This is a genomic window from Pacificispira spongiicola (assembly GCF_012926505.1).
Classification (GTDB): domain Bacteria; phylum Pseudomonadota; class Alphaproteobacteria; order UBA8366; family Aestuariispiraceae; genus Pacificispira; species Pacificispira spongiicola.
This window is the reverse complement of record NZ_JABBNT010000001.1, coordinates 458,209-573,551: the sequence shown is the minus strand read 5'-3', so window position 1 is coordinate 573,551 and position 115,343 is coordinate 458,209. Positions and strand designations below refer to the sequence as shown.

Annotated in this window: 102 protein-coding genes and 1 pseudogene (2 of these 103 only partly in view); 49 read left to right on the top strand and 54 right to left on the bottom strand. The window is 62.2% G+C overall.

Going from position 1 to position 115,343, the window contains the following annotated elements:
• The 8 genes from HH303_RS02690 to HH303_RS02655 all read left to right on the top strand — a co-directional run.
• Nucleotides 1-844 carry the 3' portion of an ABC transporter substrate-binding protein gene (locus HH303_RS02690; protein WP_169623653.1) on the top strand. The gene continues 299 nt to the left of window position 1, outside the view, so only the last 844 of its 1,143 coding nucleotides appear in the window; its start codon lies beyond the left edge, outside the window; it ends in the stop codon at nt 842-844.
• An 83-nt stretch (nt 845-927) separates the two neighbouring features.
• The gene (locus HH303_RS02685; RefSeq protein ID WP_169623652.1) at nt 928-2,022 is read left to right on the top strand and encodes an ABC transporter ATP-binding protein; all 1,095 of its coding nucleotides are present in this window, start codon (nt 928-930) and stop codon (nt 2,020-2,022) included.
• 2 nt (nt 2,023-2,024) lie between these two features.
• Nucleotides 2,025-2,900, top strand: a complete 876-nt coding sequence (locus HH303_RS02680; RefSeq protein ID WP_169623651.1) for an ABC transporter permease — start codon at nt 2,025-2,027, stop codon at nt 2,898-2,900.
• Nucleotides 2,897-3,733, top strand: coding sequence for an ABC transporter permease (locus tag HH303_RS02675; protein WP_169623650.1), 837 nt, complete (start codon nt 2,897-2,899; stop codon nt 3,731-3,733). Before HH303_RS02680 ends, HH303_RS02675 begins: the two co-directional genes overlap by 4 nt.
• A 19-nt stretch (nt 3,734-3,752) precedes the next feature.
• Nucleotides 3,753-4,949 (top strand): iron-containing alcohol dehydrogenase, encoded by a 1,197-nt coding sequence (locus tag HH303_RS02670; RefSeq protein ID WP_169623649.1) that lies wholly within the window; start codon nt 3,753-3,755, stop codon nt 4,947-4,949.
• A gap of 98 nt (nt 4,950-5,047) precedes the next feature.
• Nucleotides 5,048-5,782, top strand: a complete 735-nt coding sequence (locus tag HH303_RS02665) for a DUF6134 family protein (RefSeq protein WP_169623648.1) — start codon at nt 5,048-5,050, stop codon at nt 5,780-5,782.
• Complete coding sequence (locus HH303_RS02660) at nt 5,775-6,533, top strand: SDR family NAD(P)-dependent oxidoreductase (protein WP_169623647.1); 759 nt, start codon at nt 5,775-5,777, stop codon at nt 6,531-6,533. Before HH303_RS02665 ends, HH303_RS02660 begins: the two co-directional genes overlap by 8 nt.
• Nucleotides 6,530-6,955, top strand: a complete 426-nt coding sequence (locus tag HH303_RS02655) for a nuclear transport factor 2 family protein (protein ID WP_169623646.1) — start codon at nt 6,530-6,532, stop codon at nt 6,953-6,955. The genes HH303_RS02660 and HH303_RS02655 overlap by 4 nt, the downstream gene beginning before the upstream one ends.
• Here the strand turns inward: HH303_RS02655 and HH303_RS02650 are convergent.
• Genes HH303_RS02650 through HH303_RS02630 form a run of 5 tightly spaced genes read right to left on the bottom strand, consistent with a single transcriptional unit; the run spans nt 6,900 to nt 12,239 of the window.
• A complete protein-coding gene (locus HH303_RS02650) occupies nt 6,900-7,502 on the bottom strand; it encodes a DUF3833 domain-containing protein (RefSeq protein ID WP_169623645.1) in 603 nt (200 codons plus the stop codon). The genes HH303_RS02655 and HH303_RS02650 overlap by 56 nt on opposite strands.
• A complete protein-coding gene (locus HH303_RS02645; protein ID WP_169623644.1) occupies nt 7,472-8,866 on the bottom strand; it encodes an MFS transporter in 1,395 nt (464 codons plus the stop codon). The genes HH303_RS02650 and HH303_RS02645 overlap by 31 nt, the downstream gene beginning before the upstream one ends.
• On the bottom strand, nt 8,863-10,095 hold the full coding sequence (locus HH303_RS02640) for an SAM-dependent methyltransferase (protein ID WP_169623643.1): 1,233 nt from the start codon (nt 10,093-10,095) through the stop codon (nt 8,863-8,865). Before HH303_RS02640 ends, HH303_RS02645 begins: the two co-directional genes overlap by 4 nt.
• A gap of 6 nt (nt 10,096-10,101) precedes the next feature.
• Nucleotides 10,102-10,893, bottom strand: coding sequence for a DUF1365 domain-containing protein (locus tag HH303_RS02635; protein ID WP_169623642.1), 792 nt, complete (start codon nt 10,891-10,893; stop codon nt 10,102-10,104).
• Nucleotides 10,890-12,239: an NAD(P)/FAD-dependent oxidoreductase gene (locus HH303_RS02630; protein ID WP_319637288.1), complete on the bottom strand. Its 1,350-nt coding sequence runs from the start codon at nt 12,237-12,239 to the stop codon at nt 10,890-10,892. Before HH303_RS02630 ends, HH303_RS02635 begins: the two co-directional genes overlap by 4 nt.
• Before the next feature lie 129 nt (nt 12,240-12,368).
• Here HH303_RS02630 and HH303_RS02625 point away from each other — a divergent pair, with 129 nt between their 5' ends.
• Nucleotides 12,369-13,067 (top strand): sigma-70 family RNA polymerase sigma factor, encoded by a 699-nt coding sequence (locus HH303_RS02625; protein WP_227421476.1) that lies wholly within the window; start codon nt 12,369-12,371, stop codon nt 13,065-13,067.
• The gene (locus HH303_RS02620) at nt 13,064-13,720 is read left to right on the top strand and encodes a ChrR family anti-sigma-E factor (RefSeq protein WP_169623639.1); all 657 of its coding nucleotides are present in this window, start codon (nt 13,064-13,066) and stop codon (nt 13,718-13,720) included. The genes HH303_RS02625 and HH303_RS02620 overlap by 4 nt, the downstream gene beginning before the upstream one ends.
• Here the strand turns inward: HH303_RS02620 and HH303_RS02615 are convergent.
• Genes HH303_RS02615 through HH303_RS02605 form a run of 3 tightly spaced genes read right to left on the bottom strand, consistent with a single transcriptional unit; the run spans nt 13,717 to nt 16,722 of the window.
• Nucleotides 13,717-14,730, bottom strand: coding sequence for a phosphotransferase family protein (locus HH303_RS02615; protein WP_169623638.1), 1,014 nt, complete (start codon nt 14,728-14,730; stop codon nt 13,717-13,719). The genes HH303_RS02620 and HH303_RS02615 overlap by 4 nt on opposite strands.
• Nucleotides 14,727-15,935: an acyl-CoA dehydrogenase family protein gene (locus HH303_RS02610; RefSeq protein WP_169623637.1), complete on the bottom strand. Its 1,209-nt coding sequence runs from the start codon at nt 15,933-15,935 to the stop codon at nt 14,727-14,729. The genes HH303_RS02615 and HH303_RS02610 overlap by 4 nt, the downstream gene beginning before the upstream one ends.
• Before the next feature lie 10 nt (nt 15,936-15,945).
• Nucleotides 15,946-16,722, bottom strand: coding sequence for an SDR family NAD(P)-dependent oxidoreductase (locus tag HH303_RS02605; protein ID WP_169623636.1), 777 nt, complete (start codon nt 16,720-16,722; stop codon nt 15,946-15,948).
• A 121-nt stretch (nt 16,723-16,843) separates the two neighbouring features.
• On the opposite strand from HH303_RS02605, the gene HH303_RS02600 reads away from it, so the two are divergent.
• Nucleotides 16,844-17,524 carry a TetR/AcrR family transcriptional regulator gene (locus tag HH303_RS02600; RefSeq protein ID WP_227421475.1) on the top strand — a complete coding sequence of 227 codons (681 nt, stop codon included), beginning with the start codon at nt 16,844-16,846 and terminating at the stop codon, nt 17,522-17,524.
• Between the two features lie 25 nt (nt 17,525-17,549).
• On the opposite strand, the gene HH303_RS02595 is transcribed toward HH303_RS02600, so the two are convergent.
• From HH303_RS02595 to HH303_RS02505, 19 genes are all read right to left on the bottom strand, one after another.
• On the bottom strand, nt 17,550-18,155 hold the full coding sequence (locus HH303_RS02595; RefSeq protein WP_169623635.1) for a TetR/AcrR family transcriptional regulator: 606 nt from the start codon (nt 18,153-18,155) through the stop codon (nt 17,550-17,552).
• A 54-nt stretch (nt 18,156-18,209) separates the two neighbouring features.
• A complete protein-coding gene (locus tag HH303_RS02590; protein WP_169623634.1) occupies nt 18,210-19,760 on the bottom strand; it encodes an ABC transporter substrate-binding protein in 1,551 nt (516 codons plus the stop codon).
• Nucleotide 19,761: 1 nt separating this feature from the next.
• Nucleotides 19,762-20,730 carry an ABC transporter ATP-binding protein gene (locus tag HH303_RS02585; RefSeq protein ID WP_169623633.1) on the bottom strand — a complete coding sequence of 323 codons (969 nt, stop codon included), beginning with the start codon at nt 20,728-20,730 and terminating at the stop codon, nt 19,762-19,764.
• Nucleotides 20,727-21,695, bottom strand: coding sequence for an ABC transporter ATP-binding protein (locus HH303_RS02580; protein WP_169623632.1), 969 nt, complete (start codon nt 21,693-21,695; stop codon nt 20,727-20,729). Before HH303_RS02580 ends, HH303_RS02585 begins: the two co-directional genes overlap by 4 nt.
• On the bottom strand, nt 21,692-22,549 hold the full coding sequence (locus tag HH303_RS02575; protein WP_169623631.1) for an ABC transporter permease: 858 nt from the start codon (nt 22,547-22,549) through the stop codon (nt 21,692-21,694). The genes HH303_RS02580 and HH303_RS02575 overlap by 4 nt, the downstream gene beginning before the upstream one ends.
• A complete protein-coding gene (locus HH303_RS02570) occupies nt 22,533-23,483 on the bottom strand; it encodes an ABC transporter permease (protein WP_169623630.1) in 951 nt (316 codons plus the stop codon). The genes HH303_RS02575 and HH303_RS02570 overlap by 17 nt, the downstream gene beginning before the upstream one ends.
• Nucleotides 23,484-23,504: 21 nt before the next feature.
• Complete coding sequence (locus HH303_RS02565; RefSeq protein ID WP_169623629.1) at nt 23,505-25,529, bottom strand: CocE/NonD family hydrolase; 2,025 nt, start codon at nt 25,527-25,529, stop codon at nt 23,505-23,507.
• A 15-nt stretch (nt 25,530-25,544) separates the two neighbouring features.
• A complete protein-coding gene (locus tag HH303_RS02560; protein WP_169623628.1) occupies nt 25,545-27,065 on the bottom strand; it encodes a trimethylamine methyltransferase family protein in 1,521 nt (506 codons plus the stop codon).
• Nucleotides 27,062-29,134, bottom strand: coding sequence for an oxidoreductase (locus tag HH303_RS02555; protein WP_169623627.1), 2,073 nt, complete (start codon nt 29,132-29,134; stop codon nt 27,062-27,064). Before HH303_RS02555 ends, HH303_RS02560 begins: the two co-directional genes overlap by 4 nt.
• Nucleotides 29,135-29,339: 205 nt before the next feature.
• Nucleotides 29,340-29,819 (bottom strand): MarR family winged helix-turn-helix transcriptional regulator, encoded by a 480-nt coding sequence (locus HH303_RS02550; RefSeq protein WP_319637286.1) that lies wholly within the window; start codon nt 29,817-29,819, stop codon nt 29,340-29,342.
• 36 nt (nt 29,820-29,855) lie between these two features.
• Complete coding sequence (locus HH303_RS02545; RefSeq protein ID WP_169623626.1) at nt 29,856-30,557, bottom strand: ABC transporter ATP-binding protein; 702 nt, start codon at nt 30,555-30,557, stop codon at nt 29,856-29,858.
• On the bottom strand, nt 30,550-31,323 hold the full coding sequence (locus tag HH303_RS02540; protein WP_169623625.1) for an ABC transporter ATP-binding protein: 774 nt from the start codon (nt 31,321-31,323) through the stop codon (nt 30,550-30,552). The genes HH303_RS02545 and HH303_RS02540 overlap by 8 nt, the downstream gene beginning before the upstream one ends.
• Nucleotides 31,320-33,179 carry an ABC transporter permease gene (locus HH303_RS02535; protein ID WP_169623624.1) on the bottom strand — a complete coding sequence of 620 codons (1,860 nt, stop codon included), beginning with the start codon at nt 33,177-33,179 and terminating at the stop codon, nt 31,320-31,322. Before HH303_RS02535 ends, HH303_RS02540 begins: the two co-directional genes overlap by 4 nt.
• Before the next feature lie 98 nt (nt 33,180-33,277).
• Nucleotides 33,278-34,483, bottom strand: a complete 1,206-nt coding sequence (locus tag HH303_RS02530; protein WP_169623623.1) for an ABC transporter substrate-binding protein — start codon at nt 34,481-34,483, stop codon at nt 33,278-33,280.
• A gap of 207 nt (nt 34,484-34,690) precedes the next feature.
• Nucleotides 34,691-35,275, bottom strand: coding sequence for an amino acid synthesis family protein (locus HH303_RS02525; protein WP_169623622.1), 585 nt, complete (start codon nt 35,273-35,275; stop codon nt 34,691-34,693).
• Nucleotides 35,272-35,856 (bottom strand): amino acid synthesis family protein, encoded by a 585-nt coding sequence (locus HH303_RS02520; protein WP_169623621.1) that lies wholly within the window; start codon nt 35,854-35,856, stop codon nt 35,272-35,274. Before HH303_RS02520 ends, HH303_RS02525 begins: the two co-directional genes overlap by 4 nt.
• The gene (locus tag HH303_RS02515; protein WP_227421474.1) at nt 35,849-36,745 is read right to left on the bottom strand and encodes a UPF0280 family protein; all 897 of its coding nucleotides are present in this window, start codon (nt 36,743-36,745) and stop codon (nt 35,849-35,851) included. The genes HH303_RS02520 and HH303_RS02515 overlap by 8 nt, the downstream gene beginning before the upstream one ends.
• Complete coding sequence (locus tag HH303_RS02510) at nt 36,742-38,253, bottom strand: 6-hydroxynicotinate reductase (protein ID WP_169623620.1); 1,512 nt, start codon at nt 38,251-38,253, stop codon at nt 36,742-36,744. Before HH303_RS02510 ends, HH303_RS02515 begins: the two co-directional genes overlap by 4 nt.
• Nucleotides 38,254-38,359: 106 nt before the next feature.
• Entirely contained in the window at nt 38,360-39,193 is an 834-nt protein-coding gene (locus HH303_RS02505; protein ID WP_169623619.1) for a ferredoxin--NADP reductase, read from the bottom strand.
• A gap of 188 nt (nt 39,194-39,381) precedes the next feature.
• Between HH303_RS02505 and HH303_RS02500 the strand changes: the two genes are divergently transcribed.
• The 12 genes from HH303_RS02500 (at nt 39,382) to HH303_RS02445 (ending at nt 55,570) form a co-directional block, all read left to right on the top strand.
• On the top strand, nt 39,382-40,224 hold the full coding sequence (locus tag HH303_RS02500) for an FAD binding domain-containing protein (protein WP_169623618.1): 843 nt from the start codon (nt 39,382-39,384) through the stop codon (nt 40,222-40,224).
• A gap of 3 nt (nt 40,225-40,227) precedes the next feature.
• A complete protein-coding gene (locus tag HH303_RS02495) occupies nt 40,228-42,981 on the top strand; it encodes a molybdopterin-dependent oxidoreductase (RefSeq protein WP_319637285.1) in 2,754 nt (917 codons plus the stop codon).
• A gap of 8 nt (nt 42,982-42,989) precedes the next feature.
• On the top strand, nt 42,990-45,071 hold the full coding sequence (locus tag HH303_RS02490) for a hydantoinase/oxoprolinase family protein (RefSeq protein ID WP_169623617.1): 2,082 nt from the start codon (nt 42,990-42,992) through the stop codon (nt 45,069-45,071).
• Nucleotides 45,068-46,756, top strand: a complete 1,689-nt coding sequence (locus HH303_RS02485; RefSeq protein ID WP_169623616.1) for a hydantoinase B/oxoprolinase family protein — start codon at nt 45,068-45,070, stop codon at nt 46,754-46,756. Before HH303_RS02490 ends, HH303_RS02485 begins: the two co-directional genes overlap by 4 nt.
• 284 nt (nt 46,757-47,040) lie before the next feature.
• Entirely contained in the window at nt 47,041-48,030 is a 990-nt protein-coding gene (locus HH303_RS02480; protein ID WP_169623615.1) for a TRAP transporter substrate-binding protein, read from the top strand.
• A gap of 3 nt (nt 48,031-48,033) precedes the next feature.
• Entirely contained in the window at nt 48,034-48,405 is a 372-nt protein-coding gene (locus HH303_RS02475; RefSeq protein ID WP_169623614.1) for a cupin domain-containing protein, read from the top strand.
• A gap of 123 nt (nt 48,406-48,528) precedes the next feature.
• The gene (locus HH303_RS02470) at nt 48,529-49,098 is read left to right on the top strand and encodes a TRAP transporter small permease (protein WP_169623613.1); all 570 of its coding nucleotides are present in this window, start codon (nt 48,529-48,531) and stop codon (nt 49,096-49,098) included.
• Complete coding sequence (locus HH303_RS02465) at nt 49,095-50,375, top strand: TRAP transporter large permease (RefSeq protein WP_169623612.1); 1,281 nt, start codon at nt 49,095-49,097, stop codon at nt 50,373-50,375. The genes HH303_RS02470 and HH303_RS02465 overlap by 4 nt, the downstream gene beginning before the upstream one ends.
• Before the next feature lie 3 nt (nt 50,376-50,378).
• A complete protein-coding gene (locus tag HH303_RS02460; RefSeq protein ID WP_169623611.1) occupies nt 50,379-51,164 on the top strand; it encodes an IclR family transcriptional regulator in 786 nt (261 codons plus the stop codon).
• Nucleotides 51,161-53,236, top strand: coding sequence for a hydantoinase/oxoprolinase family protein (locus tag HH303_RS02455; RefSeq protein WP_169623610.1), 2,076 nt, complete (start codon nt 51,161-51,163; stop codon nt 53,234-53,236). Before HH303_RS02460 ends, HH303_RS02455 begins: the two co-directional genes overlap by 4 nt.
• On the top strand, nt 53,236-54,783 hold the full coding sequence (locus tag HH303_RS02450; protein ID WP_169623609.1) for a hydantoinase B/oxoprolinase family protein: 1,548 nt from the start codon (nt 53,236-53,238) through the stop codon (nt 54,781-54,783). The genes HH303_RS02455 and HH303_RS02450 overlap by 1 nt, the downstream gene beginning before the upstream one ends.
• A gap of 22 nt (nt 54,784-54,805) precedes the next feature.
• On the top strand, nt 54,806-55,570 hold the full coding sequence (locus HH303_RS02445; protein WP_169623608.1) for an HpcH/HpaI aldolase family protein: 765 nt from the start codon (nt 54,806-54,808) through the stop codon (nt 55,568-55,570).
• Nucleotides 55,571-55,633: 63 nt separating this feature from the next.
• Here HH303_RS02445 and HH303_RS02440 read toward each other — a convergent pair whose 3' ends face one another.
• Entirely contained in the window at nt 55,634-56,197 is a 564-nt protein-coding gene (locus HH303_RS02440) for a PAS and helix-turn-helix domain-containing protein (protein ID WP_169623607.1), read from the bottom strand.
• 116 nt (nt 56,198-56,313) lie between these two features.
• Here HH303_RS02440 and HH303_RS02435 point away from each other — a divergent pair, with 116 nt between their 5' ends.
• Nucleotides 56,314-57,492, top strand: a complete 1,179-nt coding sequence (locus tag HH303_RS02435) for an acetyl-CoA acetyltransferase (protein ID WP_169623606.1) — start codon at nt 56,314-56,316, stop codon at nt 57,490-57,492.
• 16 nt (nt 57,493-57,508) lie between these two features.
• A complete protein-coding gene (locus tag HH303_RS02430) occupies nt 57,509-59,053 on the top strand; it encodes a class I adenylate-forming enzyme family protein (protein WP_169623605.1) in 1,545 nt (514 codons plus the stop codon).
• Here HH303_RS02430 and HH303_RS02425 read toward each other — a convergent pair.
• The 4 genes and pseudogenes from HH303_RS02425 to HH303_RS02410 form a co-directional block, all read right to left on the bottom strand.
• Entirely contained in the window at nt 59,050-59,526 is a 477-nt protein-coding gene (locus tag HH303_RS02425) for a flavin reductase family protein (RefSeq protein ID WP_169623604.1), read from the bottom strand. The two genes, HH303_RS02430 and HH303_RS02425, sit on opposite strands and share 4 nt — an antisense overlap.
• A gap of 35 nt (nt 59,527-59,561) precedes the next feature.
• A complete protein-coding gene (locus tag HH303_RS02420; protein ID WP_169623603.1) occupies nt 59,562-60,338 on the bottom strand; it encodes an alpha/beta fold hydrolase in 777 nt (258 codons plus the stop codon).
• Between the two features lie 7 nt (nt 60,339-60,345).
• Nucleotides 60,346-60,543: pseudogene (locus tag HH303_RS02415) on the bottom strand (tautomerase family protein); the annotation flags it as partial.
• A 24-nt stretch (nt 60,544-60,567) separates the two neighbouring features.
• Nucleotides 60,568-61,614: an LLM class flavin-dependent oxidoreductase gene (locus HH303_RS02410; RefSeq protein WP_169623601.1), complete on the bottom strand. Its 1,047-nt coding sequence runs from the start codon at nt 61,612-61,614 to the stop codon at nt 60,568-60,570.
• A gap of 110 nt (nt 61,615-61,724) precedes the next feature.
• Here HH303_RS02410 and HH303_RS02405 point away from each other — a divergent pair, with 110 nt between their 5' ends.
• Entirely contained in the window at nt 61,725-62,579 is an 855-nt protein-coding gene (locus HH303_RS02405; protein ID WP_169623600.1) for a LysR family transcriptional regulator, read from the top strand.
• Here the strand turns inward: HH303_RS02405 and HH303_RS02400 are convergent.
• Nucleotides 62,558-63,229 (bottom strand): GntR family transcriptional regulator, encoded by a 672-nt coding sequence (locus HH303_RS02400; protein WP_169623599.1) that lies wholly within the window; start codon nt 63,227-63,229, stop codon nt 62,558-62,560. The genes HH303_RS02405 and HH303_RS02400 overlap by 22 nt on opposite strands.
• 135 nt (nt 63,230-63,364) lie before the next feature.
• On the opposite strand from HH303_RS02400, the gene HH303_RS02395 reads away from it, so the two are divergent.
• From HH303_RS02395 to HH303_RS02385, 3 genes are read left to right on the top strand one after another with little or no spacing between them, the layout of a single operon-like run.
• Nucleotides 63,365-64,162, top strand: coding sequence for a phytanoyl-CoA dioxygenase family protein (locus tag HH303_RS02395; RefSeq protein ID WP_169623598.1), 798 nt, complete (start codon nt 63,365-63,367; stop codon nt 64,160-64,162).
• Nucleotides 64,163-64,169: 7 nt separating this feature from the next.
• Nucleotides 64,170-65,942: a cobalamin-dependent protein gene (locus tag HH303_RS02390; protein ID WP_169623597.1), complete on the top strand. Its 1,773-nt coding sequence runs from the start codon at nt 64,170-64,172 to the stop codon at nt 65,940-65,942.
• On the top strand, nt 65,939-66,709 hold the full coding sequence (locus tag HH303_RS02385) for a pyrroline-5-carboxylate reductase family protein (protein WP_169623596.1): 771 nt from the start codon (nt 65,939-65,941) through the stop codon (nt 66,707-66,709). Before HH303_RS02390 ends, HH303_RS02385 begins: the two co-directional genes overlap by 4 nt.
• Here HH303_RS02385 and HH303_RS02380 read toward each other — a convergent pair whose 3' ends face one another.
• Entirely contained in the window at nt 66,710-67,675 is a 966-nt protein-coding gene (locus HH303_RS02380; RefSeq protein ID WP_169623595.1) for a LysR family transcriptional regulator, read from the bottom strand.
• A gap of 146 nt (nt 67,676-67,821) precedes the next feature.
• On the opposite strand from HH303_RS02380, the gene HH303_RS02375 reads away from it, so the two are divergent.
• From HH303_RS02375 to HH303_RS02345, 7 genes are all read left to right on the top strand, one after another.
• Nucleotides 67,822-68,697, top strand: a complete 876-nt coding sequence (locus HH303_RS02375) for an ABC transporter permease (protein WP_169623594.1) — start codon at nt 67,822-67,824, stop codon at nt 68,695-68,697.
• A gap of 10 nt (nt 68,698-68,707) precedes the next feature.
• Nucleotides 68,708-69,493, top strand: coding sequence for an ABC transporter permease (locus HH303_RS02370; protein ID WP_169623593.1), 786 nt, complete (start codon nt 68,708-68,710; stop codon nt 69,491-69,493).
• Nucleotides 69,494-69,608: 115 nt separating this feature from the next.
• Nucleotides 69,609-70,763 carry an extracellular solute-binding protein gene (locus tag HH303_RS02365; protein ID WP_169623592.1) on the top strand — a complete coding sequence of 385 codons (1,155 nt, stop codon included), beginning with the start codon at nt 69,609-69,611 and terminating at the stop codon, nt 70,761-70,763.
• A 72-nt stretch (nt 70,764-70,835) separates the two neighbouring features.
• Entirely contained in the window at nt 70,836-71,918 is a 1,083-nt protein-coding gene (locus tag HH303_RS02360; RefSeq protein ID WP_169623591.1) for an ABC transporter ATP-binding protein, read from the top strand.
• A 42-nt stretch (nt 71,919-71,960) separates the two neighbouring features.
• Entirely contained in the window at nt 71,961-73,322 is a 1,362-nt protein-coding gene (locus tag HH303_RS02355; protein ID WP_169623590.1) for an aminotransferase family protein, read from the top strand.
• The gene (locus tag HH303_RS02350) at nt 73,322-74,248 is read left to right on the top strand and encodes a BKACE family enzyme (RefSeq protein WP_169623589.1); all 927 of its coding nucleotides are present in this window, start codon (nt 73,322-73,324) and stop codon (nt 74,246-74,248) included. Before HH303_RS02355 ends, HH303_RS02350 begins: the two co-directional genes overlap by 1 nt.
• Before the next feature lie 22 nt (nt 74,249-74,270).
• Nucleotides 74,271-75,308, top strand: coding sequence for a histone deacetylase family protein (locus tag HH303_RS02345; RefSeq protein ID WP_169623588.1), 1,038 nt, complete (start codon nt 74,271-74,273; stop codon nt 75,306-75,308).
• Here HH303_RS02345 and HH303_RS02340 read toward each other — a convergent pair.
• From HH303_RS02340 to HH303_RS02325, 4 genes are all read right to left on the bottom strand, one after another.
• On the bottom strand, nt 75,305-77,983 hold the full coding sequence (locus HH303_RS02340; RefSeq protein ID WP_169623587.1) for a sensor histidine kinase: 2,679 nt from the start codon (nt 77,981-77,983) through the stop codon (nt 75,305-75,307). The two genes, HH303_RS02345 and HH303_RS02340, sit on opposite strands and share 4 nt — an antisense overlap.
• On the bottom strand, nt 77,980-78,279 hold the full coding sequence (locus HH303_RS02335) for a hypothetical protein (protein ID WP_169623586.1): 300 nt from the start codon (nt 78,277-78,279) through the stop codon (nt 77,980-77,982). The genes HH303_RS02340 and HH303_RS02335 overlap by 4 nt, the downstream gene beginning before the upstream one ends.
• A complete protein-coding gene (locus tag HH303_RS02330; RefSeq protein ID WP_169623585.1) occupies nt 78,276-78,641 on the bottom strand; it encodes a response regulator transcription factor in 366 nt (121 codons plus the stop codon). The genes HH303_RS02335 and HH303_RS02330 overlap by 4 nt, the downstream gene beginning before the upstream one ends.
• Before the next feature lie 100 nt (nt 78,642-78,741).
• Complete coding sequence (locus HH303_RS02325; RefSeq protein ID WP_169623584.1) at nt 78,742-80,211, bottom strand: helix-turn-helix domain-containing protein; 1,470 nt, start codon at nt 80,209-80,211, stop codon at nt 78,742-78,744.
• Nucleotides 80,212-80,437: 226 nt separating this feature from the next.
• Between HH303_RS02325 and HH303_RS02320 the strand changes: the two genes are divergently transcribed.
• The 8 genes from HH303_RS02320 (at nt 80,438) to HH303_RS02285 (ending at nt 92,495) form a co-directional block, all read left to right on the top strand.
• Complete coding sequence (locus HH303_RS02320; RefSeq protein ID WP_169623583.1) at nt 80,438-81,781, top strand: substrate-binding protein; 1,344 nt, start codon at nt 80,438-80,440, stop codon at nt 81,779-81,781.
• A 154-nt stretch (nt 81,782-81,935) separates the two neighbouring features.
• Nucleotides 81,936-82,964 carry a branched-chain amino acid ABC transporter permease gene (locus HH303_RS02315; protein WP_169623582.1) on the top strand — a complete coding sequence of 343 codons (1,029 nt, stop codon included), beginning with the start codon at nt 81,936-81,938 and terminating at the stop codon, nt 82,962-82,964.
• 3 nt (nt 82,965-82,967) lie between these two features.
• Nucleotides 82,968-84,149 (top strand): branched-chain amino acid ABC transporter permease, encoded by a 1,182-nt coding sequence (locus HH303_RS02310; RefSeq protein WP_227421473.1) that lies wholly within the window; start codon nt 82,968-82,970, stop codon nt 84,147-84,149.
• Nucleotides 84,150-84,161: 12 nt separating this feature from the next.
• Nucleotides 84,162-84,920 carry an ABC transporter ATP-binding protein gene (locus HH303_RS02305; protein WP_169623581.1) on the top strand — a complete coding sequence of 253 codons (759 nt, stop codon included), beginning with the start codon at nt 84,162-84,164 and terminating at the stop codon, nt 84,918-84,920.
• Nucleotides 84,917-85,696, top strand: a complete 780-nt coding sequence (locus HH303_RS02300; protein WP_169623580.1) for an ABC transporter ATP-binding protein — start codon at nt 84,917-84,919, stop codon at nt 85,694-85,696. The genes HH303_RS02305 and HH303_RS02300 overlap by 4 nt, the downstream gene beginning before the upstream one ends.
• A gap of 71 nt (nt 85,697-85,767) precedes the next feature.
• Nucleotides 85,768-89,181 carry a transglutaminase family protein gene (locus HH303_RS02295; RefSeq protein WP_319637283.1) on the top strand — a complete coding sequence of 1,138 codons (3,414 nt, stop codon included), beginning with the start codon at nt 85,768-85,770 and terminating at the stop codon, nt 89,179-89,181.
• 2 nt (nt 89,182-89,183) lie between these two features.
• Nucleotides 89,184-91,598 carry a circularly permuted type 2 ATP-grasp protein gene (locus HH303_RS02290; RefSeq protein ID WP_227421472.1) on the top strand — a complete coding sequence of 805 codons (2,415 nt, stop codon included), beginning with the start codon at nt 89,184-89,186 and terminating at the stop codon, nt 91,596-91,598.
• 6 nt (nt 91,599-91,604) lie between these two features.
• A complete protein-coding gene (locus HH303_RS02285) occupies nt 91,605-92,495 on the top strand; it encodes a transglutaminase family protein (RefSeq protein ID WP_169623579.1) in 891 nt (296 codons plus the stop codon).
• A 7-nt stretch (nt 92,496-92,502) separates the two neighbouring features.
• Here HH303_RS02285 and HH303_RS02280 read toward each other — a convergent pair whose 3' ends face one another.
• From HH303_RS02280 to HH303_RS02230, 11 genes are all read right to left on the bottom strand, one after another.
• The gene (locus tag HH303_RS02280) at nt 92,503-93,912 is read right to left on the bottom strand and encodes a TRAP transporter large permease (protein WP_169623578.1); all 1,410 of its coding nucleotides are present in this window, start codon (nt 93,910-93,912) and stop codon (nt 92,503-92,505) included.
• Nucleotides 93,905-94,573 (bottom strand): TRAP transporter small permease subunit, encoded by a 669-nt coding sequence (locus HH303_RS02275; RefSeq protein ID WP_169623577.1) that lies wholly within the window; start codon nt 94,571-94,573, stop codon nt 93,905-93,907. The genes HH303_RS02280 and HH303_RS02275 overlap by 8 nt, the downstream gene beginning before the upstream one ends.
• A 70-nt stretch (nt 94,574-94,643) precedes the next feature.
• Nucleotides 94,644-95,654, bottom strand: a complete 1,011-nt coding sequence (locus HH303_RS02270; RefSeq protein WP_169623576.1) for a C4-dicarboxylate TRAP transporter substrate-binding protein — start codon at nt 95,652-95,654, stop codon at nt 94,644-94,646.
• 131 nt (nt 95,655-95,785) lie between these two features.
• Entirely contained in the window at nt 95,786-97,147 is a 1,362-nt protein-coding gene (locus HH303_RS02265; RefSeq protein ID WP_169623575.1) for a sigma-54-dependent transcriptional regulator, read from the bottom strand.
• Entirely contained in the window at nt 97,144-98,925 is a 1,782-nt protein-coding gene (locus HH303_RS02260) for a sensor histidine kinase (protein WP_169623574.1), read from the bottom strand. Before HH303_RS02260 ends, HH303_RS02265 begins: the two co-directional genes overlap by 4 nt.
• A 142-nt stretch (nt 98,926-99,067) precedes the next feature.
• Nucleotides 99,068-99,757, bottom strand: a complete 690-nt coding sequence (locus HH303_RS02255; protein ID WP_169623573.1) for a fumarylacetoacetate hydrolase family protein — start codon at nt 99,755-99,757, stop codon at nt 99,068-99,070.
• 38 nt (nt 99,758-99,795) lie between these two features.
• A complete protein-coding gene (locus tag HH303_RS02250) occupies nt 99,796-100,845 on the bottom strand; it encodes a cupin domain-containing protein (RefSeq protein WP_169623572.1) in 1,050 nt (349 codons plus the stop codon).
• Between the two features lie 312 nt (nt 100,846-101,157).
• Nucleotides 101,158-101,649, bottom strand: coding sequence for a MarR family winged helix-turn-helix transcriptional regulator (locus tag HH303_RS02245; protein WP_227421471.1), 492 nt, complete (start codon nt 101,647-101,649; stop codon nt 101,158-101,160).
• Between the two features lie 135 nt (nt 101,650-101,784).
• Nucleotides 101,785-102,417: a maleylacetoacetate isomerase gene (maiA, locus tag HH303_RS02240; RefSeq protein ID WP_169623571.1), complete on the bottom strand. Its 633-nt coding sequence runs from the start codon at nt 102,415-102,417 to the stop codon at nt 101,785-101,787.
• 161 nt (nt 102,418-102,578) lie between these two features.
• A complete protein-coding gene (locus tag HH303_RS02235; RefSeq protein WP_169623570.1) occupies nt 102,579-105,695 on the bottom strand; it encodes an efflux RND transporter permease subunit in 3,117 nt (1,038 codons plus the stop codon).
• A 90-nt stretch (nt 105,696-105,785) separates the two neighbouring features.
• Nucleotides 105,786-106,955, bottom strand: coding sequence for an efflux RND transporter periplasmic adaptor subunit (locus HH303_RS02230; RefSeq protein WP_169623569.1), 1,170 nt, complete (start codon nt 106,953-106,955; stop codon nt 105,786-105,788).
• A gap of 153 nt (nt 106,956-107,108) precedes the next feature.
• Between HH303_RS02230 and HH303_RS02225 the strand changes: the two genes are divergently transcribed.
• Nucleotides 107,109-107,774, top strand: a complete 666-nt coding sequence (locus HH303_RS02225; RefSeq protein ID WP_169623568.1) for a TetR/AcrR family transcriptional regulator — start codon at nt 107,109-107,111, stop codon at nt 107,772-107,774.
• On the opposite strand, the gene HH303_RS02220 is transcribed toward HH303_RS02225, so the two are convergent.
• The gene (locus HH303_RS02220) at nt 107,771-108,268 is read right to left on the bottom strand and encodes a MarR family winged helix-turn-helix transcriptional regulator (RefSeq protein ID WP_169623567.1); all 498 of its coding nucleotides are present in this window, start codon (nt 108,266-108,268) and stop codon (nt 107,771-107,773) included. The two genes, HH303_RS02225 and HH303_RS02220, sit on opposite strands and share 4 nt — an antisense overlap.
• A 238-nt stretch (nt 108,269-108,506) precedes the next feature.
• On the opposite strand from HH303_RS02220, the gene ectA reads away from it, so the two are divergent.
• Genes ectA through HH303_RS02200 form a run of 4 tightly spaced genes read left to right on the top strand, consistent with a single transcriptional unit; the run spans nt 108,507 to nt 112,248 of the window.
• Nucleotides 108,507-109,058 carry a diaminobutyrate acetyltransferase gene (ectA, locus tag HH303_RS02215; RefSeq protein ID WP_169623566.1) on the top strand — a complete coding sequence of 184 codons (552 nt, stop codon included), beginning with the start codon at nt 108,507-108,509 and terminating at the stop codon, nt 109,056-109,058.
• A 47-nt stretch (nt 109,059-109,105) separates the two neighbouring features.
• Nucleotides 109,106-110,380 (top strand): diaminobutyrate--2-oxoglutarate transaminase, encoded by a 1,275-nt coding sequence (gene ectB / locus HH303_RS02210; RefSeq protein ID WP_169623565.1) that lies wholly within the window; start codon nt 109,106-109,108, stop codon nt 110,378-110,380.
• Between the two features lie 22 nt (nt 110,381-110,402).
• Nucleotides 110,403-110,795: an ectoine synthase gene (locus tag HH303_RS02205; protein WP_169623564.1), complete on the top strand. Its 393-nt coding sequence runs from the start codon at nt 110,403-110,405 to the stop codon at nt 110,793-110,795.
• A gap of 10 nt (nt 110,796-110,805) precedes the next feature.
• Entirely contained in the window at nt 110,806-112,248 is a 1,443-nt protein-coding gene (locus HH303_RS02200; RefSeq protein ID WP_169623563.1) for an aspartate kinase, read from the top strand.
• On the opposite strand, the gene cdd is transcribed toward HH303_RS02200, so the two are convergent.
• The 4 genes in view from cdd to HH303_RS02180 are tightly spaced (at most 13 nt apart) and all read right to left on the bottom strand, a layout consistent with a single transcriptional unit that may run on beyond the window.
• A complete protein-coding gene (gene cdd, locus HH303_RS02195) occupies nt 112,245-112,652 on the bottom strand; it encodes a cytidine deaminase (protein WP_169623562.1) in 408 nt (135 codons plus the stop codon). The two genes, HH303_RS02200 and cdd, sit on opposite strands and share 4 nt — an antisense overlap.
• 1 nt (nt 112,653) lies before the next feature.
• Nucleotides 112,654-113,628 carry an ABC transporter permease gene (locus HH303_RS02190; protein ID WP_169623561.1) on the bottom strand — a complete coding sequence of 325 codons (975 nt, stop codon included), beginning with the start codon at nt 113,626-113,628 and terminating at the stop codon, nt 112,654-112,656.
• Nucleotides 113,625-114,746, bottom strand: coding sequence for an ABC transporter permease (locus HH303_RS02185; protein WP_169623560.1), 1,122 nt, complete (start codon nt 114,744-114,746; stop codon nt 113,625-113,627). Before HH303_RS02185 ends, HH303_RS02190 begins: the two co-directional genes overlap by 4 nt.
• Nucleotides 114,747-114,759: 13 nt before the next feature.
• Nucleotides 114,760-115,343, bottom strand: partial view of an ABC transporter ATP-binding protein gene (locus HH303_RS02180; RefSeq protein ID WP_319637282.1) — the end only. Its footprint extends 1,024 nt past the window's final position; only the last 584 of its 1,608 coding nucleotides appear in the window; its start codon lies off the right edge, out of view; it ends in the stop codon at nt 114,760-114,762.

Genomic DNA, 115,343 nt, shown 5'->3' with positions numbered 1-115,343 from the left:
CAGCCCGTGGATTCAGCGCATGGGCCCGGCGGGCTTCTGCCGCTTCATCGACGATAACGACTTCGCCAAGCAATATTCGGATTTCTATCCGCAGTTCCGCGCACCGTTCGAACCGCTGCAGTTCGACGGCAAGGCGACGGGCCTGCCGACGCGTTGGGGCTGGGTCGGTCCGACGGTGAACACGAAATTCGACAAGCTGGAAACCTGGTCCAGCTACGCGCCGGTTTTCGACGCGGCCTATAAGGACAAAATCTGCCTGCTGGATTGGGGCGATTGGCCGATCATGCCGCTGGTCCTCTATGCCGGGATCAACCCGTATGAAGAACTCGACCAGGCGGCCCTGGACGAAGTCCGCACGGTCCTGCGCGCGGCGTTCAAGAATACCCGCGCCATCGTCGGCGACCTTGCCGTCGCGCAGAAAGGCCTGCTGGACGGATCGTTCCGGGCGCTGATCGGCGGCGGTACCTACTGCACGTCCTCGCTGCGCCTGAAGGGCCACGACTATATCCAGTCGATCGTGCCGGATCCGAAGGACGGGTTGAAGCAGGGCATCATCTGGATGGAAGCCACCGGCCTGATCGACAACGGCAAGGACTCCAAGGTCGCCGCGGACTTCCTGAAATACATTGTGTCCCCGGCCGTCGCCAAGGAATTGGCGATCACGGACGCCACCTGCAACCTGGTTCCGAACCAGAAGGCCGAAGCCCTGTTCTCCGACGCGGAGAAATCGGCCCTGCAGATGGATTACATGTGGACCGCCTGGGACAACAGTCAGTTCCATACCGTCGCGCCGAATATCGATGATATGCTGGCGATCTGGCAGGAGGAATTGGCCGCGCGCTAAGCGGTCCGGCCGAAACAGGGGTGGGTCCGTCTTTCCGGCGGACCCACCCGTTGTCGTTCATTGGAATTTGAGGATTTTTCAGCTTGCCCACACCGATCATTGATGCCGTCGATATTGTGAAGGATTACGGGGCCAACCGCGCGTTGCACGGGGTTTCCCTGCAGGTCGGTGCGGGGGAATTCGTGGCGCTTGTCGGACCGTCAGGCTGCGGCAAGACCACATTGTTGAAAATTCTCGCAGGATTCGAAGATCCGACCGACGGGGGGTTGAAAATCCAGGGCAAGGACATGCGCGGCGTTCCGGCGGCGGCCCGCCCGACCCGCATGGTCTTTCAGAAACTGGCGCTGTTTCCGCATAAAAGCGTCGCCGACAATATCGGGTTTCCCCTGAAGCTTCAGAAAGTGGATGCGCCGACCGTCAAGGAACGTGTGCGCGCCATGTTGGATCTGATGCATCTGAAGCCGGAATATCTGGACCGGTTCCCGGCGCAATTGTCGGGCGGGGAGCAACAGCGCGTCGCGCTGGCCCGCGCCCTGGTCTCCCAGCCCAGCGTGCTGCTGCTGGACGAACCGATGAGCGCGCTGGACGCGAAGCTGAAGAAATCGCTACAGGCGGAATTGAAGAAGCTGCACCGTGAAATCGGCACCAGCTTCGTTCTCGTCACCCATGACCTGGAAGAGGCGATGATGCTGGCGGATCGCATCTGTGTGATGCGCGGCGGCAATGTCGTCCAGATCGGCACGCCCACCGATATCTACTATCGCCCCGCCAATATGTTCGTCGCGGGCTTCATCGGCGAAACCAATTTCCTGCCGGTCGATGTGGCGCGGAAGGGCGATGCGGCCACCGTGTCGTCCCCGCTGGTCGAAGGCCAACCGACCGACATGCCGGCCGATCATATTTCCCCCGATTTGACGGACAAGGGGCCGGCCCTGCTGGTCCGTCCGGAAACCATCCGTTTCGTGACGGGCGACCCCGAACCGGGGCTGTGGGTTCTGAACGGTATGGTCGATGAATTCTTCATCAAGGGATCGTCGACCCAATACCGTATCCGCGTCTCCGGTCTTGATGCGCCGCTGGTCATGGATCTGCCGGGATCCATCGTGCTGCCCGCGGAAGTGGGGCAGGCAGTGCGTGTCGCTTTCGATCCGTCCCGCGCCTTCCTGCTGTCGGAGTGACCATGAAGATCGAACGGAAATCCTGGACGGACCCGGTTCTGATCGGATCGGTTACGCCCCTGGCGGCGGTCATGCTGTTCTTCTTCGTCATCCCGCTGGTCATGACGACGGTGCTGACCTTCCAGACCACGCAGTACTACCGGCTGGCCTGGACCTGGGATCTGACCATTTGGACGGAGATTTTTTCCAAACCGCACTATTGGACGATCATGCTGCGCACGGTCAGTATGGCGCTGATCTGCGTCGTGCTGTCGGTGCTGATCGCCTATCCCTGTGCCTATGCACTGGCGACGCGGCTTAAGACCTACAGCACGCAAATCCAGATATTGATCATCTTTGCCTTCCTGACGGATGCGGTGTTGAAGACCTTCGGCTGGATTTTGGTCTTGGATAACAACGGCGTCCTGAACTGGCTGCTGGCGAAGGTCGGTTTCCCGCCGGAAACGTTGAACCTGCTCTATACGCCGACGGCAACGATGATCGGGATGCTGTATAACCTCGCGGTCTATCCGATGTTCACGATTTATTTGTCGCTGATGCGGATCGACCGGGATCTGATCCTGGCATCCTACGATGCCGGGGCGTCGCGCTTGCGGACCTTCTTCGAGGTGACGCTGCCCTTGTCCAAACCGGGCCTGTATTCCGGCGCGGTGCTGGTTTTCGTCTTGAGCCTCGGCGCGTTTCTGGAACCGCGTGTTCTCGGCGGCGGCACATCCCCGATGGCGTCGGAACTGATCCGACAGAGCTTCGAAACGCGGGTGAACTGGCCGCTAGGGGCGGCGCTGACCATCGTGCTGATCGTCATCGGTGCGCTGACGCTGGCGGCGTTCGGTTTCTTCACGTTGCGCCGGAAAGCGACCAAAGGGGGCGCCGCATGATGTCCGATCGTTTCAAAGGCGCCCTGGTCGATACGATGCTGATCGGCAGCATCGTGCTGCTGCTGTTGTTCTTCTATGCGCCGATCGCGACGCTGGTGGCGTTTTCCTTCTCGTCCAGCCGTGTCCTGTCCCTGCCGATGGAAGGGTTTTCCTTCGAATGGTACGGCGAATTGCTGGCCAAGCCGGACTTCCTGCCCGCCGTGACCAACTCCGCCGCCGTCGCCGCGGTATCGACCGTCTTCGCCACGGCGCTGGGTACGGCTGGGGCGGTCGCCTGGATTCGCTATCGCTTCCGACTGCAACGGGCCTTCCAGGTCGTGACCTTTGCGCCGTTGCTGTTTCCGCAATTGCTGCTTGGCGTCGTCATGTTGCTGTGGTTCTCCGTGCTGGGGAATTGGCTGAACTTCTCCACCGGGCTGGTTACCGTCATCATCGGGCATATCGTCTATATCACGCCCTTCGCGCTGGTGATCGTGGCGGTGCAGGTCTTCGGTTTCGACGACACGCTGGAGGATGCGGCCCGCGACGCCGGGGCCAATGGATGGCAGGTGTTTCGGGAAATCACGCTGCCGCTGCTGTGGCCGGGTATCTTTTCCGCCGCGATTTTCGCCTTCCTGCTGTCCTGGGGGAACTTCTACGTTTCTTATTCCCTAGCCGGGACGGCGCGGACATTGCCGATCTTCGTCTATAGCGGGATCGCCGTCGGCTCGTCGCCGATCTACCCGGCGCTGGCCACCCTGAACCTCGTTCCGGCATTGCTGCTGGTCGCGTTTGCCGAATTCATGCGGCGGCGCGCGTTGAAGCGCCAATCCGCCGCCGTTCCAACCGCGTAAGACAATCAAGGACCCCAACATGACGAGCGTACCCCAGAGCACCGCGAGCAATTGGAGCTTCCCGACCCCCGTCCGTTTCGGCAAGGGCCGGATCGGCGAATTGGCCGATATGGTCCGCGACCTGAAGCGCAAGCGGCCCCTGGTCGTCACAGATGCGGGTATGAAGGACCTGTTTCCGGTCCAACGGGCGCTGGAGGTGCTGAAGGCGGGGGGACTTGCTGCCGATTTGTACTGGAATGTGAAGCCGAACCCGACCGGGACCAATGTCGACGACGGCGTCCGCGTGTTTTTCGACGGTCGGCATGACTGCATCGTCGCCATCGGCGGCGGCAGTGCGTTGGACGCGGCGAAGGCCATCGCGCTGATGGCCCGGCAGACCATCCCGATGTGGGACCTGGAAGATATCGGCGACAACTGGAAACGCGCGTCGATGACCGACCCCGTGCCGCTGATCGCGCTTTCGACAACGGCGGGAACGGGGTCCGAATTCGGCCGGTCTTCCGTCATCACCCATGAAGGCGAACAGCGGAAGGTTATCGTTTTTCACCCGCGTATGATGCCGGACCTCGTCGTCATGGACCCGGAACTGACGGTTGGCCTGCCGCCGCATGTGACGGCGGCGACCGGTATGGACGCCCTGTCCCATGCGCTGGAAGGGTACAGCGCGCCCGGTTTCCATCCGATGGCGGAAGGCGTTGCCCTGAACGCGATGCGGATCGTCAAGGACTGGCTGCCGGTCGCGGTGGCGAATAGTGCCGACTTGGAAGCCCGTGGCCAGATGTTGGTCGCGTCCGGTATGGGTGGGGTTGCCTTGCAGAAGGGGTTGGGTGCGATCCATGCCCTGGCCCATCCGTTGGGCGCGCTTTACGACGTGCATCACGGCCTGCTGAATGCGGTTCTGATGCCCTATGTCCTGCGCTTCAATATGCCGGTGATCGAAGGGAAACTGTCGGTTCTGGCCCGGTTCCTGGACCTGCCGTCACACACGGCGGATGGCGTCGTCGACTGGATCGAAGACTTGCGGCGCGAATTGTCCATTCCGAACACCTTGGCCGATATGGGGTTGACCGATATCGCCGTGGACCGGGTGTGCGAGATGGGCGCGAAAGATCCCTGTGCGGGCGGGAATCCGGTGCCGTTGGACCCGGCCGGGCTGCGATCGATCCTTGTGGAGGCGATGGGCGCGTCGGTTCCGCGGAACGTCGCGGCATCTTAAATCGCCGTATTGGATGCGATCGGCAAAATATTGTCTGATCCGCCGCCCCCCATCATCCGTAGAAAGGAATGGATGTCCTTTCACGATGATGAGGGATCATGGTTTCCGTCCGAAGAACAGGTATAGCGGTTTTTGCCTTCTGGGCTGGCCTGTGTGCCCTGGCCGCGCCGGTTGCCGCATATGGCGGGAAGCCGGCGGGCGGGCGCGCGGACCAGGTCGCGGCGCTTTATGGCGACCGAATCGCCTTCGACGTTTTCCGAAACGGTAGCCCGGTCGGATCGCATACCGTCCTGTTCCGAGATACGCCCGAGGGCTTGCATGTCGATGTCGATTTCAGGGTCGATATCACGATGCTGGGACTGACAGTTTACGAATATCGGTACCGGTCGAAAGCGCTGTGGCGCGACGGGTGGCTCGACGCGATAACGGCCACAGTGGATGACGATGGCGATTTCTCGGAAATACGAGCGGTAAAGGATGGCGGCAGGTTCCGTATTGAGGCCGGGTCGGAAGCAGGGATTGCGGACGCCCCGCTTTTCCCCACCAACCATTGGAACGCGGATGTTCTGACGCAAAGCCGGGTGCTGAATACCCTGACCGGAACGGTCGCGGATGTGACCATTGACACAGTCGGGCGCGAAGACGTCGCGACGGAACGCGGCTTGGTTTCGGCCACCCATTATACCTATAGCGGCGATGTGGAGGCGGAAGTCTGGTACGACGATGCCGGGCGCTGGGTCCGCCTGCGCTTCAAGGGGCCGGACGGGTCGGACTTCGATTATCGCTGCCGTCTGTGCCAAGGCATGACGGTGGGAAGTGCGGCGAATGACTGATCGTCAGCAGGTAGCCTGGGTAACGGGGGCCGGGAAGGGGATTGGCCGCGCGGTCGCCCGCAAACTGGCGCAGGACAATTGGCGTGTCGCGGTCAGCGCGCGCACGCGGGCCGATCTGGACAGTCTGGCGGCGGAATGCCCGGCCGGGTCGATTGAGGTCTTTCCCGTCGATATTACCGACAGGGATGCGATTTTCGAGACGGTCGCCGCCATCGAAGCGACGATGGGCCCGCTGGCCCTCACCGTATTGAACGCGGGAACCCACGCGCCGATGCAGGCAGTGGATTTCGATATCGATGCCTTCCGGAAACTGTGTGACGTGAACCTGATGGGCAATGTCCATTGCCTGGGGGCATTGATGCCGCGCTTCATCGAACGCGGCCGCGGGACGTTGGCTGTCGTCGCATCCGTCGCAGGCTACCGGGGCCTGCCGACATCCGCCGCCTATGGCGCGACCAAGGCCGGGCTGATCAATATGTGCGAGGCGCTGCAGCCGGACCTTGCCCGCCATGGCGTCGATCTGAAACTGATCAATCCGGGCTTCGTCGAAACGCCACTGACGGACCGTAACGAATTTCCAATGCCTTTCCTGATCACGGCGGAGCGTGCAGCCGATGCGATTGTCAAAGGTTTGAAGGGGCGGGCCTTCGAAATCGCCTTTCCCTGGCGGTTCGCGGTGATCATGAAACTGATGCGGTTGCTGCCGAACCGATTGCTGTTTTCCCTGACCCGGCGGATGATCCCCGAATGACCACGCCTGCGGAACGGTACAAGCACTTCCTGGAAACGCTGAGCCCCGAGCGGTTGTCCGATCTGGACGGTATCGCGACGGCGGATGTTTGCTTCAAGGACCCGTTCAACGACGTGCGTGGCGTCGATGCGATGCGGGCGGTGTTTGAGCATATGTACCGCGAATTGGGGGAGGTTCGTTTTCAGGTCCGTCGCATGCTCAGCGACGGCGATACCTGCCTCCTGGAATGGCGTTTCGACTCCACTCTGCGCGGACAGCCATGGACCTTCGACGGGATGAGCATTGTGGAATTCGCCCCGGACGGGCTCGTTCGGTCCCATATCGATCATTGGGACGCCGCCGGGGCGTTTTACGAGCGCCTGCCGGTTATCGGCTGGCTGTTATCGCGGATACGCCGGAAGGTTGGCGTTCGTCATCGTTGACGGCGCTGTCCAGTGCATTCGACCGCTTGACGAAGGCCAGGGTCACCGTTCCGATCTCGATACCGAATTTCGATACGGTCGCCCGGTTCATCATGACGTCCTGGGTCAACAGGAACATCCAATCGTCGAACCGGACGCGCAGGCTGCCGTCGCCCACTTTCAGGTCCATGGTATAGCGCCAGTTCAGGGCGTTGCCATAGGATTCCCCGATCGCCGTGCCGATAATATCGTCGGCCGATCCTTCATAGAGATGCGGGCCTTTCTTGCGGATCGTCCAGACCCGCCGATCCTTTTCCCCGTCGGAATAGGTAAATCGTTCGTCCAGGACCAGAACATCGCCGTCCCAGGTCCCGTCTATCGTCACCGTGAATTGACGGCGCAATGTTCCGAACCGGTCTTCGAATAGGCCATAGGCTTCTACGCGGCCGTTGAAATAGTCTTCAATGGCCAGCTTCGGGGTGGTGTTTTCAAAATCTGTCGGTTTCATTGTCGAACATCCATTCACTGCCAGGACCGTTACGAACAGGGCGAATAGGCGCTGCCACATGGCGGCATCCTCCGGGTTGAGTGTCGGGAGAGGGCGGCGAGCCGCCGTTGCACGGTGCCGTGCCGGACCGCGCCCAGCGGGAAGCCCCACATGAAGGCGGTGGTCAGGAGTTTGATCGCGACCGGCAGGACCGCGTAGACCGCAACCAGCGCCGTTAGCCCCGATGCCGTCGGTGCCTCAGGGTCGAAACCCAACCAGACCACGCCGGGAAGCGCGATCCCCGCCGACCCCGCGAGCGCGAGTTTCGTCCCCATGCCCCAGAAGGCGAAGATCAGACCTTCCCGCCGGTATCCGGTGCGCAACCGGTCGTAGTCCGCGACATCGGCTTGAATGGCGGGCGGCAGGGCGAGATCCGCACCGAACGCCGCGCCGGTCAAAAGGCAGATCGCGGCGAATCCCAGGATCGCCCCGTCGGGTAATAGGGGCACGCACAGGAAGGCGAGGCTGGCCATCGCCATCGCGCCGCACCAGATTCGATGTTTGTCGAAACGACGGGTCAGCCAAAGCCACAGAGGAATTCCGGCAACGGCGGCGGCGAAATAGATCAGGATCAGCACTGTGCTTTCCGAGGCCGTCGCACCCAGACCGAATTCCAGATAGACCATGAACAGCGCGGCGGGAATGCCATTTGCCAATCCGTTCATGAACCACGCGGTCAACAGGCGCAGAAATAGCCTATTCTTGAACAGTCGGTGCAGGCCACGCCGCATTTCGGAAAGCGGCTGTTCCATTCCCGACGGCGCGGCGTCATCCGGCACGAAGGCCAACGCAGCGGTCAAGAAAATCGCGCCGACGGTCACGGTGGCTAAAACCACGGCTTGCAGCGCCATGCCGTTGGTTCCGCCGGCATTAACGATCGCCGCCGACAGGGCGCTGGCGCCGATGATACCCAGAAGTCCCGCCCCCTCCCGCCAGGAGGTGACACGTGCCCGGTCGCGGTAGTTTTCGGTCAGTTCCGCGCCCCAGGCCAGATAGGGGACCGCAACCATGGTCCAACCGGTATAGAGGACGATGGACCAAAACAGCAAATATGCCAGCCCGTCCCCGGGATCGGGTGCCAGGACGTTCCAAAGACCGATCCCTGCGATAACCGATCCGACCGCGATCCAAGGTTTCCGGCGCATCCGACCGATACTGCTACGGTCGCTGAGCGCCCCGATAATCGGGTCCGTGACCGTGTCGAAGGCGCGAGCGATCAGCAGAACGGCCCCGACCGCCGCAAGCCCCAATCCCTGATCGATGCCGTAAAGGGAGGGCAGCGCGATATAGACTGGAATGGTCGGCAATGCGATCGCGAAACCCGGCAACGCATAGGGCACCAGGATGCGCCGAAGCAGGGTGGAGTGTGCCGCCGTCTGTGTCATCGTTCCAGGACGAATTGACCGACGTCGATCCGACCGGCGTCGAACCCGACCTCGCAGTATTTCAGATAATAATGCCACATGCGGCGGAACCGTTCGTCGAACCCCAACTTTCGGATGGCCGACCATTGGGCGGTGAAGTCGCGGTCCCAGCGGCGCAGGGTTTCGGCATAGGACGGGCCGAAGAAGAAGGAGTCCGACAGGGTCAGCCCGGATTGCGCCACGGCCTCCCCGAAAACCTTCGGCGACGGCAGCATGCCGCCGGGGAAGATATAGCGCTGGATGAAGTCCGGCGATGCGCGATAGGCATCGAAACCGTCATCGGCGATGGTGATGCTCTGCAACGCCGCCTTGCCCCCCGGTTTCAGACGGGCCTTCAGCGTGCCGAAATAGACGGGCCAATAGGCCTGACCGACCGCTTCGAACATTTCGATGGAGGCGATCTTGTCGAAACGCCCATCGACGTCGCGATAATCCTGCAACCGGATTTCGACCTGGTCGGACAAGCCGTTCAGGATCATGCGGTCGCGGCTGTAACGCGCCTGTTCATGGGACAGCGTCAAGCCGGTTACGCGGCATCCATGGTTTCGAGCCGCATATTCCGCGAACCCGCCCCAACCACAGCCGATTTCCAGGATATGGTCGCCGTCTTGCAGGTCCAGCATTTCGGCCATGCGCGCATATTTACGCTGCTGGGCGATTTCCATCGGTTCGTCCATATCCTCGAATATCGCCGATGAATAGGACATCGTCTGATCCAGCCATGGGGTATAGAAATCGTTCCCCAGGTCGTAATGGGCCGCAATGTTACGGCGGCTGCCGCGACGGCTGTTGGCGCGCAGCCGATGGCGCAGGCGGTTCACGAGCTCAAGAGCACCGATCCGGCGTACCGATCCGGCGAAAGCCGCCTCGTTCCGGAGCCCTAAGTCCAGCAAGACCTTCAAATCCGGCGTGTCCCATTCGCCGGCCATGTATCCCTCGGCAAAGCCCAAATCGCCCGCCGTCAACAATCGGGTTACGGCGCGATTGTCGGCGATCGACAGCATGGCATCCGGCCCTTGCTGTTTCCCGGCAACGTGAAGGCGCGCACCGGACGGGAAATCGACGGTCAGGCGGCCGGTTTCGATGTTCTTCAAGCCACGGGCCAACAGCATTTCCCGAAGGCCGGACGGTTTCGCTACCGATGTCCGCCGCGCATTCGGTGTCGCCAAGTTCGTAAAGGTGTCTTCCATGGTCGATCAAACCCCGTTGGTCGGTTTTTGTTGGAAACTGGCCTGGACCGGCGATGCCGCCGGGACATGGGCGAAAACGGGCATGCCCTTCAGCCACAGTTTCAGGGCCTCCCAATGAATGGCCGCCATTATCTTCACTGTCATGAAGGGGAACCGCGCCAATAGCCCGACCGCGGACCATTTCGTCAGCGCCCGCCGCTTGCCCGCAAATCCCGCATACAGGAACGGCCCGGCCGCGTCCTCCTGCCGGATATGGATGCCGATCGCCTCACCGGGTGGGGTGATGCGGAAGCGGTAGGTCGCCTCCATCCCGATGAAAGGCGACACGTACAGCGCCTTGTCGCAGGTCTGGCGGACCGATCCCTGCCTATCGCTGGATACGGGGATCACATAGGTATGGCGTTCCTTGAACGTGTTGCAGACCTCATACAGGATCGCCGCCAATTCCCCGGATCGGCGATAGCAGAAATAGACGCTCAACGGATTGAAGACATAGCCCGCGATGCGGGGGTAGCAGAGCAACAGGATCGGTCCGCCGTCGAAATCGATTCCCGCGTCTTTCAGGCGATCCATGGCCCAGGCCTTCAGCGACCCGCCATCCGCCGGTCCGTGATCGCGATCGAAGAAACTGATCGGCGCGGACCGGTTGTAGCCGAAGAACGGCATGCCGCGGTCGAGGACCGGAAGCTCGTCCAAATCGATCAACATCGAAAAGACGGAATAGGAAAGGCGATGCGCGCGCGGGCGATGGCGCGTATGGACGACCCGACCTTCATAGAGTGCCGATGCGAATGTCATTCCGCCGCCGCCCGTTCGATTGTCGTGACATGGATACGGCCGTTCTCGTCCGCCACCTGCCAGGGACGGCGCAGTCCGCCCAATTGTTCGGCGGCAGCCAGTCCCGATTGAAGCGCGTCTTCATGGAAGCCATAACCGAAATAGCTGCCGCAATACCAGGTCCGCCGGTGTCCCTGCAGGGACCAAAGGCGCGATTGTGTTTTCAAGGCTGCGGTGTCGAAGAAAGGATGCTCGTATTCCGTTTCGTACAGGATCGAATCCGATTGCGGTTCGTGATTGGGGTTCAATGTGACGAAGAACTGTTTCGACGACGGCAGGGATTGCAGGCGGTTCATCCAATAGGTGACGCAGATCGGCGCGTCGGCCTGGTCGCGCGAGTCTTCCAGGAAATTCCAACTGGACCAGATATTCCGGCGTTTCGGCATCAGGGATGTATCGCTGTGCAGGACGGCCCGGTTCTTCGTATATCGCCAGGGGCCGAGGAGCGCCCGTTCCCGGTCGTCCGCGTCCCCCAGCAGACGCAGGCTTTCATCCGCATGACTGGCCAGGACGACGGCGTCGAACCGGTCTACCTGTCCCCGGCTGTCATGGATTTCCACATGATCCGGATGCCGAAGGACTTTTACGGCGGCGTCAAAGCGGATGCGGTCGCGGTAGGATTCCGTCAGTTTTTCGACATAGCGGCGCGATCCGCCGGTGACGGTCCGCCATTGCGGACGGTCGACCAGTTCGAACAATCCGTGACTGACGAAGAAGCGGATGAAGGCCTTCGCCGGATAGGCCCGCATTTCAAGCGCGGAGGTCGACCATATCGCCGCCCCGATAGGCAGCAGGTGATCGGATATGAACGCGTCCGAATAACCGTGTCGGTCCAGGTAGTCGCCGAGGCTCATCCCGTCGTCCGGTTCGTTCAGGAAGGCGGGGGCGTTTTTATAGAAATGCAGCAGGTCGCGCACCATGCGCCAGAAACGGGGACGAAGGACGTTCGTTCGTTGCCCGATAAGCCCATTGATGTCAGACCCGGAATATTCCAGTCCCCCGCCATCGACGGAGGCCGCGAAGGACATGTCGCTTGCATCCGTATCGACGCCGAGATGCGCGAACAATGCCGTCAGGTTGGGATAATTACGCTCGTTATAGACGATGAAGCCGGTATCCACCGGCAGCTTTTCCGACGATAGGGATGCTTCCACCGTATTCGAGTGACCGCCGATCCGGGGCTCCTTTTCGTAGACGGTGACGTCATGGCCCTGGTTCAGCAGCCAGGTCGCGGACATACCGGCAATGCCGGTTCCGACCACGGCGATCTTGTAATGGGACTTCGGGGGGGGATGGCCAGCGGACACTGTTTCACAAACTCCTGATCGGGCAAGTTTCGTTCTTGGTACGGGTCGATTTTCGCGTTGGATCACTTGAAGGTGCCGCGAAATACGGAAAGAGTGATCCGGAAACCACACCGGTTCGTATCGGATGATATGGACGGATGTTTCGTAATCGAACGGGAGGCCGCGCCGGTCTCCGAACGACCTACATCCCCGCATCGAAAAGGATCGGGGGTTGAGGGGGCGGTCGCCGCTGTCGCCCCGATGCGGCTGGCGCGGCGGGTCGTCGATAAAGATCGGGAGTCCGTGTTGGACGAGTTTGAAGACTTGATCGTTGCCATCGCGCGCAAGCGCGACCGCGCCGCCTTTCGCGCGCTGTTCGATCATTTCGCACCACGGCTGAAGACATTCTTCATGCGCGGTGGCTTGGACCCGGCGGCGGCGGAAGAAATCGTTCAGGAAACCATGGTGAAGGTTTGGCGAAAGGCGGATCAGTTCGACCCGGCAAAAGCGAAGGCGTCCACCTGGATTTTTTCGATCGGCCGAAATCTGCGCGTCGATTTCCTGCGTAAAGAGAAACGACCGCAGCCGGATTTCAATGATCCGATGTTTGTGCCGGACCCGGAACCCGACGGCTTCGAGGTCCTGTCGGTGGCTCAGGAAGCGGATTTGGTCCGCGAGGCCTTCGATGCCCTGCCGCCGGATCAGAAAGCCGTTATGACCTTGGCCTTTTATGAAGAGAAGCCGCATTCCGAGATCGCCTCTGAACTCGGGCTGCCGCTTGGGACCGTGAAATCCCGGATCCGATTGGCGTTTCAGCGCATCCGATCCGGACTTGGAGAAAGCGTGTGAGTATCGACCATCATCCCAGCGAAGAACGGTTGTTGGATTACGTTTCCGGCGGCCTCGGCGAATCTTGGAGCCTTGCCGTCGCGACGCATCTGGCGCTGTGCCCGAAATGCCGGAATACGGTTGCGCGACTGGAAGCCATGGGCGGCGGCATGATGGACGCGGCGGAACCCGCGACCCTGGCCGACAACTCATTCGATGCCCTGTGGGCGCGTCTGGAATCCGAAGAAGATGAAGCAGACAGCATGCCTGCAATCGCGGGACATGCAGGCAAGATCGACTTGCCGGAACCGTTGCGCAGCTATGTCGGTGGATCGGTCGATGCGCTGCCCTGGCAGAATATGGGATTGGGGGTTCGCCAGCTACTGATCCCGACGGCGGATCAATCGACGGCGCGGCTGCTCTGCGTCGCGGCGGGACGACCGGTGCCGGAACATACCCACAGGGGCGAAGAAGTGACGCTCGTGCTTCAGGGGGCCTTCCGCGATTCGACCGGGATTTATGCGGCGGGCGATTTTCAGGAAGCGGACGAAACGGTCCTGCACCAACCGCATGCGGAAAAGGACCGCGACTGCATCTGCCTTGCGGTGACGGACGCCCCCTTGAAGTTCCGGAATCTTGCCTTCAGGCTGGTTCAGCCGTTTATCGGAATTTAGCTGACGTCAATGTCTGCTGCTTGCGCGGCCCGGATCGCGAACCGTTCCGCGAGTGGGGCCAGAGATGCGGCCTCCGCCGATGCCGCATTACCAGCACGGGCGCGGTCGGCGATCCCGACGAAGATCACGGAAAACCGGAACAATGCGAAGGCGACATGGAACGGCAACAGCGGTTCCGTCGGTATAGCGTGGGCGTAGTATTCCGTCAGAAAGTCGTCGCGCGTCGGAATACCGTTCTCCTGCCAGTCGGTGCCAAGGATACCGCCGTACTCGTCTGGGCTAGAATGCCAGGGCATGACGCAAAACCCGACATCCGCCAGCGGGTGGCCCAGGGTCGATAGCTCCCAATCCAGGACCGCGATGACGCGCGGTTCGGTCGGATGGAACATCAGGTTCCCCAGCCGGAAATCGCCGTGGGCAATCGAAACCGCCCCATCGTCCGCCGGGATATGGGCGGGCAGCCACTCGACCAGCCGGTCGAGCGCCGGGATGCGCGGTCCGGTGGAGTCCGCATATTGACGGCTCCACCGGCTGATCTGGCGTTCGAAATAGTTGCCGGGCCTGCCGTAATCGCCCAGTCCGACGGTATCGGGCCGGACGGCATGCAGTTTCGCCAGGGTTCGGGCCATTTCCAGATAGATCGCCTTGCGGTCTTCCGGAGGCATGCCGGGCAGGCGGCAATCGGAAAAAACCCGGCCGTCCAATCGTTCCATGACATAGAACGGCGTGCCCAGGATGCTGTCGTCTTCCTCCAGCCAAAGGACTTTCGGGACGGGAACATTGGTGGCTTCTAGGGCTTTCTGGACCCGGAATTCGCGTTCGATCGCATGCGCGCCCTTCAGGATCGGCCCGGCCGGCTTCTTCCTGAGAACCAATTTCGCCGACCCGAATGTTACGAACCATGTCGGGTTGGATTGACCGCCGCCGATCCGTTCAACGGACAGGCCGCTTTCACCGGGCAGCTTCGCGGTCAGCCATGTGTCGAGCGCGGGAAGGTCCAAATCGCTCATGCCTCTGCGGGCTCCCACTTCCAGAAATCTCGTTTCTGATCCGTCAGGTGTCGGTTCAACACCATCTGATGAACCTCATCCGCGCCGTCGACCAGCCGCGCCTGACGGGCGTATCGGTAAATCCATTCCAGCACCGTGTCCTGGGAATAGCCACGCGCGCCGTTGATCTGGATGGCGGTATCCGCCGCCTTGTGCAGCAGGTTCGCAACATGGATCTTCGCCATGGAAACCTCCTTGCGGGCGAAGCTGCCGCGATCCAGTTCCCAGGCGGCTTTCATAACCAGCAGGCGCCCGACCTCGATCCCCATCGCGATGTCGCCCATCTTGATTTGAATGCTCTCGCGGTCGGACAGCCGAACGCCGAATCCATGTCGGTTTTGCGCGTATTCCTGCGCGATTTCCAGGCATCGCTTCGCCAGTCCCAGCCAGCGCATGCAATGCGTCAAACGCGCCGGACCCAGACGCATCTGGGTAATCTTCAACCCCATGCCCTCGCCCAGGATGATCCGATCCGCCGGCAGTTCCATATCCTCGTAGACGATTTCGCAATGACCGCCATGTTCCTCCGGTCCCATGATCGGGATGCGCCGGTCGATGCGCCAGCCCGGCTCGTCCCGGTGATGCAGGAAGGCCGTCAGGCCGCGCCGGGGATCGTCGGACGTGCGGGCCATCAGGATGAAATGCGATGCATCCTCCGCGCCCGTGATGAACCATTTGCGCCCGCGGATGACGTATTTATCGCCCTTCTTCGTCGCCGTGGTCAGCATCATGCCGGGATCGGACCCGCCGCCGGGATGCGGTTCCGTCATGGCGAAGGACGATCGGACCTGACCGGTGACGATGGGGGCCAGCCATTGGGCCTTTTGCGCGTCGGTGCAGGCCTGTTCCATCACCATCATATTGCCGTCGTCCGGCGCTGCGGAGTTGAACACGACAGGACCGAAGATCGAGCGGTTCATTTCCTCGTAGCAGACGGCCATGCCGACCTTGCCGAGACCCTGGCCGCCGGTTTCCGGCTTTAGCTGAAGGCACCAAAGGCCCTCGCCGCGCGCCTTTTCCCGCAACGGTTCCAGATAGTCGAGGGCGATGTTGCCATGGGCGTCCCAGGCGGCGCGGCCTTCTTCGAGCGGCAGGAGCTCGTCTTCGACGAAACGGGCGATTCTTACCCGGAAATCCTCGATGCGCGGCGATATCGTATAATCCATGACACGTTCCTTAGAGTGAAGAGATCAGATGACCGCCATCGGCGACAATTTCCGACCCGGTCATAAAGCGCCCAAGATCGGACACGAGCAGCAATAACGGCCCATTCAGGTCTTCCGGTTGACCCAAGCGGCGTTGGGGAATGCGTTTGATCAGCGTCTTACCCGTATCGGTCTGAAAGAAGTCGCGGTTCAGATCGGTTTCGATATAGCCGGGGCACAGGCTGTTCACACGGATACCGTGGCGCGCCCATTCCAGGGCAAGGCTGCGCGTCAATTGGATCAGGCCTGCCTTCGACGCGGCATAGGCGCTGACATGGCCCGCGACGCGGAGGCCCAGGATCGATGCAATATTTACGATGCTGCCGCCGGATCCCGTGTCCCGCATTGCCTGGGCGGCGGTGCGCGCGATATGGAATGCGCCTTTCAAATTGGTGTCGATGATGCGGTCGATCGCATCGGCATCGTGATCCAGGGCAGAGGCCGACAGCGTCGTGCCCGCATTGTTGATGACGATATCGAAGGCGGTGCCGTCCAGTGCCCGCTTTACCGATGCTGGATCGGATACGTCCATTTCCAGGGGGACGATCTGTCCGCCGGAGGCGGTGATTTCCGAACAAACCGTTTGCAGTTTGTCGAGGCGACGGGCGGCGGCGGTGACTGTCGCGCCCTGATCCGCCAGCAGGCGGGCGAAATGCGCGCCGAGCCCGGAGGACGCCCCGGTGACGAGGGCGCGTTTTCCGGCTATTCCCGGCCAAAGGCCCGTCTGCGGGCCGTTATTTTCCGCCATATCCCAAGTTCTCTCTTTATTTTTCGAGCGAACGCTCGAAAAATGGATACCGGAAGGGGCGTCGACATGCAAGTGTCCGTTTGTATCGGGTCCGTTCAGGAATGGTGAAGGATAGGTTCAGATGATCGATACGGCGGAGTTCACGACGGAGGCTTTGTGCCGGTCCATGCTAGACCGACATCGCGATACGATCGTCGTGCAAAAGCCGGACTTTGCGATCCGGAAGCTGAGCGTCATCGTGACGGCGGCGCTGAACCTGTCGAACAGCAATGGCTTCCAGGCGATGTCGTTGCGCGATTTGTCGAAGGCGTCCGGCGTTTCCATGGGCGGGCTTTATGCCTATTTCGACAGCAAGACCACGTTGCTGAAGATGATTTTGGAGGAAGTCACCGGTCAGGTGCAGCGGGTTCTAGCCGATCCTCCGCAGACGATGACCATCGACCCGGTCGATCATCTGAAATGGCTGATCGATACCCATATCCGACTGACGGAGGCGATGCAGCCCTGGTTCAGCTTCGCCTTTCTGGAAGCCAAGAATTTCCCGCCGTCGGAACGGCGAACGGCGGTGGATAGCGAAATCCTGACGGAAAGCTATTTCGCGGCGGTGATAGACCGCGCGGTGGCGGAGGGCAGATTCCGGGCGGACGTATCCCCTTTGCTGCCCTCCCTGATCAAGCCGCTGCTGCAGGAATGGTATGTGAAGCGATCCAAATACCGGCGGCGCGGCGTGTCGATGGAAACCTATATCGAGACCGTACAGGATTTGGTGCTGAACGCGTGCCTGCCGGAGCGGCGGTCATAGCGGCGGCGACCGCCCTTCGGCGCGGTCAGAGCGGCCCGATGCTGGGTTCCAAGAGCGACCGGCACGCGGCCTTGGCGTCCTCGGGCGGCATGGAATCCGGGTCGATGCAGTATTGCAGGCCCAAACCGTCCACCAGACAGATCAGGGCTCGCGCCAAGCCACGGGCATCGACAGTCCGACCGCGCGCATCGGCAGCCTCCGCTACGAGGCCCGCGACATCATCGACATAGCGCGAATATTCCCGTCGATGTTCGTCCCGCAGCGTCGGGTTGTTGGAAATCTCCCCCCACAAGGTGAGCCAGATATTCATCACCTTACGATTGAAGACGTCAGGGGCGAAGAAGGCGTCGATCAGGGCGGCGAGACGCGTTTCGTATCCGTCCAGCGATGCAATTTGCGGGGTCGTCGTTTCGTACATGCGGGCATAGACGGCGGCCAGCAAGCCGTTCATCGATCCGAAATGGTGCGTGATCAGGCCGCGCGACACCCCGGCTTCGGCGCAAATCTTGTCGACGGTGAATTCCTGAATCCCGCCGCGCGCCATGCAGGTCAGGCCAGCATCGACGAGTTCGGCGCGACGTTCCTCGCTGGTCAGTCTCGTGAATCGTGGCTGATTGGTCGTGCGCGCCATGGGACTCCCAAAAAGAAGGATAGGCGGTGCCGCGTCACGGCACCGCCTACCGATTTAGACCTTGGTGAATTGTACCGGATCGGGATGACCGTCGGCAAGAATCACCGGCTTCAGATCGGAATCGTGAATCGCGATCAGCGGTTCGAAGCAGATGAAGACGAAATCGCCCGATTCCTCCATCAAATCCTCCATCCGGTTGAACATTTGGCGACGCTTGTCCGGGTCGAGTTCAACCAGCGACTTCTGATACAATTCTTCATATTCCGCATTGTCGAAGAAGGCCCAGTTGTAAACGCCGATCTGGTCGGGGCGGAACCAGACAAGGTTTTCCGTCGGGTCGATGCCGCCTGCGAAATTCTGCAGGACCAGTTCCAGGGACAGATAGTCGTCCCCGGCCGTTTTGTCGCCCAAGGCCCAATAAGCCGCGTCTTCCGTCGGCTGGATTTCGACGGTGATTCCGGCCTCGCCCAGGCTCGCCTGAACGATCTGTGCGATGGTCTGTGAGGTGGAATCGGTCAGTGCCACTAGATTGAGCGTCAATCCTTCCGCACCCGCCTCGGAGAGGAGCGCCTTTGCCTTTTCGACATCCCGTTGGTCGATGATGTTCTTGTCGCGGGCGAAGGCCGTACCCGGCTGCACCACACCGGCGGAACGACCGACCAAACCGTCATAGGCACCCAGCAGGACGGCATCGGCGTCGAACGCGTACTGGATGGCCTGCCGCACACGGATATCTTTCAGCGGTTCCGCATTCTGGTTGATGGTCATCCAGACATAGCGGGTCGATTCCGCCTCGATCAGGGTCGCCCCGTCCGGCATTGCGCCTTTCAATTGCCGCACGGCGCTGGGCGTCAACTTCGTGAAGTCGAAAGCGTCCGCTTCGTAGGCCAGTTGGGCCGCCTGATCGTCGCCGACGATGTAAATTTCCACGGTCGAAAAGGCCGGCTTTTCGCCGGTCCAGTCGGGGTTGACCGTCAACGTTACTTTCTGCTGCTGTTCCCAACTGTCGAAAAGATAGGGGCCGCATTGGGCGGGGATTTCCGTTGTATACTTCCCGCCCACGGCCTCGACCGCCTTTTTGCAGACGATGTGTCCGCCGTAATAGGGCAATGCGATCACCAGGAACGGGGCGAAGGCCTCCGTCAGGTGAATGATACCGTTGCGGTCGTCGATGACCTCGACTTCCTTGAATTTCTCGAACTGATAGGCCCAGGCACTGTCCGACCCGGCGATGCGTTCGAAGGAATATTTGACGTCTTCCGCCGTGACCGGCCCGTAACCGCCGGTCCAGGTCAGGCCATCGCGCAGGGTGAAGGCCAGACGTTTGCCGTCGAGCCATTCGATTTTTTCCGCGCCATAGGGTTCCCATTCATTGCCGTCGCGAATGTCGCCCATTCGGATCAGGGAAACCGTCGTGCAGCGGGGAATAACTTCATCCAATGCGCCGATAATGCCCCAGGGGTCCAGCACCTGGAAATCGCTGCCCATCCGGATTCGCAGCGTGTCGCCAACGGCGGACCATGCGAATTTCGGATTGGCCATTGCCGCGGCGAACCCCACACCGGCGGTTTTCAAGAACGCACGTCTATCGGTTATCCAAGTCATATCACGCTCCCTGTTTTTGGTAAGTTTCAGCAAAATGACATCGGGCTTTCCTGCCGGGCGCGATGTCGCGCAAGGCTGGTGCTTCGGTGCGGCAACGTGCCGTCGCAAGGGGACAACGCCCATGGAATTCGCATCCGCTGGGCCGTCGTATCAGGCTGGGAATTTCGCCTTTGATCGCCAGATCGGTGCGGCGTTTTCGTGGGTCGGGTTTCGGTTCCGCGGCGATCAGGCTGCCGGTATAGGGGTGGGCCGGGTTGGAGAAAACCTCCGCCGTCGGGCCCGTTTCGACCAGCCGTCCCAAATACATGACGGCGATCCGGTCCGCGACGTGGCGAACCAGGGCCAGATTGTGGGTGATCACCATATAGGACAGACCGTATCGATCCTTCAGGTCGGCCATGAGATTCAGGATTTCCGCCTGAACCGATACGTCCAATCCCGCCGTCGGTTCGTCCGCGATGACCAGATCGGGTTTCAGGGCCAGCGCCCGCGCCACCCCGGCGCGCCGGGCCTGACCGCCGGACAGTTCATGCGGATACCGGGACGCCATGTCGGCCGGAAGGCCCACTTCTTCCAGCAGTTCCGCCGCGCGGGCGCGCCAATCGGGCATTGGGCGGTTGTGAATGCGGAAGGGTTCGGTGACGGCTTCTCCCACTGTCATGCGGGGGCTTAGGGAGGCGACCGCATCCTGGAACATCAGCGCCGTGCGCGGCCGTATCCGGTCGAAATCGGCGGCGGTTTTCAACGGCGTCCCGTCAAAGCGGACGGTCCCCGCGCTGATATGCTGCAACCCCAATAGGGCGCGTCCCAACGTCGTTTTCCCGGATCCGCTTTCGCCGACAAGTCCCACTGTTTCGTCGCGCGCGAGTGTCAGGGTGATGTCGGACAGGATGTTCAGTGTCGTTCGCAGCGGCCAGCGGGAAATCGACAGGTCGACGGACAGACGGTCCAGTTCCAGCAGCGCGCTCATGACCATGCCTCATGGCATTTCGCGATGTGATCGGGGCCAATCTCCACACGGGGCGGGGCGGCGGTTCGGCAAATCGGCTCCACCTGGGCGCACCGATCAGCGAAGGCGCATCCCGCCGGCGGGTGTGCCAGATCGGGCGGGCGACCGCCGATGGTCGGCAATCGCTTTTCCTTGATCGACAGGCTGGCCGGGTCGCAGGCGATAAGCGCCTTGGTATAGGGATGGCGCGGCGCATGGAACAGGGTATCGACATCCGCTTCCTCGACGACCTGACCGGCATACATGACAACGACACGATCGCAGAGTTGGGCGATGACGCCCAGTTGGTGGGTCACGATGATGATGGCCCCGTCGTAGTCGGATTGCAGATTGCGCAGAAGATGGATGATTTGCGCCTCCATCGTCACGTCCAGCGCCGTCGTCGGCTCGTCGGCGATCAGGATTTCCGGCTGCATCAGCAAGGCTGCCGCGATCGCCGCGCGCTGCCGCATGCCGCCGGACAATTCATGCGGAAACCGTCCCATACAGATATCGGGATCGGGAATGCCCACGCGGTCCAGCATGTCCCGCGCCGCGCTGTGTCGTTGCCGCTTGGGCGTACCGGAATTGTGCTGGAAGTCGACCAGTTGCGCACCGATCGTCAGAACGGGATTGAAGGCCGTCATCGGATCCTGAAACACCATGGCGATATGCTTCCCGCGCAATTTCCGGCGGGTTTCCTCGCGCGCGGTCAGGATGTTCTCACCGCGAAACGACACAGCGCCGTCGGTGATTTCCGCATTCGTCCCCGCGAGGCCCATCAGCGTTGCCGCCAGCGTCGACTTTCCGCAGCCGCTTTCCCCGACGATGCCCAGAACCTCTCCCGCCCGCGCCGTCAGACTGACCCCGCGCAGGGCCTGCACCGGGTCGCCCCCGGTGCGATAGTTGAGCGTCAAATTCTCGACCGTCAGCAGCGGTGTCGTCATCGCGGCACCCTCACCTTCAGCTTGGGATCAATGGCGTCCCTCAGGCCTTCGCCCAGAAAGGTGAACCCCAATGTCGCGAGGACGAGCGGAAGCCCCGCGATCAGCACCATCGACGGCGCGGCCCGCAGGGAGGTGTAGCCGTCGTATAGGATATTGCCCCAGGAGGGGATCGGCGGACGAACCCCAAGGTTCAGGTAACTCAATCCCGCTTCCAGCATGATGATGACGGGGATATCCATCGATAGCACGATGACCAGGGGGCCGACGACATTCGGCAGGAGGTGGCGTGCCAGTATCCGGGCGGAGGACGCGCCCATGACCCGTTCGGCCAGGATGAAATCGGCGGAGCCCAGGCTGAGCGTTTGCGCGCGGATAAGGCGCGCATAACCCGGAATGGACACCAGAACGACGACGAGGATCAAGGTGCCCGTACCGGGGCCGACGACGGTAATCACCGCCAATGCGAACATGATCATCGGCAGGGACGACATGGAATCGAACATCAGGACCAGAAAGGCGTCCAGCCATCGGGGGCCGTATCCGGCGATCATGCCCAGCAGAAGTCCCACCCCACCGGCGATCCCGGCGGCCGTCATCGCGATCGACAGGGCGGTTCGCGCGCCGAAAATAATGCGGGACAGAAGATCGCGGCCCAGTTGGTCGGTGCCCGCCCAATGGGCCAGACTGGGGGGCTGAAACCTTTCCGTGATGCTGATTTTCAAGGGATCGTAAGGCGCGATCCAGGGGGCGGCGAGGGCCATGATCAGGAACGCTACGACCAATATCAGCCCGAAAGCGCCCATCGGGTCGCGCATCAGCGACCGGAATATGCCCCTGTTAGCCCCGGAAGACATCGCGAATCCTCGGGTCCAGGCGGGCGATCAACAGATCGGCGGCGGTGACGACGACCAGATAGAAGGCGGTCATGAAAAGGACCGTTCCCATGACCACCGGATAGTTTCGCTTCTGAACGGCGCCGGTAATCAAAGTGCCGATCCCGGGGCGCCCGAAAACGGTTTCCACAAAGACGGCGCTGGACAGGATGGACCCCAATCCGACGGCCAGGATGGCGATGGTCGGAATGATCGCGATCCGCAGCGCATAGCGGAAGACGATGCGCCGTTCCGGCAGCCCGAAAGCCCGCGCGGTTCGAATGTGGTTCTCGTTCATCACCTCCAGCATGGAGGCACGGACGAGCCGCGCCAGATACCCGACCCAACCGATGCCCAATGCGAAGGCCGGTAGGATGACGGCCTTGATTTGGCTGACGATATCGCCGGGCTGCCCCGCGCCGATCGCCGGCAGCCAATGCAGCCAGACCGCGAAGATAAGCAAGGCATAGATCGCGATAACGAAGGCGGGAATCGAAATCAGCCCGACGGACAGGACGCCCAGAAGCCGGTCCATGAAGGTCCCGCGCCACACGACCGCGGCACAGCCCAGCAGGATACCGAGCACCAAGGCCCATCCCAGTGCGACCGCGCCCAAGGCCAGGGTGTTGGGGAAGAATTCCATGATCTGGTCGAAGACCGGACGCTTCGACCAAACGTCGTATCCCAGATCGCCGGTGGCGGCGTTGCGGAAAAAACTCCAAACCTGGATCAGGACCGGCTGATCCAATCCCATGCGTTCGCGCAACAGTTCCTTCAAGGCCGGTGTGGCGCGTGGCCCGAGGGCGAGGGAGGCGGGATCGCCGGGGACGAGAAACACCATCGCATACATGGACAGCATCACCGTGAACAGGATCACGATGGCGAGGCCGATGCGCTTGATGGCGTAATTCAGCATCCGTTCGTCCGCCCGATGTCGTCAGACCATGTCACGGGGAATCCTTTCATCCCAGTTCCGTTCGAACACGGTTTCGGCGTTTTCCGTTATCCGGAGGGACATCTGGATGCGGAACGTCGTCGCGTCGCAAGTCATGCTTCCCGTCGAATGATGGCCGATGGTCGTGTCCTCCCGACGGATTTCGACATTGGATTCGCTATCGCAGCGGGCGGATAGCGGATCACCGTCGATGATCGTGTAGCGGACGAACGCGTCGGAGGTGACGGTCTGTCCGATATCGGGCATTTCCCTGGAATAGGTCCAACGCGGGAAATCGACGACCGTTTCGCCGGACAGAAGGTCGCGTCGGATGCTGCGCCGGATCGCGGGCTCGACCGGATGATCGATGGTTTGCGTCGGCGCGGCCATTTCCGCCGGTCCGAAGGCGCGCAGGGATGCATCTGCCGGATCTACCGGTCGCACGGGCAGGTCCAATTGGGAATCGCCCGCCTGGATCGTCACGGTCGCCAGTTCCGGCGATGGCCAGCATACCGGCCAATAGACGGTCGATATCGACACCGCGACCCGGTGGCCCGGGGGGAAGGAATGCGCCGTATCGTCCAGATCCACCGTCGCACGGTATAGCCGTCCGGGCACCATCGGTTCCGGTGTTTCGTGACCGTTCCGATGAGTCAGGTTCAGATAGCCGACGGTCACACGGGTCGACCGGCCGTCGGGCATGACATCGTTCAGGCGCACCGCCACCAGCCCCAGCGGTTTGTCGCAGGAAAAGCTGAAATGCAGTTGCGGCGCCCCCAGGATTTCCGTCGTTTCGGACAGGGGTTCCGAGAGGAAAACCAGTGACCCGCCGTCATCTTCGCGCTGATCGGTCGGCCATTCCGCATCTTGGCCGTACCGTCCGACCTCGCCCGATGCATTCCCGACCCATAGGGGGGAGCAAACCGACAGTTCCGCCGACGGTCCGGGTGTATTGGACAAGGTATGATCGGCGCTTAGATACAAGGCACGCTGTTCGATACGGGGGGACGGCCATTCCGCCTCGCCGATCCAGCGGCCCGTGCGCTCGTAATAACAGGTGGCGGGCGCGACGCTGTCCTGCATCCAGGCGCGCAGCATCGGTTCGTCCATGATCCCGGTATCCCGGCCCTTCATCCAGTGATCGCACCAGCGCAGGACTTCCTGTAACCAGCCGATGGCGGGCTGCACGGCGGCATCATGTGGGAAGGAATGCGCCCAGGGACCGATCAGTCCCAGACGCGGCCCGGATAATCCGGCCAGAAGGCGGGGGACGCTTTCCGAATAATTGTCCGCCCATCCGGATACGGCGTAAACCGGGATCGTGATCTTCGAGAAATCCTCGCAGACCGATCCCTGTTTCCAATAGTCGTCGCGCCGTTGATGGGCCAGCCACTGTAGAATCCACGGTTGGTTATGCGCCCATCGGGCCTTCCACATCGCGCGCCATGCGTCGCCGACAATCGCCGGGTCCGGCGGCAGGTCGTTATGGGCCAGCATCGTGGCGGACCAATCGAAATTGTCCTTGCTGACGCACCCGCCGACATAGTGCACATCGGTGGCGTATCGGTCGTCCGTCGATCCCACCGTGATGATGGTCTTCAGCGCCGGCGGTTTGCGGGCGGCGATCTGCAACCCGTTGAAGCCGCCCCAGGATATGCCGTACATCGCGACCTGACCGTCGCACCAGTCCTGCGCCGCGATCCAGGCAATGGCGTCGCAGCCGTCGATCTGTTCCTGGACGGTGTATTCGTCGTCGATCAGCCCCTCGCTGTCGCCGGTTCCGCGAATGTCGAGACGGATGCAGGCATATCCGTGCCCGGCAAGATAGGCATGCGCCTTCTCATCGCGCGCGCGGGTGCCTTCCCGCTTTCGATAGGGCAGGTATTCCAGGATCGTCGGAACCGGGCCGACGCCTTTCGGGCGCCAGAGTTTCGCGGCCAAACGGGTACCATCGGGCAGGGGAACGAAGATATTCTCCGTGACCTCCACGTCATGGGGGAAATCGGTTCGGATCTTCGTCACGGCCATATCGCTCCCCGATCCTCAGTTCATCGGCGCGCCGCCCTCTTCCTTGCGGCGGGCGACATAGGCGTCGATCGCTTCCGCAATTCCGGGGTCGAGCGGCGGTTGTTCATAGTCTTTCAGCAGGGCCGTCCAAACCTGATGCGCGCGGGTCCGGGCGTCGATGCCGCCCTTGTCCAGCCAGGTCGGATAATTGTCCCAATTCGACAGTAGCGGCGTATGGAACGCCTTTCCGTAGCGGTCCATCGTATGGGCGGTACCGAAGAAATGACCGCCGGGTCCGGCTTCCTCTATGGCGTCGAGCGCGAGGGAGTCCGCATCCGTCCGAATCGGTTCGAAATAGGCATCCATCATCTGCAGCAGTTCGGCGTCGAGGATCAGTTTTTCGAAGCTGGCGGTCAATCCGCCGTGCATCCAGCCCGCCCCGTGTTCCAGAAGGTGACAACCGCCCATCAACGCGCCGAACAGGGCCATCTGAGATTCGTAAGCGGCCTGGGCATCGACATCGTTCGCCGCCGTGACGTTGGACGACCGGAAGGGCACGCCGATCCGCCGCGCCAACTGGCCGGAGGCCTGGGCGGCCTTCATATATTCCGGCGTGCCGAAAGCCGGGGAGCCGGTGCGCATATCGACATTCGACGTGAACCCGCCATACAGAACCGGCGCGCCGGGCCGCACGATCTGGGTCAGGGCGATCACGGCCATCGCTTCCGCATGTTGCTGTGTCAGCGCGCCGCCGATCGTCACCGGCGCCATCGCCCCCGCCAGAGTGAAGGGGGTGATCGCCACGGGCTGCCCGTGTTCCGCCATCGCGATCAGGCCTTCGGCCATCGGGATGTCGAGCTGTAGCGGCGAATTGGTGTTGATGACGCCGACCAGCACCGGGCGGTCCTTCAAGCCATCCGGCGTGGTTCCAAGGGACAAAGCCGCCAGTTCGATCCCGTCCATGGTGCGCGCGCGGCCCAGGGTCTGACCCTGCCACGTCTTGTCGACCAGGGTGATCTGCGCGCGGTAGATGTCCAGATGGCGCGTATTGGCGGGCAGGTCCATCGGTTCGAAGGGGCCGCCGCCTTCCTGGTGAAGGACGTTCAGACTCTGCACCAGACGCATAAAATCACACATTTCCGCGAATGTGCCGTCGCGCCGCCCGCGGTCATTGTCCATGACATAGGCCGGGCCGCCGACGGAGGTGTAAACACAGACATCGCCGCCGACGACAACGTCGTGGATCGGGTTGCGCGCCGACAGCGTGAAACTTTCCGGGACGGTTTTCAGCAGGCCTTCGATCATCGCGGGGTCAAGGCGGACCCGGTCTTCGATGATGGTCGCCCCGGCCTGCGCGTACAGGCTGCGCGCCGTTGGATCGAGCACGCGAATGCCGATTACCGACAGGACGCGCAGGGCCGCCTGATGGATCGCTTCAACCTGATCCAGGCTTATCACGCGAACCGGGGCATAGGGTCGGACACGCTGGCCGAAGGCAGCCTGATTGAGGCCGGTCGATCTCGGCGCGCGGGGACGGCGGCGGCCGGTGGCGGTCATTCGGCGGCCTCCAATCGGGACATGTCCGGCACCAGGGGGAAGTCTCGGCGCACGTCGATGGACTCGGCGGCACGCCCAAGGTCGCGCGCCGTCTTGTGTCCTTGATAAACGGCATGGGCAATCGCACCCGGCGCGTTCGCGTCACCGGTCAGAACGACGGATTGCTGCGGCGCTTCGGCTTTCAGCGCGTCGTACAGGTCCGTATTTCCCGCACGCTGACCGACGATCACGACGGACCGAACGGCGATGTCGCGATGTTCGCCGCTGAAGATCTGTTGCAGGGACAGTGTCCGGCCGTCGAATGCCTGGACGATTTCCAATGTGCGATACCGGACCCCGGCTTCCCGGAACGCCTGCGAAACCTGCGGCTGTTCGTTGGTCATGATGCCCCAGGCCGCCGGGGCGCCCGCCGTGGTGATGTAGGTCGTGTCCAGATTTTGCGCGGCAAGCGCCAAGGCGACGGCGGATCCCATATAGTAATTGTCGAAATCGAAGACGGCGACGGGCCCTTCGATCTGCGATCCGGCCGCCAGATCGTCGGGGGTATAAACCGTCGGCCCGTCCAGCATGCCGCCCGGAATTTCGTTCGCGCCGCACAGGATTTTCGTCCATTTCGCGCCTGTCGCGACGACGATGTGATCGGCCCCGAATTCCACCGCTTCCGACGCGGAAAGATCGCTTTCCGCATAGAGGGAAACATTGGGCATCCGACGCAGTTGGCCCAGCCGGTAGTCCACCACACGGGACCATTGCCGCAGTCCGGGCAGGCCGGATTCCCACAGCAGCCGACCGCCGAAGTCCCGCGCCCGTTCCGCAACGGATACCGTGAAGCCGCGCCGCGCCAATGTCAGCGCCGCTTCCAGTCCCGACGGCCCGCCGCCGATGACCAGCGCCGATCCCGCCGCGTCCTGTTTGACGTTTTCGGGGTGCCAGCCGCGCCGCCATTCTTCCCCGGCCGTCGGGTTCTGCGTACAGCGGACCCAGACGCCGTCATGCCAGGACGAAATACAGATGTTGCAGCCGATGCATTCGCGGATTTCGTCCTCGCGGCCCTCTGCGATCTTCTTGGGCAGGAAGGGGTCGGCGATCGACGGACGCGCGCCGCCGATCAGGTCCAGCACCCCCCGCTTGACCATCCCCACCATCGTGTCGGGGGAGGTGAAACGACCGACGCCGACGACCGGCTTGTCGGTGACGGTCTTCACGAAATCGACGATGGGTTCGTGGCTGCCCTCCGGGGAAAAGCGGGACGGCGAACAGTCGGTCGTGGAATAATCCATCTTCACATCGAACAGATCCGGCGCGTCCTTGAGCAAGCCGATGATCTCATGTCCTTCGGATTCCGCATTGTCGGACGGCATGGATCGCAATTCCTGCAGGGAAATGCGCAGGGCGACCGCACAACGCCCCTGGGTCGCCTCGCGAACCGCGTCGATCAGTTCTTCCACAAGCCGGACACGATTGCGCGCATTGCCGCCATAGGCGTCGGTGCGTTTGTTACAGCTGCTCAACAGGAACTGATAGGGCAGATAGCCCATTCCGGCATAGACATAGAGGATATCGAACCCGGCACTTTCGGCGCGTTTCGCGGCTTCCGCATGCCAGCGGATCAGGTCGCGGATATCGCCCTGGTCCATCACCTTCGGCCGCGCGGAGGACATGAACCCGACATGCGTCGCCATCCAGGGCACGCCGGACGGGGACAGGGGCGCGTCGCGGCTGGTGCGGTTCACCGCCGCCGCGCCGCCGTGCCACAATTCGACCGCCGCCAAGGCGCCATGTTCGTGCACGGCATCCGTCATCGCAACATGGGCGCGGATATCCGCATCGTCCCACAGCGTGGCAAAGGGGAAGGGGCTGTCATCCGACGACGGATGGACGGAACAGGCCCCGGTCGACACGACGCCCCAACCGCCTTCCGCCTTCATGCCGCGAAAGGCCGCCCGAACGCGCGGATTCGCATTGGTCATGCCGGAGGCATGCGGCACTTGATAGAATCGATTGGGCGCGACCTTCGGTCCGATCTGGACCGGCTCAAACAACACATCATACCGCGGGTTCCGTTCCATGCGACGCCCTTACCAAACTGAAGTTGAATGCGACGAGTTCCCCCCGAAGCATCGCCCATCGCAAGGGACGATGCTTGTTGAACGGTCGTATAGTTGCATCGTTTTGAAATCGGCGTCAATGGGGATTCATCGTACATGCCGTCCTTTGCCGCCGCGACGGCTCGCGGGGCATCAAGTCACTCTTTGGTTTGTATCGGCGGGCGGGTTAGAGAATTTTCTTCAGAAGACGCATGAAATTGCGCCGTTCGGCCTGGGTCAGGGGCGCGACGGTTTGGTCGGAAACGTGAATGCCGCGCGGGGCATTCTCCGTGAAATGCCGCCAGCCGTCTTCGGTCAGGGAAATCAACTGCCGCCGACGATCGACCGGGTCTTTTTCAGTGTGAACAAGACCCCTGGCGTTCAGACGGTCCACAACGCCCTTTGTCGTGGCGACGTCCAGCCCGACCGTCCGGCCAAGCTGGTTTTGCGAGACGGACCCCAATTCCGTCAGCCGCGCCATGACGGCGAACTGCGTCGGGGTCAGGTCCTGGATATTTTCGGAAAAGATCACCGCGTTGCGCTGATAGGCCTTGCGCAGCAAATATCCGATCTGCTCATCGAGGATATAGCCGTGATCCGGTTTCGCATCGGTTTCCCCGCTGTCTTCCGGGATCGGCCCGCCTGCGCCTTCGGCATCGTTCTTCACGTTGTTTCCTCAATTTCCGCTTTCGCCCCTCCCTTCCTATACGGACAGGTAGGCATCCCGGATTTCCGGCGACTTTTCCAATTCGGAAAAACTGCCGTCGAATTTCTTGACGCCACTTTCGATGATTATCGCCCGGTCCGCAACGATCCCGGCGAAATGCAGGTTCTGCTCCGAAATCACGACGGTCAGGCCCTCGCGTTTGAAGCGCAGGATGGTTTTCGCCATCTGCTCCACGATCACGGGCGCGATCCCTTCGGACGGTTCGTCCAGCAGCAACAGTTTCGGATTGCCCATCAGCGTGCGGGCGATGGTCAACATCTGCTGTTCGCCGCCGGACATGGCCTTGCCGCGGTTGTTGCGGCGTTCGGACAGGTTCGGGAAGATTTCGAACAGCGCGTCCACGGTCCAGACGGGCGCATCCTCGCGCGGCTTTTGTCGACCGACCTCCAGGTTTTCCAGGATGGTCAGGTCGGTGAAGATGCGGCGTTCCTCCGGCACGTAACCGATGCCCATCCGGGCCACGCGGTGGGCGCTGTAGCCTGCGATATCCTTGCCCTCGAACGTCACCGCGCCGGATTTCGGATGGACCAACTGCATGATCGATTTCATCGTGGTCGTCTTGCCCGCGCCGTTGCGGCCCAGCAGGGCGACGACCTCTCCGCGACCGACGGTGAAGCTCAGATCGTTCAGGATATGCGCCTTGCCGTAGAAGCTGTTCAGGCCGGATACCTCAAGCATGGGCGTCCTCCTTCGCGTAAAGGGTGCCGCCGCCCAGATAGACTTCTTGCACCTGTGCGTTGTTGCGGACCTCCGCCGCCGTGCCGTCGGCGATCAACTCGCCCCGGTTCAGCACCATGATGTGATGGGCATGGGCGAAGACCACGTCCATGTCGTGTTCGGTGAACAGGACGCTGATATTCCGGTCGCGCACGATATCCGCCGTCAATTGCATCAGGCGTTCCCGTTCCTTGGGCGCCATGCCTGCCGTCGGTTCGTCCATCAACAGCAGCGTCGGATTGTTGGCCAGGGCAATTGCCAGTTCCAGACGTTTCAAATCGCCATAGGCCAGGATCGCGCAGGCCCGATCCGCCTGATCCGCCATGCCGACGATTTCCAGCAGGGCGAGGGCCTCGTCCCGATACAGCTTGTGGGCGAAGGGACGGATGGCGAAGATTTTCCGGTGGTGGGAGATCAGCGCCATCTGGACGTTTTCGGCCACGGTCATGCTTTGATACGTGCCGGTGATCTGGAACGTCCGCCCGACGCCGCGCCGCCAGATATCGCGGGGCGGCTTGCCGGTAATATCCTCGCCGTTCAGGGAAACGCGTCCGGCGGACGGTTTCAACTGACCCATCAGCATGTTGAAGCAGGTCGATTTGCCCGCGCCGTTGGGACCGATCAGCGCCTTCAACTCGCCGCGCGCAACGTCGAATGTGACGCCGTTCACGGCGCGCAGACCGCCGAAATGTTTCGACAGGTTTTCGACTTTCAGGACGACCGTCATTCCGAAAACTCCCCGCGATAGAAGCCCAGCCGTTCAGCGCCTTTCCGCAGGCTGCCGACGATTCCGTTGGGGGCGATGATGACCACCGCGATGATCAGCAGGCCCAGGATCAGCCGCCAATATTCCAACCGGGTCAGCCAGTCCCGCACGCCGTCCATGAAGGCCGCGCCGACGACACCGCCGGACAGGGTCTTCACGCCGCCCAGGAAGACGACGATCAGCGCGTCGAAGCTTTTCGCGATTTCCAATTCGTTCGGGAAGATCGATCCCTTGGAGAAGACGAACAATCCGCCCGCCAGACCGGCCAAGGCCCCGGCGACGGCGAAACCCGTCCATTGCACCAGCTTCACATTGATGCCGGTCGCTTCCGCCTGACGGTCGCTGTCACGGCCCGCCCGCAAGGCATAGCCGAGCGGCGTATGCGTCAGGTGGCGCAACAGGATGATGCCGCCGACCCCGACGATCAGGGTGAAATAGTAATAGGTCGTGGTGCCGGACAGCCATTCCGACGGCCAGATGTTTACCAGCCCGTCGTCGCCCCCGGTCACATCGTACCATTGGAAGGCGGCGGACCAGACCAATTGGCTGAAGGCAAGCGTCAGCATCGCGAAGTAAACGCCGCTCAACCGGATGCAGAACCAGCCGAAGATGATGGCCAGTAGACCGGCGGCGAAAGGCGCGAACAGGAAGGCGAGTTCCATCGGCGTGCCCGCATGCGTGACCAGCAGCGCGGCGGCATAGGCGCCGCCGCCGAAATAGGCCGCATGCCCGAAACTGACCAGCCCGCCGGTGCTGAGCATGAATTGCAGCGAGGCCGCGAACAGGCAGAAGATGATGATGTCGGTCAGTAGGACCTGGGTGAAGTTGCTGCCGAAAACAGGGATGAGGGCGAGGGCGACCATCAAGGCCGCGACCAGCGATCGCCCGACAAGTCCGGCAGGCCGGATCGGCCGGTCCGGTTCACCGACCTGTCCGTGCTCACCGCCTTTTTCCTCCCGTCCCAGCAGGCCGTAAGGGCGGATCAGCAGGACGACGGCCATCACCACATACATCAGGACCAGGGTGCTCTGCGGTAGATAGGCGACGCCGAAGACGTTCAGGACGGAAATCAGAACGGAGGCGACGAAGGCCCCCGGAATGGATCCCATGCCGCCGATGACGACGACGACGAAGACGGCCGAAATGATGTTCAAATCCATCAACAAGTCGGCGCCGCCCTTCGGCAACTGGATCGCGCCGCCCAAACCGGCAAGCGCGGAGCCCAGGAAGAACACGCCGGTGAACAGCCAGGATTGATTGACGCCCAGCGCGCCGACCATGGTGCGGTCCTGCGTCGCCGCCCGGACCAGGATGCCGATCCGGGTCTTGGTGATCAGCCACCACAGCGCCAATAGGATGAAGGGCGTGATGGCGATCAGGGCAAGGTCGTATTGCGGAATGGGTTCGCCCAGGATGCGGACGACGGATTTCAGGCCGGGCGCGCGTGGGCCGATCTGATCGTCGGCACCCCAAATCATCAACGTCAGATCCTGAATGACCAGGATAACGCCGAACGTGGCGACCAGTTGAAACAGTTCCGGCGCGCGATAGACCGGACGCAGAACGCAGATTTCGATCACCACGCCGATCAGCCCGACGATCAGGCCGGACAGCAGGACCGACCCCCAGAAGCCGAAGCCGCCGGGCAGCATCTGCATCAGGGTGACGCCGAAATAGGCGCCCAGCATATACAGCGAACCATGCGCGAAGTTCACGATCCGGGTGACGCCGAATATCAAGGAAAGACCGGAGGCGACGAGGAACAAAGCCGCCGCATTCGCAAGCCCGGTAATGAGCTGTGCCGCAAAGAGACCCATGGCGTCTATCAACCCGAAACGTTTTTGGAAACAGAAGCCGCCGCGAACGGCCGGGGATATCGGCGATCCGCGGCGGCGTCAGGTAGGGTGGCGTCGGCTTATTCGGCCGGGCGCTTCGCCTTGATTTCTTCGTCGCTGGGCATGTACGGGACCGGGTTCTTGTATTCCCAATCCACCATCACGCCCTTGCCGTCCTTGATGGCCGTGGTGCCGACATAGGCGCCCATCGTCGACTGGTTGTCGAGGCCACGGTACATGATGTCGCCCATCGGGGTGTTCGGGACCTGCAGGTCTTCGAACGCCGCCAGCAGCGCGGGCGTGTCCGTCGAACCGGCCTTGGTCAAGGCGGCGGCAATGCTCTGGATCGTCATATAGCCGACGATGCTGCCGACCTTCGGCGTTTCATCCGGATAGGCCGCCATGTATTCGTCGACGAATTTCTTACCTGGGCCGTCTTCCAGACCGTACCAGGGATATCCCGTGACGAACCAGCCTTCCGGCGATTCCTCGCCCAGCGGGTCCAGGTATTCCGGTTCACCGGTCAGCAGGCCATAGACCTTGCGGCCTTCGAACAGGCCGCGGGTCGACCCTTCACGCACGAATTTCTGCAAGTCGGTGCCGAAGGTGACGTTGTAGATCGCATCCGGCTTCGCGGCTTCCAGCGCTTGGACTTCCGCACCGGCGTCGATTTTGAACAGGGCGGGCCACTGTTCGGCGACGAATTCGACGTCCGGCTTTAGTTTCGTGAGGATTTCCTTGAAGGCGGCGACGGCGGCCGTGCCGTAGGCGTAGTTCGGCGCGATGGTGGCATAGCGAACCGCGTCGGTCTTCGCCGCTTCTTCGGCCAGCATGGCGGCCTGAACATGGGTGGAGGTGCGCAGGCGGAACGTGTAGGGGTTGCCCGATTCCCAAACCAGCGCGTCGGCCAGCGGTTCGGCGGCGAGGTAGATATAGCCCTTTTCCGCCGCCAGGGACGAAATGGCGAGGCCGACATTGGACAGGATGCTGCCCGTCAGCATGACCGTGCCGTCGCGGGTCATCAGTTCTTCGGCGATTTTCACCGCGTCGCCCGGCTTGCCGTTATCGTCGCGGGAAATGACTTCCAGCGGACGGCCCAGAACGCCGCCGGCGTCGTTGATCTGCTGGACCGCGAGGTCGAGACCCTTCTTGTAGGGTTCCGCGAAGGCCGCCAGTCGTTTGTAATGGTTGATGTCCCCGATCTTGATGCTTTCCTGGGCCTGCGCGGAACCCGCGACCGCCAGGACGGCCGTCGCAGCGGCCATCAATGTCTTCAAATGCTTCATTCTCTGCCTCTTTCTGTTCAATGTTTGCGGTGACGTTTCTGTCACTCAGTTTTAAAGCCACCCCGGCATCGGTTCATCCGACTTTTCCCGGGGCACTTGTGATCGGCGGGGGAAGGTGCCGTTCCCGGCGGGGTTCCCTAGCCTCTCCCGTATCTGACCGCACGGCGACGATTTTGTTGTCCGGGCGGTATGAATTCGTGTCCTCCTCTACCGCAGCCCGTCATTTCCGACGATGTCGGCATGTTCCAATCCGCCCACGCGGGGCAGGGGGCGGCCGGTCGGGGCCAGGGCGATGGCGACCAGAATTTCATTGGCGCGCGGCCCGTCCGCGATTGTGACCGGCATCCCGTCGAAATGCGACCGGACATAGGCCGCATCCTTGTGACCTAGCGGCACGTCCAGCGTATCGCCGGGCCCGCCCATCTTCTTCGAGGACGGGACCAGCGCCTTGCCGCCGCCCAGAATCGCCCGCAACGGTGCGCCCAGGGACGGGTGCAGAATCGCGGCGGCGTGTTCGATTTCCCCGGCTTCCCCGACCATCGCGGCCTTACCGAAGCTTTGAATATCTTCCGCGCGCAGCCCACCGACCTCAAGACAGCGCCGAGCCAGTTGCGTACCCATTTCCGCACCGATTTCGATCAGTTCGGACAGGTCTTCGACATAGCGTCCGGCGCAGGGATTTTCGATCAGCGCCGCGCAACAGACACGGGTGGCCGGTGGAGAGACGGGCCGATCGAATTCCCGGTCGATCGTTTCCAGGAAGGTCACGATTTTGCGCAGGCGGGCAATCATCGCAGGCCGTCTTTCCCTTCGATATCGGACGCTTTCAAGCCGCCGACGCGGGCATGGATGCGCGGGCCCGTCGTCATGACGAGGGCGAGCAGGATTTCATCCGCCTTTGGCCCGTCGGCAAGGCCGACCTCCATCGCGTCGAAATGCGACCGGACATAGGAGGCGTTGCAATGCGTGACCGGCACGTCCAACCGAGTCCCCGGTCCGCCGATCTTTTTCGTGGAGGGAACAATCGCGTTGGACGCGGGTAAGATTTCGCGCATGGAATAACCGCCGGGCACATGCCACAGCGCGCCGTGTTCCAATTCGCCCGCCGTGCCGACGATCGCGCCCTTGCCGTAGCCTTCGACGATGCCTGCATCGCCGCCCAGGGCATCGACCAGTTTCTGCGCCATATCCACGCCCAGCGGCTTCAGGTCTTCCATGAACCCGGCGATATCCTCGACATAGCGTCCGGCGAACGGGTTCTTGATGACACAGAGCATCGCGGCCCGGCGGAGGGGTTTTTCGGCGACCGGGCCGCCTTCATGGAAAATCTCTTCAACGACAAGCGCGCTTTTTCGCAGGATAGGTTCAGGCACAGGCGGCCTCCCGGGCGGTTATGATTTGATGGTGATTGGTGTCGATGATGCGGCGTTCCCCGGCAAGCGCGATATAGGCAGCCGCGATCCGATCGTCCTCCAGATAGATCCGCGCCGCTTGCTCGCCGCCCTGCAGAGCCGCATCTATTTCCAAGGGCGATAAGGGCGCGACGCCGGTCGTGACCAACAGGTCCCCCAGATCGCTATCGGGGGAAAGGTCGCAGGCGCGTTCCCGCGTGACTTTGGTGGAGTCGGGCAGATCGACTTGATTGGCGATCATCGTGGCGGCGGCGTCGGCCTGCGCCGCCGTCGTCGCCAGAACGGTGACCGCATCGGCGATGCCCAGGGAATGGGACCGGCCCTTCCAGCCGCTGGTGGCGATACCGCCGATCCCGTCTTCCGGGCGCAGGTCGACAATGCCCCCCGCCGCGCCGGTCACCGGATCGTCGCAGACACCGATACGGAACACACCATCCGCCAGATGCAGCGCGATATCCCCGCCATTATTGACATAGGCGCGGGACAAGGTGCGGCCCGCGATCATCTTTTCCAGCATATAATCCGCGACACTGCCCGCGACCGCGGCCATCGGCGTGATGAATTCGGGGGCGAAACGCGCCGTCGCCGCATGCATTCGGCAGGCAACGGGACCGTTCGGAACGGGGCCGGACGGCGAGCGCAGGCGCGGCAATTCCTGCACCAAGGTCGGCAGAATGTCGGCGAAGGCGTTTTGCGCCTGGATATAGGCCTGGGATCGTTCCGACGGGTCGCCGACGGCTTCCACGATCAGGTCGATCGGACCATGCGACAGGTGCAGGCGGCGCCCGTCGGGAAGCATGCGCATGCATGCGGTTTCGGTCCAGGCCTTCCCCGTCGCTTGACCCGTCATCCGCCGGCGCCTCTCCAGGGATAGTTGCCGGGGCCGGTCGGCCAGGGATTGTTGCCCGATGACGAAACGCCGCGCCGTCCTTTCAGGATATGGTCGTTCTGGCGACCCGTCTTGCCGGATAGGGCTTCGGCCAGCGGCATGACGTAATCCATATGACCGCCCAGCGCGCGATAGTCGGCGGCGCGCATGGTGAATTCGATCGGTGCAACCAGGGCCGGGGTCGGCACATAGCCGAAGGCGTTCTTCGGCATGCGGGTGACATCGGCCATGAAGGTGATGCCGCCGCCCGGCCAGATATAGACCGGCGCGCCGCCGCAACTGACATAGGTCAGCGATTGCTGAACAGAGCGGGTCAGGCCGACCGGATGTTCTGTAACGCCGGACCGCAAGGACCCGCCCGCCCCCGCCATGAATACGACGGAGGTCAGGGCCGGTTCGCAGTTTTCTTCAATCCGTTTGATCGACGGTTGCAAGCGGTCCGGCATGTCCATTTGGACCGGCACCAGATCGTCGTTCAATTCGAAATAGGCAGCATGTTCGCCGGTCGTGGACACCATCAGCAGCGACTGCCCGGCGCGCGCCGTCTTCGGATCGAAGGCCCCGATGATGGACAGCGGGTCTTGCAGGTTCGTCCCGCCCCAACCGGTGCCGGGTTCCGCAACCTGGAAATAGCGACCGGGCGTGGACCGTCGGCCGTTGATCTTGATGCCCGTCGGGGCCCAGCCGATGACCTTGCCCGCCTGATGTTCGGACATGACGCCGGTAATGTGATCGTCGACGACGACGACTTCGTCCACCAGACCGTTCCATTGTGCGGCGAACATGCCGACCGTGGCGGACCCGCAGCCGACGCGCATGCGTTCTTCCAACATGCCGTTGATGACGGGGGCCTTGCCCGCCTGAACTTCCAGGGCGGCGCCGCCGTCGATTTCGATATCGACCTTTTCGCCGTTACACAGCGCCAGCATGGTGGAACAGGTAACGCGGCCTTCCTTCTTGGATCCGCCGGTCAGGTGATGCACGCCGCCGACGGCCAGCATCTGACTGCCGTATTCGGATGTCGTGACATGGCCGATGATTTCCCCATCCGCGCGGACCGGGGCGCATTCGGCGCCCAGATGGCGGTCGGTGTCGATCTTCAGCTTCACGCCGCAATAGCTGAAGATGCCTTCGGTCACCACGGTGATCATGTCCACGCCGTCGACTTCCGACGAGACGATGAAGGGGGCGGGTTTGTAATCGGGATAGGTCGTGCCCGCACCGATGGCGGTCACGAATCCGTCCTTGCCGGGAACGATATCGCCGTCCCATTCCTTTTCCAGGAAGGGCACGATGTCGCCACCGGCGGCTTCGGTCTTTTGCAGGATTTTCAGGGGATCGAGACGGACGAGATGGCCGTTGTCATTGGCGTACCGGTCGCAAGCACCGGAACGGCCTTCGGCGATGTAGCACATGACCGGGCAGGCATCGCAACGAATCTTATCCGGCTTACCGTCGGCTGTGGTCACTGTCGTGGCTCCCCCAAATGCAGCATCTGCATTTCGTTAGTATGCAAACATGTTACCGAAATGCGTGTCAATGAAGATTACGCTGTCCCAGCGGTTCCGGACGGCCTTAGTCGACAAAGGCGCGTTCGACCACGAACTGGGCCGGTTTGTTGTTCGCGCCTTCCTCCAACCCGTGGCGGAGGCACAGGGCTTTCGTATCTTTCAACATCGCCATCGACCCGCAGATCATGGCGCGGTCGTCTTCCGGTCCCATGCGCGGGAATCCCAGGTCGTCGAACAGTTTGCCGCTTTCGATCAGGTCGGTGATCCGGCCCTGCCGGACGAATTCTTCCCGTGTGACCGTGGTGTAATGGATCAGGCGGTCCTTCACCAATTCGCCGACCAGCGGATCGTCGCGCAGGGCGGCGACAAGGTCCTCGCCGTATTTCAATTCCGCCACCGTGCGGCAGCCATGGGTCAGGATCACGGTGTCGAACTTGTCGTAGGTTTCGGGATCGCGGATCAGGCTGGCGAAGGGGGCGATGCCGGTGCCGGTGGAGAACATCCACAGGCGTTTGCCGGGGATCAGCGCGTCGTTCACCAGGGTCCCGGTGGATTTCTTCCGCATCAATACGGTGTCGCCCGGCTGGATTTTTTGCAGATGTTCGGTCAGCGGACCGTTCGGCACCTTGATCGAATAGAATTCCAGTTCCTCGTCCCAGGACGGGCTGGCCACGGAATAGGCGCGGAAGACGGGTTTTTCCGCGTTCGGCAGACCGATCATCACGAATTCGCCGGACCGAAAGCGAAAATCCGCCGGACGGGCCAGCCGGAATCGGAACAAGGTGTCGGTGTAATGCTCAACCTCCTGAACCGTCAGGCCATAACAGCCGGTCGGAATCGGAAATTCATTTTTTCCCACCGCGGAGGCGGCGGTGTCGATGGCGAGCGTTTCGGACATTACGAAGTCTCCTGACGTTCCGTGAGCCGTGCAGATAATCGTTAGTATACAAATGAGTTTGTGAAGAAACGCAACTAAAAAATATTGATTGCGGCCGCGCGTTGATTTTCGGTCGCCACCGCTTGACAATTTTTCTGAAGGGTCTCTAATTCGTTTGTATGCAAATGAAATGCATTGTGGGGGTACCGATGCAGTTCCATAGACCGGAAACGATTGACGCTGCCTTGGGGCTGCTGGCCGACGGATCGGTGACGATGCTGGCCGGGGGGACGGACTTTTTCCCGGCCCGGGCGGGGCGCACGGCGGATGGGCCGGTACTTGACCTAAGCCGCGTGTCGGGTCTGAAAGGCATTACGAAATCCGGCGATGCATGGCGTATCGGCGCGACGACGACCTGGTCGCATATCCGCGATGCTGACCTGCCGCCGCAATTCACCGCCCTGCAATTGGCGGCGCGGGAAGTCGGGTCTATCCAAATTCAAAATGCCGGGACGATTGCCGGCAATATCTGCAATGCCTCGCCCGCCGCCGACGGCGTGCCGCCCTTGCTGGCGATGGATGCATCGGTTGAGGTCGCAGGCACAAGTGGCAGCCGCACCGTGCCGCTGGGCCAGTTCATTACCGGCGTTCGGTCGATTGCCTTGCAGCCGGGTGAAATGGTGACGGCGGTGATCGTCCCGGATCGACCGTCGGATCGCTCCTGCTTCCTGAAACTGGGCGCGCGGCGGTATCTGGTGATCTCCATGGCCATGGTCGCTGCGAATGTGTCGGTGACCTCGGACGGTGCGCTTGAAAGCGTTTCGATCGCGGTGGGGGCCTGTTCCCCCGTTGCGCAACGGATCGATACGATGGAGCGGGCGCTGACCGGCCTTGTCCCCGGATCGATCGACTTCGCCGACGCCTTGCAAAAGGCCGACTTGTCCGTCCTGTCCCCCATCGACGATGTCCGTGCGACCGCCGCCTATCGGCTGGACGCGGTGCGGACGCTGATCGGGCGCGCCGTTACCCGCGCCGCCCAGGAAAAGGAGTAACCCGTGGCCCTTACCGATATCGATCATCAGCCCGGCATATCCTTTTCCCTCAACGGCAAACCGGTTCGGGTCGATGGTCCGCCCAGCGAAAGACTGTCCTATGCCCTGCGCGAGCGGGCGGGGACGCGTGATGTTAAGGTCGGTTGCGATGCGGGCGATTGCGGGGCCTGCACGATCCTGATCGACGGCAATCCCGTCTGTGCCTGTACGACGGCGCTGGGGCAGGTCGACGGCGCGGTGATCGAAACACAGGCGGGGCTATTCGCCGCCGATCCCATCGCGAAGGACCTCGCCGCCTCGTTTCAGCGGCATCAGGCGGCCCAATGCGGCATTTGCACGCCGGGTATGATGGTATCCGCCGTCGCCTTGCTGCGCGATAGGTCAAAACCCGATCAGGCCGCCGTCGAAGACGCGCTGGGCGGGGTTCTGTGCCGCTGTACCGGGTATCGCAAGATCATCGATGCGGTGATGGATTGCGGCGGCACGACCGCCAATCCGGTCGGCGGCGTCGGGACCCCGATGGCCCGCGTCGACGGCCTGCCGAAAGTGTCCGGCACCGAACGATTCGCCGACGACGTCGCGGCGGAAGGTACCTTGGTGCTGCGTCTCGTTCGGTGTCCGCATCACCGTGCCGGGTTCGAACTCGGCGATCTGGACGCCTACAAACTCCGCACCGGTCTGGACCTGATTCTGACGGTCGCGGATGTGCCGGGCGATAACCGGTTCGGCGTCATTCCGGGCTTCGAGGATCAACCGATCTTCGCCGACGGCGAAACCCGCTTCAAGGGGGAGGCCGTGGCCGCCGTGGTCGGGTCGGCGGATATCGTCAACGCCCTGGACCTGACGGAATTCCCGGTCACCTACACGCCGTTGCCGCACGCGTTGTTGCCGAAGGATGCCGCCGGTATCGGCGATATGCATAAGGGCCGGGACGGCAATGTCATGTGCCGAGGCTTCGTCAAGCGCGGCGACGCGTCGGCGGCCCTGCAATCGGCGGCGGTCGTCGCGGAAGGGTCGTTTTCCACCGGCTTCATCGAACATGGCTATATCGAACCGGAAGCCGCCGTCGCGCGACGGGTCGGCGACCGGATAGAGGTGCAATGCTGTACCCAGGCCCCGGTCATGAACCAGGACGGCATCGCCATTCTGATGGGCCTGCCGAAAGAAAGCGTCCGCATCATTCCGACCGCCGTGGGCGGCGGCTTCGGATCGAAGCTGGATCTGACGGCGCAGCCCTATGTCGCGCTGGCGGCCTGGGTGTTGAACAAACCCGTCCGCGTGACCTACAGCCGGATCGAATCCATTTCCACCTCCACGAAGCGGCATCCGTCTGAAATCACCATGCGGATCGGCGCGGATGCGGACGGTACCATCGTCGGGGCGGAATTCGACGGGATCTTCAATACCGGCGCCTATGCCAGTTGGGGGCCGACCGTCGCCAACCGGGTGCCGATCCATGCCTCCGGCCCCTACAAGACGCCGAATTATCTGGCGCGCAGCGCGGGTATCCACACGAACACAGCGCCGTCCGGCGCGTTCCGGGGCTTCGGTGTGCCGCAATCGGCGCTGGCGCAGGAACCGCTGTATGACGATCTGGCCGATGCGCTGGGTATCGACCGATTGGAATTCCGCCGCCGCAATGCCTTGCGCAACGGCGACCCGACGGTGACCGGACAGGTCTTCGAAACCGGCATGGGTATTGTTGAATGTTTCGATGTCCTGGAACCGCATTGGAAGCGGGCGCTGGCCGATGCGGCAACAGCGAATGCCAAGGGCGGCACCGTGCGCCGGGGCGTCGGCATCGCGGGCGGTTGGTATGGTTGCGGCAATACCTCCCTGTCCAATCCGTCGACCATCCGCGCGGGGATCACGCTGGACGGGCATGTCGTTCTTCATCAGGGGGCGATGGATATCGGGCAGGGGGCGAATACCGTCATTGCCCAGATTTTCGCGACCGCGCTGGGCGTGCCGGTCGACGGAATCGATATCGTCGGACCGGATACGGACGTGACCCCGGACGCGGGCAAGACCTCGGCCAGCCGCCAAACCTTCGTCACGGGCAATGCCGCGCGCCTGTGCGGGGAAGCGATGCGGGCGCGCATCCTGCGGCTTGCCAATGTTTCCGGCGATGCGGAAATCAGCGTTGGCGACGGCGCGATCCGGGTGCGTGACGACGGCGGGGAACGTCTGTTCCCGCTCGACACGCTGACACCGGACAATGCGACCTATGTGCTGGAATCGGTGGAATCCTACGATCCGCCGACTCTGCCGTTGGACGAAAACGGGCAGGGGGTTCCCTATGCCGTGTTCGGCACCACCGCGCAGATCGCGGAATTGGAGGTCGATCTGGAATTGGGCACGGTGAAGCTTTTGAAAATCACCGCAGCCCATGATGTCGGCAAGGCGATCAATCCGCTACTGGTCGAAGGTCAGGTTCAGGGCGGCGTCGCCCAGGGTATCGGTCTGGCGCTGATGGAGGAATTCCTGCCCGGCCGGACGGAAAACCTGCACGACTATCTGATCCCGACTGTCGGCGACGTGCCGCCGATCGAGACCCTGATCGTGGAAAGCGGGGACGAACACGGTCCCTATGGTGCGAAAGGACTGGGCGAACATTGCCTGATCCCGACGGCGCCGGCGATCCTGAACGCGATCAAGCATGCCAGCGGTGCGCGCGTCGCCCATCTACCCGCCACGCCGGATCGGGTGCGCGCGGCGATCCTGGCCCAAACCCAATCCCCCAGTGCGAAGAATTGAGCCGATAGATGAGTGATTCCGTATCCAGTGCCGCCGCCGTTCCGTCCAATTCGAAGGTCGCGGGCGTCGATGTCGGGGGAACCTTCACGGATTTGATCCTGTATGACGCCGAAAGCGGGTCGGTGCGGTTGGCAAAGACGCCGACCACCCTGGACAATCAGGCCTTCGGGGTGCTGAAGGCACTGGAAATGGCGGAGGCGGACCTGTCCACCTTGGACTTGATCGTGCACGGGACGACGACGACGACGAACGCGGTGCTGGAACGAACCCTGTGCAAGACCGGTCTGGTCACGACCCAGGGCTTCCGCGATATCCTGGAACTGGGCCGCCGGACCCGCCCCAATGCCTATGGCATGAAAGGGGAATTCAAGCCGGTCATCCCGCGCGACCTGCGTCTGGAAGTACCGGAACGGCTGTATGTCGACGGCACGGTCCATACCGCGTTGGACGAAGACGCGTTCAAGGCGGCGTTGCGCGCCCTGCTGGACAAGGGCTGCGAGGCGCTGGTGATCCACTTCCTGCATTCCTATGCCAATCCGGCGCATGAATTGCGCGCTGGGGAAATCGCGGCGGAGGTCTGGCCGAACGAGAACATCACGCTGGGCCATTCCCTATTGTCCGAAAGTCGGGAATACGAACGCGGCGTCACGGCGGCGATCAATGCCTCCGTTCAGCCGCTGTTGCGGCGCTATGTCGAACGGCTGGCGGATCACTTGGCGGAAAAGGGCTATCGTCACGATGTTCTGGTGATGAATGGCAACGGGGGCATGGTATCCGCCCGCCGGGTGGCGATAGAGGCCGCGAAGACCGTGATGTCCGGTCCGGCATCGGGCGTGATGGCGGCGGCCTATACCGGGCGGCGCGCGGGGATTCCGAACCTGCTGACCTACGATATGGGCGGGACATCGACCGATGTCGCCTTGATCCGGGGTGCGGAACCCGCCGTGTCGAACGAGATCGAAATCGAATATGCCATGCCGATCCATGTCCCGATGGTGGATGTGCGCACCGTCGGCGCGGGCGGCGGGTCGATCGCGCAGATTACGGAGGCAGGGCTGCTGCGCGTCGGGCCGGAAAGCGCCGGATCGACGCCCGGGCCGATCTGCTATGGCCGGGGTGGGCAGGAGCCGACGATTTCGGACGCCAATCTGTTCCTGGGCCGGATGAATCCGGAAAAGCTGAATTCCGTGTCTGAAACCGTTTCCATGTCGGATATCGAAGCGGCCTTCGCCGACAAGCTGGGCAAGCCGCTGGGCGTCGGGGCGAAGGAAGCCGCCGCCGCCGTCCTGCAAATCGCCAATACGCGCATGGCGGACGCGGTGCGCATGGTGTCTATCAGCCTGGGCGAGGACCCGCGCGATTATGCGCTGTTCGCGTTCGGCGGGGCGGGGCCGCTGCATGCCACGGCGATTGCGCGCGAATTGGGTGTGCCGCGCGTGCTGGTCCCGTCGCGGCCCGGCATTACCAATGCGCTGGGCTGCGTCGTCGCGGATCTGCGCCATGATTTCGTCAGCACGGTGAACAAGCGCCTCTCGGAACTGGATATCGACACGGTCCATGCGATTTTCGATCAGCAAGCGTCTGAAGGCCGGTCGCTGATCGAAAAGGAAAATGTCCGGATCGAGGAATTGCGTGAAATCTATTCCGTGGACATGCAGTTCATCGGGCAGACCCACCTGCTGCGCGTACCGTTGAGCGGTCCCCGGCCCAGCCTGGACGATCTGCAATCGCTGTTCGAAAAGGCCTATTTCAACCGCTTCCATGTCGAACTGCCGGAAATCAAGGCGAGCCTCGTGAACGTCAATTGTTCGGTGATCGGGCGGCGGTCGGAAATCGACCTGTCCCTGTTGATCGATCCGGCGGGGCGGAAGGATACGTTGGAAGAGGCTGTCACCGGCACGCGCCCGGTCTGGTTCGACGGTATGGTCGATACGCCCATCTATTGGCGCGATCACCTGCCGCTGGACGCCGAAATCCATGGCCCCGCGATCGTCGAGCAAATGGACACGACCATCGTCATCGATCCGGGCGACAAGGCCATCCAGGACGCGGACGGCAACATCATCATCGAATTGGGAGCGGGCGCATGACCGTCGATCCGATTACCCTAAGCGTCATCCAGTCCGGGTTGCAGCAGGTCTGCGACGAGATGGATTTGAGCTTTTCCCGTGCCGCCTTCTCGCCGGTCATCGCGGAAGCCAACGACCGGTCGGACGGGATCTATTCCGCCGTGGACGGGTCGCTGATCGCGCAGGGTGCGCAGGGGCTGCCGGTTTTCGTCGGCACGATGCAGTATTCCACGCGCACGCTGATCGAAATGATCGCCGACGGTCGGGTCAAGGCGCCGGTGCCGGGCGATATCTATATCGTCAACGATCCCTATCTGGGCGGCACCCATCTGATGGACGTGCGCTTCGCCATGCCATTCTATCGCAATGGGGAAATCTATTGCTGGCTGTCCAATACCGGGCATTGGCCGGATACGGGCGGCGTCGTGCCGGGCGGCTTTTCCGCCTCCGCGACCTCTGTCGAACAGGAAGGGCTGCGTCTGCCGCCGGTCCGGCTGTTCAAGGAAGGCGTTCTGGATACCGAAATCTATTCCATCATCTGCTCCAACATTCGCGTGTCCGAACAGCGGATCGGCGATGTGAAGGCGCAGGCGGCGGCGCTGCTGGTCGGGGCGGAACGGTTGACCCGTATCCTCGACCGCTACGGCGACGACGTGGTGACGGAAGCGATCGCCGAATTGCGCCAGCGCGCGGCGGATCAGATGCGCGCCAATGTCCGGTTGATCCCGGACGGGGTCTATACCTCCACCGCCTATGTCGACAGCGACGGCGTCGTCAACGAACCGCTGGAAATCAAGCTTTCGATCACCGCGAAGGACGGGGAACTGACCTTCGATTTCGCCGGGTCTTCCCCGCCTTGTCTGGGGCCGATGAATTCCGTTCTGGCGACGACACTGTCTTCCGTCTATCTGGCGATGCGCCATATCTTCCCGGACGTGCCGATCAGCGCCGGGGCGTTCGAGCCGTTGAAGGTCATCCGCCCGGAAGGGACTTTCCTGGATGCGCATTATCCCAGACCGGTTTCCGGTTGCGCGGCGGAGGTCAGCCAACGCATCGCCGAAGGCGTCTTCGCGGCGCTGGTGGAGGCCCTGCCGGACCGCGTGACGGCGTCGCCCGCCGGCAGTTCGGGCAATTTCGCGCTGGGCGGGTTCGATCCGGCGCATGACCGGGGCTATGTCATGTATCAGATTTCCGGCGGCGGTTACGGCGGGAATTCGGACCATGACGGTCTGACCAATGGCTGTTCCACCATCGGGATTTCGAAGGCCCCGCCGGTCGAAATCATGGAACAGCAATATCCGATCCTCTACCACCGCTATGCCCTGCGCGAAGGGTCCGGCGGTGCCGGACAACACCGCGGCGGCTTCGGTCTGGATTACGAGATCGAATTGCTGCGCGGCCAGGCGACGGCCAGCTTCGTCATGGATCACGGCCGCTTCGGGCCGCAGGGCGCGTTGGGCGGCAAGGATGGGAAGCCGAATACGGTGACCGTCTGGCAGGGCGGTAAAGCCATGGTGCCGGAACATCTGTCCAAGGAGCAGGACATCCCGTTGAAACCGGGAGACCGCGTGCGTGTCGGCACGCCGGGCGGCGGCGGCTACGGGGCGCCGGAAGCGCGCGACCCGAAGCTAGTGGCCGAAGATGTTCGGTTGGGCCGCTATTCCCCAGAGGAGGCGTCGGCCCTGTTCGGTGCTGCCGCGAAGTAACCCGGAAGAAGCCTTTATAAGGCGGGCTCGACCCGCATACGGACATAAGAAGACATTGCAGACCGCGTCGTCCCAATCCCGGACGACGCGGTTTTCTTATGCGGGGAGGCCAGGAAAACAGGCCCATTGGGCCCAGGAAAACCGGCCCTTACAGGACAAACGGCAAAATTCCCCCAACCTTCCGTTGACAGGGTGAGAGAACTGTTGTTTCATTGTCGTATAACGTGTTTCAATATGTGAAACAAGAAAAAACGAACCATAAACCCAAGGGAGGGTTTCAGAAAATGCGACGGATTCTTACGGCGGCGCTTGCCTGCCTTTTCCCGCTGGTCGCCGCCTGTTCGGCATCCGCGGCGGATATGACGATCAAGATGGGGCATGCAGCCTCCTCCAAGCACATCTTCCATCAGGGTTTGGAAATCTTCGCGAAGAAGGTTGCCGACAAGACGGACGGCCGGATTGCGATCGAAGTGTACGGCGATCGTCAGTTGGGCGACGACAAGGCGCTGCTCGAAGGCTTGCAGATCGGCCTGATCGACGGGGCGCTGGTGTCGTCGCCGGTGCTGCCGCTGGTGCTGGGCGCGGGCGGTTTCGACGCGCTGCAGATGCCGTTCGCGGTAAAAAGCTATGACCAACTCTCGCAGGTTCTGACCTCCCCGTTGGGCGACGAGTTGCTGGCCACGCTGGATGCCAAATCGATCAAGGGCCTGGGCTTCATCGAAGCCGGCCTGCGCCACTTTCTGACCAGCGGCGACGCGGTCAAGTCCACGGCGGATTTCAAGGGGTTGAAAACCCGCATCGTGCCGATCCCGCTGCATAAGGCGACCTGGGAAACGATCGGTGTGAACCCGATCGGCATGGCCTATGGCGAGGTCTATTCGGCGCTGGAAACCAAGACCATCGACGCGGTCGAAATCAACCTGTCTTCGGTACAGTCGGAAAGCCTTTACGACTCCGCGAAGCAGGTGACGCTGACCGGTCATTATTTCTGGCCGGGCGTCATCATGATGTCCGATGCGATCTGGAGCAAATTGAGCGACGCCGACAAGGCCGCGATGGTCGAGGCCGGTAAGGAAACCACGGCGGAGGCCTATGCCCTGGCCGCGGAACAGGAAGCGGGCACGATCGCCTTCCTGAAGGACAATGGCGTGACGATTTCCGAACTGTCGGACCTGGACACGATGAAGGCGCTGACCGCGCCGGTGATCGAATCCTGGAAGGGTAAGGATCCGCTGATCGGTAAATTCCTCGACGCCTACAGCGCGGGGATGTGATTGATGAGCGGCAAGGTCAACGTCTATCGCTGGACCGACTTGCCGAAGGAAAAGGTGCGCGAGGGGGTCTCGCGCACCGCTTTCCGGGGCGACGGGGCGATGATGGTCATGAATTGGCTGGAACCGGGCATGGAAAAACGTCCGCATTCCCACCCGTTCGAACAACTCGCCTATATCCTGTCCGGACGGGTGCGCTTCGAAATCGGCGACGAGGTCGTCGAGGTCGGGGCCGGTGAAGTGGTCCGCATTCCGCCGGATGTCGTCCATTGCGGCGAGGCCGTCGGCGATGAGGTCGCGGTCAATCTGGATATCTTCGGACCGGTCCGCGAAGACTACAAACATCTGACCGCATATCAGGAAGCCGACTTCGCCTGATTGCGGGCGGTTTCCATTCAGAATCACGTTGTCCCGAAAAGGGGCTGACCGGCCGGCGCCAAAGACGATGCGCCCGGCAATGCGACCGGATTGTCCAAATTCGGCCGCAAGAGGGAGAGACGGATGACGATAGGATCGATCCAGAGGCCGTTTCACACGGTGCTGCGATGGCTTCTGATCACCGCGATCGGGACCTTGCTGACCGTGATGACCGTTCAGATCGTGCTGCGCTACGGCTTCAATTCCTCCCTGCTGTGGGCGGAGGAAATCTGTCGCTATATCCTGATCTGGCTGTCCTTCCTGGGAATCGCGCTTGCTTACGACCGGGGGGAGGTCGCCGCGCTGAGTTTCCTGGGATTCGCCCTGCCGCGTGTCCCGGCGCTGATCGTCGGCATTCTCTGCGGGGGCCTGTCCGTCGCCCTGTGCATCGCGTTGGTCTATTACGGCATCGTTTACGCCCAGCGCGCGGGCGGCTCCGAAATTCCGGCCATGCATTTCATTCTGGAAGACCTGTTCGGCGCGGATGCGCCCGACGCGCCGGGGACCTTCTGGGTCTATATCTCTCTACCGGTCGGTATCGCCTTGTTGGGGCTGCGCTTGCTCGCCGACGTCGTCCTGTGCGCCCGCGCCATCGTGACGGGTGGGACGCTGCGCGACGTGATCGGCCATGATCTGACGGAGGTCGTGGAATGACCCTCTACCTTGTCGCCTTCATCCTCTGCCTGATTCTGGGCGTGCCGATCGCCTTCTCGCTCGGCATCGCCTCCATCGCCTATCTGCTGGTGAACGACCAGTGGCATCTGATGCTGGGCTTTCCGCAAAAGATGATCGGCGGGATCGACAATTTCGTCCTGCTGACCATACCCTTCTTCATCCTGGCGGGGAACCTGATGAACTCCGCCAATTTGACGCGGGAAATCGTGCGCTTCGCCCAGATGCTGGTCGGCGGGATGCGCGGCGGCCTGGCGGTCGTGAACGTCGTCGCCTCCATGCTGTTTTCCGGCGTGTCCGGCGCGGCGACAGCGGAAGCGTCGGCCATCGGCTCCGTCATGATCCCGGCCATGCGCAAGGACGGATACCGCACCGATTACGCCGCCGCCTTGACTGCGACCGCGTCGATTCTGGGGCCGCTGGTGCCGCCGTCCCTGTCGCTGATCCTTTATGGCGTGCTGACCAGCACATCGATTGCGGATTTGTTCCTGGCGGGGATCGCGCCTGCCTTCGTGCTGTGCTTCCTGCTGATCGTCTATGCCATCTGGCGCGCGCGGGGCGAAACCCATGCCGCCCCGGTGCCGGTCAAACCGGAAGACCGCGCAGGCGTGATGATCAAGGCGCTGCCGACCCTGCTGCTGCCGGTCATCATCGTCGGCGGGATACGGTCCGGCCTGTTCACCCCGACGGAAGCCGCCGCCGTCGCCGCGCTCTATGCCCTGCTGATCGGTGTATTCCTGTATCGCAGCCTGTCGGCGAAGACTATTGCCCAGGCCTTCTACGACACGGCGACGATGACGGCGGGGGTGATGCTGATCGTGGCCATGGCGTCGATGACCGCCTTCATTTTGGGCATCGAAAACATCCCCCGCGCGATTGCGGAGGCGATCCGCGAAGTGTCCGACCAGCCCTGGATCCTGATCCTGCTGCTGAACGTCATCCTGTTGATCCTCGGCCTGTTCCTGGAACCGTTGGCGGCGCTCGTCCTCGCCATGCCGATCCTGAACGAGATTTTCCCGCTGCTGGATATGAACGCGGTGCAGTTCGGCGTGATGGTCGTCCTGAACCTGATGATCGGCATGATCACGCCGCCGGTCGGCCTGTGCCTGTTCATCGTGTCCGCCATCGGCAAGCAGCCGATGGAGAAGGTCGCGGTGGCCATCCTGCCGATGATCGGCCTGTGCCTGATGGTGCTGCTGCTGGTGGCCTTCGTTCCGGCGCTGACCTTGTCATTGCCCGCGTTGTTGGGGGGAGGTTGAACCATGTCCGACGTCAACAATTCCAATCAGACGAACCAGTCGACCGTTGCCGCATTTTCCATCCTGGAAGAGATGGCGACGCATGTCGAACCGTCGCGGGTGACCGATCTCGCGAATACGTTGGGCATGCCGCGTGCACGGGTCTACCGGTACCTGCAAACGCTGGTGACGCTGGGTTATGTGCGTCAGGATCCGGCGACGGAACGCTATCGCCTGACGTTGAAACTGTTCCATCTGGGGCAGGCCATTGCCGACGGAACGCAGCTTACCAGCGTCGCCCGGCCGGTCATGGTTTTGCTGCGCGACAAGGTAGGGCAGACCGTGACCCTGTCGATTGCGGAGGATAACGGCATGCGGGTGCTCGACATTGTGCGTGTCGAGACGCCGGTTCAAATCATCACGAAGCCGGGGGCCTTGTTGGATTTCCACCGCTCCGCACAAGGCAAGCTGGCACTCGCCTTCGGCAAATCCGACTACCGCAAGAATTTGGAAGCCGCGCTGAAAAGCGGCGATCCGTCCGTTGTGCCGGTCGATCCCGACTGGCTGGAGCGGGAAATCGCGCACGCCCATACCGAAGGTTGGGCCGTCGCACCGGAAGAAACGCTGCCGGGGGTCAATGCGATCTCTGCGCCGATCTTCGACAGTGAGGGCAGATTCGCCGCGACGATCACCATCGTCGGGTCTGTCCAGGATATTGCAAGGGAACCGGCGGAGGCACTTGTCGCCGCCGTTAAGGAGGCGGCGGGAGAAATCTCGGCCGACCTCGGCTATATGGAGACTCGCGTATGACCAGATATTCGTTGGCCATCGATATCGGTGGCACCTTTACCGATGCCGTGCTGCTCGCCTCCGACGGGCGCAGCTTCGTCGACAAAACGCTGACCACGCATAACGACCTGTTGGAAGGGTTCTTCCGGGGCGTGGAACTGGTGACCGGTCGTGCCGGCATCAAGCCGGAGGAAGTCGACGACGTTCTGGTCCATGCGACGACGGTCGTTACCAACGCGCTGATCGAACGCAAGGGCCCGCCGGTCGCGCTGCTGCTGACCGAAGGGTTCCGCGACGTCCTCTATATCCGTGAGGAACACCGCTATGACATGTACGATCCGCAGATCGAATTCGCCGAACCGCTGATCCCGGCGGAACGAACCTTCACGGTCGATGAACGCATGTATTCCGACGGCACGGTCCAGAAAGGCGTCGATCGCGACGAGATTTTGGATATCATCCGGCAGTGCCGGGAAAAAGGCATCGTTTCCGTCGCCGTCTGCTTCCTGAACGCCTATCGCAATGGCGAGAACGAGGAAACGGTCCGCAAGATTTTCGCGGAAGAAGCGCCGGATATCTATGTCTCTCTGTCGTCGGTCATCGCACCGCAAATGCGCGAATATCTGCGTGCGTCCACCGTCGCGATCAACGCCTATACCGTGCCGATCACGCGGCCCTATCTGACTGCGCTGATCAGCGAATTGAAAAATCGCGGGTTCAAGCAACAGCCGCTGATCATGCTGTCCAATGGCGGGGTCATCGGTGCGGAACGGGCCAGCACCATGCCTGTGCGTATGATCGAAAGCGGACCGGCGGCGGGCGCGCTGGTCGCCTGTTATTTCAGCCGCATTTTCGGCATCCGCGATCTGATTTCCTTCGATATGGGCGGGACGACGGCGAAAGCCTGCCTGATCCAGGGGCACGAACCGCTGGTCACCGGTACGTTCGAGGTCGATCGACGCTATCGCTTCAAGCCGGGCTCGGGCATGCCGATCACGGTGCCGTCGATCGACATGATCGAAATCGGCGCGGGCGGCGGGTCCATCGCCACGGTCAACGATCTGGGCTTGCTGAAGGTCGGTCCGGAAAGCGCCGGATCCATGCCGGGGCCGGTCAGCTATGGGCGGGGCGGCACTGATCCCTGCGTGACGGATGCGGATTTGGTTCTGGGCATTCTGGCCGCCGACCGCTTCCTGGGTGGCGATATGAAGCTGGACCTGGAAGGCGCGCAGGCGGCGTATGAAAAGCTGGGTCAAGCCCTGAACCTGCCGCGCGACAAGGCGGCCTGGGGCGTGTTCGAACTCGTCTGCGAACAGATGGCGGGGGCGACCCGGACCCATGCCACCGAACGGGGCATCGATTATCGGGGCCTGCCGTTGCTGGCCTTCGGCGGCGCCGGTCCGGTCCATGCCTGCATGGTCGCGGAACTGACGGAAAGCACGAAGGTGATCTATCCGCCCCTGGCTTCCGTCCTGTCTGCCTTCGGCACGCTGGTCACCCCGGCGCAGATCGATCTGGTGCGCAGCTACGTCACCACGCTGGACGGTACCGATTGGGACGCGGTCGACGGCGTTCTGAAATCCATGACGGATGAAGGCAAGACGGCGCTGAGCGAGGCGGGCATTCGGGACGAGGACTTCCAGTTCTCCTTCTCGATGGAGATGCGCTATCTGGGTCAGCAGTTCGAGGTTCGCGTCGATCTGCCGGAAGACCCGCGCATCAAGAAGGACACGGCGGCCATCGCGGGGCTGTTCGAAACCGAATACAAGCGCCAATACGGCCTGAAACTCGATGGGATGCAGATCGAGGTCGTGAACTGGCTGGTCACCGCAAGCGGCCGTCAGCCGGAACGCGAAACCGCCCCGGCAGCGGGCGGCACGGACGGGCGCGGCGATGAAAGCCGTGTCCTGCAAATCCGGGGCGAGGCGACCGATGTGCCGGTCTGGCAGCGCAGCGCCGTGACTGAGACGGACAAAATTCCGGGGCCGGTCATCATCGAAGAACGTGAAACGACAATCTTCGTCCTGAAGGACTGGGTTGTGACGCGGCACGAGAGCGGAAGCCTCGTCGCTGAAAAGACGGGAGACAAATAATGGACGGCGTCGAACTTCAAATCCTGTGGAGCAACCTGATCGGGATCGTCAGCGAACAGGCGCGCGCGCTTCAACGCACGGCGTTCAGCCCCATCGTGCGCGAGGCGGGCGATCTGGCAAACGGCCTGTTCGATGAAAAGGCCCGCATGGTGGCCCAGGCGGTAACCGGCACCCCCGGCCATATCAACAGTCTGGCCGCCGCCGCGCGGAACCTGCTGGACGATTTCGGGGATGAGGAGCTGAAACCGGGCGATGTCCTGATCACCAACGATCCCTGGATGTCGGCGGGCCACTTCTTCGACGTGACCGTCCTGTCCCCGATCTTCCGTAACGACCGGATCATCGGTTATGCCGGATCGACCATTCACCATTCCGATATCGGCGGCTACGGCATCGGCTCCGGCGCACGGGACATTCACGAGGAAGGCCTGTGGATTCCGACCTTGAAGCTCTATGACCAGGGGGAGCCGAACGAGACACTGTTCAAGATCATCCGCCGCAACGTCCGCACGCCGGACGCGGTGATCGGGGATCTGGGCGCGCAGGTCGCCTCCGGCATCATCGCCGCCGACCGGTTGAACGCGCTGTGCGACCGATACGGCCTGGACGATATCGCCTCCCTGTCGGAGGAGATCATCACGAGGTCCGAGGAAGCGACCCGCGATGTCATCCGAAAACTGCCGGGCGGGACCTATCACGGGAAGTCGGTCATCGACATGCCCGGCGGGTCGGAAATCGTCCTGCAGACCGCCGTCACGGTGGACAATGAAAAGGGCGATATCGTCATCGACTTCGAAGGGACCTCCGGCCCCAGCTCGATGGGTATCAACGTCGTGCCCGCCTATACGCATGCCTATGCGACCTTCGCGGTGCGCTCGACGCTGAACCCGGAATTGCCGAACAATGCCGGGTCCCTCGCACCGATCCGCTTGAAGCTGCCGGAAAGCTCCATCGTCAATGCCAAATACCCGTCGCCCTGCAACGCGCGGCATGTGGTCGGCATGCATGTTCCCTTCCCGATCCTGAAGGCGCTGGCGCAGGTCGTGCCGGATCAGGTGGTTGCCGAAGGTTCCGGTGCCGTCTGGACGATCCAGATCGGCGGCAAGGATGCGGACGGCAAGCCGTTCACCTCGTCCATGTTCAACTATTCGGGCGGTATGGGCGCGCGTGCCGGGAAGCCTGGGATTTCGGCGGTCTGCTATCCGACCGGCGTGTCCGCCGTGCCGGTGGAGGTGCTGGAAGCGTCCTATCCCATCGTGTTCAAGTGCAAGGAACTGGAACACGGCACGGGCGGGACGGGCAAACAGCCCGGCGGCGACGGTCAGCGGATCGGCTATAAGCTGCGCACGGGTCAGCCCTGGTTGCTGAACACCATTCCGTCGCGCCTGTCGGCCCCGCCGGAAGGTCTGCTGGGCGGCGGCGACGGGGCCGCCGGTGTCTTCCAGATCAACGGCGAGAACGTGGTCGATACCCGCAAACGGGAAATGCAGCCGGATGACGAGGTCTTCATGATCACGCCGGGCGGCGGCGGCTACGGCGCGGCCTGACGCGAAAGGGAGGATCGATCCGATGTCCTATCGGCAGCGGTTTGCGGAACGGGTGCGGGCGCGGGAAGCCCTGGCGGGGACCTTCGTCAAATCCCGCGATCCGGCGATTGTCGAAATCCTGGGGCATGCGGGGTTCGACTTCGCGATCCTGGATGCCGAACATGTCGCCTACAGCCGGGCCGAAATCGCGGCGATGCTGGTCGCGTCGCGGGCGGCGCAATTGCCGACCCTGGTGCGCGTGCCGCAAAGCGACGGGCATTGGATCGCCACCTGTCTGGATGCCGGGGCCGCAGGGATCATGGCCCCGCAGGTTCAGGATGCGGCGATGGCAACCAGGCTGGCCGCCGGTATGCGATATGGGGGCGGGGGCCTCGGCTTCTCCCCCTCCACGCCGGGGGCCGATTACGGGATTCGCGGGATCGCCGGACATTTGGCGCAACAGCCGAATGAAGTGGTGCTGATCTGTCAGATCGAATCCCCGGACGCGGTTGCCAATGCCGGGTCGATTGCGGCAGTCGACGGTGTCGATGGATTGTTGATCGGGCCGGTGGACCTCGCCGTCTCAGCGGGCTTCACCGATCCCGCAGCGCCGGAAGTGAGTGTCATGACCGAAACGACGGTTGCGGCGGGCGCGCAGGCCGGGAAGGCAGCGGGCCTGTTCATCGGCAATCCGGCGGCGGCCCCCGGCTGGAAAGCGAAAGGGGCGACCCTGTTCGTTCTGGGATCGGATCAGAGTTACCTGCTGCAAGGGGCGAAGGCCGCGCTGGGCAGTCTGCAAAACAGCTGAGTTGGGCTGACCTTTTTGCCTCCGACTTGATCCGCGCCTCTGACGACAGGGGCGCGGATTTTCTTATTCGGCGACGACGATGCGCGATACCAGTTCCGCCGTGTTGCCCGCCCCCAGTTTGCGCATCAGTTTCGCGCGGTGAACCTCCACCGTGCGGTGGGAGATGCTGAGCGCCTGGGCGATGCGTTTGCTGGTCCAGCCGTTGACGATGTAATTCGCGATCTCCTCCTCGCGCGGGGACAAGGCGCCGGTTCGGGCGGTTCGTTCGACGGCGGGGTCGAAGCTCCACACCGTCAGGCGGAACGGGTCTTCCGGGGACAGGGTGACGCCGCGCGCGCGGACCCAGAATATCTCCCCATCCGCGCGCTGCATGAATCGCTGGTCCTCATAGGTCCGGTGGGTTTCGAACCATTTTTCGCAGCGCGCGCCGATGGCGTTGTAATCCGCGAGGCTGGAATACATCTGACGTACTGACGCGCCGACCATGTTCATGCCGGTATAGCCGAACAGGTCGCAGGTCGCACGGTTCACCGCCAGGATGCGGCGGTAGGACAAGACCACTTGCGGGACGGGGGATTCCAGGAATCCCAGGGTTTCGATATCGGCTTGGGTCAGGGCATCGGTCATGCGGCGCAGTTTAGATGTGAAATACGTAGGAGACTACGTATTTCCACGAATAGACGGAACCGCGCTTGCAGCCCACCTTACCGGCAACAAGAAACATCATTTTGGAGGGAGCGACCATGTCGGGCGCGCATATTTCTATCGTGGGCAGCGGCCACACCCCGTTCGGCAAATTGGATGCCCGGACCCTGGAAGATTTGATCGTCGAGGCGACGCGCGAGGCCATCGCGGAGGCCGCCATCGATGCATCCGAAATCGACGCGGTTTTTCTGGGTCATTTCAATGCCGGGATGGACCCGGACGGGTTCGCGTCCTCCCTGGTCATGCAGGCGGATGACGGGCTGCGTTTCAAGCCCGCCGCGCGGCTGGAAAATGCCTGCGCGTCCGGGTCGGCGGCGCTGCATGCCGGACTGGATGCCATCGCGTCGGGACGCGCGACCACGGTGTTGGTCGTCGGCGTTGAGAAGATGACCGGCAAGACGACGCCGGAGGTCACGACCTCCCTCGGTCAGGCCGGGTATCAGAACGACCCGGCGGAATCCGGCCTCAGCTTCCCGCAGGTTTTTGCCAAGGCGGCGGAGGCCTATACCGAACGCTATGCCGACCCGCTGCCCGCCATGGCGCGGATCGCGGTGAAGAACCACGAAAACGCGATGAAGAATCCGCTGGCCCAGATGCGCCGCGAAATGACGTTCGACGCCTGCAACACGGTCAGCGACAAGAACCCGCTGATCGCGCCGCCGCTGCGGCTGACCGACTGTTCGCTGATCACCGATGGTGCGGCGGCGGTCATTCTGACCACGGCGGAAAACGCCAAACGCTTCAAGCGCACGGCGGCGATCCGGGCGGCGGTTCAGGTCAGCGACTATCTGCCGATGTCGCGCCGCGATTTCCTGGCTTTCGAAGGGCCGAAGAAGGCGATCGCGCAGGCCTATGCCCAGGCCGGGATCGGTGTCGACGACCTGGATTTCGCGGAAGTCCACGACTGCTTCACCATCGCCGAATTGCTGATCTACGAAGCGATGGGCCTGTGCGGTCCGGGCGAAGGCGCCTCCGTTATCGAAAGCGGCCGGGTGCACAGCACCGGCAAAACGCCGGTCAACCTGTCCGGCGGCTTGAAGGCGAAGGGCCATCCGGTTGGCGCGACCGGCGTTTCCATGCATGCCATCGCCTACCGCCAATTGACCGGCACGGCGGGCGATATCCAGCGCGACGGCGCGCGGCTGGGCCTCGTCTTCAATATGGGTGGATCCGCGGTGGCGAATTACGCGACCGTGTTGGAAGCCGGCCGCGCCTGATCCGGGGACGGAACCGATGAATATCGCCAATTGGCTGGACGAGGCCGCCCGCGACAAACCGACGGCCCCCGCGATCTATTCCGGAAAGACTTTGCACGCGACCTATGGCGCGTTTGCCGCCCGGTCGCGGCGGGTGGCGGCTGCCCTGCGCGATCAATATGGAATTGCGGCGGGCGACCGGGTCGCACTGGTCATGAAGAACTGCCCGGACTATCTGGAACTGCTCTATGCCGTCTGGTGGCTGGGCGCGGTGGCGGTGCCGGTGAATGCGAAGCTGCATCCCCGCGAAAGCGCCTGGATCGTTGAAAATTCCGAGTCCCGCATCCTGTTCACCGATACCGGCGCGCTGGGACAGGACGCGGATTTGCCGGAAACCTGCACCGAAATCGGCCTGAAAGGCGATGCGTATCAGGCGCTGCTGACGGCAGCCGATCCGGCGGAAGACGACCTCGCCCGACCGGCGGCGGTGGAAGGCGACGATCTGGCCTGGCTGTTCTATACCTCCGGCACGACGGGGCGGCCCAAGGGCGTGATGCTGACCCATCGGAACCTGCGGATGATGTGCTATTGCTATGGCCTGGACGTCGATCCGGCGGTGCCCGATGCGACCATCCTCTATGCCGCGCCGATGTCCCATGGGGCTGGCCTCTACAACTTCATCTATATCCGCGTCGGCGCGCGGCACTGCATCCCGGACTCCCGTGGCTTCGAGCCGGAGGAAATCGCCGATCTGTCCCGCCATTTCGGGGAGACGGTGCAATTCGCCGCGCCAACCATGATCAAGCGCCTGATCGAAAGTGCGAAGAAGACCGGCTATCGCGGCGAGGGGATCCGCACCATCATCTATGGCGGCGGGCCGATGTATGCCGCCGATATCGACGAGGCGCTGTCCCTGTTCGGTCCCCGTTTCGCGCAAATCTACGGTCAGGGCGAAAGCCCGATGACGATCACCGCGATGCGCCGCGAATTGGTCGCCGACGACAGCCACCCGAATTGGCGCGCGCGCCGCGATTCCGTGGGCCGGCCGCAGGCCTGCATCCAATTGCGGATCGTGGATGAAGACCTGACGGACCTGCCCGCCGGATCGCCCGGAGAAATCCTGGTGAAGGGCGATTCCGTTATGAAGGGGTATTGGCGCAATCCGGAGGCGACGGCGGAAACGCTGGTCGATGGCTGGCTGCGCACCGGCGATATCGGGGTGCTGGATGCTGACGGGTTCCTGACCCTGACGGATCGGTCGAAGGACCTGATCATTTCCGGCGGCACGAATATCTATCCGCGGGAGGTGGAGGAAGTGCTGATGCGCCATCCCGCCGTGCTGGAAGCGTCCGTCGTCGGCACGCCCAGCCCCGAATGGGGGGAAGACGTCGTCGCCTTCGTCGTCGCCCGCGAGAAGGATGCGTGTAGTGCCGACGTGCTGGAAGCCTGGTGCCGGTCGGAAATCGCGTCTTTCAAGAAACCGAAGCGTTATCACTTCGTGTCGGAATTGCCGAAAAACAGCTACGGCAAAATCCTGAAAACGGAATTGCGGGAACAGGCGAAGACGGCCCAACCCGACTAACGATGGGCGGGTAGTGTTGTGTAGCTTCCGGCGGCGAAGGCAAGGGGACGATCTTGATCCGACCGCCGCCAAGCATCGACACGGCCCAGCAAGATCATGTGATCGCCTGCGGGGTAGCGGTCATGGACGGCGCAGGAGAAATGCGCCGCGACGCCATCTAGAATGGGGATGCCCCGGTCGTCGGGCGTCCACCCCGCCATCGCAAATCGATCCCCGCGAAAGGATGCGAAACGATCGGCAATGTCGCGTTGGTCTTCCGCCAGCACATTGACGGCAAATCGGGCGCAGGCCGAAAAGGCCGGATAGCAACCGAGCGACAGGCTGGGGCAGACAAGCAGCAAAGGCGGATCGAGGGAAACGGACGTGAAGGAGTTGGCGGTAAAACCGACCGGGGCACCCTGTTCCGTCACTGTCGTGATCACGGTAACCCCGGTCGGATAGACGCCGAAAGCCCGGCGCAATGCTGCCGGCATCGGTTCCTCTACGCCTGTTGCTGCGTGCCCCATCGTTAGCCAAGTCGCTCGACGAAACGGACGATATGGTCGGCGACGGTCTCCCCCGTTTCCAACAGGATCGAATGCTTGTAACCGGGCAGGATGACCAATTCCGCATTCGGCATGGCGTCCGCGATCTGTTTATTCAGTCGCGGGTTGCAGCCGCCGTCGTTCTCGCCGGTCAGGACGAGGCTGGGGTGATCGATCTCATGCAGCCAGGGGCCCATTTCGACCCCGGCATAGATGCGAAAGACGTTCATAAAGATTTCCGGATCGGTATCGATCACCTGCTTCAAGCGGCGTTGTACGATCTCCGGATGCTGTTCGATGAAGGCGTCGGTATACCAGCGGTCCGTAAGTGTCGGCAGGATATTGGGAATGCCCTTATCCTCCATGGCTTTCACGACGCCCCAGACCTTCTTGCTATCATCCTCGGTTCGGAAGGCCGCCGTCGACAGTAAGCCCAGCGACAACACCCTGTCCGGATATTTCCGGGCATAGGCCGGGCCGATCATGCCGCCCAGGGAATGACCCGCGAAATGGGCCTGTTCGATCCCGGTTTGCGCGCGCACCCATTCCAGATCACTCACCAATTCGTCCAATCCGAACGGCGCGTCCGGCAGGGGGGAAGCCCCATGGCCGCGCAGGTCGTAGGACACCACGGTGAAATGCTGGCGCAGGGTCGGCATCAGGTATCGCCATGTATCGCGCGCCGCGCCGATCCCATGGATGAGAAACAGCGGCGGGCCGTCGCCTTCGACGGTGTAGGCACATTCGATCGTATTGCTCATCGGTCGATCACGTCCCCAGCTTGTCGGCAACAAGGGTTCCGGCGACGCTCCAATCCTCCTGGCTGATCTCCTGGAAGAGGATGGTCACGCCTTCCGGCTTGCCACCGGCGACGCGGATGAAGCAATCCGTCAGTTCCTTGGCGATTTCCGCCTTTTTCTGCCGGTCGCGGCCCGGGAACATTTCGACGCGAATGATGGGCATTCTGTTTTTCTCCTTGGTGTGAAGGCGTTAAGCGGCGGCCCCGGCATCGTGGAGGGCGCTGCGGCCGGTGTAGTGAGGCATGACCTGGGTAGCGAAGCGTTCCATCGCGGCGAGGGAGTCTTCGTGCGACGCACCGATCCCGGAACTGAGGATGACCTCATCGATCCCGGCATCGGCATAGAGGCGTAACCTCTCGACCATTTCGTCGGGCGGACAGATCAGCAGGTTTTGGCCCAGTTCTTCGACCGTCTGGTCGCGGGGTAGTGCGGCGATCGCGCCGCCTTCCACGATGCCGGGGCCGGAAAAGACGTTGTCGAAGCGGCTGTAATAGTCATAGGCCATATGAAGTTTCTCGCGCGCGTCGGCATTGTCCCGCGCGCAATAAACGACGCGTTGCAGCGACAGTTTCAGATCCTTGCCCGCCTCCCCGGCGGCTTCCTTGCCCTTGTGGAATGACTGCACGCGTTCCAGCAGGGCTTCGTTGGTCGCACTCAACACCGTCGTTTGGATGTGGAAGCCCCGCTTGGCGCAGTGGTAGATGCCTTCCGGCACCATGACGGCCATCATCATCGGGATCGGCCGCATCGGGCGCGGCATCACGGTGATCGGATCGAATTGGTAATAGGTTCCGTCCCAGGACACATTCTCGCCATCCAGCAGGGCCTGCAGGACCGCCAGGGATTCGTCCAGGCGGTCGCGCGTGGTATCCATCGGCACGCCCATCCGTTCGATTTCATAGGCGAAGGCACCGCGACCGACGCCCAGCACCAATCGCCCGTCGCACAGGATATCCGCCTGAGTCAGTTCCCCGGCGAAAAGGCGCATATCGCGGATCGGCAGGACGGCGACCGCCGTAACGATATCCACGGTCTTCGTGACCGCTGCGATCTTCACCGCCATCTGCAACGGGGAAGGCATCAGCAGCAGGTTGATCAGATGGTGTTCCGGCAGGGAAACCGACTTGAACCCTAACCGGTCCGCTGCCTGCGCCAATTCCACCATATTGTCGAAATGGCGTTTCCCGCCGACGCTCGTGTCCGGCATGTAGCTGGTCAGGAAATAATTGAACTCCATGGCGCCAAGCCTCCCGTTTGATGTCGGGATAAGCATGGTGCGGGACGTTAAATTAATATATTGAAAAATATAAATATCTTAATTCGGAAAAGTCGAAATAAGCCGAGCCCATGAATATCGCCTTCATCGAGACCTTTCTCGCCGTTATCGAAACGGGAAACCTGAATCGCGCGGCGGAACGGCTGCATGTGACGGAATCTACGGTGACCACCCGGCTGGACGCATTGGAAGACTTGCTGGGGCAGGATCTGTTGGTCCGGTCGCGCCGGGGCGCGCAGATGACCAAGGCGGGCTACAAGTTCCTGGTCCGCGCGGAACGGATATCGCAGGCCTGGCGGCAGGCGCAGACGGAATTGTCCCTGCCGAAGGGATTCCAAGGTCTGTTCAGCCTGGGCTGCGGCTTGGACCTGTGGAGCGGCCTCGGCAAGACATGGATACTTCAAGCCATGCGGGCGGCCCCGGATCTTGCCTTCGAAACCTGGGCCGGGGATGACAGTCAGCTAAGACGGTGGGTGCAAAGCGGCCTTGTCGACGCCGTCTTGATGACGGAACCCGCCGGCGGTCCGGGCATCAAAACCGTCCCCTTCCTCGAAGACCGGATCGTTCAGGTATCGACCGAACCCCGAAAGGCCGTCGAATGGGATCCGAACTATATCTATGTCGAATACGGACCGGAGGTTCGACGTCAACACGACGCGATATGGTCCGCCGATCGAACGGCCTATATGACCATCAGCGGTGCGGAATGGGCCCTGGACTTCTTGTTGGAACGGGGCGGGTCAGCCTATCTGCCGCGACGCATGGTCGAGCGATTGATCGCGGAAGGCCGGTTGTTCGAAGTCGACGGTGCCCCGGATTTCACCCGCCGGGTTCACCTGTCCTACCGCGATAGCTGTCTCGCGGAGTTCCCCGCCCTTGCCGATATGCTGACGGCGGATCGGGTTCAGGCGACGTCATCTGCGTAAATCCTCGCGATGGCCTGTTGCACCTGATCGCGCACCTCCTCGGCCGATCGATCCAGATGGTTGCGCAGGATTTGCTGCGCGGCGGTCGCATCGCGGGTGTCGACGGCATCCAGCAGGTCGTGGTGTTCGTCCAGTGCGCCGTCGCGGGTTTCAAGGTTGATGCGCCGCACGAAGCGGATGCGGTTGTTGATATTTTCCAGAAATTTCAGGCGCGCGGCATTTCCCGCCAGGGCGGCGAGTTCCAGATGGAAGGCCTCGTCGGCGGTGACGAAGGCGTCGATATCGTCGGACGGACGCATCGCGCCCGCAAACCGCCACTTCTGCACGAAGGCTGAAATGGCGCCGCCGTCAGCCGCCGCTAGGGACTGACGAAGGGCGCCGGATTCCAGGTCGTAGCGGACGGCATAAAGCTCCGCCATTTCGCTGATACTCAGGCGGCGGCAGAAGAAACCGCGGCGCGGTTCGAAACTGACCAACCCGTCCGCGATCAGGCGGTTCAAGGCTTCGCGAATCGGCGCGCGGCTCATCGTCAGGGTAGCGGCGATCTCGCTTTCGTTCAGCCGTTCCCCCGGCTTTACGCGAAAGGTGACGACCCGATCGCGCAGGTATTCATAGGCCGTTTCCACGGTATTCGCCAATTGGCCGGTCATGCGCAGGCCCTTCCTGAAGCGGTCTTCACCTTGTCGTCTTAATTTCGGACCTTGACGCGCTTCCCTCTTGTCGTCAATCCTGACGTTAGAATTGTCGACAGGTTGGTCGGCAAAGAATGACAGGAAGGATGGGGCATGACGGAAGCGCATTTATCCGACGCGGATCTGGCGCGGTTTCACGAAAAGGGATGGGTCGTTCCGGACTGGGAATTGCCGCAGGACCTGATCGCGGATATGCGCCGGGAATATGCTGCGCTGCTGGACAGGAACGAAGGCGTCGCGCCGGATATCATCATGGCCCCGCATCAGAAAAACGGGTCGATGGGGATTGCCGGGTCGGAGAAGTGGCTGGACTTCGCCACCCATCCGGGGCTGATGGCCATTGCGCGCCAATTGATCGGCGACGACATCATCCTGTGGGGCACGACCCTGTTCGGCAAGCCGGCCCATAAGGGCAAGGAAACGCCCTGGCATCAGGACGGCGAATATTACCCGATCAAGCCGTTGGAGGTGCTGACGATCTGGATTCCGTTCGAGGATGTGACGCCGGAAAACGGTCCGATGCGATTCATCCCCGGATCGCATAAAGACAAGACGCTCTACAGCCATTCCTGGATCGAAGGCGACGACAAGACGATCAATCTTGTCTGCGACGCGGAGCATTTCGATGAATCAACGGCGGAACCGCTGATCATTCGTGCGGGACAGGTATCCTTCCACGACGTGTATATGATACACGGGTCGAAAGGGAACCATACGGACAAGGCCCGGCCCGCGCTGATCGTGCGCCTGATGCCCGCCACCAGTTTCTACGATCACGCGCTGGGCGCGGAAATCGGCAAACGGCACCCGGCACAGGGATATGGGACCCGTCCGTTGTTCCTGGTCAGCGGCGAAGACAAGGCCGGAAACAATTTCACGATCGGGCATTGATCGACACATGGAACCGTTATCCCGCGACCGCATCCTGCCGGAAGACGACCTGCCTGCGGCGGCGGCGATCCTGGCGGCGGGGCGCGAGCGGGCGAAACATACGCGCCTGGGACCATCGGCCTTTCTGAAATCGGTCGATGCGCCGTCCGAAGCCGATTTCAAACAACGGGAAGCCGCCGCCGGTCGCATCATGCAGCATGCGCAGATCGGCTATCGCAGCCTGGATCGAACGCTGGAGGCCGCCACTGCCATTCATGGAAAGGTCAGCGACGCAGGCTATCGCGTCGACCGCTACGGCATCTGTCTGGATTGGTCGATGGGCTATCCCCAGGCGGAACGGCAGGGCCGTCCGAAAGGCACGGGGCTGATTCTGGACGATGCGGAGTCTTTCGTCCGGCTGGCGAATGCGGCGCCGGTGGCCCCGCATTTCGGGGACTTCGTTATCGGTATGCCGGCAGCGGTGGAAAACACGGCGGCGGCGATCCTGGCCGGGGCGACCTCTATCGGCAATCTGGGGCAGTATTTCACCTTTGAACTACCCGGCTGGTCCGACGATGTCGAAACCACGCGGGCGACGGTGGAGGCGATTGCCCTGGCCTCCGCCCAACCGGTTCCGGTTCTGATCCATTCCAATCTCGATGACGGTTTTGCGGCCCGCTTCGCCGATTTGGCCTGTGCCTTGGGGTCGGTCCTGTTGGAAATTTATATCGTTGACGAGTTGATCGGCGGGCGCGCGTCCCATTGCTATGGCCATACTTTTTCCAACGCGTTCGGGCGTTTCGCGTTTCAGCGCGCATTGGCAAAGATATCTCGGTCGCCCGGCACCATGGTCTATGGCAACACGACGGCCTTCGGGACGATCGATGCCGCGAATTATGCCGCCCTGGGGGCCTATCTGACCGTCGATATCCAGGCGCAATTGGCGTGGCCGAGCGGCCATGCGATCAACCCGGTGCCGATCACGGAGGCCGTGCGCATCCCCGATATCGATGAGGTCGTGGCGGTTCAGATTTTCTGCGGTGAATTGGTCCGCCGATCGGACGGGATGGAGAACCTGATCGATACGGACCGCGCGGATATCCTGGCGGATCGGATGATCGACGGCGCGAAACGGTTCAAATCCGACGTCCTGTCCGGATTGGCCGACGCCGGGATCGATACGCGCAACCCGTTCGAAATGCTGTTGGCCCTGCGCCGCGTCGGGGCGAAAAGGCTGGAACAACTTTTCGGGCCGGGCGTGGAAGATGCGCAGGGGCCGAACGGGCATCGCCCTATCGAACCGTCGCCCGTCCTGAAGGAGATATCGGATCGGGCATCGGAGGCTCTGGCCCATGTCACGGCAGCACAGCGCCGGACCATCGCGCAGGCCGGTATCCAGGTCGTCACCGCGACCACCGACGTGCACGAATACGGCAAGCGCCTGCTGGACGAGATGTTTGCCGACCTGTCCGTCACCGTGGTCGATGGCGGTGTCAGCACCGACCCCGATAAACTGGCGGAGGCGGCGCGCGGCGCGGACGCGGTGTTCTTGAGCACCTATAACGGTGTCGCCCTGGATTTTCTGAAGGTGTTGAAATCGGAACTTTCGGCGCGGGGATTGGACATTCCCGTGTTCGTCGGCGGTAAACTCAATCAGGTTCCGGTAACATCGAATACGAACCTACCGGTCGATGTCGGCGCGGAATTGGCGGCGGAAGGGGCCGTCGTCTGCCGGTCGGTCGAAGATATCTATGCGCCCCTGGCGGCGATTGCGGAAACAGTTAGGAAGGAAACGGGATGACGACGGTTGGCATTATCGGGGTCGGATATCTGGGAGAATGCCTGGTGGAAGGCATGGCCCCGTCAAAGACGCCGATCGTCCTGTCCCCCCGGAATGCGGAACGGGCGGCGCGACTGGCGAAACAATATGGCTGCGCCGTCGCGCAGGATAATGCGGAAGTCGTGGCCGCCGCCGATGTCGTGTTCCTGGCGACGCGCCCGGCGGATATCGTCTCCACCGCGAAAGGTCTGCCCTGGCGTGGCGGACAACGGGCGGTTTCGATTGCGGCGGGGATCGAGCTGGACGATATCCAGGCGGCTGTCGGTCCCGCCCTGGCGGTCCGGTCCATGCCGATCGCGTCCAGCCGTATCGGCGCCAGCCCCACCGCCTTCTATCCCCCGGATGCTATGACGGAAGAGGTCTTGTCGACATTCGGCACCGCCCATCCGGTCCAGACGGCGGAACAGTTCGAAACGGCCAGTATTTTCGGGGCCTATTACGGGTGGATTTACGCGTTCCTGGATGAAGTATCCGGCTGGGCGGCGAAAAACGGCCTTGACCCGGTGACCGGCCGCGAATTGGCGGCGCGCATGACCCAATCGGCGGCGGCGGCGGTGATCGCGAATAGCGACCGGGCGCCGATCGACCTGCTGAACGATCTGATGACGCAGGGCGGCATTACCGCCGCCGGCAAGCGCGTCTTGGACGCGACCGGCGCCATTCCGCATTGGTCGGAGGCGTTGGATGCCGCCGCGGTTCGGTCCCGGCAGATCGGCAAGGGCGAATAGTCAGGTATAATGCCGCGCATCCAGCGGTAGGGCTTGAACGCGGGCGGTCAGGGAATCGATGAAGCCCTGTTCGGCCCGGTTCAGGCGCGCGGTTGGGTTCACCACCAGATAGATATCGATTTCCGGCGGGTCCTCATAGGGCGGCAATTGCCACAGAATTCCGTCTTCCACATCCCGTTTCACGACGTGGATCGGCAGGGGACCGATCCCGACGCCCGCCGTGATCAGGCGACGGACTTCCTCCAAATGGGGGGATGTCGCGCGGATCGTGTCGTCGAGACCGACCTGCGCGCGCAGCAAGGCAACAGGCCGAAGCGCATCGTGCAATTGGTCGGTGCCGAAGGACACCGACGGTTCGCCGGCCAAGTCCTCCAGCGTCAGATTCGGGCGCCCGAACAGGCGGTGGCCCGGGCCGCAGAAGAAGCCGAAATGCTGTCGGTACATATGCGTATAGGTCAGTTTCGGATGCTGTTGATGGACCAGACAGATGCCGAAACTGGCGCGCTTTTCCAGGACCCAGCCGGTGACCTCCGCACTGGTCGCGACGCTGATGTCGTAGCTGGCGAGCTGGTGGCGCTGGCTGAATTCGCGCAGCGTTTCATCGAAGGCGGGGAAGATGACGTGACTGGCCAGGGCGATGGACACATGACCCCGGATTGCATCGTGAATGTCGCGGACGGCCACCGTTAGTCGCGCGATGGAGCCATAGATTTCAATGGATTCCCGATACAAGGTATCGCCCGCATCCGTCACCCGGAAATGCCCTGGGCCCCGGTCGATCAGCTTTTTCCCGATCCGGTCTTCCAGGCGTTTCAGCGCGTTGCTGACGGTCGGCTGTTTCAACAGCAGGCGGTTGGCCGCCGCGGTGATGCCGCCTTCCTGCACGATCACGACAAAGGTCCGCAACAGGTTCCAATCCAGTTGCCGGGCCAGCCGGTCGCCGTCTTCCGATCCCAGGTCGTTCATGGAAGACATTCTGTCAAACTATGATGATGATTGTCATTATCTATTTGCCAAATGTTACGGCTTCGCGAACCCTGTTCGACAAATGACAGGGCCGAAATAAAGATCGGCCCGCACAAAAGCAAAGTGGCGAACAGGGAAAATCTGGAATGGCTTCGCTAGACCCGGCGGACAATACTTGGCAACCATGGCGCCTGTTGGCGCCGTCGTTGACGGCGATCCTGCTGTTGCTCGCCATCCCCGTCGCCTTCATCGCGGTCTATTCCTTCTGGCTGCGCACGGCGACCGGCGCCGATGTCGCGGGGTTCCATCTGGACAACTGGATCGAGGTTCTGACGGATCCGTTCTATCGCGATATTCTGGGCTACACGGTCTGGGTCGCCTTCGCGACCACCGTGATCTGCGCTCTGGCGGGATACATTCCGGCCTATTTCATCGCAACGACGCAATTCAAGCACAAGGCCTTCCTGTTGCTGCTGCTGATGCTGCCGTTCTGGATCAGCTACATCATCCGGACCATGTCCTGGATCAACATTCTGGGGTCCAGCGGCATCGTCAACGCGGCCTTGATCTGGCTGGGCATCACCGACGAGCCCATTCAGATGCTGTACAATCAGGGCACGGTGATTGTCGGGCTGGTGCATTTCCTGCTGCCCTTCATGATCCTGAACATCTATGTCAGCCTCTACGGTATCGATCGCAATCTGGTCGACGCGGCGCGGTCCTTGGGCTGCACCGGGTGGCAGGCGTTCCGGGAAGTGACGCTGCCGCTGTCCATGCCGGGCCTCGCGGCGGGGTCGCTGCTGTGCTTCGTGCTGGGGGCGGGGACCTATATCACGCCGCTCGTCCTTGGCGGGCCGACGGATGCGATGTTCGCCAATCTGGTGTTCGACGCGATCATCACGCAGTTGAACTGGCCGCTCGGCTCCGCCCTTTCCCTTGTGCTTCTGATTCTGCTCGGCCTTGTCGTCGCGGTCTATAACCGCTTCGCCGGCATGAACCAGATCGCCAAGAGCTTCGGATAGGGGGCGGATCATGTTCAGCGGTTGGAGCTTCATTCGTCTCGGCACTATTCTGGTTTACGTCTTCATGTTCGCGCCGGTATCGGTCGTCGTCCTGCTGTCCTTCAATTCCAGCCAGTTCGGGTCCTTCCCGATGGAAGGGCTGAGCTTCCGCTGGTTCGTGGCGCTGTGGGACAATGCGGCCATCGTGCGGGCCTTCCAGACGTCGATGATGCTGGGGGCGTTGACCGCCGTTATCTCCACGACATTGGGCGTTCTCGCCTCCCTGGCGATGGTTCGCTACACCTTCCCCGGCAAGACGGCGATTTCGACGGCGCTGATCGCCCCGATCCTGGTGCCGGAAGTGGTGCTGGCGGTTGCCCTGCTGCTGTTCCTGGGCGCGATGGGCGTGCCGAAAAGCTTCCCGCTGCTGCTGGCCGGGCATGTGATCTTCACGCTGCCCTTCGTGGTGCTGGTGGTGCAGGCGCGGCTGGTATCGGTCAAACGCGAATATGAAGAAGCGGCGATGAGCCTGGGCGCTGGGCCGATCGAAACCTTCTTTCAGATCACGCTGCCCCTGATCCTGCCGGCGGTGCTGGCGGGCGGGCTGTTCGCCTTCACGATCTCTTTCGACGACATCACCGGCACCCTGTTCTGGAAGCCGGGCGGCGTCGAAACGGTCCCCACCCAGATTTTCGCCATGCTGCGCAATTCGATTTCCCCGGAAATCAACGCGCTGGGCACGGTGATGATCGTCGTCACGGTGGCGTTGCCCCTCTTGGGCGCGGCGGCGGCGCGGCGATTGAGCCGAAAGCAGTAGGGCCAAGACAGAACAACCGCGCCGGGTCGGTAGAGGTCGCAGCCGCCGACGGGTTTTAAAGCGCAAACAAGCAAGCAATCCGCGACCGAAGATGAGCAGAGGAGCTTAGAGGGTGATGGATGAGACAAAACGGTATGAACGACTGTTGGAGCGTTACGGGAACGGCGATCTTGAACGCCGGACCTTCCTGGGCCTGATCGGCGCGGCGGCGGTGACCGCCGGTGTCACGGGCGGCCCGATTGCGAAATTGCACAAACATGCCCTGGCGGCGACGCCGGACTCCGTCCGTTTCGACGGTTGGGGCGGTGTCGTGTCCGAAGCGTTCCGCGAATATGCCTTCAAGCCCTATACCGCGAAGACGGGGATTGAAGTCGTGGACGGCACCTTCGGCGGTGCGGACGAATATATCTCCCGCGTGAAGGCCAGCCAGCCGGGCGAATACAACATCGCCCACCTGTCGGGCGTCTTCGATTATGTCCGTTATGACGGGTTGGGCCTGTCGTCGGAACTGAACGAAGCCAATATCCCGAACCTGGCCAACGTCATCGTTGCGCTGCAGGATGTGTTCCGCAACGTGACGGGCGGCAAGCTGTCCGCCGTGCCCTACGATTACGGCACGACCAGCCTTGCCTATAACCGCAAATACATTTCCGACGACGAGATGAAGGCGAAGGGTGCCTCGATCCTGATCGACGAGAAATACAAAGGTAAGATCGGCGGCTGGGGCGAATGGAAGACCCGTATCTGGTACGGCGCGCTACAGACGGACCAGAACCCGAACGACATCAAGGATATGGATGCCGTCTGGGATGCCATCCGCAAGCATCGCGATCTGGCCCTGAAATACTGGAGTTCGGGGGCGGAGCTGATGAGCCTGCTGGCCGAAGAGGAAATCTATGTCACCGAAGGCTGGTCGGGCCGCATCAAGGCGCTGCAGGATCAGGGGCACGACATCGGCTACTACGATCCGCCGGGTGGTCTGGGCTGGCAGGAATGCCTGTTCGTTCTGAAGGGCAGCCCGATGGAAGCCTGCGAGGAACTGCTGAACTTCATGCTGGAACCGGCCGTTGCCATCGCGGTTGCCGAAGGGCAGAACTACCCGCCGGCGCTGGATCCGACCAAGGTGACGCTGAGCGAGAAGGTCGCGGCGCTTCCGGCCTTCGACCCGACCGGCACGCTGTCCGGCCTGAACTTCTTCGACCCGCCTTACTGGAACAGCAACGAAGCCGATTGGTCTAAGACCTTCGGCCGCGTCCAGAAGGGTTACTAAAACCTGTGCGGTGCCGGGGCGGTGGACAATTACCGCCCCGGTCCAGCCGGGAACTAACGACAGGAGGCCCCCGTGAGCGAGGCAGCCGGGATTTCGGTGGAACTGAAGGATGTCGTGAAGCGCTATGGCGCATTCACTGCCGTTCACAACACCAATTTGGATATTGAGGACGGATCGTTCCTGACCCTGTTGGGGCCGTCGGGCTGCGGCAAGACGACGACGCTGCGCATGATCGCGGGGCTGACGTCGATCACCGAAGGCGATGTCCTGATCAAGGGCCGCCGCGTCAACGATCTGCCGATCCACAAGCGCAATCTGGGCATCGTCTTCCAGAACTATGCGCTGTTTCCGCATAAATCCGTTTTCGACAATGTCGCCTTCGGCTTGAAGTATCGGAACGTCGCGAAAGCGGACGCCGCGAAGCGGGTGAAGGACGCATTGGAACTGGTGCAACTGCCGCAGATGGCGGACCGGATGCCCAGTCAATTGTCCGGCGGGCAACAGCAGCGTATCGCGCTGGCCCGCGCCATCGTCATTCAGCCGGATGTGCTGTTGCTGGACGAACCGCTATCCGCGCTGGATGCCAATCTGCGCGAGGATATGCGCATCGAATTGAAGAAGATTCAGCACACGCTGGGCGTCACCACCGTCTTCGTGACGCACGATCAGTCGGAAGCCTTGGCCATGTCCGACAAGATCGTGGTGATGAGCGCCGGTCACGTCGAACAGGTCGGCACGCCGGAAGAAGTCTATAACAGCCCGGCATCGGAATTTGTCGCCGGGTTCCTGGGTAACTCCAACATCCTGGACGCCACCGTTTCCGACGCCGCCGAAGGCCGCGCGAAACTGGATGTCGACGGGCTGGGCACGATCCTGGCCGATACCGGCGGCCGCGCACTGTCGAAAGGCGGCAAGGTGAAGGTCTCCATCCGGGCGGAAAAACTCTATCTGGACGCGGATGGGGAGGACGACAGTTCCTCCTTCTCCGCCGATGTCGGGACGGTTGACTATCAAGGACAGGTCGCACGCTATTTCCTGACCGTCGGGGACAGGCAGTTGCAGGCGATCAATCCGATCGACGACCACCCGATCGCCGAAGGCAAGACGGTCGCGGTGAAGATCCGCGCCCGCGACTGTGTCGTCCTACCGGCCTGACAAGACGTATCGACAACCATCTTTTTGTAAGTGACGGCACCGATGACCGCGACTGCTTTGCGCCCGCCTTCGCATTTGTTCTATCAGACCCGCCAGCGCCGACCGATGCTCGACCGGGGCGAGGGGATTTACCTCTATGACGTGGACGGAAACGCCTATCTGGATGGGTCCAGCGGCGCGATGGTCGCGAATATCGGTCATTCCAATCCGAATGTGCTGAACGCGATGCGGCGTCAGATGGAAAAGGCGACCTTCGGCTATCGTCTGCATTTCGAAAACGAACCGGCGGAACGGCTGGCGGATGAGACGGTCAAACGCATGCCGCCCGGCCTGGATCGGGTCTTTTTCGTGTCCGGCGGATCGGAAGCGGTCGAAAGCTGCATCAAGCTGGCCCGCCAATATGCCCTGGCCGTGGGGCAGTCCGAACGCTGGAAGGTGATATCCCGTTTTCCGTCCTATCATGGCTCGACCCTGGGGGCGTTGTCGCTGACCGGCATGGCGACAATGTCCGCGCCCTTCGCGCCGATGATGCGCGAAATGCCGAAAATTCCGGCGCCGACCTGGTATTTGGACCAGGACGATCTGACCCCGGAAGAACGCGGCCTGCGCTATGCCAATATGCTGCGCGACCGCATCTTGCAGGAAGGGCCGCAGACGGTTCTGGCCTTCATCGTCGAACCGGTCGGCGGGGCATCGACCGGGGCGCTGGTCGCCCCGGATACATACCTGCCGCGCATCCGTGAAATCTGTAACGAATTCGGCATCCTGCTGATCTACGACGAGGTCATGACCGGCGCGGGCCGTACGGGCAAGTTCCTGGGCGGCGATCACTGGCCGGACGCGCCGCCGGATATCGTCGCCCTGTCCAAGGGCTTCGCCGCGGGGTATTCGCCCTTGGGGGCGATGGTGGCCCATCGACGCCTTGTGGAACCCGTCCTGAACAGCGGCGGCTTCATCCATGGCTATACCTATGCCGGGAACCCGCTGGCCTGCGCCGCCGGTCTGGCCGTTCTGGAGGAGATCGACCGCCTGCAACTCGTCGACCGGGCGGACCGGATGGGCGCGATTCTGAAAGGCCGGTTGGAAGCATTGAAACAGCGCTATCCTTTTGTCGGCGATGTGCGCGGCAAGGGGCTGTTGCTCGCCTTCGAACTGGTCGCGGACCGGGACACGATGGCGCCCCTGCCGACGGAATTGAATGCCTATATCGATCTTGTCGAAGAAGCCTATGCCCGGAAGCTGATCATCTATTCCCGGCGCACGCGGGGCGGGATCGCCGGGGATCATTTCCTGGTCTGCCCGCCGATGATCATCAATGAGGCGCAGATTGACGAGATCATGGAGAAACTGACGGCGTCCCTGGACGCCTTCGCCGACAAGGCCGGATTGGAGCGATTGTCCTGATGGCCCGTTCCGCAATCATTACCTGCGCCGTTACCGGGTCCGTTCATACGCCCAGCATGTCGCCGCATCTGCCCGTCAGCGCCGACGAAATCGCCACCCATGCGATCGAGGCGGCGGAGGCCGGGGCGGCGATCCTGCATCTGCATGCGCGCCATCCGGACGGCAGGCCCAGCCCCGCACCGGAGGATTTCGCCGCCTTCCTGCCGCGCATCAAGCAGAATTGCGACGCCGTGGTGAACATCACGACCGGCGGCGGGTCCACCATGACGGTGGAGGAACGCATGGCCGCCGCCCTGGCGCATGGGCCGGAGATGTGCTCGCTGAATATGGGGACGATGAATTTCGGCCTGTTCCCCGTGCTGGACCGGATGAGGACGTTCAAGCACGACTGGGAAGAACCCTTTTTGGAGGCGACGCGGGATTTCGTGTTCAAGAACACGTTTCTGGATATCGAAACCGCCTTGGACCGGCTGGGTGAAGGCCTGGGCGTGCGGTTCGAATTCGAATGCTACGACGTCGGGCATCTCTACACGCTGAAGCATTTCGCGGATCGCGGTCTGGTGAAGGCGCCGTATTTCGTTCAATTCGTTTTGGGTGTCTTGGGCGGGATCGGGCCGGAACGGGAAAACCTTGTCTTCATGAAGCAGACGGCGGACCGTCTGTTCGGTGACGATTACGAATTTTCCGTGCTGGGCGCGGGTCGTCACCAGATGCCGCTGGCGGCGGTGTCGCTGGCACTGGGCGGGAATGTGCGCGTCGGGCTGGAGGACAGCTTGACGCTGGGCCCCGGCAAGATGGCGGAACGCAATGCGGATCAGGTGCGGCAAGTGCGCAAGATCGCCGAAGGTCTGTCCATCGACATTGCAAGCCCCGCGGAGGCACGCGCGCGATTGAACTTGAAAGGCGGCGATGCCGTCGGTTTTTGACCAGAAAACAAAGGTCACCGAAATGAAGGTTTTCTATTCCGATATCCAGACGAAACACGATCCGCAGATGTTTCTGGTCAGCGGCGCGCCGCAGCCCAGCCCGGAACAGCCGGAACGTGCGACGCGACTGTTGGCAAGCGCCAAGGCGGCGGGCCTGACGGAGGAAGCGCCGAAGGATTTCGGTGTCGGCCCCATCGCGCGGGTGCATACACCGGAATATATCGCCTTCCTGTCCGGCATTTACGAACGTTGGCAACGGATCGAGGGCGCCTCGCCGGAAGTCATTCCGAACATTCATCCCGACCGCCGAGACGGGGCCTATCCGGCATCCGCCGTCGGGCAGGCGGGCTATCATCAAACGGATACGGCCTGCCCCATCGGGCCGCATAGCTGGGAATCGATCCGGTGGAGCGCGAACAGCGCGGTTGCGGCCGCGCAGGCCGTCGCCGCCGGGGATCGGGGCGTTGGGGATCGGGGCGCCTATGCCCTGTGCCGGCCGCCGGGGCATCATGCCTTCAAGGACTTGGCTGGCGGCTTCTGCTTCGTCAACAATTCGGGTGTCGCGGCGGCGGAACTGCGCCGGACCCATGAACGGGTGGCGATCCTGGATGTCGACCTGCATCACGGGAATGGGACGCAGGGCATGTTCTATGATCGCAATGACGTCCTGACCGTGTCGATCCACGCGGACCCGGTGCGGTTCTATCCGTTCTTCTGGGGCCATGCCGATGAACGCGGAGAGGGCGCAGGGCTGGGCTATAACCTGAACCTGCCGATCCCGCGCGGGACGGAGGATGCGAACTATATGCCGGTCCTGGAACAGGCGATCCAACGGATCGACGCCTTCGCGCCGGATGCGCTGGTCATCGCCCTGGGGCTGGACGGGTTCGAAGGCGACCCGTTCGGCGGATTGCGGATTTCCACAGAAGGCTTCGCCAAAATCGGCCAGCGGATCGGCCAGATGAACCTGCCGACGGTCCTGGTTCAGGAAGGCGGCTATCTCTGCGACGATCTGGGGACGAACCTGGAACGTTTCCTGGACGGATTCGCCAACGGCTAGGGGGCCTCGTCCGGCGTGTGCAGCGGCAGCGTGACCCGGAAGGTCGCGCCCGGACCGTCGCGGTCGATCAATTCGATATCGCCGCCGAAGGATCGCACGATCTGGCGTGAAATCGGGAGCCCCAGACCGACACCGCGCGATTTTTCACCCCGCACCATTTTCTCGAAGATACGGTCCCTGTCCGTTGCGGACACGCCCGAACCGTTATCGGATATTTCGACGAAATAGGTGTTCGTGTCTTTTCGGGTTTCGACGGTGATCACCGGTGTATCGGAAGCATTGTGCTGGATCGCATTGGACAGCAGGTTGATGAACACTTGGGCCAGGCGGTCGGAATTCGCATAGACCTGCGCCTGACCGCATCGACGGCCCTGAACGATACGGGCCGGACTGTCGGCCAGGGTGCCTTCCGTGACTTCCAGCGCCTTATCGACCGATCGTTCCGCGTCGATGGCGTGACTGGGGATCCGTTGGGCGTCGTCTTCCAGGAACTTCAGGTCCAGGATGTCGTTCAACAGACGCGTCAGGCGCACGCTTTCCGACTGGATGATCCCGGCAAACCGACCGCGTGAGGCATCGTCCAGTTCCGGGGTGCTTTCCAGGATTTCAGCGAAGGATCGGATCGACGCCATGGGGGTGCGCAATTCGTGGCTGACCTGGGACAGAAATTCGTCCTTTTGCGAATCCAACAGGCGCAGGCGCTGGTTCGCGGCGCGCAACTGGGCCGCCGTGCGTTCCGCTTCCTGACTTTTCAGTTCCAGGGCCTTTGTCGTCGCCATCAGGCGCGCGGCTTCGTCCGCGATTTCCATCAGCGCATCCAGGGAAATCGTCCCGCCGCCGGATGTCTGATTCACCATGGCATGGGCGGATGCCGCGCCGACCGACCCCGCCAGTTCCTGTTCCAGGCGCGAGATGAAGTTGGGTGTCGCATCCGGCAGGCCGGTTAGCTTCCCCTGTTCCCGCGCGGCACTGTCGAACATGGTCTTGGCCGTTCCGGCGCCCAGGATACGCTGCGCCAGAATGAACAGGTCCTCACTGGCCGCCGACCGTTGCACAAGACCCATTGCATAGGCCGGTTCCGACCGGAAGGCATTGACGAACAACGCGCTTTGCAGGCGTTCCAGGATACTTTGCCGTGTCGCCAGTGAGACCAGGATCAACAGCACGGTATTCAGCCCGATGCTCCAGACCGTCGCATGGACCAGCGGGTCGATATCCTGCGCCCCGAACAGGCCCTGGGGCTTCAGCATTTCGATGCCGAAGGGACCATGGGCGACGGCGTCGGCCGACATGATCAAGGTACCTTCGAAACTGGGCAGCAGCAACGTGTAGCACCAGACCAGGAAGCCGCCGATCAATCCGGCCAGGGCGCCGGATCGTGTGGCGCCCTGCCAGGTGACCCCGGCGACGAGGCTGGGCAAAAATTGCGCTACGCCGCAAAAGGCGATCAAGCCGATGGAGGCCAGGGCGTCCGACCCGCCGGTAAAACGGAAATAGACGAAGCCCAGTGTCAGGATCAAGCCGATGGAAATACGGCGCGTGTTCAACAGGACGCGCAGGACATCGCCGCTGCGCCCCGTTCCTTGCTGCGACAGGAACCACATGGAAAGCGGGGCGACGATATGGTTGGACACCATGGTCGACAGGGCGATGGTCGACACGATGACCATGGAGGTCGCCGAACTGAACCCGCCGATAAAGGCGAAGATCGCCAGTGCGTCATTGTCGTTGGACAAGGGCAGCGTCAGGACGAAAAGGTCCGGGTTCGACCCGGCGGGCATGGTGCTGGTGCCCGCGATGGCGATCGGCAGCACGAAGATCGATGTCAGGAACAGATAGCAGGGAAACAACCAGGACGCCGTCGCGACATGCCGTTCGCTGGAGTTTTCGACGACGGTCACATGGAACTGGCGCGGCAGACAGATGATCGCTGCCCCGGCGAGGAACAGTAGCGTCACCCAGCGCGGCGGCGATATTTCCTGAAGGCTGGGCAGGGCGCGGGCGGCATTGTCGACGACATCCTGAAGGCCGCCGGAAATGCCGTAAATCGCGAACAGACCGACGGCGATCAAGGCGATCAGCTTGATCACCGCTTCCGCCGCGATGGCGGCGACGACGCCGTAATGCCGTTCGTTTTCATCCAGGGAGCGGGTGCCGAACAAGATCGTGAAGGCGGCCATGCCGGTCGCCGCCCAGAAGGCGACGGTCGTGTCCAGCCGTTCGCTGCCGCCGACGATGGCTTCGAAGCTGAGCGTCACCGATTGCAGTTGCAGCGCGATATAGGGCGTCGCGGCGATGACGGCGGCGATGGTCGCGACGACGGCGACGGTGTTCGATTTCCCGAACCGGGAGGACAGCATGTCGGCGATGGAGGTGATGCGGTGATTCCGCCCGATCCGCACGACCTTGCGGATGAACCACCACCAGCCGATGAAAACCAGTGTCGGCCCCAGATAGATCGTCGCGAATTCCAGCCCGTTGCGCACCGCGGACCCGACGGCGCCGTAAAAGGTCCAACCGGTACAATAGACGGACAGCGACAAGGTGTAGGTGATGGGGGACCGCAGCCACGCGCCGCCGCCCTGTTTCGCCTGACGGTCCCCATACCAGGCGACGCCGAACAGCAGCGCCACGTAAAACAGCGATATGAAAACGATCAGATTGGCACTGATCATCGGTCGTCGCTATCCCGGTACAGGCGTCTGGACAGCCAGAACGAACAACAGATCAGCAAGGCCCAGACCCCGAAGACATAGATCGCCACCGGCGGTCCCCCGGCATCGGGGTCGTCCGTCTCAAACAGGGACAGAATGGGCGGCATCAACAACAGGATACCGGCAATCGGCAGAATCAACGCCGCGTCGCGCAGTTTGGACGGGTCACGGTGACCTTTTACGCCGGGAACTTTCGCTTCCTTGGAGACGGGACCGGTCGCCGCGCGGTCTTTCAATGGATGGCCGGGGGGATTCATGACGCCAGACGCCGCACCGCGTCCACCAGTTCGGCATTCGAAAACGGTTTGGTCATGAACAGGCTGACACCGCTTTTCTTGGCGTCCTCGGCGGCGCTTTGCTGACCTTTCGCGGTCAGCATCAGAATCGGCAGCGACTGCACCGCCGGTGTGTTGCGGACTTCCCGCAGAATGTCGAAGCCTGATCGGCCGGGCAGCATGGCGTCCAGAACAAGGACGTCCGGCGGGTCGTTCAGGATGTCGCGCATCGCCTGATCCCCGTCCGATTGGGACGTCACCCGAAATCCGTCCCGCGACAGCAGGAATTCCAGGGACTCGACGATATACGGTTCGTCTTCAACGATCATAACCCTGACCGTCATGAATGCCTCTCCCCCAAGGTGTTGCACGCCTGTTTTTTATGGCAGCGCTTATTTTGCCGTAGCTTACCCGGACTTGCCTTCGCTTGGAAACACTCGTGTTCTAGCGATAGACGATCGCTTCCTCCCGTCGCCAGCGACAGCCGATATGGGCGCATAGGCGGCAGGACGGGCCGACATCTGTCGCCGCTGCGCCGCGCATCGCCTTATAGACTGTCTTTTCTGCCGTTTCCGGGCTCATCACGATCATGTTCGCCCGGGGGCTGCGCCGTTGCCCGACCGCGATCGCAACCCGGAATTCGCCGTCCGAGAGGCGCACCGATTTCACTACCGGCGCGGCACGGTCCGGCCCGGCTTCATGCACCGGCCACAACGGGCATTCGATGTCGCGGATACGGCCCAGCAGGTCCAGCGACCCGCCGCGATGCAGAACCGCGCCGGACAGGTCTATTTCGACATGGGCGGCCGCGATGCCGCCGGACAGGACGGCCAGGGACAGGCGGCGGCAGGCAAGGCCGGAATCGTCGTCGCAAGCCCGCGCCAGGGTGTCGATATCCCAATCGCAGCCTTCCCCCATAACGGCGAACCGGTCCAAGGGCATGCGGATTTCATCGGCGACGGTCCGGCGCAGGATTTCCCGAAGGCGAACCGCGATCCCGGCCACGTCGCCATGGGCATCGTCTCGATCGACGATGTCGTCGATCAGGACCGAGAACTCCGGGGGTTCCCGATAGGTCAGCAGATGCGTCAGCATCGCGTCGATCCGTTCGCCGCGTGCCAAGGTATAGAAGTCGCGAATATTCGGGCGTTGAGACAGGCCGGGCAGGGTACGCAGTAACGCGTCTTCCAGGTCCCGCCCATCCCCGGACAAGGCCTTGTGCAGGGTCGCGGCGGATTTGCGGATGGCGGTCATGGCCTCCGTCCGATGGCGATAGAAAATTTCTTCCGCATCGGATTCCGCGGAAACGTGCCGTCGGTCTTCGACCGCCTCGTCGAAATAGGCGGCCAGGGACGACCCTGTCTGCGACAATTGCCGGGACTGGTCGTGCAGGATGTTCTGGAACCGGCGCTGGCGGTCCGGTTCGATATCCTGGGTGGTGTCGAGAATTTCCGCGATCGACCGCAGGGTCGTGATTTCGGTCAGCATGGCATGCACGGCCTCCGCCAAGGCCGGGTCGTGGGCCAGACGGTCGCGCAGGCGGTCCGACTCCGCCTTCGCCCCGCGCAATCCACGATAGGCGGATACGGCAAGACGGGCCCAACCGGGAAACCGCGCGATGAATTCATCCACGCTGGTCTGATCGACCTGCCCCTTGCCGAGGTCCGGATCGGTTGCAAGGTCGACCAGCACATTGTGCAAACGGCGTTCGGCGGACCCGTCCAACTGTTCCAGGCTCAGGTCCAATTCCCGGCCGATCTTTACAAGCAATCCGCCGCCGATCGTGCGCCGGTTGCGTTCGATGTGATTGAGGTAAGCGGGCGAGATGCCGACCCGCTTGGCGAGGTCGACTTGCTTCAATCCCAGTTCCCGGCGGCGCTCGCGGATGCGTAAACCTGTGATCGTGCGTTTCATAACCTGTTGATTTCAGGAACAAATGATGGAGAGGTATTGTCAATAATTTACAATATATTGCAAAGCAAAAAATAAAACTTACAAAAAAATCACGTTATTTCAATAGGTTATTGTATTTTTTACAGAAGACCGGCAGGATTGCCGTGTTTTGCAGACTTGCCGGGTTAATAACAACACCGCGACGAAAGAAGGCGGGAGCCCGGTTAATCCTAGAGGGAGGAAACCCATGATTAATTTTCGCCTCGATCGCCGTGGCCTTTTAAAGGGCGGTTTGGCTGCGGGTACGATGCTCGCTGCCCCGACCATCCTGACCCGTTCCGCGTCCGCCTATACCAACGAACCGACCGGCAGCAATGTCGTTCTCGGCTTCAACGTGCCGCAGTCCGGCGCCTATGCCGACGAAGGTGCCGACGAACTGCGCGCCTATCAGCTGGCCGTCCAGCACCTGAACGGTGAAGGCGACGGCGGCATGCTGAACACCTTCTCGTCGAAGGAGCTTCAGGGCAACGGCGTCCTCGGCAAGAAAGTCGACTACGTTACCGGTGACACGCAGACCAAATCCGACGCCGCCCGCGCGTCGGCGAAGCGCATGATCGAACGCGACGGTGCCGTCATGATCACCGGCGGCTCGTCCTCCGGCGTGGCCATCGCGGTTCAGGGCCTGTGCCAGGAAGCCGGCGTTATCTTCATGGCCGGTCTGACGCACTCCAACGACACCACGGGCAAGGACAAGAAGGCCAACGGCTTCCGCCACTTCTTCAACGCCTATATGTCGGGTGCCGCGCTGGCGCCGGTGCTGAAGAGCAACTACGGCTCCGACCGCAAGGCCTATCACCTGACGGCGGACTATACCTGGGGCTGGACTCAGGAAGAATCCATCGCGGCCTCCACCGAAGCGATCGGCTGGGAAACGGTTGCGAAGGTCCGCACGCCGCTGGGCGCCGGCGACTTCTCGCAGTACATCACGCCGGTTCTGAATTCCGGCGCGGACGTTCTGATCCTGAACCACTACGGTCGTGACATGGTGAACTCCCTGACCCAGGCGGTTCAGTTCGGCCTGCTGGACAAAATGGTCAACGGCAAGAAGTTCGAAGTCGTCGTGCCGCTGTACAGCCGTCTGATGGCCCAGGGTGCCGGTGAAAACGTTAAAGGCATCTTCGGGTCCACCAACTGGCACTGGTCGCTGCAGGATGAAGGCTCCAAGGCTTTCGTGAAATCCTTCGGTCAGGCCTATGGCTTCCCGCCGAGCCAGGCCGCGCATACCTGCTACGTGCAAACGCTGTTGTATGCCGATGCGGCGCAACGTGCCGGTACCTTCAACCCGTGCGGCATTGCCGAAGCCCTGGAAGGCTTCGAATTCGACGGTATGGGCAACGGCAAGACGCTGTATCGCGCCGAAGATCACCAGTGCTTCAAGAACGTTCTGGTCGTGAAGGGTAAGGACAACCCGGAATCCCAGTTCGACCTTCTGGAAGTCGTGGACGAAGTCCCGGCCGAACAGGTTACCTACGCCCCGGATCACCCGATGTTCGCCGGTGGCGAACTGGGTGCGTGCAACCCGGGCGCCTGATAGGCCGCTTACGCGTAACGCCGGCCGTCCGAAACCTTCGGGCGGCCGGCCTTTCTCGGGGTTGTCGCGGTCGATGCCTCGAACTTAACTCTTAGGTGGTATGATCCCGGAAACCGTTTCGGTCCGGGACGGTACTCAGCCGGGGGCGGGTGCTATGGATGTATTTCTTCTGCAGGTTCTGAACGGCCTCGATAAGGGCAGCGCTTATGCGATGATCGCCCTGGGGCTTACTCTTATTTTCGGCACACTGGGTGTCGTCAATTTCGCGCATGGCGCCTTGTTCATGCTCGGCGCCTTTTGTTCGGTCGCGCTGAATAAGCTGCTGACCCTGGAAAAGATCGCGCTTTCCGAAACGGAAATGACCGCCTGGGGGACCCCGCTGGAAATCCGGACGCCCTATGCCGAGGCATGGTTCGGCGATTTCGGCGCTTGGGTCATCGATTGGTCCGTACCGTTATCGATCTTGATCGCCATTCCATTCATGCTGCTGGTCGGTATCGTTATGGAGCGCGGGCTGATCCGGCATTTCTACAAGCGCCCGCATGCGGAACAGATTCTTGTGACCTTCGGGCTCGCCATCGTGCTGCAGGAAATCATCAAGGCTTGGTTCGGGGCCAACCCGATCCCGCAACCCGCCCCGGAAGCCCTGACCGGCATGATGGATTTCGGCGCCGCTATCGGCATGGACGCCGGGAATGTCGTCTACCCGGCCTGGCGCTTGGTGTACTTCCTGTTCGCCGCCGCGGTGATCGGCGCGGTCTTCGCCTTCCTGCAATTCACCACCTTCGGCATGGTCGTCCGTGCCGGTATGGCGGACCGCGAAACTGTCGGATTGCTGGGCATCAACATCGATAAGCGGTTCACCCTGACATTCGGAATAGCGGCGGTGGTCGCCGGGCTGGCCGGGGTCATGTATTCGCCGATCCTATCGCCGAACTATCACCTGGGCATGGACTTCCTGGTTCTGTCTTTCGTCGTCGTCGTGGTCGGCGGCATGGGCAGCCTGCCGGGCGCCGTCGCGGCGGGAATGCTGCTGGGCATCCTGCAGAGCTTCGCGTCGATGAACGAGGTGAAGGCGATTTTCCCCGGTATCGACCAGATCATCATCTATCTGGTAGCCGTCGTTATTCTGTTGGCGCGTCCGCGCGGTCTGCTGGGCCGCAAGGGCGTGATGGAGAGCTGATCCATGACTGTCGAACAATCCAAAAAAGACAAGATTATGGTGATCGGCGTCGTGCTGGCGGTGCTGCTCGGCCCGATCATCCTCAATCCCTTCGGCGCGGGGTATCCCGATCTTCTGCAGAAATTCGTGATCTATGGAATTTTCGCCATCGGGTTCAACATTCTGTTCGGCCTGACCGGGTACCTGTCCTTCGGTCATGCGGCTTTCCTGGGCGTCGGGTCCTATTCGGCAGTGTGGATGTTCAAGCTTCTCAGCATGAACATCGTCCCTGCGATCATCCTCGCCATGGTGATTTCAGGCCTGTTCGCGCTGTTGATCGGGTTCATCGCGCTGCGCCGGTCGGGGATTTACTTCTCCATCCTGACATTGGCCTTTGCGCAGATGAGCTACAATCTGGCCTATTCCGTGCTGACCCCGATTACGAACGGGGAAACCGGGCTGCAGATTTTGCACGGGGACCCGCGTGTTCTGGATGCCGCGGTGGAAGACGGGGCGCTGCCGGTGACGAACTTGTTCGGTCTGAACATGAATGCGACGGCGGACGTTTCGTTATTGGGCATGGATATCCAGTTCAACGCCGGGTACTACATCTGCGGTCTCATCATGATCGTGGCGTTCTACATCGCGCTGCGTCTGTTCCGGTCGCCCTTCGGCATGATGTTGAAGGCCATCAAGACCAACCAGAACCGCCTGAACTTCACCGGCGTAAACTCGCGCCCCTATACCCTGACGGCCTTCGTCATCTCCGGTATCTATGCCGGTCTGGCCGGGGGGCTGCTGGCGTGTACCGACCCGCTGGCCGGGGCGGAACGCATGCAGTGGACGGCGTCGGGCGAGGTCGTGCTGATGACCATTCTGGGCGGTGCCGGGACCATGCTGGGTCCGATCCTGGGCGCCGGCGTCATCAAGTATTTCGAGAATATCTTCTCGGCCTATAACGAATCCGAATTGATGGATGTCTTCTCCTTCCTGCCGCATTGGCTGCAGGAGCTCGTCGTCTCCGTTTCCTCGCTCTTCGTCGGCGAAGGCTGGCATCTGACCCTGGGCGTGTTGTTCATGCTCATCGTCATCTTCCTGCCGGGCGGTCTGATGGAAGGGTTCAATCGGTTGGTGAAGCTGGCCCGCGGTGGATACAGGAAGGACGGCGCGTCCGCCTCCGCCGCCGGAAAAGTCACGGCCGAGTAGGGGGATACGGACATGTCGAGCATTCTCAAGGTACAAGGCATCAACAAGCATTTCGGCGGGCTGCACGCGCTGAACAACGTCAATCTGGACGTCGAACAGGGCAAGGTGCATGCGATTATCGGCCCGAACGGGGCCGGGAAATCCACCCTGCTGAACTGCTTCATCGGGCGACTGACACCGGATACGGGAACCGTCGATTTCGACGGGACCTCCCTGATCGGGCTGAAACCGCACGAAATCAACCAGACCGGCGTCAGCCGCGTGTTCCAGACACCGGAAATCTTTACGGAACTGACGCTGCTGGAAAACGTCATGATCCCGGCGCTGGCGAAACGGGATGGTGCGTTCAAACCCAGCCTGTGGTCGTCGATGGCGGGCGAAACCGAGATTCGCGATCAAGCGATGAACGCCCTGTCCGAAGTGAATATGGGCGGCAAGGCAGGCATGACGGCGGCGTCATTGAGCCGCGGCGACAAGCGGCGTCTCGAACTGGCCATGGCGTTGGTCCAGAATCCGAAGCTGTTGTTGCTGGATGAGCCGACGGCGGGGATGGCGCGGGCCGATACCAATGCGACCATCGACCTTTTGAAGACGATTTCCGGCAAGGGCCTGACCATGGTCATCATCGAACACGACATGCATGTCGTGTTCTCCCTGGCGGAAAAGATTTCGGTTCTCGCGCAGGGGACGGTGATCGTCGAAGACTTGCCCGAAAAAATCAAAGGGCATCCCAAAGTGCAGGAAGCCTATCTGGGAGGCGCACATCTATGACCATTCTTGATAATCAGTTCGAAAACCAGAAGGCGCCGCGCGTTCCGCCGGTTAAGAACAAAGGCGGTCAGTCGGCCTTCTTCTCCTGCTGGGACCTGCATGCCTATTATGGCGAAAGCTACATCGTCCAGGGCGTCAGCTTCGATATCCGGGAAGGCGAAATCGTCGCCTTGCTGGGTCGCAACGGGGCAGGCAAGACCTCGACCCTGCGGGCCATCGCGCGCGTCGATGAACCGGAAGTCCGCCACGGCGAAATCTGGCTGGACCATCAGGGTCTTCACAATATGAAGTCCCATGGCGCGGCGGCCGTCGGTGTCGGGCTGGTGCCGGAAGACCGCCGCATCATCCAAGGCCTGACGGTGGAGGAAAACCTGAAGCTTGCGCAGATCGCGCCGCCCATCGGGTGGTCGATCGAACGCATTTACGAGCTGTTCCCGCGTCTGGGCGAGCGCCGCACGCAGGAAGGCACGACCCTGTCGGGCGGGGAGCAGCAGATGCTGGCTATCGGCCGTACCCTGGCGCGCGACGTCAAACTGCTGTTGTTGGACGAGCCGTATGAAGGTCTCGCGCCCGTTATCGTGCAGGAAATCGAAAGAACGCTGGAACATATCAAGACGCTGGGCATCACCACGATCATCGTGGAACAGAATGCCATCGCCGCGCTGCATCTGGCGGATCGGGCGATCATTCTTGATATGGGGCAGGTCGCCTTTGACGGTACCGCGCAGGAGGTCCTGGATAATGCCGAACTTCGGCAGGAATATCTGGCGATCTGATTTTGCGCGTGGGGGAGTAGCGTTGGGGGCTGTGGCGTCCCCCGTCCGGAAACGGGCGGGGGACGCTGCTATTGTGCATCGCCGCAAACCGTGAGACCTTGGCCGACCCGGAAAAAGGTGTTCCAACCGAAGCGATGTCGATCAAAGCGTCCATCTATCATCTTACCCACTACAAGTATGATCGACCGGTCACGCTGTCGCCGCAGATTATTCGGCTTCGGCCTGCCCCGCATTCGCGCACGCGCGTCATTTCCCATTCGCTGAAGATCAGTCCGTCCAATCACTTCGAAAATCACCAGCAGGACCCTTACGGGAACTGGATGACCCGGTTCGTCTTTCCGGAGCCGGTGCGGGAGTTGAAGATCGAGGTCGACCTCGTCGCCGATATGTCGATCTACAATCCCTTTGATTTCTTCGTGGAGGAAGAGGCCGAGGAATGGCCCTTCGAGTATTCCGAAGACCTGCGCGGCGATCTGGAAATTTATAAGCGAGCTGATCCGGTCGGTCCCCGGTTTCAGGACTTCCTGGCCTCCGTCCCCCGGGAAAGGGTTCGGTCCGTCGATTTCGTCGTCAACCTGAATGCCTTGGTGCAGAAATCCGTCGGCTATGTCATCCGCATGGAACCCGGCGTGCAGACGCCGGAGGAAACCTTCGAACGCGGCACCGGGTCCTGCCGGGATTCGAGCTGGCTTCTGGTGCAGGCGCTGCGCCATTTCGGGTTCGCGGCACGCTTTGTCTCCGGTTACCTGATCCAGTTGAAACCCGATCTGGTCTCGCTGGACGGACCGGCGGGGACGGATCACGATTTCACCGACCTGCATGCCTGGGCGGAAGTCTATCTGCCCGGCGCGGGCTGGGTCGGACTGGATCCGACATCGGGTCTGCTGACCGGGGAAAGCCATATCCCGCTGGCGGCGACGCCGCATTACAAGAACGCCGCGCCGATCACCGGGCTGGCAAGTTATGCCGATGTCGATTTCGGCTTCGAGATGACGATCAACCGCGTGGCCGAACATCCGCGCATCACCAAACCGTTTTCCGATGAATCCTGGGCCGCGCTGGACGCGCTGGGGCATAAGGTCGATGCGGCGCTGACGGACGGCGATGTCCGCCTGACCATGGGCGGGGAACCGACCTTCGTGTCGATCGACGATTTCGAAACGCCGGAATGGAATACCGCCGCGGTCGGGCCGATGAAGCGCGGGCTCGCGGATAAACTGATCCGGCGGCTGCGCGACCGCTTCGCGCCGGGCGGGTTCCTGCATTACGGGCAGGGCAAGTGGTATCCGGGCGAAACGCTGCCGCGTTGGACGTTCGCACTGTATTGGCGGCGCGACGGCAAACCGATCTGGCGCGACGCGGATCTGATTGCGGAGGAAACCGGCAAGACCGAGGCCAAGCCGGAAGACGCCGGAACGCTGTTGCAATATATGGCGGAGGAATTGGAGGTCGGGGCCGATATGGTCATGCCGGCCTATGAGGATCCGGCGGAATGGGTGTTGAAGGAAGGCAATCTTCCCGAAAACGTGACCCCGGAAAATTCGAAGCTGAAAGACCCCGAGGAACGCCACCGCATGACGGCGGTGTTCGAACGGGGGCTGACGGAACCGACGGGCTATGTCCTGCCCATTCAGCGCTGGCAGTCGAAGGCGAGCGGCCCGCGCTGGCGGTCGGAAAAATGGAAACTGCGCCGCAAGCATGTTTTCCTGGTTCCCGGCGACAGTCCGGTCGGTTATCGACTGCCGTTGGGGGCGCTACCCCATGTGCCGGAGTCCAGCTATCCCTATATCTACCCCGCCGATCCGACCGAGGAGCGCGGACCCCTGCCGGATTATGCAGGGGCGGCGGCGCCCGAAGCAGCGGCGGACGAAGCACAGGGTCGCGTTCAGCAGGCCGCCCATTTCACCGAGGGCGGGTCGGCCCAGGAACGGGTCGAACAGGAATTGAGCAAGGATCTGGACGGGGCTGTCCGGACCGCGCTATCCGTCGAGTTGCGTGACGGGCGGTTGTGCATCTTCATGCCGCCGGTCGAACGGGTGGAAGACTATCTGGACCTTGTCGCCGCGGCGGAAGCGGCGGCGAAGAAGATGGGCGTTCCCGTCCATATCGAAGGCTATTCCCCGCCCAACGATCCGCGTCTGAACGTCATCCGCGTGGCGCCGGACCCCGGCGTGATCGAGGTGAACATCCATCCGGCGGCAAGCTGGGACGAATGCGTCGCGACGACCCAGGGCGTTTACGAGGAGGCGCGTCTGTGCCGTTTGGGCGCCGACAAGTTCATGATCGACGGCAAGCATACCGGGACCGGCGGCGGCAACCATGTCGTGGTCGGCGGGGCAACGACCCTAGACAGCCCGTTCCTGCGACGGCCCGATCTGCTGAAAAGCATGGTGCTGTATTGGCAGCGGCATCCCAGCCTGTCCTATCTGTTTTCCGGCCTGTTCATCGGTCCGACCAGTCAGGCGCCGCGCGTGGACGAGGCCCGGCACGACGGTCTGTACGAATTGGAAATCGCGCTGTCCCAGATACCTAAACCGGGGACAGGCGATGCACCGATGCCTTGGCTGGTCGACCGCCTGCTGCGCAACCTGCTGGTCGATGTGACGGGCAACACGCACCGGTCGGAAATCTGTATCGATAAGCTGTATTCGCCGGACGGGCCGACCGGGCGGCTGGGTCTGGTGGAATTCCGCGGTTTCGAAATGCCGCCGGATGCGCGGATGAGCCTGGCGCAGCAATTGCTGATCCGGGCCTTGATCGCGCGTCTATGGAACGATCCGATTGACGGGGAGTTCACCCGCTGGGGTACGGTTTTGCATGACCGTTTCATGCTGCCGCATTATGTCTGGGAGGATTTCCTGGGCGTGCTGGCGGACCTGTCCCGGCACGGTTTCGACTTCCGCCCGGAATGGTTCGAGGCGCAGGCGGAATTCCGCTTCCCCTTCTGCGGGGAGGTCGAATACGAAGGCGTTCATCTGGAACTGCGACAGGCGCTGGAACCCTGGCACGTCCTGGGAGAAACCGGCGCGATCGGCGGGACCGCACGCTATACCGACAGTTCGACGGAACGGTTGCAGGTGAAGCTGACCACCGCCGATCCCGACCGCTATATCGTGGCCTGCAATCAGCACAAGGTGCCGTTGCGCGGCACGGGGACCGGCGGCGTGTCGGTCGGCGGCATTCGCTTCAAGGCGTGGCAACCGGCCATGGCGCTGCATCCGGTCGTGCCGGTTCATGCGCCGCTGACCATCGATATCTTCGACAGTTGGACCGGCCATGCCCTCGGCGGCTGCGTCTATCATGTCGCGCATCCGGGCGGGCGGAATTACGATACCTTCCCGGTCAATGCCAACGAGGCCGAAGCACGGCGGCTGGCTCGGTTCGAAGCGCACGGCCATACGCCGGGCGATTATGAGCCGATCGCGGTCATGCCGCATCGTGAATTCCCGATGACGCTGGACCTCCGGCGCGGCGCGGCGCGTTAATCATGTCCCCCCAACAAACCGCGCCGTCCATGCCGATCCGTGATCCGATCAGTGACTATTCGACGATCCCCGGCGTGTCCGACGAGCTGATCGATGCGTCGGGCGCGGTCCGACCGTCCTGGCGGCCCTTCGTCGATCACATTTCCCGCCTGACGCCGGAAGACTTGTCTCGCCGTTTCGCGCGCGGGGATCAGTATCTCCGCGATGCGGGGGTGTTCTTCCGGCAATATGATCCGTCCGGACCGTCAGAGCGGGATTGGCCGTTGAGCCATATGCCGGTCGTGTTGCACGATTCCGAATTCTCGGAAATTGCCGACGGGTTGAAGCAGCGCGCGGAATTGTTGGAAGCCGTCGTGGCGGACCTTTACGGCCCCGCCCGATTGGTGGCGGATGGCCATCTACCGGCGGCGCTGGTGGCGGAAAATCCCGAATGGCTGAGACCTCTGATCGGCGTGCAGCCGCGATCCGGCCATTTCCTGCATTATCTGGCTTTCGATCTGGGGCGTGGGCCGGACGGCAATTGGTGGGTGCTGGGCGACCGTACCCAGGCGCCGTCCGGTCTGGGCTTCGCCTTGGAAAACCGGGTGGCGACGCGGCGCGTCTTTTCCGACTTCTTCGCCGACGCCAATATCCATCGCCTCGCGAGCTTCTTCCGAACTTTCCGGGGGGCGTTGTTGGGCCTGCGCGGGGATGCCGATGGGCGCGTCGCGATCCTGACGCCGGGCCTGTTGAACGACGTCTATTACGAACACGCCTATATCGCCCGGTATCTGGGCTTCATGCTGCTGGAAGGCGAGGACCTGACCGTCGAACGCGGGCAGGTCATGGTTCGTACAGTGGCGGGATTGAAACCGGTCAGCGTGTTGTGGCGGCGTCTGGACGCGGCCTATGCCGATCCGTTGGAACTGAACGACACGTCCCGATTGGGCACGCCCGGCCTTGTCGGCGCGGTTCGGCAGGGCAATGTCAGCCTCGTCAATGCGCTGGGCAGCGGCGTTTTGCAGACCCGTGCCTTCCTGGCCTTCCTGCCGCGCATCTGTCAGGCGCTGCGCGGTGAATCGCTCCGCCTGCCGAACATTGCGACCTGGTGGTGCGGACACGATGCCGAACGCGCGCATGTGCGCAGTCAGTTCGAGCGGATGAGCATCGGCCCCGCCTTTTCCACACGCCCGCTGTTCGAGGCGGACGAACCCATCGTTGCCGGGGGGCAGACGATCGATCCGGGCGCACTCGACGATGCAGCCTTCGCTGCGCTGGGCAGGGGCATGGTGGGGCAGGAGGCGGTCAAACTGTCGACCACGCCTGTCTTCGTCGACGGTCGGTTGATGCCGCGCCCGATGAGCCTGCGTGTCTTCATGGTCCGGACGGAAACCGGATGGGAGGTCATGCATGGCGGCTATGCCCGCATCGGCCGGTCGGTGGATGCGACGGCGATCGCGTTGCAGCAAGGGGGGTCCGTCGCCGATGTCTGGATTCACAGTGACAATCGGGTTGATCGCGACACGACCCTGACCCCGCCGGATCAGACCTTCACGCGCAGTCAGCCGGGTATCCTGCCCAGCCGGTCTGCGGACAACCTGTATTGGATGGGCCGGTATGTCGAGCGCGCGGAAGGCGTCATGCGGCTGCTGCGCGCCTATCATATCCGCACTCTGGAAAATCCGCGGGCGGATGCGCCGCTGGTGCGGACGATTGCGGATCAGTTGGAACTGTTGGAAATCGATCCTGCCGTCGGGGTGCCGGACGGTCTGCGCAACACCCTGGACTCGGCGGTAGTCAGCGCCAGTCGCGTGCGCGATCGGTTTTCCGTCGACGGCTGGGCGGCGCTGGAAGACCTGAAAGACACGGCGGACAGTCTTTCCGCCTCGCTGGCATCGGGGCCCGCGATATCCGGCGATGAGGTCGCGGAGGCGATGGGAATCCTGCTGCGCAAGATCAGCGGGTTCTACGGCCTCGTCCACGAAAATATGTACCGTTTCATGGGATGGCGGTTCCTCAGCACCGGGCGGGCGCTGGAGCGCGCGATGGCGATGACCTCCATTCTGGCACGCTTCGCCGACCCGGCGGCGCCGGAAGGGTCGATGGACCTTGCCGTGGAAGTAGGCGACAGCGTCATTTCCCATCGCCGCCGTTACAGCGTGTCGACCAACCGCGATACGGTGATCGACCTTTTGGCCCTGGACGCCAAGAACCCGCGCTCGGTCCTGTATCAGTTGGAGGTCGTGAAGGACCTTGTCGCCGAACTTCCCGGATCGGAAATCAACGGCCAACTGTCTGATCTGTCGCGCGCGATCCTGAAGGTTCATACGGCGGTGACGGTGTTGAGGCCCGGCGATTTGGACACGGACAGGCTTTTGTCCCTGTGGGGCGAAATCGCGGACGTTTCGAATACCGTCACCGGCTCTTATTTCAAGTAGGCGGCCATGCTGTACGACATCGGGGTACGCATCACCTATAGCTACGATTACCCGACCGATGCCGGGCGCCATCTCTTGCGTTTGATGCCCGCCGATCTACCGGGGGAACAACGGGTAATCGTCGGCGTGCTGACCCCGACTCCTAGGCCGGAGGAACGCACCGACAGGATCGACTTCTTCGGCAACGGGACGACCGAGGTCGGCTATCGCAGCGCGCATGAGAAGATCGAATTCCGGGTGGAAGCGCGGGTCGAGCGGTTGGCGACCCCGCCGCGTCTGGATATGTCGCCGCCCCTGTCCGGCATGCCGCGAGAGCTGTCCGACATTCGCGATCTGTCGCCCTGGGCGCCGCATCATTTCCTGGGCGCGTCACCGCGCGTACCGATCGACCCCGACATCACGGCCTTTGCCCGCGCCTTGGCGGATCCCAATAAGACGGTTCGGGAAATTGCGGAGACGGTCGGACGGCAGTTGCATCGGGAAATGCGGTTCGATGCGGGGGCGACGACGGTCGACACGCCGCCGACGGAGGCTTTCCAACGCCGCCACGGGGTGTGTCAGGATTTTAGCCATATCATGATATCGGCCCTGCGTGGGATCGGTATTCCCGCCGCTTATACCAGCGGCTTCCTGCGCACGATACCGCCGGAAGGTAAGCAGCGGCTGGAGGGCGCCGATGCGATGCATGCCTGGGTCCGGGTCTGGTGCGGTCAGGAAACCGGCTGGGTCGAATACGACCCAACCAATGCGCTGACGGTCGGCCAGGACCATATCGTCGTCGCCCGTGGCCGGGACTATTCGGACGTATCGCCGGTGAAGGGCGTGATGCGGACCTATGGCGATCAGAGCAGCGAACAGGCGGTGGACGTCGTCCCGCTGGACGCCATCCCCGCCTGAACCGCAGTCAGTTCCCCAGTAACAATCCCGGTAGATAGAGCGTGATCGCGGGGAAGGCGATCAGACCCGCGATGGTCAGCGCATCCGCGATGAAGAACGGGAAGGCCCCCCGGAAGACTTCCTGAACGGAGATATCCGGACGCACGCCCGCGACCACGAAGCAGTTCAATCCGATGGGGGGCGTGATCAAACAAAGTTCCGCCATCTTCACGACGATGATGCCGAACCAGATCGCGCAACTGACCGAATCCATGCCGAAGGCGCTGTCCGCCGCCGACACGCCCTCGCCGCCGTTCAGGGCGATAATCGCCGGGAAGACGACCGGAAGGGTCAACAGCAACATCCCGATCGCGTCCATGAACATGCCCAGGACCGCATAGGCCAGTAGGATCAGGACGAGGGTCAGCATCGGGCTTTGATGCAGGGATGAAATCCAATCCGCGAAAGTCCCCGGCAGGTCCGCGAAACCCAGGAAGCGGACATAGATCAGAACGCCCCAGATGATCGTGAAGATCATGACCGACAGTTTTGCGGTTTCCAGCAGGGAATCCTTGAACTGCGGCCAGCGCATGCCCCGCGCCAAGGCGATCAGGAAGATCAGGAAGGCGCCGATCGCGCCGCCTTCGGTCGGGGTGCCCCAGGCATCGCCGCCGAACGGGTTGTAGATGAACAGAATGATGATCGCGACGACCATGAAGATCGGCGATGCGCCGGGCAGGGAGGCGAAACGTTCCTTCCAGGTGAAGCCGGTGACCGGCGGCCCCAGCTTCTTGAAGGTCACGGCCAGTCCGATGACGAGCATGGCGTAGATGACGGCGGAGAACGCACCCGGCAGGAAACCCGCCAGCAGCAGCGATCCGACATCCTGTTCCACGATGATGGCATAGATGACCAGGATCGCCGACGGCGGGATCAGGGAGGCCAGCGTTCCGGCGCAGGCGACGACGCCCGCCGCGAACTTCTTGTCATAGCCGATGGCCAGCATTTCCGGGATGGCGATGCGCGCGAACACGGCGGATGTCGCAACGGATGCGCCGGACACGGCGGCGAACCCGGCGGTTGCGAAAACCGTGGACACGCCCAGCCCGCCCGGCAGCCAGCCGACCCAGCGTTTGGCCGCTTCGAACAGGGCCTTTGTCAGACCGGCGTAATAGGCCAGATAGCCGATCAGAATGAAGGCCGGAATCAGGGACAGCGCCTGGGACGCGACCTTGGAATGCGGCACCTGTCCGGCGGTTTTCACCGCGACCGACAGGGCCCAGAAAAAGGCGCTGGCATCGTAGCCTTTCTTCGCCCAGAAAATCCAGACGAGGCCGACCAGACCGGCGATGGCGGCGGCAAAGGCCACGCGCACGCCGATCAACACCATGACCAGCAGACCGCCGGTAACGAACAGGCCGATTTCGATACTATCCATTGGACTTATCCGTTCCCGCAGCGCTGATTTCTTCTTCGAAGCCCGACACGGCTTCTGCCTCGTGCGCGGCTTGGGTTGCCGCATCCTCGACCAGCGGCACCGCGACCGGTTCCGCATCGCCGCGCAGGAAGGCACGACCATAGCCCCAGGCATGCAGGGTCAGCCGCACGCACAGGATGGAAAAGGCAAAAGGCGCCAGAAGCTTCGCCGGCCACAGCGGCAACCGGATATCCAGACTGGAATCGCGGCTCCATAGCGGCGCATTGAAATCGAAAGACCGTTCGAAATGCGCCCAGCTTCCCCAGACCAGCAGGATCATGATGATCAGCATCAGCATGGTCGAAACGAATTCGGCGGCCCAGAGCCCGCGCCCTTTCAGGCGGCTGACGACGATGTCCATGCGGATATGCCCACCCAACCGCTGGCAATAGGCGACGCCGACAAAGGCGATCAACGGCATGAACTGTTCGATCCAATCGACATAGCCGGGCAGGGGCTGGTTGAAGAAATTCCGTCCCCCGACACTGGCGACCGCCAGCAGCATCAGCGAAAAGACCGCCAATCCACCGATCAGGGCCAGGAAGGTTTCCAGCTTGAAGAAAGTTCTGTCGATTCGACTGATCAGACTGTCGTCGGACAGGATGGACGCATGGCCGGCCATGGCGCGCTCCGCTTATAAAAGAAGAACGGCGCCGGCCCCTTGCGGAACCGGCGCCAAGTCGGGGTTCGCCTTAGCTACCGGCGACGGTGCTTACGACCAGGTCGTAAAGCTCTTGGGCGGGCAGACCGCGCGCCGCATTTTCCTCGATCCAGGCCTTGGCGGCCGGACCGGCGACTTTTTCCTTCAGATCGGCAATGGCGGCCGGATCGTAGGTGATCTGCTCGATGCCTTTTTCTTCCAGAAGCGGATACCACTTCACCATGGTCTTTTCGTTGTAGTTCTGAACATAGAAGGCCAGCGCTTCGTCGACGGAGCCCAACAGCGCCTCGCGTTCCGAATCCGACAGGGCGTTCAGCGCGTCGGTGTTCACGACGACCGGGCAATTGACCGTGCCGGGGTTCAGGTTGGTCGTCCACCAGGTGGCGTTTTCGACGGTACCGAAGGCCATATGGGCATGCGGCGCGAAGGACGCGGCCTTGATGACGCCGCTATCCATGGCCTGACGCACTTCGCTGGCGGTCATGGAAGTCGGGACGGCGCCCAGGGCTTCCATCGCCTCACCGATCCCACCGGTCGCGCGGACGGTCATGCCCGCGAAATCCGCCAGTTTCTTCGGCGCGTCGCCGCTGCCGACGATATTGTACTGCGGCATCGGGGTCGGCATCAGCAACGTGGCGTTCCAACGCGCCAGATCGGCGACCACCGCCGGATGGGCGTACAGCGTCTGCGACACCTGAATTTCCTGTTCCAGGCTGCCGACACCCAGGAAGGGCAGTTCCAGAACCGTCAGGGACGGGTTTTTATCGGCGTGATAACCGGCGCAGAACTGCGCCATTTCGAAAGCGCCGATGGAAATGCCGTCCAGGTTTTCCTTGTTCTTCGCCAGACCGCCATAGGACAGATTCAGCGTGAATTCGCCGTTGGTCTTTTCCTTCACCAGTTCGGCGATCTTTTCGACGTTTTCGGTGAAGGCGCGGCGCTTGCCCCACAGGGACACGTTCCATTCCGTGGCCAGGGCCTCGCCGGTGAATGCGGTAATCATCAGCGCCGACACGGCGACGCCCATCATCTTGGATTTCATGAGATCCTCCCTCTAGAGATACAGATACCGATTTTGGAACTTTTCTTATCGAAACCATACTGACGACGGTTTCGGCGAACCATGAAGAAATCCGCCGGGGGGCGGTTTTGACTCTGCGGATTTCCGCAGGGCTAAATCAGTTCCGCTTTGTTCAGGCCCAGCTTAACAATTTTCTCGTTCAGAGTCCGCCGTCCGATTCCCAGCGCCTCGGCGGCGTCGTCCATGCGGCCCTTATGGGTCTGAATGGCCTTGGCGATCAATTGACGTTCAAAGGACGCGACCGCCTCCCGCAGGGTTTCTGGTACCTCCACGCTGTCGCCATCCAGGGAGATCGCGCCCGCGACCGATCCGCGCCCGCGCCGGGCGGCAAGGACACGGCGTTCGGCGACATGACGCAGTTCCCGCACATTGCCGGGCCAATCGTGGGACAACAAGGAAGCCATGTCTTCGGGCGACAATTCCGGCGGGTCGATTTCGAACAGGGCCGCATATTCGGCGGCGAAATGCTGATACAGAAGCGGGATATCATCGCGGCGGTCGCGCAAGGGCGGCAGCGACAGCACCACTGTATTCAGACGATAGAGCAAGTCCTCGCGGAACTTGCCGTCCGCCACGGCGGAATCCAAGCGCTCGTTCGACGCCGATACGATCCGGAAATCAGACTGCATGGGCACCGTCGCGCCGACGGGCAGGAATTCCCGCGTTTCGATGGCGCGCAGCAGTTTTGCCTGCGCGGGCAGGGGGCAGGTGCCGATCTCGTCCAGGAACAGGGTCCCGCCATCCGCGCCGGCCAGGGTGCCCGGATGGCCCTCGGACTGGCCGAACATCATTTCCTCGAACCGTCCTTCGGATATCGCGGCGCAGTTCAGCGCGATGAAGGGACCGGCGGCGCGGGGGCTCAAATCATGCAGGGCGCGGGCGACCAGTTCCTTGCCCGTACCGGTTTCCCCCAACAGCATCACCGTCGCCGCGGTCTCGCTGAGGTCCAGGATATCGGCGCGCAGATCCTGGATCGATTTGGAATCGCCCAGCAACACGCGGTCCAGATCGCTCAGATGCGCCAGCCGCGCCCGCAAACGGGTCGTGTCCTGACGCAGGCGATATTGCTCCGCCGCGTGACGCAGCGCGGTCAACAGCCGTCTCGGGTCGAAGGGCTTTTCCAGGAAGCTATAGGCCCCGTCGCGCATGGCCTCCACCGCCATCGGGATATCGCCGTGGGCGGATATCAGGACGACCGGCGGCGCAGCGGTCCCGGCGAGGCTGCGCAGCAGGTCCAAGCCCGACAGGCCGGGCATGCGCACATCCGACAGGACAACGTCCGGCTGGAAGGCGGCCATGCGGGCCTCCGCCTCGCTGGCGTCGGTCAGGGCTTCCACCCGCCAGCCTGCCTTTGCCAGCAGATGCGACAGCGAATCCCGCATTTCCCGGTCGTCGTCGATGACGATGATTCGATGATGACCGACAATTTCCTTCGTCGCATCCGTGGTGCTCATGGACCGCGTTTCTCCTCGTCGATCGAGGGCAGGGTGACGATGAACACGGCCCCGCCCCCACCTGCACTCTCGTCCACGTCGTGGGCGGACAGTGTGCCGTCATGCTCTTTCACGATCTCGGCGGATATCGCAAGGCCGAGGCCCATGCCTTCCCCGCTGGCGCGTGTCGTAACGAAGGGTTCCTGAAGCGTTTCGAGTTTCTTGCCGCCCAGCCCCGGTCCGGTATCGGTGATGGTAAACCGCGCAACCGCACCTTGGGCGTCGACGCATACGCTCAAGGTCCGGCGCGGTGCGCCACGCATGGCAAGAATCGCGTTTCGGCACAGATTGACGACCACCTGTTCCAGGCGCAGGCGGTCGCCGCGTACAATGACGGGGCGGTCGGGTAGGTCGGCGGTTACCGAAATTCCGGCGGCATCGATATCGGGTTCGATCAGGGAAAACGCTTCCCGCCACACGTCGACCAGATCCACCGGCCCGAAGGTTTCCCCGCCCGGTCTGGCGAAGAAACGCAATTGCTGAGTCAAACGTTCCATGCGGCCGACGATGCCGGACAGACGGGTCAGGGTCTCCCCGCTATCGCCTTGCCCTTCGTCCAGTTCCGCCGCCGCCAGATAGTTCTTCATCGCGGAAATCGGTTGTCCCAATTCATGGGTGACCGACGCCGCCAGTTGGCCCAAGGCCGCCAGTTTACTGGCGCGGGCCAGTTCCGACCGTGCCTTCTCCAGGCGACGTTCGGTGGCGCGGCGTTCCTCGATCTCACGGGCGAGGTCCAGGTTCGCGACCTGCAATTCGTGTCGCGCCGCCTGGGATTCGGCCAGGGAGCGACGAACCTGCCGGATACGCGCGTATAGGGCGATGGCGGATATCACAACGCCGAGGATCGCCGCGCCGATGACGGCCAGCCATGCGCGGGCGAGGACCTCGCTTTCCTCCGACAGGAAATGCAGGGTCCAATCCGAACCGGGGATTGCGGCGGTCACATGCAGGTAGGACATCCCATCCAAACGCACGCGATCCGACCCCAAATCCGCCCAATCGAGTTCGCCCAACGTGACGGTCCCGAATTGACGGCGGGCTTCGATCGCTTCTCTTTGCGCTTCCGTCAGCGGACTGGATGTGCGGTAGCGGAGCGTCGGATCGGAAGACAACAGAACGATCCCGTCCCGATTGGACACGAAGACGGTTTCCCCACCGTCCGACCACGCGCGTTCCAGATCGCTCAAGTCCAGTTTCAAGGCGATAACGCCGACGATTTCGCCGCCGATGTTCCGCACCGGTTCCGCAATAAAATAGCCGGGGCGCGACGTGGTCACGCCGATGCCGAAGAATTGCCCCCGGTTCCCGACCATGGCGGCACGGAAATACGGCCGGAAACCGTAGTTCTGACCGAGGAAGGTCAGGTCCTGATCGTAGTTGGACGCGGCGACCGTCAGGCCGATCGTGTCCATCAGATAGATCGCATCCAAATCCGCCTCCGCCGAAAAGGACGCGAGGCGCCGGTTCAGGGCGTCGCGGTCGGCGCCTTCCGCGCCGCGAATGACGAACGGATCGCGGGCCAGCACGAAGGGCAGATGCTGATAGCGTTCCAGCGCGTTGATCAGGGTGCTGCGATAGAGGGTGACGCGGCTTTGCGCGCGTTGCAGTTCCTCACCCTCGAAATAGGAGCGGGAGGCGACGAAGAGCGGCGCCGACAGGCTGACGATCGCGGCCAGGGCGACGATGCCCCAGAACCGCCCGATGCCTCGTACTCTGTAACCGGCTGTCAGGTCGCTCATCCCGAAACGGTTACCCCCGGAAGGGCGGGATGTCGACTCGAAGGGACGCCGGGCCTATCGACGGTGGGCAAAAAAATGCCCGGGTTCCAAGCGCAGGCGCCATGGGAACCCGGGTCTAGAGGGAGACAAGAGGTCTCAGGGGTTATTCGATTTCCAGGCGGATATCGCCGACACCGGCGACGGAGCCTTCAATCACATCGCCCGATTTGACCGGGCCGACACCGGCCGGCGTGCCCGTCATGATGACGTCGCCCGGCTGCAGGTGGTAATATTTGCTCAAATCCGAGATCAGCTCGTCGATCTTCCAGACAAGCTGGGACAGGTCGGCGGACTGCTTGGTTTCGCCGTTCTGACGCAGTTCGATCGCGCCTTCGGTCAGGATACCGGTCTTTTCCACCGGGACGACCTCACCGAACACGGCGCTCTGTTCGAAATCCTTGCCCAGGTCCCATGGACGGCCCTTTTCGCGCGCCACCAGTTGCAGGTCGCGGCGGGTCATGTCCAGGCTGCAGGCATATCCGAAGATGACGTCATTCGCCTTGTCCTTCGCGACCTGATAGGCGGGCTTGCCGATCACGACGGACAGTTCCATTTCATAATGATAGTTGGACGTGCCCGGCGGATAGGCGATCTTCGCACCGCTTTCGATCGTCGCGTAGTTGCCTTTCAGGAAATAGAAGGCGGCCTGACGGTCGACCTCGACGCCCATTTCCTTGGCATGTTCTTCGTAGTTCCGCCCGACGCAGAAGATGCGGTTCACGGGCACGCGTTTTTCGCTGCCCTGGATCGGCAGGGTCTGGGTCTCGGGCGCGGCAAAGACGAGGTCGGCCATCGGCTCGGGTCCTTTCGTTAGACTGGGTAAATCGATTGTTAAAGCGACGGAAGCTCTTCGTAGAAGCCGAGCTTTCGTTGAATCGGGGCGTCGTCCATGACGAACAGGAAGGCCGGCTTCTTGTCCGACCGGTTGGCGAGTTTCACTTCCGAATAGGTCGGCACGGCGACGGAATCCGATTCCGCCCAATCCAGTTCCGTTCCGTCGATATCCGCCTGGCCCTCGCCTTCCACCACATGCAGTACGGCGGAGGCCGACCGGCGCGGCAGGGCGGCCGTTTCGCCGGGGCGCAGCATGATGGCAGAGAAGCCCAGCGTCGGCAGGCATTCCTGCCCGGTTTCCGGGTTCACATAGGCCATCTGCACGACCTCCCGCCCGTCGCAGACCGTGGCGAAATCCTGCAGGGCGCTGCGGACTTCCTTCCATGGGAAACGCATCAGCGGATAGGGCGACGGCTTGGTGTCCAGGTTGCGATACGGTTTCAAACCGGCTCGGCGGTATTCCGCCTGGGACGCGTCGGCGCGGTTTCGGATCGCTTGGGAGTCGCCCTCGATCGCGTAGGAGACTTCGAAATCGTACAGGATCGGCAGGTCCAACGCGTCCAGCCAGATCACAGGGCCCTCGCCGGTATGGCCGTGTTCGTGCCATTCGCCGGCCGGGGTCAGGATCAAATCGCCCTTTTCCATCGGCAGCTTTTCGCCGTTCACGACGGTGAAGCCGCCTTCGCCTTCGACAACAAAACGCGTGGCGCTGGGCGTGTGGCGGTGGTTCGGCGCGACCTCTCCCGGCAGGATCAATTGCAGACCGCAATAGATGGTCGCCGTCGCGCGGGACGCATCCGGCCCGAGGCCCGGATTGTTCAGGATCAGGACCCGGCGTTCCGCCTTTTCGATGGGGGTTAGATCACCGGCTTGCAGAAGCAGCGGACGGATATCCTTATAGCGCCAGACGGTCGGGGCGGTCCGGCGTTCCGGTTTGCCATGGGGCAGGAACCCGCGCAGCAGAGGCCAAAGCGGCAGGGTATTGATGCTGGCGAGATTTTCCCGATAGGCGAGGGGAAGCTCTTCCATCGTGCCGAGATCGGACATTCCGTTCCTCCATGAAGCCTTGATTTTCCGGCTGCCGCATCCGGCGAGAACCGATTGTTGATTACCGAGTTTTATATAGAAAAAGAATGCATACTGTCAAAAAAATTGTCGAACGATCTGCATGGCGGACCGGGGGCGAATGAATGCGCTATGTCGCGAACATCTTGCAGACTATAGAGAAACCCGCTGAGTTTCCGGGGTGTCGGGTGGTGGCGTCGAGGCGGATAGGATCGTTTGATTGTCCGGCGAGGACATTCAGTGGAGCAAAAACAATTATGTACACTAACTAAATTGAGTTGAAGAATCGATGGATTAGTCGGCCCGATCGCGTTTACGTTTCGCCGACGGGGACAATTGGAGCGACAGCGGCAGGGTATCGCTGTGCAGGTCGATCAGCTTGCCGAGCAACAGCTTCAACATTTCTTGTTCCGGCTTTTCCAGCGGCCCCAGGATGCGATCCTGAACGCGGCCGACATGCGGTTCGATTTCACGGAGTGCTCGGCGCCCGTCATCTGTGATGTAGAGCAGTTTTGCCCGCTTGTCGCTGTCGCTGGGTTCGCGCCGGATCAGGTCTTTCGCTTCCAACCGTTCGATCACGCCGCCCAGGGTGGATCGGTCGAAGGCGATCATGGTGGACAACCGGGTGGCGTCGATGCCTGGGTTTTCTTCAATCGAAACCATGGCGGCGTATTGGACCGGGGTGACGGACAGGTAATTGCATTCGTCGAAGAATAGGGCGTCCGAAATCTGCTGCGCCCGCCGTAAAAGGTATCCCGGTCTGTTGTGGATACGGTCCATCGTCATCGTTTGTCGTCAGTCCCTGCTTGAAAGGACGCGACCATTCGGGTTTCCGTCAGGATGCGTCGACAGTAACGGCAGAAGTCCGCCAAGTTACACGCGTAACCGTCGGTCCGTCACTGTCTTTAACCGATTCCGGCCTTATTCGGCATCCGCCTGCCGGCCGGGGACCGCATCGGCGAAGGCGGGCAATTGGGCGCAGGCGGCGTCAACGGCCATCAGTTTCGGGAAGGCGGCCAGATCGACACCGAAACGCTTTGCATTTCCGATCTGCGGCACAAGGCAGATATCGGCGAGACCGACCGTATCGCCGAAGCAATACGGGCCGTCCTGATCCGCGATCAGCTTTTCGCAGGCGCCCAGGCCTTCGGTAATCACCGTCGCCGCCCAACCGTTTACGGCGGCCTCATCCAGGCCGTGACCGGCCAGCGCGAACAGAACCTTCAGATTCTGCACGGGATGGATATCGGCGGCGATGGCCAGCGCGAAGGCGCGCACTTTTGCCCGGGCGATCGGATCGGACGGTAGCAGGTGCGGTTCCGGAATGGTTTCTTCCAGCCACTCGATGATGGCCAGCGACTGCGTCAGCACGGTACCGTCGTCCAGTTCCAGCGCCGGGACGAGGCCCTGCGGGTTCAGTGCCAGATAGGCATCGCTGCGCTGGTCGCCGCGGCGCAGTTTATAGCTTTGATGATCCAGGGAGACGCCTTTCAGCGCGCAGGCAATACGAACGCGCCAGGACGCGGTGCTTCTGAAAAACCCGTGAAGTTTCATGATGCGTCTCTCCCGAATGCCGCCGTTTCGCGCCCGCGCGCCATCTTAGACAGTGTGCTGTCAAATTCCGATTACCTTACCGAGTCCTCTGCCGGGAAGCAAAATGAAAAGAGCGCGTCCGGGGGATCGCGCTCTTTCCAAATCAGGTTGTACGGTCGTGGTTATTCGACCGGAACGCCTTTCGCTTTACCGGGCAGGACGCGCCGGACCAAGACGAAGAACAGCGGCACGAACAAGACGCCCAGCAGCGTTGCAGACAGGGTTCCCCCCATGACACCCGCGCCGATGGCATTACGCCCCGCCGATCCCGCGCCGGAACTGAGAACCAGCGGCAGCACACCCAGCGTAAAGGCCATGGAGGTCATGATGATCGGCCGGAAACGCTGCCGTGCCGCCTGGACCACCGCCGTGAACAGCGGTTCGCCGCCGACATGCCGGTCGCGGGCGAATTCGACAATCATGATCGCGTTTTTCCCGGTCAGACCGATAACCGTCAGCAACCCGACTTGGAAAAACACGCCGTTGTCGAAACTGCCCAGCCACGCCCCGATCAGCGCGCCCAGTGCCCCGATCGGCATGGCCAGCATGACCGCGAAGGGAATGGCCCAGCTTTCGTACAGCGCCGCGAGGCACAGGAACACCGCCGCCAGCGACAGGGCATAGAGCAGCGGCGCCTGATCGCCGGATTGGCGTTCCTCATAGGACAGACCCGTCCAGGCGACGTTGAACCCGCCCGGCAGATTGGCGGCAAGGCGTTCGACCTCCGCCATGGCCTCGCCGCTCGTCACGCCGGGTGCAGGCGCGCCCTGCAACTGCATCGCCGGGACGCCGTTATAGCGGTACAGACCTTGCGGGCCGTAATGCCAGGAACCCTTGGCGAAGTTGGAGAACGGCACCAAGTCGCCGTTCGCGTTCTTCACCCGCCACCGTTCGATGTCCTCGGGATTGGATCGTGCGCTCGGTTCACCTTGAACGTAGACGCGTTTGATCCGGCCACGGTCGATGAAGTCGTTCACATAGTCACCGGACCAAGCGATACTCAGAACGTCGCGGACATTATCCGCACTGACGCCCATCGCCCCGGCGGCTTTCCAGTCGAGGTCGAGGCGATACTGCGCCGCGTCCTGCAAACCGCTGGGCCGGATATTCCCGATCAGCGGGCTTTGCGAAATCATACCCATCAACTGGTTGCGGGCTTGCAGCAGTTGTTCCTGCGTCTGACCGCCGCGCGCCTGAAGGTAGAAGTCGAAACCGCTGACATTCCCAAGCTCCAGAACGGTCGGGGGCACGACCGGGAACACAAAGGCGTCCCGGATTCCCATGAAGGCGCCGAAGCTGCGGCCCGCGAGGGCCTGGACGCTTTGGCCTGGCTCCTTACGTTCGGACCAGTCGCGCATCTGCACGAACCCGATACCCTTGTTCTGACCGGACCCGGTGAAGCTGAACCCGACGACCGCGAACATGGACGGGACGATCTCGGATTCCTGATCCAGCAGGTAATCCTCGACCTTCTTCATGGTTTGAAGCGTCCGTTCCGCCGTGGCGCCGGTCGGGGCTTCGGCGAGCGTGAACATGATGCCCTGGTCTTCTTCGGGCAGGAAGCCTGTCGGCGTGTTCAGGAACAGCCAGCCCATGCCGCCGACCAGCAGCAGATAGATCATGCCGATGCGGATGGGGCGACGGATGATACCGCCGACGCTTTTTGTGTAGCCGTTCTGGGTCCAGCCGAAGAATCGGTTGAACCAGCCGAGAGGGCCCCGCTTGATCGCGTGGGAATCCGACTTTTTCAGCAGGGTGGCGCACAGCGCGGGGGTCAGGGTGAGGGCGACCAGCACCGACAGCCCCATCGCGGAAACGATGGTGATGGAGAACTGGCGGTAAATAACGCCCGTCGACCCGCCGAAGAAGGCCATGGGCACGAACACGGCGGACAGGACCAGGGCAATCCCGACAAGCGCGCCGGTGATCTGACCCATGGATTTCCGCGTCGCCTCGCGCGGGTCCAGGCCTTCTTCTTCCATGATGCGTTCGACGTTTTCGACGACGACGATGGCGTCATCGACCAGCAGCCCGATCGCCAACACCATGGCCAGCATGGACAGTGTGTTGATAGACCCGCCCGTCGCCGCGATGATCGCGAAAGTGCCCAACAGGACCACCGGCACGGCAAAGGTCGGGATCAGCGTCGCGCGCAGGTTCTGCAGGAACAGGAACATGACCAGGAAGACGAGGACGATGGCCTCGCCCAGGGTCTTCACCACTTCTTCAATCGAAATCCGGACGAAAGGCGACGTGTCGTAAGGCACGACATAGTCGATGCCTTCCGGGAAGTATTGCGCGAATTCCTCGGTCTTGGCGCGAACCAGTTCCGCCGTGTCCAGGGCGTTCGCCCCGGTGGCCAACTGGATGGCGAGCCCTGCCGCCGGCTGACGGTTGTAGCGGGCGATGGTTTGATATGTTTCCGCCCCAATTTCGACGCGGGCGACGTCTTTCAGCAGGACGAGACCGCCATCGGTTTCGGCGCGCAGGACAATTTGTTCGAAATCTTCCGGCGTGCTCAGCAACGATTGCGCGGTAATGGTGGCGTTCAGTTGTTGGCCTTCGATCGCGGGCAGGGCGCCGAAAGCGCCGGACGAAATCTGCGCGTTTTCGGCGGAAACTGCCTTTACGATATCGCTCGGGCCCAGATTGAACGCCGCCAGTTTCGACGGGTCCAGCCAGATGCGCATGGCGTATTTCGACCCAAAGACGCGAACCTCGCCGACGCCTTCGATACGGCTGTATTCGTCGACCATGGACGAGCTGAGATAGTCCGACAAATCCGCCTGGGAATAGGAACCGTCGGGCGAAATCAGGCCGATCACCATCAGGAACCCGGCGGAGGATTTTCGCACGGTGATACCCTGACGCTGCACGGTTTCAGGCAATAGCGCGGTTGCTTGGGCCAGCTTGTTCTGAACCTGGACCTGCGCGATATCGGGATCCGTACCGGTATTGAAGGTGATCGTCGTTTCGGAGCTTCCGGACGCCGTGGAACTGGAGGAGATGTATCGCATCCCGTCCAGGCCGGTCATCTGCTGTTCGATGATCTGCGTTACCGTATTCGCGACCGTTTGCGCCGATGCCCCCGGATAGTTCGCGCTGATCGTCACCGACGGCGGGGCGATCTGCGGATACTGGGCGATCGGAAGGGTCAGGATCGCCAGCGTCCCGACCCCCATGATCAGGATGGAGATAACCCAGGCAAAAACAGGCCTGTCGATGAAAAAGCGTGCCATGATGGCGTTCCTTCATGTGGCGCGCGCAGGTCTTGTATGGCGCGCGCTGGTCGTTTCTTCGGGTGGTCCGCTCGTCGGTTCGCCAGATTGTCAGTTTGTTTCCGGGGCGGCCCCGACGGGCAGGCCTTCTTCCGGGGTGACGGTCGCGCCGGGGCCGGTCTTCTGGAAGCCTTCGATCACGATGCGGTCGCCGTCCTGCAATCCTTCGCTGACGATCCAGGTGTTGCCGCGCGCCTGCAGGACGGTCAGGGACCGTTCCTCCACGACGTTGTCGGCATTCACGACATAGGCGATCGGGTTGCCGCGCCGGTCGCGCATGACGCCCTGTTGCGGCGCCAGGATCGCGTTCTGGACCACGCCCTGGGGCATATCGACCTGAACATACATGCCGGGCAGCAGAGTCTGGTTCGGGTTGTCGAAGGTCATGCGCAGCGTCACCACCCCGGTCGTTTCGTTGACATAGGGTTCCGCCGCGGTCACTTCCCCGCGTTGGGGGTAGGCGCCGCCATCCGCCAGCAGCAGAGAAACGGAGGTGTCGGCACCCTGAATTTTGTCCAAGGTGTCGCCGCGCCGCCATGCCAGGATTTCGGCGGCGGATTGCGTCACATCGACATAAACCGGGTCGAGGGCACGGATGATGGCCAGCGGGTCCGCTTGACCGGAGGTCACGAGCGCGCCCTGGGTCGTCAGGCTGCGGCCGACCACTCCACGCAGCTGGGCGCGGATCGTCGTGCGGGCGAGATCGATTTCGGCGGTGTTAAGTTCGGCCCGCGCGACCTGAAGCGTCGCCGCATCGACGTCGCGTTGCGAGATCGCGGCGTCGAGCGCCTGTTGCGTGCCGACCTTGCGCTGGACCAGATCGGCGGCGCGTTCGGCATCCTTGCGGGACGCGGTATACCGTGCGGCGGCTTCGGCGACCTGCGCCTGGGCGGCGGCGACGCGCGCCTCATAGGTTGCGGCGTCGATCTTATAGAGCGGATCGCCGACGTCCACGGCCGCCCCTTCGTCGAACAGGCGTTCTTGGATCACGCCGTTCACCTGGGGACGGACTTCCGCCACGCCTGACGCGACGACACGACCCGGTAGGCGCGCGGTCAGGGTGACCTCCTGCGCTTTCAGGGTCATGACGGTGACGGCTTGTGGCGGGGGTTCTCCACCGGCGGCCTGGGCCAGCGCGTCGCTTGCCGCCGCAGGGGCGAAAAGCGGTGCGATGAGGAAAAGGGCTGTCGCGACACGACGGGTTTGCAGCAGGTCGATCATTGCGGGCTATCCGAAGAAGGGTGTAGGTTTCTTCACTTTATGAAACCGGAGCGTTTTGTTAATATGAAGTGCGTTGCGGCGCAAGTCTTTTGATGCAGCGCAATATGCAAACAGGAATACTGGTTCAAGATAGGGTTCGGGACAACGCCGGGAATGAGAAAAATCTGCGTGACGACGATTCAGGACACTTCCCAAGATCGCCGACGGGGGCGCCCCCAGGAATTGAGCCGCGAGGAAAGGGAGGCCCGTATCCTGGACGCCGCGGAACGCCTATTCAGCGAGGACCCGAAGGGCGCAAGCATGGACGCGATCGCCCATGCGGCGGGCATGTCCAAGCGGACCTTGTATGAAGTTTTCGATAGTCGGATCGCCCTGTTCGAAGGGGTGATCCGCCGCTTACGCAATAGTTTTCTGCGGACTTTGAAGGACAGCGAGCACGACTTGCCGGTTCGTCAGCAGTTGATGCGGGTATTCGAACCGCAACAGCATGGGCTGGATTTGAGCGTCCCGCTCGCCTTGCTGCGTACCATCATTATCGAAACGCCGCGCCACCCGGAACTGGGGGAAGCCTTGCTGCGGGAAGGGAAGGCGGCAGGCGATGCCTATGTCGCCGACATCTTGCGGGAGGCCGTGCGCCGGGGCGAGATCGATGTGCCTGATCCGGATCTCGCGGCCGAGATACTGGGGGACATGGTCTGTATGAACCCGTTGGAGAAGCTGCTGAGCCCGATTGATCTCGTCATCGAGAAAAAGGAATCGACCAAGCGTCTTGAGGCGGCAGTCGATATTTTCCTGAGCGGCGTTGCCGTAAAACCCTAACTCGCCTCTGATTCGGTTTGGACGCGCAGCATTTCTTCGGCTGTCAAAACGGCGGAAGCGTCGAGTTTTTCCGCGTCCAACAGGGATGCGACCCGTTCCAACCCCGCAACCAGCATGGATTGTTCCCAATCGGCCAGGGCCTCGAACCGTTCCCCGAATTTGGTTTGCAGGCCTTCCGGCGCATTGGCCAGCTTGTCGACTCCGTCGTTTGTCAGGGACAGCCACACCTGGCGTTTGTCGATATCGCCGCGACGCCGTTGTACCAGCCCCTTCTGGTCCAGCTTGTGCAGCAGGCTGGTCGTCGTCGCTTGGGATATCCCCATGCGGGACGCAATCGTCCCGGCGGGACATTCGCCTTCTTCCTCCAGGATGCGCAGCAGAAGCAATTGCGACACCGTCAAGCCGGTATCGCGGGTGACCAGCCGGTCATAGGACGCGGTGACCCTTAAAATGCTGCGCAGGACCGTGACCGCGTGTTTGCTGCGTTGATTCATGCCATCCCCCTTATCTGCCGCTGTAGATTAGAAGAATCCCGCATTTTCGCCAATTCATTTGCTTTCCATATCTAACTTTACAATTCCAATAAACTTTGATGACCAAACAAATCTATGAGCGCGGAGGGCCCAGAAAACGGCGATAAATGGCGGGTTTTCCAATCCACAAACTTTGGTCTTGCAATTTCGGGGAATAAAATTACTTTTACGACCAAATCAAACAGTGGAGGAGATTGTTATGCCCCGCGATGGGCTGATTGAAGACGTGTCGGTGAAACCCGATACCGATATCCAATTCGACAAACCGTCGGTCGACGACGGTTCGGATGTCTGGGCCTTGGTCCAGGACATCAACGCGCTGGACGACAATTCGATGTACTGCAACCTGTTGCAGTGCTCGCATTTCGCGGATACCTGCGTCGTCGCGCGGCATGAAGGCCGCCTTGTGGGCTGGATGTCCGGGTATCGCCCGCCGAAGTCGCCGAATACGCTGTTTGTCTGGCAGGTTGCCGTGCATCCGTCGATGCGGGGCAAGGGCGTGGCCGGACGTATGATCCGCTGGGTGCTGGAGCGCCCGTGGAATAAGGACGTGATTCGCGTGCAGAGCACGATCACACGGTCCAATGACGCGTCCTGGGCTTTGTTCCGCTCCGTCGCCGACCGCTATGACGCGGACCTGAGCTACGACGCGCATTTCGAGAAAGACCGTCACTTCGACGGCGAGGCACCGACCGAATACTTGGTCACCATCGCGCCGCTACAGCGCGCGGTTATCCGGCAGGCCGCATAAACCGGCGCAGCCTCCACCACAATCGATCTCAACGAACGGAGAAGAACATGACTTCCCCGACTACCATCTTTGACACCGTCGAATCGGAAAGCCGCAGTTATTGCCGCTCCTTCCCGACGGTTTTCACCGCCGCCCGCAACGCGACCCTGATCGCGGAGGACGGCACCGAATACACCGATTTCCTGGCCGGGTGCTCGTCCCTGAATTACGGGCATAACGACCCGGACATGAAACAGGCCCTGATCGACTATCTGTCCGCCGACGGCGTGGCCCATGGTCTGGACATGTTCACCGGCGCGAAACGGGCCTTCCTGGAATCTTTCCGGGATATCGTTCTGAAACCGCGCGGTATGGACTATCGCCTGCAGTTTACCGGCCCGACCGGCGCCAATGCGGTCGAAGCCGCGATGAAATTGGCGCGCAAGGTGACCGGCCGTCACAATGTCATTGCCTTCACCAACGGCTTTCATGGCGTGACCAATGGGGCGCTGGCCGCGACCGGCAACGGATATCATCGCGGCGGCAGCGGGATGCCGCTGTCCGGCGTGACGCGCATGCCTTACGACGGCTATTACGGGCCGGACATCGACACGGCGGCGATGATCGCCAAACAGTTGGACGATCCGTCCAGCGGCATCGACGCCCCGGCGGCCTTCATCGTCGAAACGGTGCAGGGCGAAGGCGGGCTGAACGCCGCGTCGCCGGAATGGCTGCGTGCCATTGCCGCCTTGGCGAAAAAGCACGGTGCCTTGCTGATCGTCGACGATATTCAGGCCGGGTGCGGACGCACCGGGACGTTCTTTTCCTTCGAAACCATGGGGATCGAACCGGATATCGTGACGCTCGCGAAATCGCTGTCCGGCATGGGCCTGCCCTTCGCCCTGGTGATGATGAAGCCGGAATACGACATCTGGGGTCCGGCGGAACACAACGGGACGTTCCGCGGCAACAACCATGCCTTCGTCACGGCGCGTGAAGCGTTGGAGAAGTTCTGGGCAACCTCCGCCTTCATGGGTGAGGTGCAGGACAAGGGCGATCTGCTGCACAATCGTCTGTCGGCGATTGCCGACCGCTACGGCTTCAGCCTGCGCGGGCGCGGCATGTTCCGCGGCATCAATACCGGCGACGGCGATCTGGCGGCGGCGATCTGCAAATCGTGTTTCGAACAGGGGCTGATCATCGAAACCTCCGGTCCGGAAGACGAGATCGTCAAGGTCCTCGCACCGCTGACCATCCCCCGCGATCAATTCGAACGCGGCCTGGATATCCTCGAGGAGGCGTTCGACCGTGTTCTTACCAAACAAACGGCTAAAGCCGCTTAACCGAAGAAGAAGGAAAAAGACAATGATCGTGCGCAACTTCAACGATGCGAAACAGACCGACCGCCGCGTTTCCGCCGACGGCTGGGAAAGCGTCCGGCTTCTGCTGGCCGATGACGGGATGGGGTTCAGCTTCCACATCACGACGATCCAGGCGGGCGCGAGTCTGACCTTCGAATACAAGCATCACTTCGAAAGCGTCTATTGCATTTCCGGCACCGGGTCGATCGAGGACCTGGCGACCGGCGAGGTTCACAAGATCGAACCGGGCACGATGTACGCGCTGGACAAGCATGACCGCCATATTCTGAGCGGCGGGACGGAGCTGGTCCTGGCTTGTTGTTTCAACCCGCCGGTGACCGGACAGGAAGTCCATCGCGCCGACGGGTCTTACGCACCGGCCGACGAGGCCGCTTAAGAGGACCGTTATGGCACAGCACACTGTTGAAAAGATCGGCGGTACGTCGATCGCCCGCACCGACACGATGTTGGACAATGTCCTGATCGCGGGCCGGTCCGGGTCCGATCTCTACAACCGCATTTTCGTGGTTTCCGCCTATGCCGGAATTACGGACGCCTTGCTGGAGCATAAGAAGACCGGTGAATCCGGCGTCTATGCCCTTTATGCCGATAGCGAAAGCGACTGGGCTTGGGGCGATGCGTTGAGCGAGGCGCGGTCCAAGATGTTCGCCGTGAACGCCGAAATCTTCGGCGACGGCACGGCGCGCACCGTCGCGGACAACTTCGTGAAGGAACGCGTGGACGGTGTTCGCGATTGCCTCATCGACCTGCAACGCCTCTGCGCGTCGGGTCACTTCCAAATCCGCGATCACCTGATGACCGTGCGCGAGATGTTGGCCTCCCTTGGGGAAGCCCATTCCGCCCACAATACGGCCTTGCTGTTGCGGGAAAATGGCATTCGCGCCCGCTTCGTCGATCTGACGGGCTGGCGTCAGGATGAGGATCTGCCGGATTTCAATACGGCGGTGGATCAAGCCTTCGCGTCGGTCGATCTCGAAACCGAACTGCCGATCGTGACAGGGTACTGCCGCTGCCGGGAGTCGCTGGTCCGCAGCTACGACCGCGGCTATACCGAAGTGACCATGTCCAAGGTCGCGGTTCGGACAGGTGCGGCGGAAGCCATCATCCACAAGGAATTCAATCTGTCTTCCGCCGATCCGAAACTGGTCGGGGCGGATAAGGTCCGCACAATCCGCACGACGAATTACGATGTGGCCGATCAGCTGTCCAATATCGGGATGGAGGCAATCCATCCCAGCGCGGCCAAGGGCCTGCGGCAGAGCGGCATTCCGCTGCGCGTCCGCAATGCCTTCGAACCTGCGGATCCGGGCGCGGCGATCCGGGAAGATGCCGATGCCGCCGAACCGGGCGTCGAAATCGTGGCGGGCCGCAAGACGGTTTATGCTCTGGAGGTGTATGAACCCGACATGGTCGGGGTCAAGGGTTACGACGCCGCGATCCTCAGCAGCCTGAAGCGGCACCGCGTCCACATCATGGCGAAATCGTCCAACGCGAATACGATCACGCACTATCTGCATGGTTCGCCCAAGGCGGTGCGCCGCGTGGAACGCGATCTGGGCAGCGAATTTCCGGGTGCGCGGATTTCGACGCGGACGGTCGCGCTGGTTTCCGCCATCGGCCGGAATATCGCCAAGCCGGGGATGCTGGTCGCCGCGCTTCAGGCGTTGGAGGAGGCCGGGGTCGAACCGCTGGCCATCCATGATCTGATGCGCAAGGTAGACTTGCAGATCGTCGTCAATCAGGAAGACCACGATGCGGCGATCAAGGCCCTGCATAAGGGGCTTGTGGAAGACTCCGTCGCCAACGACACGCTGAAACAGGCGGCTTAAAGGTTTTCCGGCCCGAAGCTTTCGGGCAGCAATTCGCCCAGCGTGAATGTCTTGCGCAGGCCGTTGGGGCCGCAAATGTGGATGGGTGTCGCCGGTTCCGCGAATTCGCGGATACGCTGGCGGCACCCTCCGCATGGCGTGCACAGGGGCTCGTCCGCCGTACCGTTCCCGCCGGATACCGCAATCGCCTTGATGCGGTGGCCGCCGGCGGCGACCATGGCGGAAATCGCCCCCGCTTCGGCGCAGCTGCCGACCGGATAGGCGGCGTTTTCCACATTCACGCCGGTATGAATCGTCCCGTTTTCGTCCAGGATGGCCGCGCCGACGGTGAATTTCGAATAGGGAGCGTAGGCTTTCGATTGGATAGCGACCGCCGCCGCGACCAGAGTGTCCTTTGCCGACATCTCAATGTTCCTTCACGTAAGGTTCGCCGATCGCCTTCGGCGGCACGGCGCGTCCGAAGAACCCCGCCAGAAGGACGACGGTCAGGATGTAGGGCAGGATCAGGATCAGATCCACCGGCGTCTGTCCGATCAGCGGCAATTCCACGCCCTGCATGCGCGACGATGCGGCCTCCAGGAAGCCGAACAGCAGGCAGGCGCCCATCGCCGACCAGGGCCGCCACTTCCCGAAAATCATTGCCGCCAGGGCGATATAGCCCTTGCCGGCGCTCATTTCCCGCACGAAGCCCGCGCCATGGGCCGTCGACAGATAGGCCCCGGCGATACCGCAGAGAATGCCTGCCAGGATGATCGCGCGATACCGCAGCCAGGTGACGGAAATCCCGGCGCTGTCGACCGCTTCCGGCACTTCGCCCACCGCGCGCAGGCGCAGGCCGAACCGCGTCTTGAACAACAGCCAGGCGACCAAGGGAACGCTGATCAGGGCGATATAGACGATCAGCTTATGCCCGCTGAGCAATTCGGAATACAGCAGGCCGATCAGCGGCACGTCGCGCAGGGCGTCCGCGAAGGGCAGGATGATCGGGCCGAAGCGTTCATCCGCCGACAGAGGCGGGGTCTGGCCGCCCTGACGGAAGGCGGCGAAACCGATCGTCACCGTCAGTCCGGATGCCAGGATATTCACGGCAAGGCCGCTGATGATCTGGTTGCCGCGATGGGTGATGCAGGCAAAGCCGTGGATCAGCGCCATGGCAACGGACACCACGATCGCCATGCCCAATCCCATATAGACATTGCCGGTGACGGTGGAGACGGCGGCGGCCGCAAAGGCCCCGGACAGCAGCTTGCCTTCCAGCGAGATATCGATGATCCCGGACCGTTCGGACAACAATCCGGCCATGGCGCACAGGATCAGCGGCGTGGCGAGGCGCAGCGTCGCGTCCAGCGTCAGGATAAAGGGCAGGAGGACTTCGTTCATGCCTGGACCTCCCGACGGGGACCGACGCTCAACCGGGCGAAGAGCCGCGCCAGCGGCGGATTCAGCATGTAGGACAGCGCCCCGGAAAACAGGATGATCAGCCCCTGGATCAAGAGGACCATTTCGCGCGTAATCGTCTGGAATTCGAAATCCAATTCCGCCCCGCCTTGATACAATGCGCCGAATAGAAGGCTCGCCAGCACGATCCCGACCGGATGATTGCGGCCCATCAGGGCGACGGCGATCCCGGTGAAACCGTATCCGGCGGTGAAATTCAGAACCAGCCGGTGGTTCACGCCGACGACTTCGTTCACGCCCATCATTCCGGCCAGCGCGCCGGATATCAGCATGGTGACGACGATGGTCTTTCCGACCGGAATCCCGGCATAGGCCGCCGCCGGTTCGCTCTGTCCCAGGGTGCGCAGGCTGTAGCCGAAGCGTGACCGCCAGATCAGCACCCAGACGAAAACGCAGGCGGCGAGCGCGAGGACGAAGCTTAGATTGAGCGGTGTGCGCGCCGCCTCGATGCCGATCCCGTTCAGAATTTCATGGATGAAGGGGATGAAGGAAGACGGTTCGAAAGTCCGCGACGCGGGGGAACTTTGCCCCGGCTGCATCAGCACCCCGCCCAAGAGCGACACCATCACCCCCGCCGCGATGAAATTGAACATGATCGTCGTGATGACGATATGACTGCCGCGGTAGGCTTGCAGATAGGCGGGGATCAAGGCCCAGGCCGCGCCGAAGACGGCGGCGGCGGCGATGGCCAGCGGGATGGTGACGAAGCCGGGCATGACCTGATCCAGCGCCAGACAGACCAGCCCCGCGCCCAGCCCGCCGATATAGGCCTGCCCCTCCCCACCGATATTGAACAGCATCGCGTGATAGGCGACCGCGACGGCCAATCCGGTGAAGATGAAATTCGTCGTATAATACAGCGTGTAGCCCAGGCTGCCGTCATAGAAGAACGCGCCCTTCACCATGACGGCGACGGCGTCGAACGGGTTTTCGCCGATCGCCGCGATGACGAGGCCGGAAACGACCATCGCAATCATCAGGTTCAGGACCGGCAACAGGCCGATATCGGCCCAGCGGGGAAGGGGGGGCGTGCTGCTCATCGTATCTTCGTAATCATGCTGCGCCGGTTTCTTGGACGGTGATGTCCCGCGCGTTGTTCGGGTCGATACCCGCCATCATCAGGCCGATGCGGTTCGGGTCCGCCTCGCCATGGGCGGTTTCGCCGACGATGCGTCCGGCGTTCATCACCAGGATGCGGTCGGACAGGGCCATGATCTCGTCCAGTTCGACGGAGACCAGCAGGATCGCGCAGCCCCGGTCGCGGGCGGCCAGCAATTCCTTGTGGATGAATTCGATCGCGCCGATATCGACGCCGCGCGTCGGCTGACCGACCAGCAGGACTTGCGGCGACGCGGCGATTTCGCGGGCGACGACGATTTTCTGTTGGTTGCCGCCGGAAAAGCCGCCGCTGCGCCATTGCGGGTCTGGCGGGCGCACGTCATAGCGTTGCATGAGATCGGCGCAGCGCGCCTCGATCTTCTGCAGGTCCAGGAACAGGCCCGACCCGGCCACGTCGGTCAGGTGATAGCCCAGGATCGAACTTTCCGCCGCGCTGAACGGCAGGACGAGGCCGCGGTGATGGCGGTCTTCCGGGATATGCGCGACACCGACCTGACGCAGGGCCGTCGGGTCGCGGC

What these genes read in the sequence shown, in the direction of transcription:
- HH303_RS02680 (WP_169623651.1), top strand. Translation starts at nt 2,025, where the DNA reads ATGAAGATCGAACGGAAATCCTGGACGGACCCGGTTCTGATCGGATCG.
- HH303_RS02675 (WP_169623650.1), top strand. Translation starts at nt 2,897, where the DNA reads ATGATGTCCGATCGTTTCAAAGGCGCCCTGGTCGATACGATGCTGATC.
- HH303_RS02670 (WP_169623649.1), top strand. Translation starts at nt 3,753, where the DNA reads ATGACGAGCGTACCCCAGAGCACCGCGAGCAATTGGAGCTTCCCGACC.
- HH303_RS02665 (WP_169623648.1), top strand. Translation starts at nt 5,048, where the DNA reads ATGGTTTCCGTCCGAAGAACAGGTATAGCGGTTTTTGCCTTCTGGGCT.
- HH303_RS02660 (WP_169623647.1), top strand. Translation starts at nt 5,775, where the DNA reads ATGACTGATCGTCAGCAGGTAGCCTGGGTAACGGGGGCCGGGAAGGGG.
- HH303_RS02655 (WP_169623646.1), top strand. Translation starts at nt 6,530, where the DNA reads ATGACCACGCCTGCGGAACGGTACAAGCACTTCCTGGAAACGCTGAGC.
- HH303_RS02650 (WP_169623645.1), bottom strand. Translation starts at nt 7,502, where the DNA reads ATGTGGCAGCGCCTATTCGCCCTGTTCGTAACGGTCCTGGCAGTGAAT.
- HH303_RS02645 (WP_169623644.1), bottom strand. Translation starts at nt 8,866, where the DNA reads ATGACACAGACGGCGGCACACTCCACCCTGCTTCGGCGCATCCTGGTG.
- HH303_RS02640 (WP_169623643.1), bottom strand. Translation starts at nt 10,095, where the DNA reads ATGGAAGACACCTTTACGAACTTGGCGACACCGAATGCGCGGCGGACA.
- HH303_RS02635 (WP_169623642.1), bottom strand. Translation starts at nt 10,893, where the DNA reads ATGACATTCGCATCGGCACTCTATGAAGGTCGGGTCGTCCATACGCGC.
- HH303_RS02625 (WP_227421476.1), top strand. Translation starts at nt 12,369, where the DNA reads ATGGACGGATGTTTCGTAATCGAACGGGAGGCCGCGCCGGTCTCCGAA.
- HH303_RS02615 (WP_169623638.1), bottom strand. Translation starts at nt 14,730, where the DNA reads ATGAGCGATTTGGACCTTCCCGCGCTCGACACATGGCTGACCGCGAAG.
- HH303_RS02610 (WP_169623637.1), bottom strand. Translation starts at nt 15,935, where the DNA reads ATGGATTATACGATATCGCCGCGCATCGAGGATTTCCGGGTAAGAATC.
- HH303_RS02605 (WP_169623636.1), bottom strand. Translation starts at nt 16,722, where the DNA reads ATGGCGGAAAATAACGGCCCGCAGACGGGCCTTTGGCCGGGAATAGCC.
- HH303_RS02600 (WP_227421475.1), top strand. Translation starts at nt 16,844, where the DNA reads ATGATCGATACGGCGGAGTTCACGACGGAGGCTTTGTGCCGGTCCATG.
- HH303_RS02595 (WP_169623635.1), bottom strand. Translation starts at nt 18,155, where the DNA reads ATGGCGCGCACGACCAATCAGCCACGATTCACGAGACTGACCAGCGAG.
- HH303_RS02590 (WP_169623634.1), bottom strand. Translation starts at nt 19,760, where the DNA reads ATGACTTGGATAACCGATAGACGTGCGTTCTTGAAAACCGCCGGTGTG.
- HH303_RS02585 (WP_169623633.1), bottom strand. Translation starts at nt 20,730, where the DNA reads ATGAGCGCGCTGCTGGAACTGGACCGTCTGTCCGTCGACCTGTCGATT.
- HH303_RS02580 (WP_169623632.1), bottom strand. Translation starts at nt 21,695, where the DNA reads ATGACGACACCGCTGCTGACGGTCGAGAATTTGACGCTCAACTATCGC.
- HH303_RS02575 (WP_169623631.1), bottom strand. Translation starts at nt 22,549, where the DNA reads ATGTCTTCCGGGGCTAACAGGGGCATATTCCGGTCGCTGATGCGCGAC.
- HH303_RS02570 (WP_169623630.1), bottom strand. Translation starts at nt 23,483, where the DNA reads ATGCTGAATTACGCCATCAAGCGCATCGGCCTCGCCATCGTGATCCTG.
- HH303_RS02565 (WP_169623629.1), bottom strand. Translation starts at nt 25,529, where the DNA reads ATGGCCGTGACGAAGATCCGAACCGATTTCCCCCATGACGTGGAGGTC.
- HH303_RS02560 (WP_169623628.1), bottom strand. Translation starts at nt 27,065, where the DNA reads ATGACCGCCACCGGCCGCCGCCGTCCCCGCGCGCCGAGATCGACCGGC.
- HH303_RS02555 (WP_169623627.1), bottom strand. Translation starts at nt 29,134, where the DNA reads ATGGAACGGAACCCGCGGTATGATGTGTTGTTTGAGCCGGTCCAGATC.
- HH303_RS02545 (WP_169623626.1), bottom strand. Translation starts at nt 30,557, where the DNA reads ATGCTTGAGGTATCCGGCCTGAACAGCTTCTACGGCAAGGCGCATATC.
- HH303_RS02540 (WP_169623625.1), bottom strand. Translation starts at nt 31,323, where the DNA reads ATGACGGTCGTCCTGAAAGTCGAAAACCTGTCGAAACATTTCGGCGGT.
- HH303_RS02535 (WP_169623624.1), bottom strand. Translation starts at nt 33,179, where the DNA reads ATGGGTCTCTTTGCGGCACAGCTCATTACCGGGCTTGCGAATGCGGCG.
- HH303_RS02530 (WP_169623623.1), bottom strand. Translation starts at nt 34,483, where the DNA reads ATGAAGCATTTGAAGACATTGATGGCCGCTGCGACGGCCGTCCTGGCG.
- HH303_RS02525 (WP_169623622.1), bottom strand. Translation starts at nt 35,275, where the DNA reads ATGATTGCCCGCCTGCGCAAAATCGTGACCTTCCTGGAAACGATCGAC.
- HH303_RS02515 (WP_227421474.1), bottom strand. Translation starts at nt 36,745, where the DNA reads ATGACGGGTCAAGCGACGGGGAAGGCCTGGACCGAAACCGCATGCATG.
- HH303_RS02505 (WP_169623619.1), bottom strand. Translation starts at nt 39,193, where the DNA reads ATGTCCGAAACGCTCGCCATCGACACCGCCGCCTCCGCGGTGGGAAAA.
- HH303_RS02500 (WP_169623618.1), top strand. Translation starts at nt 39,382, where the DNA reads ATGCAGTTCCATAGACCGGAAACGATTGACGCTGCCTTGGGGCTGCTG.
- HH303_RS02490 (WP_169623617.1), top strand. Translation starts at nt 42,990, where the DNA reads ATGAGTGATTCCGTATCCAGTGCCGCCGCCGTTCCGTCCAATTCGAAG.
- HH303_RS02485 (WP_169623616.1), top strand. Translation starts at nt 45,068, where the DNA reads ATGACCGTCGATCCGATTACCCTAAGCGTCATCCAGTCCGGGTTGCAG.
- HH303_RS02480 (WP_169623615.1), top strand. Translation starts at nt 47,041, where the DNA reads ATGCGACGGATTCTTACGGCGGCGCTTGCCTGCCTTTTCCCGCTGGTC.
- HH303_RS02475 (WP_169623614.1), top strand. Translation starts at nt 48,034, where the DNA reads ATGAGCGGCAAGGTCAACGTCTATCGCTGGACCGACTTGCCGAAGGAA.
- HH303_RS02470 (WP_169623613.1), top strand. Translation starts at nt 48,529, where the DNA reads ATGACGATAGGATCGATCCAGAGGCCGTTTCACACGGTGCTGCGATGG.
- HH303_RS02465 (WP_169623612.1), top strand. Translation starts at nt 49,095, where the DNA reads ATGACCCTCTACCTTGTCGCCTTCATCCTCTGCCTGATTCTGGGCGTG.
- HH303_RS02460 (WP_169623611.1), top strand. Translation starts at nt 50,379, where the DNA reads ATGTCCGACGTCAACAATTCCAATCAGACGAACCAGTCGACCGTTGCC.
- HH303_RS02455 (WP_169623610.1), top strand. Translation starts at nt 51,161, where the DNA reads ATGACCAGATATTCGTTGGCCATCGATATCGGTGGCACCTTTACCGAT.
- HH303_RS02450 (WP_169623609.1), top strand. Translation starts at nt 53,236, where the DNA reads ATGGACGGCGTCGAACTTCAAATCCTGTGGAGCAACCTGATCGGGATC.
- HH303_RS02445 (WP_169623608.1), top strand. Translation starts at nt 54,806, where the DNA reads ATGTCCTATCGGCAGCGGTTTGCGGAACGGGTGCGGGCGCGGGAAGCC.
- HH303_RS02440 (WP_169623607.1), bottom strand. Translation starts at nt 56,197, where the DNA reads ATGACCGATGCCCTGACCCAAGCCGATATCGAAACCCTGGGATTCCTG.
- HH303_RS02435 (WP_169623606.1), top strand. Translation starts at nt 56,314, where the DNA reads ATGTCGGGCGCGCATATTTCTATCGTGGGCAGCGGCCACACCCCGTTC.
- HH303_RS02430 (WP_169623605.1), top strand. Translation starts at nt 57,509, where the DNA reads ATGAATATCGCCAATTGGCTGGACGAGGCCGCCCGCGACAAACCGACG.
- HH303_RS02425 (WP_169623604.1), bottom strand. Translation starts at nt 59,526, where the DNA reads ATGCCGGCAGCATTGCGCCGGGCTTTCGGCGTCTATCCGACCGGGGTT.
- HH303_RS02420 (WP_169623603.1), bottom strand. Translation starts at nt 60,338, where the DNA reads ATGAGCAATACGATCGAATGTGCCTACACCGTCGAAGGCGACGGCCCG.
- HH303_RS02410 (WP_169623601.1), bottom strand. Translation starts at nt 61,614, where the DNA reads ATGGAGTTCAATTATTTCCTGACCAGCTACATGCCGGACACGAGCGTC.
- HH303_RS02405 (WP_169623600.1), top strand. Translation starts at nt 61,725, where the DNA reads ATGAATATCGCCTTCATCGAGACCTTTCTCGCCGTTATCGAAACGGGA.
- HH303_RS02400 (WP_169623599.1), bottom strand. Translation starts at nt 63,229, where the DNA reads ATGACCGGCCAATTGGCGAATACCGTGGAAACGGCCTATGAATACCTG.
- HH303_RS02395 (WP_169623598.1), top strand. Translation starts at nt 63,365, where the DNA reads ATGACGGAAGCGCATTTATCCGACGCGGATCTGGCGCGGTTTCACGAA.
- HH303_RS02390 (WP_169623597.1), top strand. Translation starts at nt 64,170, where the DNA reads ATGGAACCGTTATCCCGCGACCGCATCCTGCCGGAAGACGACCTGCCT.
- HH303_RS02385 (WP_169623596.1), top strand. Translation starts at nt 65,939, where the DNA reads ATGACGACGGTTGGCATTATCGGGGTCGGATATCTGGGAGAATGCCTG.
- HH303_RS02380 (WP_169623595.1), bottom strand. Translation starts at nt 67,675, where the DNA reads ATGAACGACCTGGGATCGGAAGACGGCGACCGGCTGGCCCGGCAACTG.
- HH303_RS02375 (WP_169623594.1), top strand. Translation starts at nt 67,822, where the DNA reads ATGGCTTCGCTAGACCCGGCGGACAATACTTGGCAACCATGGCGCCTG.
- HH303_RS02370 (WP_169623593.1), top strand. Translation starts at nt 68,708, where the DNA reads ATGTTCAGCGGTTGGAGCTTCATTCGTCTCGGCACTATTCTGGTTTAC.
- HH303_RS02365 (WP_169623592.1), top strand. Translation starts at nt 69,609, where the DNA reads ATGGATGAGACAAAACGGTATGAACGACTGTTGGAGCGTTACGGGAAC.
- HH303_RS02355 (WP_169623590.1), top strand. Translation starts at nt 71,961, where the DNA reads ATGACCGCGACTGCTTTGCGCCCGCCTTCGCATTTGTTCTATCAGACC.
- HH303_RS02350 (WP_169623589.1), top strand. Translation starts at nt 73,322, where the DNA reads ATGGCCCGTTCCGCAATCATTACCTGCGCCGTTACCGGGTCCGTTCAT.
- HH303_RS02345 (WP_169623588.1), top strand. Translation starts at nt 74,271, where the DNA reads ATGAAGGTTTTCTATTCCGATATCCAGACGAAACACGATCCGCAGATG.
- HH303_RS02340 (WP_169623587.1), bottom strand. Translation starts at nt 77,983, where the DNA reads ATGATCAGTGCCAATCTGATCGTTTTCATATCGCTGTTTTACGTGGCG.
- HH303_RS02335 (WP_169623586.1), bottom strand. Translation starts at nt 78,279, where the DNA reads ATGAATCCCCCCGGCCATCCATTGAAAGACCGCGCGGCGACCGGTCCC.
- HH303_RS02330 (WP_169623585.1), bottom strand. Translation starts at nt 78,641, where the DNA reads ATGACGGTCAGGGTTATGATCGTTGAAGACGAACCGTATATCGTCGAG.
- HH303_RS02325 (WP_169623584.1), bottom strand. Translation starts at nt 80,211, where the DNA reads ATGAAACGCACGATCACAGGTTTACGCATCCGCGAGCGCCGCCGGGAA.
- HH303_RS02320 (WP_169623583.1), top strand. Translation starts at nt 80,438, where the DNA reads ATGATTAATTTTCGCCTCGATCGCCGTGGCCTTTTAAAGGGCGGTTTG.
- HH303_RS02315 (WP_169623582.1), top strand. Translation starts at nt 81,936, where the DNA reads ATGGATGTATTTCTTCTGCAGGTTCTGAACGGCCTCGATAAGGGCAGC.
- HH303_RS02310 (WP_227421473.1), top strand. Translation starts at nt 82,968, where the DNA reads ATGACTGTCGAACAATCCAAAAAAGACAAGATTATGGTGATCGGCGTC.
- HH303_RS02305 (WP_169623581.1), top strand. Translation starts at nt 84,162, where the DNA reads ATGTCGAGCATTCTCAAGGTACAAGGCATCAACAAGCATTTCGGCGGG.
- HH303_RS02300 (WP_169623580.1), top strand. Translation starts at nt 84,917, where the DNA reads ATGACCATTCTTGATAATCAGTTCGAAAACCAGAAGGCGCCGCGCGTT.
- HH303_RS02290 (WP_227421472.1), top strand. Translation starts at nt 89,184, where the DNA reads ATGTCCCCCCAACAAACCGCGCCGTCCATGCCGATCCGTGATCCGATC.
- HH303_RS02285 (WP_169623579.1), top strand. Translation starts at nt 91,605, where the DNA reads ATGCTGTACGACATCGGGGTACGCATCACCTATAGCTACGATTACCCG.
- HH303_RS02280 (WP_169623578.1), bottom strand. Translation starts at nt 93,912, where the DNA reads ATGGATAGTATCGAAATCGGCCTGTTCGTTACCGGCGGTCTGCTGGTC.
- HH303_RS02275 (WP_169623577.1), bottom strand. Translation starts at nt 94,573, where the DNA reads ATGGCCGGCCATGCGTCCATCCTGTCCGACGACAGTCTGATCAGTCGA.
- HH303_RS02270 (WP_169623576.1), bottom strand. Translation starts at nt 95,654, where the DNA reads ATGAAATCCAAGATGATGGGCGTCGCCGTGTCGGCGCTGATGATTACC.
- HH303_RS02265 (WP_169623575.1), bottom strand. Translation starts at nt 97,147, where the DNA reads ATGAGCACCACGGATGCGACGAAGGAAATTGTCGGTCATCATCGAATC.
- HH303_RS02260 (WP_169623574.1), bottom strand. Translation starts at nt 98,925, where the DNA reads ATGAGCGACCTGACAGCCGGTTACAGAGTACGAGGCATCGGGCGGTTC.
- HH303_RS02255 (WP_169623573.1), bottom strand. Translation starts at nt 99,757, where the DNA reads ATGGCCGACCTCGTCTTTGCCGCGCCCGAGACCCAGACCCTGCCGATC.
- HH303_RS02250 (WP_169623572.1), bottom strand. Translation starts at nt 100,845, where the DNA reads ATGTCCGATCTCGGCACGATGGAAGAGCTTCCCCTCGCCTATCGGGAA.
- HH303_RS02245 (WP_227421471.1), bottom strand. Translation starts at nt 101,649, where the DNA reads ATGACGATGGACCGTATCCACAACAGACCGGGATACCTTTTACGGCGG.
- maiA (WP_169623571.1), bottom strand. Translation starts at nt 102,417, where the DNA reads ATGAAACTTCACGGGTTTTTCAGAAGCACCGCGTCCTGGCGCGTTCGT.
- HH303_RS02235 (WP_169623570.1), bottom strand. Translation starts at nt 105,695, where the DNA reads ATGGCACGCTTTTTCATCGACAGGCCTGTTTTTGCCTGGGTTATCTCC.
- HH303_RS02230 (WP_169623569.1), bottom strand. Translation starts at nt 106,955, where the DNA reads ATGATCGACCTGCTGCAAACCCGTCGTGTCGCGACAGCCCTTTTCCTC.
- HH303_RS02225 (WP_169623568.1), top strand. Translation starts at nt 107,109, where the DNA reads ATGAGAAAAATCTGCGTGACGACGATTCAGGACACTTCCCAAGATCGC.
- HH303_RS02220 (WP_169623567.1), bottom strand. Translation starts at nt 108,268, where the DNA reads ATGAATCAACGCAGCAAACACGCGGTCACGGTCCTGCGCAGCATTTTA.
- ectA (WP_169623566.1), top strand. Translation starts at nt 108,507, where the DNA reads ATGCCCCGCGATGGGCTGATTGAAGACGTGTCGGTGAAACCCGATACC.
- ectB (WP_169623565.1), top strand. Translation starts at nt 109,106, where the DNA reads ATGACTTCCCCGACTACCATCTTTGACACCGTCGAATCGGAAAGCCGC.
- HH303_RS02205 (WP_169623564.1), top strand. Translation starts at nt 110,403, where the DNA reads ATGATCGTGCGCAACTTCAACGATGCGAAACAGACCGACCGCCGCGTT.
- HH303_RS02200 (WP_169623563.1), top strand. Translation starts at nt 110,806, where the DNA reads ATGGCACAGCACACTGTTGAAAAGATCGGCGGTACGTCGATCGCCCGC.
- cdd (WP_169623562.1), bottom strand. Translation starts at nt 112,652, where the DNA reads ATGTCGGCAAAGGACACTCTGGTCGCGGCGGCGGTCGCTATCCAATCG.
- HH303_RS02190 (WP_169623561.1), bottom strand. Translation starts at nt 113,628, where the DNA reads ATGAACGAAGTCCTCCTGCCCTTTATCCTGACGCTGGACGCGACGCTG.
- HH303_RS02185 (WP_169623560.1), bottom strand. Translation starts at nt 114,746, where the DNA reads ATGAGCAGCACGCCCCCCCTTCCCCGCTGGGCCGATATCGGCCTGTTG.